Genomic DNA, 113,731 nt, shown 5'->3' with positions numbered 1-113,731 from the left:
AGGAGGCCGCGGTGCCTGTCACGTACACCGGGCCTCCTCGTCGACGTTCATACCCGCCGGGCGTCACGCGCCCGGTCCGGCGGCTCAGGCCTGGCCGACCTCGAACCGCACGAAGCGGGTCACCTCGATGCCGGCCTCGGCCAGCATCTGCTTCACGGTCTTCTTGTTGTCGGCGACCGACGACTGCTCGACCAGGACGTAGTCCTTGAAGAACGCGTTGACCCGGCCCTCGACGATCTTCGGCAGCGCCGCCTCGGGCTTGTTCTCCTCGCGGGCGGTCTGCTCGGCGATGCGCCGCTCGGACTCGACGACGTCGGCCGGCACCTCGTCGCGGGTCAGGTACTTCGGCCGCATCGCGGCGATCTGCATGGCGACCCCACGGGCGTCGGCGTCACCGGCCTCGTCGGTCTTGCCGGAGTACTCCACCAGCACACCGACGGCCGGGGGCAGGTCCTGGCTCTTGCGGTGCAGGTAGACGGCGGTGTTGCCGTCCAGCTTGGCGAAGCGGTTGAGCACCAGCTTCTCGCCGATCTTGGCGGACTGCTCCTGGATCAGGTCGGCGACCGGCTTGCCGTCGATCGAGCTGGCCAGCAGCTCCTCGGCGGTGCCGACGCCGCTGCGCTCGCCGTGCTCGACCAGCTGCTGGGCCAGCGCGATGAAGGCGTCGTTCTTGGCGACGAAGTCGGTCTCGCAGTTGAGCTCGAGCAGCGCCTTGCCGGAGTGGGCGACCAGGCCGTTCGCGGCGGTCCGGCCGGCGCGCTTGCCGACGTCCTTGGCGCCCTTGACGCGCAGGATCTCGATGGCCTTGTCGAAGTCGCCCTCGGCCTCGGTCAGCGCCTTCTTGGAGTCCATCATGCCGGCGCCGGTGAGGTCGCGGAGCTTCTTGACGTCCGCGGCGGTGAAGTTGGACATGACTCTCTCTTCGGTGTTGGAGACTGCGGTGGGTTGGTCTGAGGTGCCGGTTACCCGGATCAGGACCGGATGTGCCCGGCGTACCCGCCACGTCCCCACCGTCGGAGAAGAACCGGACGATGGGGACGCGACGGTTGCGGTCACTCCGCGGCGACAGCCGCCGGCTGCTCGGCCTTCGCCGGCTCAGCCTGCGCCGGCTCAGCCTGCGCCGGCTGCTCGTCGGCCTTCTTCGGCTCCTCGAGCAGCTCGCGCTCCCACTCGGCCAGCGGCTCGTCGGCGCCGACCTGGCCCGGCTCCGGCTTCTCGTCGGTGCCCCGACGACGGCCCGAACGAGCGATCAGACCGTCGGCGACGGCGGCGGCCACGACCCGGGTCAGCAGCTCGGCCGAGCGGATCGCGTCGTCGTTGCCCGGGATCGGGAAGTCGACCTCGTCCGGGTCGCAGTTGGTGTCCAGCACCGCGATCACCGGGATGCCCAGCTTGCGGGCCTCGTCGACGGCGATGTGCTCCTTCTTGGTGTCGACCACCCAGATCGCGGCCGGGAGCTTCTGCATGTCCCGCAGACCACCGAGGGTCTTGGTGAGCTTGGTCTTCTCGCGGAAGAGCTGCAGGGTCTCCTTCTTGGTGTAACCCGCGGCGGTGCCGGTCAGGTCACCCAGGGCCTCCAGCTCCTTCATCCGCTGAAGGCGCTTGTACACCGTCTGGAAGTTGGTCAGCATGCCACCGAGCCAGCGGTGGTTGACGTACGGCTGGCCGACCCGGGTCGCCTGCTCGGAGATGGCCTCCTGCGCCTGCTTCTTCGTGCCGACGAAGAGGATGCTGCCGCCCTCGGCCACCGTGTTGCGCACGAAGTCGTACGCCTTCTCGATGTAGTCGAGGGTCTGGCGCAGGTCGATGATGTAGATGCCGTTGCGCTCCGTCATGATGAAGCGCTTCATCTTCGGGTTCCAGCGCCGGGTCTGGTGCCCGAAGTGGACACCGCTCTCCAGCAGCTGACGCATGGTCACGACGGCCATGGGGGTACTCCTCAAGATCCCTGGTTGTCACGCCCGACCGGTGGCCGGGCGTCCTGGCGCCTGGTCGCCGGCCATGGTGGGCCCGACCAAGATCGGGACCAGGGAGGCCGTCGCCCCACGACGAACCGTGGAGAGGGCGCGCGAGGTCGACCGCACGAGGCGGTCGCCAGTCGCCCAGTGTACGCCCCTTCCCCGCCCGTCGACCCTCGGGTGCGAGGAAGGGGCCCGTTCGTGCCTGCCGCACGGCGAGGGGGCTCGCCGACCGTCGGATCGGGGGCTTTGGGTCAGCCGGCGGCGAGCGCGGCGGCGACGAAGAGGACCAGACCGACGGTCAGGTAGGCGGTCGGCGGGCGCAGCCAGCCCCGCGCCCCGTCGGCCATCGCCAGACCACCGGTGCGCAGCCCGTACAGGCCGGCGGCGAAGATCGGCAGCCCGGTGACCAGGAAGGTGCCCACGACGACGTGGGACGCCGGCACCGGGTCGGCGGTCAGGCCGTGCACCAGCACCCGCAGCGCCGGGAGTTCGAAGACCAGGACCAACAGCCCCAGGAGTACGGCGAGGGCCGGCCGCCGGGTCCGGTAGACGCCGTCGGAGGGGACGCCACCCGCCCGGTACGTCCCGTCCGGGCCAGGCATCGCGTCCGGGCGGGGCGCCACCGGGACCATCGGACCGGTCGGCATCTCCAGCGGATGGGCCGGCTCGGCGGGCCGGCTCGGCTCGACGATCGGGTAGCCGCCCAGCGGGGCCGGTCGGGTCGGCTCGGACCGGTCCGCGCCGCCGTCGGTGAGCGGGCCGGCGCCGGACGCGCCGAGCCGGTCGGGGCCGGCGAGCGGGCCCGCGCCGGTGGTGGAGAGGCGGTCGGCGGTGGACTCCCGGGCCGCCCGCCGGCCCGGGCGGCCGGTGGGCAGCTCGCCGGAGACATCCGGATCATCGGATTCGGCGCGACGCGAGCGGGCCGGCTCATCGGGCTCGGCGCGACGCGAGCGGGCCGGGCGGTATCCGTCGGGGTCGGCCGGAGAGCCGCTCAACGGGTCCCCCGCCCCGAAGCGTCCCGAATCGCCGTACCGGCCGCCGCCTCCGGTGGAGTCGCCGTAGCGGCCCTCCTCGGCGACGCGTTGGTCCGGAATCCGGAACTCGTCGTCGCCGAAGCGGGAGTCGGCCGCGCCCCGCCACTCCGGTTCGTCATACCCGCGCTCCCGTCCGGCGGGGTACCAGCGCGACTCCTGATCATCGGGATAGCTCCGTCGTGCGTCCACGCCGGCACCGTATGCGACCCGCCCCGGCCGGCGCCATTCGCGCCGGTCGGTGACCGGGCCATAGCACAGGACCGGGATGATCGTCCGGTCGTCCACCACAGGCCGCGCCGTCATCCACAGCCGGGACGTCGGGGACGACACGGCCGGCCGGTGACCGCCCACCCTGACCGGCATGACGAAGCGGAACCAGGCCGTCGGCGCGTACGGCGAGCGGTGCGCCGTACGGCACCTGATCGGAGCCGGGCTGCGCCCGGTGGCCCGCAACTGGCGCTGCCGGGACGGCGAGATCGACATCATCGCCTGGACGCCCCGGTGCTCGCCTTCTGCGAGGTGAAGACCCGACGCACCGAGGGCTACGGCAGCCCCGCCGAGGCGGTCGTCCCGGCCAAGGCCCGCCGGCTGCGCGGCCTGGCCGCCCGCTGGCTCGCCGAGACGCGGCACCACCGCCGACGAGGTGCGCTTCGACGTCCTGTCGGTCCGGCTGCCCACCGCCGGCCCGGCCCGGGTCGAGCACCTCAAGGGGGCGTTCTGATGACCGGCCGGACCGCGACCCGGGAGGCGGCCCGGTGAGCTACGCCAAGGTGCTCTGCGTCGGGCTGGTCGGGGTCACCGGCCACCTCGTCGAGGTCGAGGCCGACCTCGCGTCGGGGCTGCCTGCGGTGGTCATCTCCGGGCTGCCCGCGTGCTGCACGAGGCGCGGGACCGGGTCCGGGCCGCCATCGTCAACTCGGGCCAGCACTGGCCCAACCGTCGGATCACCCTCAACCTGCTGCCGGCAACGATGCCCAAGTACGGCTCAGCCTTCGCCTGGCGAACGTCAAGATGTGCCATGCTCAGCGTCATGACGCGAGCCGCCATCTACGTTCGGATCAGCCGTGACCGCGAGGGAGGTGGCCTCGGCGTGGCCCGGCAGGAGCAGGACTGCCGCGAGCTGGCCGGCCGGCACGGGCTGACCGTAGCGCAGGTCTACAGCGACAACGATCTATCGGCGTACAGCGGCAAGCCGCGTCCGGCCTATCGTCGGATGCTCGATGACATCGCGGCGGCCCGGGTCGACGCCGTGCTGGCATGGCACACCGACCGGTTGCACCGCTCCCCCACAGAGCTGGAGGAGTACATCTCAGCCTGTGAGCCGCGCAGGGTGCCGACGTTCACCGTCAAGGCTGGCCCGCTGGATCTGAGCACGCCGAGCGGTCGCATGGTCGCGCGCCAGCTCGGCGTGGTCGCCCGATACGAGGTGGAGCACCAGGTCGAGCGCCAGCAGCGCGCCAAGCTGCAAGCTGCGGCGGACGGCCGATGGGCGGGCGGCCGGCGGCCGTACGGGTATGAGCCGGATGGCGTGACCCTACGGCCGGATGAGGCCGGAGCGGTCGCCAAGGCCACCGACGCGATCCTGTCCGGCGCCAGCCTGCGCGGTCACGCCGCCGAGATGAACGCGTGCGGGCTGCTCACCTCAACCGGGCGCCCGTGGACACCGAACGAGCTGCGGAAGGTGCTGCTGCGCGCCCGCAACGCCGGCCTTCGGGAGCACCGCGGCGAGGTGGTCGGTCCGGCCGCGTGGCCGCCGCTCGTCGACGAGGACCGGTGGCGGGCACTGGTGTCCGCGCTGACCCACTCGAGCCGCCGCACGCAGTGGTCCTCGGCCCGCCGGTGGCTGCTCTCAGGCCTGGCCCTATGCGGGGTGTGCGGTTCACCGGTGCGCGCCACGCTGGTTGCCACCAAAAGCCGGAGCGTCGCGAGTTACACCTGCAAGGTGGGCAAATGCGTCAGCCGCAACGCGGCCGAGTTGGACGCCTACGTCGGCGCGGTGGTCGTCGAGCGGTTGTCACGGCCTGACGTGGTCGACCTACTCTCCGCGTCAGGCCGCCCGGACTCCGGCGCGCTCCATCTCGACGCCTCCGCGCTGCGGGAGCGCCTCGATGGCCTCGCGGCGGCGTACGCTGATGGCGCGATCGACGTCCGACAGTTGCGCGAGGGTTCCGAGCGGCTGCGCGCCCGGCTCGCCGAGGTAGAGGACCAGCTGGCCATCGCCGGCCACGGTGACGCGCTGGCCGGGCTGGCCGGGCTGATCGGCGCCGCCGACGCCGGTGCGGCGTGGGACGGACTGGACCTACACCGCCGGCGGGCGGTCGTCGACACGTTGATGACGGTCAGGATCCACCGCACGAAGAAGGGCCGCCCCCTGGGCTGGACGCCGGGCAGCTCCTACTTCGACCCTTCGACGGTCAAGATCGCCTGGAGGAGCTGACCTATTCCGCGCGCCCCTTTCGCGCCAGCGGAAGGTGACGCTTTGCCGCGCCTCGCGGATCCAGCGGTGGGCAGTACCGACCGGCACGCCAGCCTCCTCCGCCAGAACGACCGCCTGCCGGGGGTGGTTACGACGGCGTCGCTGTAGGCCTCAACGACCCGGTGCGGAAGCAGTGCACGTGCCCGCAGACCCGCTGCAGGCCGCTGGTCATCGACGCGCGATGGGCGGTCAGGCCGGCACCCTGGATGGCCGACACGGCCTCGATGCCGTGCTCGGCGCAGGTGTGACGGCGGCGTCGAGCGAGCCGCGCAGCGTGTCGTTGGCGGCGCTGTACACCTCCAGCCGAACGGCCGCAGGGCGGTCACAGTTGTGCAGGGTGACCGGTACGGTGCTCACTGGGCGCCTCCGCGAGGCGATCAAGGGGCCCGAAGCACAGGAGCGTGAACTCCTACCGGTGAAGAACGCCGCCGAGGCGCGGTCATCCCGGGCGTCCGTCCGCGGCCACGGTCGCCGGGACGACTGCGGCCGTCCCGGCCAGCGGTCACGGTCACCCGGCCGACGGCGGCGCCCCTTGCGCCGGCCCTGGGCGCCGGACCGACGGCGGCGTCCAGGTCAGCACAGTGGTCAGTCCCCCTCGAAGCGGATCTCCAGATCACGTTCGCGCGCGCAGCGCTGGACGAGCCGCACCACCCGCTGCACCTGCGTCACCTCGGTGGGCGTCCGGGCGATCTCGGCCAGGCAGTCGAGCTCGGCCAGCAGCCGCGGGGCCTGCTCCGGGCCGACCAGCAGTTCGCCGAGCGGGTCCACCCGGTCCAGCGTGGGGGTACGCCCGCCGCCCCGGACCCGCGCGAGCAGGTCGAGCAGCACGTCGTCGGGGTCGGGCACCAGCTGGGCGGCCACGACCGACGGCCGGCCACGACCTGGTCCGCCGCGCACCTGTCGGTAGAGGACCACATCCACCCCCACGGTCGGCCCCCTCCTCCCGTCGGCGCGCCGGAGCACCGGCGACGGCACACCCCGTCCCGTGTCCATTTTCACCGCTCGCGCGCTCGTTGACCAGCATGGACGGCGCGTCGAACTGTCCCGTTGGTCAGCGGCCGCGGACGAGTCGCCCCGGCAGCGCCGCCGCGCCCACCGGGCGGCGCGCGCCGGCCCGTGCACGACGCGGCCACCGACCGGCGAGCCGGCTGCGGTGAGCCCCCCGTTCGCGGCGTGTCGCGGTATCCCGCCCCCAAGACACCGCGACACGCCGCGAATCGGGCTGGAGCGGCACGCCGCTGGAACCCTCACCCGGCGGCACGCGCCTACGCTGAGGGGATGCCGGTCGAAGGTCAGCGGGTACGGGGGTCGCGGTGACGGCGGCGCGCCACTCCACCCGGGTGTCCCACGAGGCGCTGCCGCCCGCCATGCGGGAGGCGGTGGACGACTTCGCCGACCACCTGGCGCGGGTCCGCAACCGCTCCGCCCACACCGTGCGGGCCTACGTGGCGGACCTCGTCTCGCTCCTCGACCACGCCGTCCGGATGGGCTGCGCCGAACCGGCCGCGCTGGACCTGGCGGTGCTGCGCAGCTGGCTGGCGAAGCAGCGGACGCTCGGCGCGGCCCGTACGTCGCTGGCGCGTCGGGCCGCGTCGGCGCGGACGTTCAGCGCCTGGGCGCACCGGGCCGGGCTGCTGCCGGTCGACGTCGCGGCGGCGCTCTCCAGCCCCCGGGCGCACCGGGAGCTGCCCACCGTGCTCCGCGCCGACCAGGCCGCCGCGCTGGTCGAAGCCCCCGTTCGGGCGGCGACGACGATCGGCGCACCGCACCGGACCGACGCACCGCCGGCCCCGGGCACCGTCCGCGAGAGCACCGCCGCAGCACCGCCCGCCCCGGGTGGGCCCACCGCCGCAGCACCGCCGGCCCCGGGCACCGTGGGCGGGAGCACCGCCGACCCGCCGGCCGCAGCCGACCGCGGGGCGGCGATCGCCGGTCCGGGCGGCGAACCGCCGTTCACCGAGGGCATCCCGAGCGTCGTGTCCGACCGAGGCGCGGGCGATGATCCGGTGCGGCTCCGCGACCGGGTGCTGCTCGAACTGCTCTACGGCACCGGGGTGCGGGTCAGCGAGGCGTGTGGCCTGGACGTCGCCGACGTCGACCACGGGCGCCGGGTGGTCCGGGTCCTCGGCAAGGGGGGCCGGGATCGCTCGGTGCCGTACGGGGTGCCGGCGCAGCGAGCCATCGACGACTGGTTGCGGTCGGGCCGCCCGGCGCTGGCCGCCCCCGGCTCCGGGGACGCCCTACTGCTCGGGGCCCGGGGCGGGCGGCTCAACCCGACCACCGCCCGCCGGATCGTCGCCGGGTACGCCGAGTCCCTCGGTCTGCCCCGGGTCAGCCCGCACGGGCTGCGCCACTCGGCGGCCACCCACCTGCTGGAGGGCGGGGCGGACCTGCGCGCCGTGCAGGAGCTGCTGGGTCACTCGTCGCTGGGCAGCACCCAGATCTACACGCACGTCTCCGTCGAGCGCCTGCGGGCCGCGTACCGACAGGCCCATCCGCGCGCCTGACCGACCGACCGCGCAGGTGCGTGAACCGGCAGCCGATGATCCATCAGCGGATACGATCACCGGGTGACCGTCGCCCGGCCGCCCGAGCCGATTCCCGGGGCCCGACTGCTCTTCTCGCTGGACCCGTCGGTCAGCCATCTCAACCACGGCTCGTTCGGCGCGGTGCCGATCGGCGTGCAGCGGGCCCAGCAGCGGTTGCGCGACGAGATGGAGGCCAACCCGCTGCGCTTCTTCACCCAGGGGCTGGCCGACCGGATCACCCACACGCGGCGGCACCTGGCCACGTTCCTCGGCGCCGACCCGGACGGCACCGCCCTGGTCGGCAACGCCACCACCGGGGTGGCGGTGGTCCTCCAGTCGCTCGGCCTGCGCCCCGGCGACGAGGTGCTCAGCACCGACCACGGGTACGGCGCGGTGGGCTTCGGCATCGCGCGGGAGTGCCGCCGCACCGGCGCGGTCTCCCGCACCCTGCGGGTGCCGCTGGACGCCACCGACGAGGAGGTCGTCGAGATCGTCCGTACCGGCCTGCGCCCGGGCCGGACCCGGCTGCTCGTCGTGGACCAGCTCACCTCGGCCACCGCCCGGCTCTTCCCGGTGGCGGCGATCGTCGGGCTGGCCCACGAGCGGGGCGTGCCGGTGCTGGTGGACGCCGCGCACGTACCCGGCATGCTGCCGGTCGAGGTGGGCGCCATCGGCGCGGACTTCTGGGTGGGCAACCTGCACAAGTGGGGGTACGCGCCGCGCGGCACCGCCGTGCTGGTGGTGGCCCCGCCGTGGCGGGACCGGATCGAACCGCTGGTGGTCTCGTGGGAGCAGGAGGCCGGTTTCCCGGGCAACGTCGAGTGGCAGGCCACCCTCGACTACACGGGCTGGCTGAGCGCCCCCCTCGGGCTGTACACGCTGCGCAGCCTGGGCGCCGACCGGGTGCGGGCGCACAACGCGGCGCTGGCCGCGTACGGGCAGCGGGTGGTGGGGGACGCGCTCGGGGTGGCGCCGGCCGACCTGCCGCACCCGGGCGGACCGACGGTCGCCATGCGGATCGTCCCGCTGCCACCGGGCGTCGCCACCACCCTGGACGCCGCCCGGGCGCTGCGGACCCGGATCGCCGAGCGGCTCGCCGCCGAGGTGGCCGTGATGAGCTGGGACGGGCGCGGCTGGCTGCGGCTCTGCGGCCAGGTCTACAACACCCCCGACGAGTACGAACGGCTGGCGGTGCGGCTGCCGACGCTGCTCGCCCAGCGCTGACCCGGACGGCCTCCCGCGCCGCCCGCACCGGCAGGCGACCGACCCGGCGGAACGACCGGGGCCCAGGCCGGGAGGCGGGTCCTCCACCGGCAGGAGCCGGACCGGCCCGGCTCCGAGCAGCGCCAGCGGGTCGAGGTAGTCGACGCCCTGCCGCAGCCCCCAGTGCAGGCAGGCCGACGCGGCACAGCCGGGATGGCCGGCCAGCAGGTCGCCGAGCGGGGTGCCCGCGACGACCGGGTCGCCGGCGCGTACCCCGGGTCGGACCGGCTCGTAGGTGGTCCGCAGGCCCGCGGCGTGCCCGACGGTGACCACCGGGCGGCCGGCGACCAGGCCCGCGAAGAGCACCGACCCGGGTCCGGCCGCGCGGACGGTGGCCCCCGCCGTCGCGGCCAGGTCGACCCCCCGGTGGCCGGGCAGCCAGGGGTGCGGCGGCGGGTCGAAGCCGCGCACCGGGCGGGGTGTGCCGTCGAGCGGCCAGCGGAACCTCGGCACCGGCCCGGGCGCTGCGCCGACGCCGACCGCCGTCGCCGGTGGCGTGGCGGCGACGGCCGGTTCGGCAGCGTTTCCGAGGGCGACCGCCACCGCCGGGGCCAGGACGAGGGCGACGGCGCACCCGGCCGTCACCTGTCGCGATGCTGTGCGCATGCCCGGAGCGTGCCGGGGCCGGTGCCCCTGGACCAGCGCCGCGCTCTCCGCTGTGGACAGCGGGGGCGCCTGTGGAAAACGCCCGCCATCGGAGGCGATCTGCTAAGCGTCACTGTCTAGGCTGTCACCACGGCGGTCCGGCAGGTCGGTGCCGGCCCCGTCGACCACCGCGACGAGGCGGGGACCGGGAGGCGTCATGACCAGCGTGGACGAGGTGAGCCGGCCGTCGCGGGTCGCCGGGCCGGACGAGGCGATCAGTGCCGAGGAGCTCCAACTGGCCGCCCGCAACCACGGCATTCCGCTGGAAGCGCTGCGCTACGACGTCACCCCGGCCGGCCTGCACTACCTGCTCATCCACTACGACATCCCGGACACCGACCCGGCCACCCACACGCTGACCGTCGACGGGGCGGTCCGGGTGCCGATGGTCCTCGGGCTGGACGATCTGCGCACGCGTCCCCGGGTGACCCGGCGGGTGACGCTGGAGTGCGCCGGCAACGGCCGGGCGCTGCTACGCCCCCGCCCGGTCAGCCAGCCCTGGCTGGTGGAGGCGGTGGGCAACGCCGAGTGGACCGGCACGCCATTGGCGCCCCTGCTGCGGGAGGCGGGTATCTCCCCGGGCGCGCTGGACGTGGTCTTCACCGGCGCCGACCACGGCGTCGAGCGCGGCGTCGAGCAGGACTACCAGCGGGCCCTGCCGGTCGCCGACGCGCTCCGCGAGGAGGTGCTGCTGGCGTACGAGATGAACGGCGCTCCCCTGCTGCCGCAGCACGGCGCGCCGCTGCGGCTGATCGTCCCGGGCTGGTACGGCATGGCCCACGTCAAGTGGCTGCGGAGCATCACGGTGCTCACCGAGGCGTTCGACGGGTACCAGAACGCGGTGGCCTACCGGCTGAAGCGGGACGCCGACGACCCCGGCGTGCCGGTGACCCGGATCGAGCCGCGCGCCCTGGTCCGCCCGCCCGGGTTCCCGGACTTCATGACGCGGACCCGGGTGCTGCGGCCCGGAGCGTGCACGGTGGACGGTCGGGCCTGGTCCGGGCACGCCCCGGTGACCTCGGTGGAGGTGACCACCGACGGTGGGGCCAGCTGGGCGCCGGCCACTCTGGACCGCGCGGACGGCGGGGACTGGTCCTGGCGGCGCTGGCGGTACGAGTGGACGGCGGAGCCGGGGTGGTACGTGCTGGGGGCCCGGGCCACCGACGCGTCGGGGCGTACCCAGCCGGTGGAGCAGCCGTGGAACCGGGGCGGCTTCGCCAACAACCTGGTCCAGCGGGTCGAGGTCGTGGTGCTCGCGGAGTGAACCTCCGGGCGCGGTCGAGGGCCCACCGGCGGGTGGGGGCGCCGCCGGGACGGGAAGGGTGGTCGGTCAGCCGCCGAAGCCGGAGTCGGCGGGCAGCGAGATGTCCGGCTTCTCCAACTCCTCGACGTTGACGTCCTTGAACGTCATCACCCGGACGTTCTTGACGAACCGGGCAGGACGGTACATGTCCCACACCCAGGCGTCGTGCATCTCGACCTCGAAGTAGACCTCGCCGTCGGAGTTGCGCACGTGCAGGTCGACCTGGTTGGCCAGGTAGAAGCGGCGTTCCGTCTCCACCACGTAGGAGAACTGGCGGACAATGTCGCGGTACTCCCGGTAGAGCTGCAGCTCCATCTCGGTCTCGTACTTCTCGAGATCTTCCGCGCTCATCGCACTCCGCCTTCCATGACCACATCTTCCCCCACTGGCGCCGGAGGTCGAGGCTGCTCGCCCAACGCCACGCCGACGGTACCCCCTGACGCGCCCGAGCGCTCCATCGGCTTCCAGGCGGGCCCGCCGACCGGTCGCCGGGACCGGGGCGGGGTGCCCTCCCGGCCCGAGACGGCCGCCACGTTCACGTACGAGAAGCGGTGTTCCAGGCACGGTCCCCGCTCGCGCAGCGCCTCGGTGTGCTCCGGGGTGATGTACCCCTTGTGCTCGGCGAAGCCGTAGCCCGGATACCGGCCGTCCAGCTCCACCATGAGCCGGTCCCGGGTGACCTTGGCCAGCACGCTCGCCGCGGCGACGCAGGCGGCGACCCGGTCGCCCTTCCACACCGCCAGCCCCGGCACGTCCAGGCCGTCCACGCCGAAGCCGTCGGTCAGCACGTACTCCGGCCGGGTGGTGAGCGACGCCAGCGCCCGGCGCATCGCGGCCAGGTTGCACACGTGCAGCCCCCGGGCGTCGACCTCCTCGGCCGGGATGACCACCACCGCGTACGCCAGCGCCCGGTCGACCACCTCGGCGTACACCCGTTCCCGGCTGGCGGCGGTGAGCAGCTTGGAGTCGGCCAGCCCGTCGATCTCGCCCCGCCGCCCCTCGGGCAGCACGGCGGCGGCGGCGACCAGCGGCCCTGCGCAGGCGCCCCGACCGGCCTCGTCGGCCCCGGCGACGTGCCGGAAGCCCCGCCGTTGCAGGGCCCGTTCCAGCGCGTACAGCCCACCGTCGCGGCGCACCACCGTGCGCGGGGGCGTCAGCACGACGCCTGCCCGGCGGTGGCGTCGGCGAGGGCCCGGGTCAGCACCGCGGGCAGCTCCGCCGGGTAGTACCGGTCGCCGCTGGCCGCCAACTCCTCCGGCGACCACCAGCGGTGACCGGAGACGCTGGCCCGTTCGAGGTCGGTGAAGCCGGCGGTGTCCACCTCCCAGGCGGGCACCCGCACCAGGAAGAACTGCTGTTCCTGCCGGTACCCCACGCCGTCGAAGGTGAACTCGATCGTCTCGGACCAGACCGGTTCGCCGAGCGCGGCCGGGTCGAGCCGGAGCCCGGTCTCCTCGGCCAGTTCACGGGCGGCGCCCTGGGCCGGGGTCTCCCCCGGGTCGAGGCCGCCACCCGGGGTGAGCCAGTACCGGTGGTCGGGGCGGGCCGGGTCGGTGCCGTCGAAGAGCAGCACCCGGCCGGCCGCGTCGACGAGCAGCACGCGGGCCGCACGGCGAGGGGTGTAGACGGTCACCGCCCCAGCCTGCCAGACGGGGGCGACGAACGACCACGCCCGGGCCGCCCTCGTACGTCACGGGTTGGGGATGTCGTCGAACTGCTCCGGGACGCTGAGCCAGGTGGCCCGGTCGACCGGCCAGAAGACGGTGAAGGCCCGCCCCACCACCTGGTCCTCGGGGATGGTGGCGTTGTCGATGTCGCGGCCGGACTGCTGCCAGTGCTCCAGCGAGTCGCCGGAGGCGGAGCGGTGGTCACCCATCACCCAGAGGCGTCCGGGCGGCACGGTGATGTCGAACTCCTGGTCGGCCGGCTTGTCCCGCTGGCCGTCCGCGGAGAAGAGGTACGGCTCGTCGAGCGGCTTGCCGTTGATCACCAGCCGGTCCGCGTCGCAGCAGACCACGTGGTCGCCGCCGACACCGATCACCCGCTTGATGAAGTCCTCGCCGTCCGGGTTGCCGCTCCACTCGGTCGGCGCCTTGAACACCACCACCTCGCCGCGGTGCGGCGAGCGGAAGTCGTACACCAGCTTGTTGACCAGCACCCGATCGTCGATCATGAGGGTGTTCTCCATCGACGGGGACGGGATGAAGAAGGTCTGCAGCACGAAGGCGCGAACCAGCACCGCCACCAGGATCGCCACGCCGAGGAGGATCGGCAGTTCCTTCCAGAAGGAGCTGCGCGGCTTGTCGGTCTGCTCGTCAATCACGGGAGGAGCCTACGTTGCCGGGCCCGGACCGACCGTCCGGAACGCGCGACAACGGTGATCAGCGTCGTGACCGGCAGGACGAGGGCGACACCGCCCACCGGGGCGGGCGCGGGCGGGGCTGACGGGGTGGCGGAGGCCACGGCGGGACGGGAGAGCTGGGCGAAGGTCTCCGGGACCGACAGCGGGGCCCACCGCGAGGAGGGCCACACCACCATGAAGGCCCGCCCGACCACGTTGTCGATCGGCACCGGGCCCTGGCAGCGGGCGTCCTGCGAGACCAGCCGGTGGTCGCCCATCACGAAGATCTGGCCGGACGGCACGACCACCTCCTCGAAGCGCCGGGACCGGCACTCCTTCGGGTTCGGTGGCACCTCCAGCGGCGAGTCGCGGACCACGTACGGCTCGTCCAGGGGGATGCCGTTGACCAGGACGCGCCCCTGGTCGTCGCAGCACCTGACCCGGTCACCGGGGACCCCGATCACCCGCTTGATGAAGTCCTTCTCGCCGGGCCGGCTGACCCCGACCAGGTCTCCCAGGGTCCGGCTCGTCCGGCCGACGATGCCGGCCGGCGGCGCCGGGCTCTCCTGGGCGACCCACCGGTCGGTGCCCCGGAAGACCACCACCTCACCGCGCACCGGGTCCCGCACGTCGTAGACGACCTTGTTGACCAGCACCCGGTCGCCGATGAGGAGGGTGTCCTCCATCGAGCCGGAGGGGATGAAGAAGGCCTGGAGCAGGAAGGTGCGGATCAGCACCGCGAGACAGAAGGCGACGACGAGGAGCAGCGGCAGCTCCTGCCAGAGGGGCATCTGCCGACGGCCACGCCGGACCCGACGACGCCACGGATCGACTGTGCCGTCCTCGTCAAGCACCTGCACCACGCCACTCCCCGGTCCGCAGAAACGACACTACCGCCCGGGAGCCTCGTCGAGGCTCCACGGGCGGTAGTGGACATTCGCATCGCCGTCGACTGCCGTCGCGGCGTCGCTGCCCTGCTGCGCCCGTAACGACCAGGGTAATGCGATCCGGTCGATACGACATCCGCGCAGCTCAGGCGGCGTGGCGAGCGGGAAGTCAGCTGGGCTGCTTCTCCCGCTTCTCCTTGATCTTGGCCTTCTTGCCGCGCAGCTCACGCAGGTAGTAGAGCTTGGCGCGACGCACGTCACCGCGGGTCACGACCTCGATGCGGTCGATGCCCGGGCCGTTGAGCGGGTAGGTCCGCTCGACGCCGACACCGAAGCTGACCTTGCGGACCGAGAAGGTCTCGCGCAGACCGTCACCCTGGCGGCGGATGACGACGCCCTGGAAGATCTGGACACGGGACCGGTTGCCCTCGACGACCCGCGCGTGCACCTTGACGGTGTCACCGGCACGGAAGTCGGGAAGGTCGGTCCGCTTCGACTGGGCGTCAAGGGCGTCCAGGATGTTCATCGCTGCGTCCTCGTGAGGCTCACGGCGCACCGTCAATCGGTGCGCGGATGGGTGATTCTGATCCCCGGATGGTGGTCGGCGGGCCGACCCCCGGTCGGGGATCCTCGCAGCCACCCGCGGGCGCGGGCGGATGCGGCAACCCCTCTACTTTGCCACATCCCCCGGCGGCAGCTGAAATCCGGCCCGGCCCAACGCGGCGACGTCCCGTTTGTCCAGGCTCTCCGGGGGCAGCGCGGCGATCATGTCCGGCCGGCGGCCGGCGGTGCGGGCCAGCGCCTCGTCCCGGCGCCACCGCGCGATCCGGCCGTGGTCACCGGAGCGGAGCACCTCCGGCACCTCGTGCCCGCGCCAGTTCGCCGGCTTGGTGTACATCGGGGCCTCCAGCAGGCCGTGCGCGTGCGACTCCTCGTCCAGCGAGCCGGCGTTGCCGAGCACCCCGGGCAGCAGCCGGGTGACCGCCTCCAGGATCACCAGCACCGCGACCTCGCCGCCGAAGAGCACGTAGTCACCGAGGGAGACCTCGGTGACCCGCATCCGGGTCGCGGCGTGGTCCAGCACCCGCTGGTCGATGCCCTCGTAGCGGCCGCAGGCGAAGAGCAGGTGCGACTCCGCGGCCAACTCGTACGCCATCGCCTGGGTGAAGGGGACGCCGGCCGGCGAGGGGACCAGCAGCCGGGGCAGGGTGTGGCCGTCCGGGCTCAACTCGTCGGGGGCGAGGGCGTCGAGCGCCTCGCCCCACGGCTCCGGCCGCATCACCATGCCGGGTCCGCCGCCGTAGGGCGTGTCGTCGACCGTGCGGTGCACGTCGTGGGTCCAGCTCCGCAGATCGTGTACGGCCAGCCGGATCGTCCCGTTCTCCCGGGCCCGACCGATCAGCGACAGGTCGAGCGGGACGAAGTACTCGGGGAAGATCGACACGATGTCGACGCGCATGAGGGGGTCGCTCCGGGTCAGAGGTCGAGCAGACCGGCCGGTGGGTCGACCACGACGCGACCGCCGGCGAGGTCCACCTCGGGAACGATCGCCTTGACGAAGGGGATCAGCGCAGTACGCCCCTCGGGGCGGCGCAGCACCAGCAGGTCCGACGAGGGCGCGTGGTCGATCCGGGCCACCTCGCCCAGCCGCTCGCCGGAGGGGGTGACCACGGCCAGCCCGACCAGCTGGTGGTCGTGGAACTCCTCCGGGTCCTCCGGCGGTGCCACGTCGGCGCTGTCCACCGTGAGCAGGGTGCCGCGCAGCGCCTCGGCGACGTCCCGCTCCAGGATGCCCTCGAAGGCCACCAGCATCCGCCCCTGGTGCCAGCGGGCGGACTCGATCACCAGTTCCTCGGGGACGCGGAAGGGCACGCCCGGACCGGCGGCCGGGTTGGCGGGGGGCGTCGCCCCCGGCTCGGTCCCTAGGACCGTGCCGGGGGCGAACCGCGCCTCGGGCTCGTCGGTCCGCACCTCCACGGTGACCTCACCGCGGATCCCGTGCGGTTTGCCGATCCTGCCGACGATGAGCAGCATCAGTACGAGTCGACGATGTCGACGCGTACGCCGCGTCCACCGATGGAGCCGATCACCTGGCGCAGCGCCTTGGCGGTCCGGCCGGACCGCCCGATCACCGTGCCGAGGTCCTCGGGGTGCACGCGGACCTCGAGCCGCTTGCCCCGACGGGAATCGACCATCCGGACCCGGACGTCGTCCGGGTGGTCGACGATGCCCTTGACCAGGTGCTCCAGCGCGGGACGCAGTGGCATGTCAGGCCTGCTCACCGGCGTCGGCAGCAGCGGCCGGGGCCTCGGCCGGAGCCTCGGTCTTCGGCGCCTCGGTCTCGGCCTTGGCGGCCTTCTTGGCCGGCTTGGCCGGGGTCTCCGGGGCCAGGCCGGCGGCGGCCTTCGCCTCGGCCTCGTACGCCGCCTTGCGGTCGGCCCGCTCGGGGGCGACCTTCAGCGGCGGCGGGGCCGGCAGGCCCTTGTACTTCTGCCAGTCGCCGGTCAGCTCCAGCAGACGCTGCACCGCCTCGCTCGGCTGCGCGCCGACGGAGAGCCAGTACTGGACCCGCTCCGACTTGACCTCGATCACCGAAGGGTCCTCCTTCGGCTGGTACACGCCCACGAACTCGATCGCGCGACCGTCACGCTTGGTGCGCGAGTCGGCGACGACGATGCGGTACTGCGGGTTGCGGATCTTGCCCATCCGCAGGAGCCGGATCTTTACGGCCACAGTTGTTTCGCTCCTGTTGCGATCTCACCGGCCCGGTACGGGCGGTGCACGGGTGAGCGCCGACCGGCACAGTGGGGTTGTGCCGGAGACTGCTCGGTGGACTGGCGACGTGCCCGGGTTAGAGGGCGCCGGACACACGCCGGATACCAGCCAACCATTCTGCCAGATGGCCCACCGATCTCTCACACCGGACGGTCACGCCGCCCCGCGCGGCGTCCCCACGTGACGGACGTCACTCGCTTCTCCGGTCGACGGGGAGGCGGCCGGGTGCGGGCTCAGCGGACCGGCGGACGGTCCCAGCCGGCGGGGAGGCCGTCCGGGACCTGCCAGTCCGGCGGCGGGGCGAAGTCGCACCAGGTGCCGTCGAACGGGAACTTCCCCGCCTCGGCCAGGCCGATCACCCGCTCCCCCTCGGCGCGTACCGCCGCGGCGTCGGTCACCCAGTAGTCGTCGGGGAAGGCCAGCCGCTCGGCGAACTCCTCCTCGTCCTTCCACTGCCAGCTCAGGTCCGGGTGGACGACCACGTCGAGGTCCTGGTCCACCACGTCCACCCCGGCCACCGGGCCGTCGTCCCACCGGACGCCCGGCTCCTCCAGGTTGACGTACCAGTTCACGAAGCGACCCTCCGCGTCGCGGAACCACCAGACCGAGTGGGCCGCGCCGGTGGGCAGGAACTTCAGCAGCGGCGGACCGTTCCACCGGCCCCGGGCCAGCCGGTACGACGAGGTGATCCACTCGGCGAACGGCATCGCCCGCATGCCCAACCCGGCCTCGGTGACCTCGTGCGCCACCGGCGAGTCCCGGGCGATCCAGATCAGCAGCCCACGCTCGTCGTCGCTGACCACCCGACCCGGGCGGACCCAGCCGATCCGGCCGTGCCGCACGTTCCGGTGCATGATCAACCGACCCGGTTCGAAGCGCACCTCACCACCCCCGCCTGTCAACGGGCCCTCCCCCACCGGAGGTGGCAGGAAGGGCCCTTCCCCGCGTCAGTAGGCGCGGGCGAGGATGGCGACCAGGTCGGGCTCGTCCTCGGAGTCCGGCACGGAGCCGTCGGCGCGGAGCAGGCAGCGCACGGTGACGCCCTGGCCGTTCGCCTCCGCCTCGCCCTGGACGCCGACCGCCGACCACGGCACCCGGGCCCAGCCGGTCGCCGCCGCCTCGATCGCCTCGGCCAGGGTCGACACCTCGACCGTGCGGGACTGCCGGTGCGCCAGGGCCTGGTCGTGCAGGGCCTGCTGGTCGGTCTCCAGCGCGGCCAGCACCGCGCCGACCACGTCCGCCACCGGGGTGGGGGACTTCGAGCCGTCCGTCCGCCGGACCACCACCGCGTTGCCGGCGGCCAGGTCGCGCGGGCCGACCTCGACGCGTACCGGATAGCCGCGCAGCTCGGCGTCGACGGCCCGGCGGCCGAACGCGGTGTCGGTCCGGTCGTCGAGCGCGACCCGGACACCGGCGTCGCGCAGGCCGTCGCGGAGCTTGGCCGCCGCCTCGCCGACGCCCTCGCCGTCCTTGACGATCATCACGTACGCCTGGACCGGCGCCACCCGCGGCGGCACCCGCAGCCCGTTGTCGTCGCCGTGGGCCATGATCAGGCCGCCGAGCATCCGGGTCGAGGTGCCCCAGGAGGTCGTCCAGGCGTGCTCCCGCCCGCCCTCGGCGGAGGAGTAGCTGATGTCGAACGCCTTGGCGAAGTTCTGCCCCAGCTCGTGGCTGGTGCCCAGCTGGAGCGCCTTGCCGTCGCCCATCATGCCTTCGCAGGTGTAGGTGGCGGTCGCGCCGGCGAAGCGCTCCCGGGCGGTCTTCAGACCGACCACCACCGGGATGCCGAGCACGTTGACCATCAAGTCCTCGTACGCCTCGTGCAGGATCCGCCGGGCGTAGGCCCGCGCGTCCTCGCGGGTGGCGTGCGCGGTGTGCCCCTCCTGCCAGAGGAACTCGCTGGTCCGCAGGAAGATCCGCGGGCGCAGCTCCCAGCGGACCACGTTGGCCCACTGGTTGAGCAGCAGCGGCAGGTCCCGGTACGAGTCGATCCACTTGGCCATGAACTCGCCGATCACCGTCTCGCTGGTGGGACGCACCACCACCGGCTCGGCGAGCTGCTTGCCACCACCGTGCGTGACGACGGCGAGCTCCGGCGAGAAGCCTTCGACGTGCTCGGCCTCGCGCTTGAGGTAGCTCTCCGGGATGAAGAGCGGGAAGTACGCGTTCTCCGCCCCGGCCGCCTTGATCCGGGCGTCCATCTCGGCCTGCATCCGCTCCCAGATGGCGTAGCCGGCCGGTCGGATGACCATGGTGCCGCGGACCGGGCCGTTGTCGGCCAGCTTCGCCTTGGCGATCAGGTCCTGGTACCAGCGGGGGAAGTCCTCCGCACGGGGAGTGAGCACGCGTGCCATGACCGCACATCCTATGCGCCGCCGGTGGGGACAGCGCGATCGGGCGCGGCATTCCGAGCATCCGCCGTCATGGCGACCCTCGATCCGGGTACGGAGGGACCCGCCGCCGGAGCACAACCGGCGCCCGGCTGGTGGCAGGGCGGTGGTGCCACCGACCTAGACTTCGACCACCATGGTTGAGCACAGGGACAGCAGTCCGGTGCGGGACGGCATCGTCGACGCCGCCCGAGCGCTGACCGTCGCACGCGGCTGGGACGGCGTACGGATGGGCGCGGTGGCCACCGCCGCCGGGGTGAGCCGGCAGACCGTCTACAACGAGTTCGGCAGCAAGGCCGGGCTGGCCGAGGCCCTCGCCCGCCGCGAGGTGGACCGGTTCGTCGGCGACGTACGCGCGGCGCTGGGCGAGCACGGCGCCGACGTCCGCGCCGGGGCGTACGCGGCCATCCGGCACACCCTCACCGCGGCGGCGGACAACCCGCTGATCAAGGCGATCCTGACCAGCGCCCGGGGCGGCTCGGACGAGCTGCTGCCGTACCTGACCACCCGCGCCGACCTGGTCCTGACCGAGGCCTCCGGCGCGCTGCTGGAATGGGCCGACGGCATCCTTCCCGGCACCGACCCGGTCGCCCTGGCGTTCGCGGCGGACTCCATAGTCCGCCTGGTGGTGAGCCACATCGTGCTCCCCCAGGCCCCGGTCGACCAGACCGCCCGCGCCCTCGCGGACCTGGCCCTGCACCTCTTCCTCCAGGCCACCACCCCGGCCCGCTGACCACGCCTCACACGCCCCACGCCGCACGCCGCACGCCGCACGCCAAGATCGTGCTACTTCCTGGATGTAGTGGCATCCAGACGCGACGCAGGCCACTACATCCAGGATCGAGCGCGATCTTGCGGCCGCAGGGCACCCCGGGCCGCGAGGCACGTCGGGCCGCGAGGCACGTCGGGCCGCGCGGGGCGGGGTCAGCGGAGCACGCGGCCGCGCAGGACGATGCGGGAGGGGGTGCGGACCACGCGCAGGTCGGCGCGGGGGTCCTCCGGGTACACGGTGAGGTCGGCGAGACCGCCCTCGACCAGGCCGGGGAAGCCGAGCCAGTCCCGGGCGCCCCAGGAGGCGGCGGCGAGGACGTCCACCGCCGACATGCCGGCCTGCTCGTGCAGCAGCAGCATCTCCTCGGCGGCCAGCCCGTGGTCGATGCCGCCCCCGGCGTCGGTGCCGACGTAGATCGGCACCCCCGCCTCGTACGCCGCCCGGACCACCTCGGGGAAGCGGTCGCGGAGGGCGAGCATGTGGTCGGCGTAGCCGGGGAACTTCGCCCGCGCCTGCTCGGCGATCCCACCGAACGTCCGGATGTTGATCATCGTGGGGACCAGCGCGGTCCCCTGCCGGGCCATCAGGTCGACCAGGTCGAGGCTGAGGCCGGTGCCGTGCTCCACCGAGTCCACCCCGGCCCGCACCATGATCTCCACGGCGGACTCGCTGAAGGTGTGCACCGCGGCGCGTACCCCGGCGGCGTGCGCGGCGGCCACGGCCGCCGTCATGGTGTCGGCGTCCCAGGCCGGCGCGAGGTCGCCCACGCCGCGGTCGATCCAGTCCCCGACCAGCTTGACCCAGCCGTTGCCGGCCGCCGCCTGCTCGGCCACGGTGGCGGCGACCTCCGCCGGCCCGACCTCGACGCCGATGTCGCGCAGGTAGCGCTTCGGCGGGGCGACGTGCCGCCCGGCGCGGGCGAGCCGGGGCAGGTCCGGCTCGTCGTCCAGCTCGGGATAGGGGTACGGGGAGCCGGCGTCGCGGATGGCGAGGACCCCGGCGTCCCGGTCGGTCCGGGCCAGCTCGCGGGCCTGGTCCAGGGAGGTGATCGGGGCGCCGCCCCGGGCGATGCCGATGTGGCAGTGCGCGTCGGTCAGGCCGGGCAGGACGAACCCGCCGTCGACGACGGTCTCGGCGCCGGGCACCGGGTCGAAGGTGACCCGGTCGCCGACCAGCCACAGGTCCCGGACCTCGTCGTCGGGCAGGAGCACACCGCGCACATGCAGAGCCATGTGCACAGTCCTACCGGATCATTCCTCCCGCCGCGCGGGAGGGCCGGACGCTCACCGTTTGCGGCATGTCGGGGCATCCACCAGCGGGGACACCGCGACTGGCCGCAAACGGCGTGGCTGAGGGGCGGTCAGCGGGGCCGCTGGTCGCCCTTGCCCAGCTTGTTGAAGTCGATCTTCGGGAGCTTGAAGCCCGGCGGCAGACCCTGGCCGCCGGCCAGGTCGCCCGGGTCCATGCCTGGCGGGAGCTGCGGCATGCCGCCGGGGAAGCCGCCCGGCATCCCGGCGCCCGCCCCGGTACGCGGCCGGCCGCCGCCCTTGGTGCCCTTGCGCTTGTTCTTCGGCGACTTGGTGGCCTTGCGCCGCCCGGCACCGGGCAGGCCCATCATGCCGCCCATCTGCTTCATCATCTTCTGCGCGTCGGTGAAGCGGTTGAGCAGCTGGTTGACGTCCATCACGGTGACCCCGGAGCCGTTGGCGATCCGGGCCCGGCGGGAGCCGTTGATGATCTTCGGGTTGGTGCGCTCGGCCGGGGTCATCGACCGGATGATCGCGGTGACCCGGTCGAAGTGCTTGTCGTCCAGCTCGGCGAGCTGGTCCTTCATCTGCCCCATGCCCGGCATCATGGCCAGCACGTTGGCGATCGGGCCCATCCGCCGGACCGCGATGAGCTGGTCGAGGAAGTCCTCCAGGGTGAACTGCTCGCCGCCCATCAGCTTGGCGGTCATCTTCTCCTTCTGATCGGAGTCGAAGGCCGCCTCGGCCTGCTCGATCAGAGTGAGGACGTCGCCCATGCCGAGGATCCGGCTGGCCATCCGGTCGGGGTGGAAGACGTCGAAGTCCTCCAGCTTCTCGCCGGTGGAGGCGAAGAGGATCGGCTGGCCGGTGACCTCCCGGACCGACAGCGCGGCGCCACCGCGGGCGTCGCCGTCGAGCTTGGAGAGGACCACACCGGTGATGCCGACGCCGTCGCGGAACGCCTCCGCGGTGCGGACCGCGTCCTGGCCGACCATCGCGTCGATGACGAAGATGACCTCGTCCGGGTCGACCGCGTCGCGGATGTCGGCGGCCTGCTGCATCATCTCGGCGTCGATGCCCAGCCGGCCGGCGGTGTCGACGATGACGATGTCCCGGGCGGCGCGCCGGGCGTGCTCGATGGAGTCGCGCGCGACCTGCACCGGGTCGCCCGTGCCGTTGCCGGGCTCCGGGGCGTACACCTCGACGCCGGCGCGGCCACCGAGCACCTGGAGCTGCCCGACGGCGTTGGGGCGCTGGAGGTCGGCGGCGACCAGCAGCGGCTGGTGGCCCTGGGCCTTGAGCCAGCGGGCCAGCTTGCCGGCGAGGGTGGTCTTACCGGAACCCTGGAGGCCGGCCAGCATGATCACGGTCGGCGCCTGCTTGGCGAACTGGAGCCGCCGCCCCTCGCCGCCGAGCACGTTGACCAGCTCGTCGTTGACGATCTTGATGATCTGCTGGGCCGGGTTGAGCGCCTCGGAGACCTCCGCGCCGCGGGCCCGCTCCTTGAGGTTGGCGATGAAGCCCTTGACCACGGGCAGCGCGACGTCCGCCTCCAGCAACGCCATGCGGATCTCGCGCGCGGTGGCGTCGATGTCGGCGTCGGTGAGCCGCCCCTTGCCGCGGAGCTTGGTGAAGATCCCGGACAGGCGGTCACTCAAGGTGTCAAACACACGAACATCCCGTTTGTCAGTGTTCCGGCGGGCACAGGCGGCCGGGCGAACAGATCCGACCACCGCTAGGGTAGCCCGCCGTCCGTACCCCCGCTCCGAGCCGGCCCGGGCCCGACGCCGCCGTCGAGCCGCCCGTCCCGCTCAGGACCGCCGGCCGCCCGGGATCTCCGCCCGCAGCAGCGTCACGGGCCCCACCACCGGACGTCCGAAGAGGGCCACCCGGACCGGCCACCGCCGCCGGGCAGTCACGAGACCAGCCCCGACTGGTAGGCGAAGACCACCAGCTGGGCCCGGTCCCGCGCGCCCAGCTTGACCATGGAGCGGCTCACGTGGGTACGCGCGGTGGCCGGGCTGACCACCAGCCGGTCGGCGATCTCGGCGTTGCTCAGCCCCTCCCCGACCAGCGCCACCACCTCCCGCTCCCGGTCGGTGAGCGCGCCGAGACGGGGGTGGGGTCGAGGCACCCGGGCCGGCCGGGTGGCGAACTCCCGGACCACGCGCCGAGTCACCGACGGCGACAGCAGCGCCTCCCCCTCGGCGACCAGCCGGATCGCCCGCAGCAGCTCGGCCGGCCGGGTGTCCTTGGTAAGGAAGCCGCTGGCGCCGTACCGGAGTGCGTCGAAGACGTACTCGTCCAGTTCGAAGGTGGTCAGCACGACCACCCGGGTGCCGGCCAGGTCCGGGTCGGCGACGATCCGGCGGGTCGCCTCGATGCCGTCGACGCCGGGCATCCGGACGTCCATCAGCACCACGTCGGGGCGTTCCCGCCGGGTCAGCGCGACCGCGTCGAGCCCGTCGGCGGCCTCCCCCACCACGGCCAGGTCGTCCTCGCTCTCGACGAGGGCGCGCAGCCCGATCCGGACCAGGGCCTGGTCGTCGGCGAGCACCACGGTGATCACTGAGCCTCCTCCACGGGCAGGGTCGCCGCCACCCGGAACCCGCCGCCGGGTCCGGGGCCGGCGCTGAACGTGCCGCCCAACGCGGTCACCCGTTCCCGCATGCCGGCCAGGCCGAGACCGCCTCCCGGGCCGCTCACGGCCCCCCGGCCGGTGTCGGTCACCTCCACCTCCACGCCGGTCGGCGCGTGGTGCAGCCGGACCGCGGCGGTGGCCGGTCCGGCGTGCCGCAGCACGTTGGTCAACGACTCCTGCACCACCCGGTACGCGGCCAGGTCGACGGCGACCGGCAGGACCCGGGGCTCCCCGGTGACCTCCACGGTGACGGGCACCCCCGCGCCGGCCAGTCGGTCGCGCAGCTGGGGCAGCTGGGCCAGCCCCGGCGTCGGCGCCCGCTCGTCGACCGCCTCGTCCCGCCGGACCACGGTGAGCGTCACCCGCAGCTCGTCCAGCGCCTCCTTGCTGGTGCGGCTGATGGCGGTCAGCGCCGCCTCGGCCTGCTCGGGCTTCCTCGCCAGCAGGTGCAGGGCGACCTCCGCCTGCAGGTGGATCGCGGCGAGGCCGTGCCCGACCACGTCGTGCACCTCCCGGGCCACCCGCAGCCGCTCGGCGTCGGCCAGCCGGCGGGCCTCGTCGACCCGGCCGCGGGCCGCGGCCTCCCGGGCGAGCCGGACCGTGGTGCCGACCGCGAACGGGACCACCACCCAGGCGGCGGCCGGCATGGCGCCGAGCACCCCGGGCGGGCGTACCCCGACCAGCACGTGCACCAGCAGCGCGGCGAGGGCCACCCCGCCGGCCACCACCGCGCTCCGCAGCGGCAGGTACGCGGCGACCGTGTAGACCGCCACGAAGAGCGACAGCAGGATCGGCCCGTACGGGTACCCGAGCACCAGATACGCCGTGCTGGCCGCGGTGGTCACGGCGAGGGTCGCCAGCGGCCAGCGCCGGCGCACCGCCAGCGCCAGCGCGGCCACCACCACCAACGGGTACGTCGCCGCCCCGGTGCCGACCCCCTGCTCGGCGCCGGCCGCTCCGGTGCCGACCAGTCCGATGCCGAGCAGCACCAGGGCGACCACGGCGTCCAGGAGCCCGTCGCCCCACCCGGTACCGCGGTTCCGGTCCACCCGTCCCCTCCCCGCCCGCCTAGTCGATGTCCCGGCGCTGCAGCAGCAGCCCGCCCAGGGCCGCGAAGGCGACCAGGTAGGCCGCGACGACGAGGGCCGCCTGCCCGCCGCCGACGACCGTCGCGACACCGGGGGTGTCCCCGGCCGCGCCGAGCGCCGCAGCCAGCGAACCCGCGTTCGGGCCGGGCAGGCCCTTCTGCATCTGCGCCACCCAGTCCAGCAGGGGCGCGGCGATCGCGGCGAGCAGGTTCTGCACCGCGAGCAGCCACACCAGGCCCAGCCCGACGGGCAGGGCGACCGCGCGCAGCGCGACGGCGAGCACGGCACCGAGCATCGCCCACATCGTCGCGATCAGCCACCCCGCGCCGATCCCGGTGAGCAGGTCCCCCGCGCCGGGCCAGGACGCCGGCTGCGACTCGGCGACGGCGATCAGCGCGGCTGCCACCGCGCCGACGGCGAAGACGGAGAGCACCACGACCAACGCGGCGGCGGCCAGGGCGAGCAGCTTGCCGGCGTACACCTCCTGCCGGGAGGGGCCCTGGGACAGGACGGTCTTCCAGGTGCCCCAGCCGTACTCGCCGCCGACGGTGAGCACGCCGAGGATCAGCATGATCGCGCCGAGGAAGACCGGCAGACCGCCGAGCGAGTTCCCGACCAGGTGGTCCGGGAGCAGCATCGGCAGGGTCCGGTCGGTGTTCGGACCGGCGGTCCCGCCGGCGATGCTCGCGTACGGGAAGACGTAGGTGAAGATCAGAGAGAGCACCAGCGTGATGGCCAGCAGCAGCCAGGACGCCGGCCTTCGGACGAGTTTGGCCAGTTCGGCCCGGAAGCTACGCGACATCGGCCGTTCCCTTCTCGATGAGGTCGAAGAACACCTGCTCCAGGTCCCGCTCGCGGGGTCGCAGCTCGCGGACCGCCACGCCGGCGCCGACCAGCTCCGCGTTGAGCCAGGCGGCCCGCTCCGGCTCCACGGTCAGCTCCAGCCCGCCGTCGACCACCCGTACCCGCTCCGCCCCGACCAGCTCCCCGGCCCGGGCGGCGGCCGTGTCGAGCGGCTCGGCGAGCACCCGCAGGCCGGTGGCCCCGCGCAGCTCGGCGACGCTCCCCTCGGCGATCAGCCGCCCCCGGGAGATCACTCCGACCCGGTCGCAGACCTGCTCGACCTCGCCGAGCAGGTGGCTTGAGACCAGGACGGTGCAGCCGCCGGCGCCGAGCCGACGGAGCAGCGTGCGCATGTCCGCCATGCCGGCCGGGTCGAGGCCGTTGGTCGGCTCGTCCAGGATCAGCAGGCGGGGGTCCTTGAGCAGGGCGGCGGCCACGCCGAGGCGCTGCTTCATGCCCAACGAGTAGCCGGCGTACCGGTCGCCGGCCCGGTCGGTCAGATCGACCAGGTCCAGCACCAGGGCCACCCGCTCCGGACCGACGCCGGCGTAGCGGGCCAGCACCCGCAGGTTGTCCCGGCCGGAGAGGTAGGGGTAGAAGGCCGGTCCCTCGATCAGCGCGCCGACCCCGCCGAGCCCTCCGGCGGCGGGTGGCCGGCCGAGCAGCCGTACCGTGCCGGCGGTGGGGCGGACCAGCCCCAGGAGCATGCGCAGGGTGGTGGTCTTGCCGGCGCCGTTCGGGCCGAGGAAGCCGTACACCTCGCCGGCCCGGACGGCCAGGTCGAGGTCCCGCACGGCGGTCAGCCCGCCGTACCGTTTGGTGAGCCCTTGGGTCTGCACTGGCAGGTTCATGCCCTGAGCGTGCCGCCCGCCGGCCCGCTGCGCGTCGCCCCGCAGGCGACCCTTCCCCTACGTCGCCGGACGTAGGCCGGGTGCCCGGAAGGGGCCCCTACACGGCGGCGAGGACGGCCGCTTCCAGGCGGGTCCGTTCGGCGTCGCCGGGCCAGCCGCCGACGAGGTAGAAGGCGTCCACCACGTCGGCGCCGAGGGTGGAGATCCGGGCCGCCCGGACCTGCGCGCCGGCCTCGTCGAGGGCGCAGGTGACCCGGTACAGCAGCCCGGCCGCGTCGGCGGCGCGCAGCTCCAGCAGCACCGCGTCGGTGGCCGCCTCACGGTGCCACACCACCCTCGGGGCGGCGCCCTCCCCGCGCGCGGCGAGGGCCCGGCCGCGCAGCCGCTGGGTCACCGAGACGTCGCCGTTGACGGCGCGGCGCAGGTCGGCGCCGAGCGCGATCGGGTCGGGCGCGAGCCCGTAGCGCGGCTGCACCCGACACTGGACCAGGGCCCGGCCGTCGACCGTAGCGGCATCCGCGGAGAGCACCTCCAGCCGGTGCAGGGCCAGACACCCGGCGACCGTCGCGAGCAGGCCACGCCGGTCCGCCGCGGCCACCGACACCCGGTCCCCGGTCAGGTGTACGACCGGCAGCGGCCCCGCCACCAGCGCCGGGTCCGGGGCGGGGGGCGCGGGCAGGGCCCCGGTGTCCAGCGCGGTACGCACCCGGGCGACCAGTTCGGCGACGAGCCGCCCCTTCCAGTCCGACCAGGCGGCCGGCCCGGTCGCCGCCGCGTCGGCCCGGACCAGGGCGTGCAGCAGGTCCAGGGTGGCGGTGTCGCCGACCCGCTCGGCCACGCCGGCGATGGTCACCGGGTCGGCGAGGTCGCGGCGGGTGGCCACGTCGGGCAGGAGCAGGTGCAGCCGCACCAGCGTGCCGATCAGCGCCGCCTCGGGGGCGGGCAGGCCGATCCGGGTGGCCATCGCCTCGGCCAGCGGCGCGCCGACGGTGCTGTGGTCCGCGGAGGTGCCGGCGGGCTCGTGCCGGCCGGCCCGCCCGGCGGCACCTCCGCCGGGCAGCCCCTTGCCGATGTCGTGCAGGAACGCGCCGAGCAGCAGCAGGTCGGGGCGGTCCACGTCGCGGGTGTGCCGGCTCGCCTCGTACGCGGTCTGCACCAGGTGCCGGTCGAGGGTGAACCGGTGCACCGGGTTGTGCTGGGGCAGGCTGCGCAGCCGGGTCCACTCGGGCAGCCAGCCGTCGATCAGCCCGTACCGGTCGCAGGTCTCCCACGCGGGCACCAGGCCGGGACCGGCGCCGAGGAGGGTGACCAGCGCGGCGCGGGCGGCCGGCGGCCAGGGCGCGGGCAGCGGCGGGCAGTAGGCGGCGAGCCACTCGCAGGTGGCCCGGGCGATCGGCAGCCGGGTGGTGGCCGCCGCGGCGGCCACCCGCAGCGACAGGCTCGGGTCGGGGCGGGCGCCGATGGCGGTGCGGGCGAGCACCAGCTCACCGTCGTGCTCGACGACGTCCCGGGCGACCGGGCGGCGCTGCGGGCGGCCGTCGGCGCCCCGGCGGCGGCCGGAGCGCAGCCGGTCGGCGGCGCGCCAGGCGTCGTCGAGGGCGTGGCTGACCGTGCGGGCGTCACCGGCGACCCGGCGCAGCAGCGCGTCGCCGTCGCCGTGGTCGACGTGCAGCGCGTCGGCGTCGCCGTCGTCGCCGGCCGGCGGTCGCGGCGTGCGGTCGGGCTCCCCCGGTTGCCGCAGGCCGAGCAGCGCGGCCACCCCGGCGCGTTCCTGGGCGACCAGCCGGTCGACCCGGCGGCCGACCTGCCGGTGCAGCGCGTCGCGGGTGTCGAGCAGGCGCCGGTGGGCGGCGCGGACGGCGGGTCGCAGCGCGTCGGTGACGCCGGCGGTGGCGATGGCCCGCAGGATGCCCACGTCGCGCAGCCCGCCGGCGGCCTCCTTGAGGTCGCCCTCGAGCAGGAAGGCCAGCTCGCCGTGGGTGCGCCAGCGGGCGCCGGTGATCTCCCGCAGGGCGGGCAGCTGGCGGACGGCGGTACGCCGCCAGTGGTCGGTGGCGGTCCGGGTGAGGGTGTCGGCGAGCGCCCGGTCACCGGCGAGGAAGCGGGCGTCGAGCAGGGCGAGGGCGACCTTGACGTCGTCCTGGGCCACCGAGAGCGCCTCGGCGAGGGTGCGGACGGAGTGGTCCAGTCGCAGCCCGGCGTCCCAGATCGGGTACCACAGCGACGCCGCCAGCTCGTCGATGCCGGGCACGCCGGCGTGCAGCAGCACCAGGTCGAGGTCGCCGTACGGGGCGCACTGCCGCCGCCCCAGCCCGCCGACCGCCACCAGGGCGACCCCCGGCCGCTCGGGCACCAGCCGGGCCAGCCATCGGTCGAACGCGGCGGCCCGCGCCTCCCGCGCCGCCTCCCCCACGCCCCCGGGAACGCCGACGACCCCGTTGACCAAGAGGTTCGCGTCGTCGTCACCGGTGTTCCCTGACGCGTTCTTCTTGATCAACGAGGTCATCGGGGTGGCCTCCCTACAGGGCGTCGAGGCCGCGTTCGCCGGTGCGGACCCGGACGACCTCCTCGACGCCGGTCACCCACACCTTGCCGTCGCCGATCTTCCCGGTCCGGGCCGCCGCCACGATCGCGTCCACGATCTTGTCGACGTCCATCTCGTCGGTGAGCACCTCCACCCGGATCTTGGGCAGGAACTCGACCGTGTACTCGGCACCCCGGTAGACCTCGGTGTGCCCCTTCTGCCGCCCGTACCCCTGGACCTCGCTGACGGTCAGGCCGGCCACGCCGAGGGCGTGCAGGGCCTCCTTCACCGCGTCCAGCTGGTACGGCTTGATGACCGCGGTCACCAGCTTCATGTCCAACCCCTCCATCCCAGGAACGTTAACCGGCGACCTTCTCGTCCACCGGCGCGGTGGCCGGCGCGGCCGCGTCGTCCGGGGCCGGCTTCCCGGCGCCCGGGGCCAGCCCGGCCATCGCGAACGCCCCGCTGCCGGCGCTGCCGGTGGTCGGCGACAGGTCGTACGCGCTCTCCGCGTGCTCGGCCACGTCGATGCCGGCGACCTCGTCGTCGGCGTCGGAGCGCAGGCCGATCAGCGCCTTGACGGCCAGCGCGATCACCAGGGCCACCCCGAAGGAGTAGACCGAGACGATGCCGCTGGCCAGCGCCTGCCGGCCGAGCTGGGTGAACCCGCCGCCGTAGAACAGGCCCTCGCTGCCGCCCAGCCCCTCGATCGCCGAGTTGACCTGAAGGGTGGCGAAGAAGCCGATGGCGAGCGAGCCGATCCAGCCGGCGACGAAGTGCACGCCGACCACGTCGAGCGAGTCGTCGAAGCCGAGCTTGTACTTGAGGCCGACCGCCACCGCGCAGACCGCGCCGGCGACCAGGCCGAGCAGCACCGCCGGCAGCGGGGCGATGAAGCCGCAGGCCGGGGTGATGGCGACCAGACCGGCGACCGCGCCGGAGGAGGCGCCGACCAGGGTCGGCCTCCCGCTGCGCAGCCACTCCACGATGATCCAGCCGACCAGGCCGGCGGCGGTGGCGACCTGGGTGTTGACGAAGGCGACCGCGGTGGTGCCGTCCACGGTCAGTTCCGAGCCGGCGTTGAAGCCGAACCAGCCGAACCAGAGCAGACCGGCGCCGAGCGCGACCAGCGGCACGTTGTGCGGCTTGAAGCTCTCCCGCGGCCAGCCGAGCCGCTTGCCGAGGACCAGCACCAGGGCGAGCGCGGCGGCGCCGGCGTTGATGTGGACCGCGGTGCCACCGGCGAAGTCCAGCGCCTTGATCTTGGCGCCGATGAAGCCGCCGCCCCAGACCCAGTGCGCGACCGGGACGTAGACCAGGGTGAACCAGGCGAAGGCGAAGAGCAGCCAGCCGGAGAACTTCAAGCGGTCGGATACCGCGCCGCTGATCAGGGCGACCGTGATGATGGCGAACATCATCTGGAAGGCCATGAAGACGTAGGTCGGGATGCCCGTCCCCGCGCCGAGGAAGAGCCACTCCTCGCCGATGAAGTCGGTCTCGGTGCCGAGGTACTGGGTGAAGCTGCCGATCACGTTGTTGACGCCCGCGTCGTCGTTGGTGCCGAACGCGAGGGTGAAGCCGTAGATGACCCAGAGAACGGAGATGAGCCCGATCGCGGAGAAGCTCATCATCATCATGTTGAGTACGCCCTTGGACCGGTTCAGCCCGCCGTAGAACAGGGCCAGACCCGGCGTCATGAGCAGCACGAGCGCAGACGACAGGAGCAACCAGGCGGTGTTGCCGGTGTTGATCTCCACGCTGCCTCCTCTCGGTGTGGAAGTCCTCCCATCCGACTGGTACCTGGCAGCATCGCCCGTCAGCCGGTTGGCGGGAACTCTCGCCTCCGGCTGTTTCCTTCACCGACACCCCTCGATTTCCGGCGCGTGACGGGTTGTTTCCGGCGTGTGAAGAACCACGATCATGGTCGCCAGCCCCTACCGGAGTGGCGCCACCCGGCGCGGGTCGGCCGGCCTACTGCAGGGCGCGCTCCAGCGCGTGCCGCTCGTAGTCCAGCAGCCGCAGGTCGCGCATCGGCCGGCGCAGGTGCCCCTTGTGCACGATCCGGACGAACGCCGGCTCCCCGGCCGCCGCCATCCGGCGGATGCCCTCCACGTGGTCCACGATCCGCTTGCGGATGGTGCGGATCAGCCGGTGCCGGTCCCGGGGGATCAGCCCGTACGCGTCGGCGAAGAGCCGCAGCCGGCGCGGCCGGTCGGGACGCTTCCAGCCCAGCGTGATCGAGTCCCGGTCGGAGAAGATCGGCACCCACGTCCACGCCGCGTACGCCACGTCGTAGATCCGCGCGCCGGGCGAGGCGAGGTCGAAGTCGATCAGCCCGAGGGTGCCGTCCGGCCGCCAGATCACGTTGTGCGGAGCGGCGTCGTGGTGACAGATCACCTCGGTGTCCGGGGGCGGCGGGCCGAACGAGCGCCAGACCGCCCCGGGCGGCGGGGCGAAGCCGTACTGGGCGTCGTGGAACATCCGGAGCATGGTCGCCACCGTCACCAGCGCCTCGTCGGTGACCCAGTGCGGGGCCAGCGGGTACTCCCCGCACTCCCCCTCCAGGTACGACAGGACCTCGCGGTTGCGCTCGTCCATGCCGAGGGCGCGGGGCGCGCCGGAGAAGCCGACGTACTCCAGGTGGCGCAGCAGCGCGTGCACCGACGGTGTCCACGGCCCGGCGTTGCGCCGGACCGTGTCGCCCACCCGGACGACGGTGCTGACGTTCCCGCCGTGCAGCGGGATCTCCTGCGAAGTCACGTACGGTCTCCCGAGGCCCGGTGCCGCGCGGCGGGGGTCCCGCCAACCGGCGTAGGCGCGATCGTCGTTCGTCACCGCGAGGTTACGCGTCCCGGGCGAGCGGCTCGGTGCCGAGCAGCGCGTCGACGAACTGCACGGGGTCGAACGGGGCCAGGTCGTCCGCGCCCTCGCCGAGGCCGACCAGCTTGACCGGGATGCCGAGCTTGCGTTGCACGGCGATCACGATGCCGCCCTTGGCGGTGCCGTCGAGCTTGGAGAGCACCACCCCGGTCACGTTGACCACCTCCGTGAAGACCCGGGCCTGCTCCAGGCCGTTCTGGCCGGTGGTGGCGTCGAGGACCAGCAGGGTCTCGTCGATCGGGCCGTGCTTCTCCACCACCCGCTTGACCTTGCCCAGCTCGTCCATCAGGCCGATCTTGTTCTGCAGCCGGCCGGCGGTGTCGATCAGCACGGTGTCGGTGCCGGCCTCGATGCCCCGGCGGACCGCGTCGAAGGCGACGCTGGCCGGGTCGGCGCCCTCCGCGCCGCGGATGGTCTCCGCACCGACGCGGCCGCCCCAGGTCTGCAACTGGTCGGCGGCGGCGGCGCGGAAGGTGTCCGCCGCGCCCAGGGTGACGCTGTGGCCGTCCGCGATCAGCACCCGGGCGATCTTGCCGCAGCTGGTGGTCTTGCCGGCGCCGTTCACCCCGACCACCAGCAGCACCGCCGGCTTGCCGTCCTTGGGGGTGGTGCGCAGGGACCGGTCCAGGCTCGGGTCGAGGGCGTTGACCAGCTCGGCGGCGAGCAGGGCGCGCAGCTCGGTGGCGGAGCGGGTGCCGAGCACCCGGCTCCGCTCGCGCAGCCGGTCGACGATCTCGCGGGTGGCCTCGATGCCGATGTCGGCGGTGATCAGGGCGTCCTCGATCTCCTCCCAGGTGTCCTCGTCGAGGTGGTCGCGGCTGAGCAGGCCGAGCAGGCTCTTGCCGAAGACGTTCTGGGAACGGGACAGCCGGGAGCGCAGCCGCACCAGGCGGCCGGCGGTCGGCTCCGGCACCTCCAGCGGGGGCGCCACGACCGGCGGCTCGATCAGGATGCCGGTGGAGAGTTCGGACTCCGGCGCCTCCACCGGTGGACCGGCCAGATCCTCCTCGGCCCGGGTGTCGACCTCGGTCTCCGGCAGCGGCGGCTCGGGGCGCCGGCGCAGCCGGGGCACCACCAGGCTGAGGCCGCCGAGGATCAGCAGTCCGAGCAGGGCGAGCGCGACGAGGAGGTATTCCGTCATGCCGAAATCCTGTCAGATGGCGGCGGCCACGTCCCACTCACCGCCTCCGGAGGCGGACGAGCTGCGGGTACGCTCGCCGCAGCCAGGGGTGGCGGGCCCGCCGACCGGGTAGAAATGGTGAAACGTTCTCTGCTCGGAGGTGCCACCATGCCCGACTCCCGCCTGCTCATCGGCCCGTTGCTACGACGGGTCGTCGGCACGCGGGCGACCGTCTGGGTGGAGACCAGCGGGCCCGCGGTGGTCCGGGTCCGCACCGCCGACGGCGCCTGGGGGCAGGCGCCGACCTTTTCCGCGTACGACCACCACTACGCCCTGGTGGTGGTGGAGGGGCTCACCCCGGACAGCGCCACCAGCTACGAGGTGCTGATCGACGACGAGGTCGCCTGGCCGGTGGCGAAGAGCGGTTTCCCGCCCAGCGTGATCCGGACCCGGGCCGCCGACGACCGGGACCAGCCGGTGAAGCTGATCTTCGGTTCGTGCCGGGAGACCACCCAGCACGCCACCACGCGCCGGCTGCCCCCGGACGCGCTCGACGCGTACGCCCGGCGGCTGATGGCCGAACCGGAGCCGGGCGCCCTGCCCGACCTGCTGGTGCTCCTCGGCGACCAGGTCTACGCCGACGTGACCTCGCCCACGGTGCGGCGGCTGCTCAAGCGGCGCCGGCGGCGGCCGAAGGACGCCCCGACCGACCAGGTGGTGAGCTTCGACGAGTACACGAAGCTCTATCTGGAGTCGTGGCGCGACCCGGAGATCCGCTGGCTGCTCTCCACCGTGCCGAGCGTGATGATCTTCGACGACCACGAGGTGATCGACGACTGGAACACCTCGGCGTCCTGGCGGGCGGAGCTGCGCCAGCAGCCCTGGTGGGCCGAGCGGATCCGCAGCGGCCTCGCCTCCTACTGGGTCTACCAGCACCTGGGCAACCTCTCCCCGGACGAGATCGCCGACGACCCGCTCTACGCCAAGGTGGTCGCCGCCGAGGATGCCACCTCGGTGCTGCGCGAGTTCGGCGAACGGGTCGACCGCGAGGCCGACGAGGCGCACGACACCGAGCGCTGGCGGGCCGTGCAGTACCAGTGGAGCTACTCACTGGACCTGGGCCGGACCCGCCTGGTCATGCTCGACAACCGGTGCAGCCGGGTGCTGGAGCCGGGCAACCGGGCGATGCTGCCGCCCGGCGAGTGGTCCTGGTTCCTGGACCGCGCGCACGGCGTCTACGACCACCTGGTGGTCGGCACCTCGCTGCCCTGGCTGCTGCCACCGGCCATCCACCACGTGGAGGCGTGGAACGAACGCCTCGCCGACTCCCGCCGCCGCTGGCCCAGCCGGCTCTCCGAGCAGATCCGCCGGGCCTGGGACCTGGAGCACTGGGCCGCGTTCCGCCGCTCCTTCGACGCCCTCGGCGCACTCTTCGCCCGGATCGGCAGCGGCACGCCGGGAGAGACCGGCGACCGGGTCGGGGCCGGTCCGGCGTACGCGCCGCCGGCCTCGATCAGCGTGCTCTCCGGCGACGTGCACCATTCCTACGTCGCCCGGGTCCGGTTCGACGACCCGTCGGTGCGCACCCCGGTGCACCAGCTGACCTGCTCGCCGATCCACAACCAGGTGCCGGCGGCGATGCGCCCGCTGATGAAGCTGGGCTGGCTTCCGGGGCCGGCCGCGGCGGCCCGGGCGCTGGCCCGCTCCGCCGGGGTGCGTCGGCCGAGCGTGCGGTGGAAGAAGCTGGCCGGGCCGTACTTCGGCAACGCGGTGGCCACCCTGGAACACTCCGGCCGGGGGGCCGAGGTGCTGATCGAGGGCACCACCAGCGACGGCCACCTGCGCCAGGTGGCCCGCCAGCGACTGGCCGCCGGGGACTGAGGTCACGGCCCGTACGCTCTGTGCCGTGGAGGACCACCTGCCCGAGAGCCTGCACGCGGTCGAGCACGAACTGACCGCGCTGCTGCGCCGGGGGCGGGGCCTGTCCTGGGAGATCGCCCGGGAGGTGCATCCCCACCTGGAGCCCGACGCGTACGGGCTGCTGCTGTGGCTGCGCCGGTCCGGCTCGATCCGGCTGACCGACCTGGCCGCCCGCCTCGGCGTCGGCAAGGGCACGCTCAGCCGGCAGATCCACGGGTTGGAGCTGCTCGGCCTGGTCCACCGCGACCCGGACCCGACCGACCGGCGGGCCTCCCAGCTCAGCCTCACCGAGGAGGGGACCCGCCGCTTCGACGCGGCCCGGGCCGCCCGGCTGGGGCAGATCCGCCGGACGTTGGAGAGCTGGCCGAGGCGGGACGTGGCGGAGTTCGCCCGGCTGCTGCACCGGTTCAACGACAGCTTCTGACCGGGTCGGGCCGGGAACGGCGCGCGCCCGCTGATAACCGTTCGCGGCTGTCGCACCCGAGGGCCAGGATGTCCCGATGACCTGGAGAGCACCGGAGATCACCCGGACCACCGAACCGTACGTCGGCGACGAGCGCACCATGCTCGAGGGCTGGCTCGACTACCACCGGCAGACCCTGCTGCTCAAGTGCGCCGGGCTGACCGCCGAGCAGCTGAAGACCCCGAGCGTGGAGCCGTCCGGGCTGACCCTGCTCGGCCTGGTCCGGCACCTGGCGGACGTGGAGCGCTGGTGGTTCCGCATCCGGGCCGCCGGCCAGGACATCCCCGGCCTCTACGACGGCGAGGAGGACCCGGACGCCGACCTCAACGCGCTCGCCGACGCCGACCCGGAGGCCACCTTCGCCACCTTCGCCGCCGAGGTCGCCGCCGCCCGCGAGGCCGCCGCCGGCCTGTCGCTGGACGACACGTTCCGCCGGCCCCGCTGCGACGGCAGCGCCGACGAGATGAACGTCCGCTGGGTCTACGTCCACATGATCGAGGAGTACGCCCGGCACAACGGCCACGCCGACCTGATCCGTGAACGCATCGACGGCGTCACCGGGGAGTGACCTGCCCGCCGGGCGCCCGTCACCGCGCGCGCCCGGCCCGCAGCAGGTGCTCGCCGAGCGGGGTCAGCGTGTGCCGTACCGCCGAGCCCACCCGGTCCGTGCTGATCAGCCCGGCGGAGCGCAGCGTCGTGGTGTGCTGGCTGGCCGAGGCGACCGAGATGCCGACGGTCCGGGCGAGCTGCGAGGTGCTGGGGCCGTCGGCGACCGCGCCCAGCACCGCCGCCCGGGTCCGCCCGAGCAGGTCGGCGAGGGGTTTCCCGCTGGTCAGCTCGCGCCGGGTGGGCCGGATGGGATAGGCCAGCACGAGCGGGCCCGCCGGGTCGTCCAGGACGCACGGGCGCGGCACCAGGTAGGACGGGACCAGGGTGACCCCCCGGCCGGCGGGCGTCAGGTCGATCCGGTGGGCGAAGCCGCACTCGTACGACAACTGGTAGCCCTCTCCCGACGACGTCCAGGACAGGTAGGGGCTGAGGTCGCGCAGCACCCGGTCGATGCCAACGTCCACCATGGTGTGTCCCCGCACGGCGCGGTCGGCGTGCACCGCCGCCGTGATCGTCGCCCAGTACGGCGCCACCGCGACCTCGTGGAACGCCACCATCGCCGCCCGGAGCCGGTGCCGGGCGGCCGGTTCCCCGACGGCCAGGGCGCCGACCCGGGGCGGCAGGTCACCGGCCTCGATCCGGGGGCGCAGCTCCGCCGCCAGGGCCTCCGCCGGGGTGGCGGCCACCTCGTCGAGGGCCGCGGTCAGGTCGGTGCCGAGGCGGGGCGGCGTGAGGAAGTCCGGGAACCATCCGGGCAGGCGGCACAGGTCCAGGTAGGGGCGCATCCGCGGGCGGAGCGCGGCCCGGGTACGGGCCTGCCAGGCGGTGAGGTGCTCCGGGACGGTGGCCTCGACGAGTCGCTGGCCGGCGGCGCCCAGCTCCAGCAGCACCGACGGCGCGGACCGCAGGACGGTGCGGCTGAGGTCCGTCGCGTTGAGGTGCAGGGTCGTCACGCCGGGAACGCTAGTCACCTTTCGGGCACAGGTGAAAGGGGGTGGAGGTCGGCCGTCGCCGCCCGCACCCTCACCGCATGAGAAAGCTTCTCGCCGCGGCCACCGCGGGTCTGACCGTCCTGACCGTCGCCGCACCGCAGCCCGCCGCCGCCCGTGGGCGACCCGACACGTACGTCGTCTCCCACGACCCGGGGGTGCTGCCCGAGGGGATCGCGGTGGCCCCGGACGGCACCATGTACGTCACCAGCGTCGCCACCGGCGCGGTCTACCGGGGTCACGTCCGGCAGCGGACGCTGCGCCCGTTCCTGCCCGGTGGCGCCGACGGTCGCCGCAGCGCCGCCGGGGTGCACCTGGACCGGCGGGGCCGGCTCTTCGTCGCCGGCTGGGACACCGGCACGCTCTTCGTCCACGCCCCCGACGGCACCCTGCTGGCCCGCCGGACGGCGCCGGGCGCGGCCCTCAACGACCTGGTGGTCACCGCGGACGCCGTCCACGTGACGGACTCGGCCACCGGCACGATCTGGCGGGCCGGCCTGCACGGCGAGGAGGTCGGCGAGCTCGTCCCCTGGCTCACGCCGGCCGGGTTCCCCGCCGCCCCGGGCTTCCTGAACGGCATCGTCGCCACCGCCGACGGCCGGATCGCCCTCGTCGCGGACCAGGGCACCGGCGTGCCGGGCACCGAGCGCCTCTGGCGGGTCGACCTGCGCACCGGCACGGTCGGCGAGGTCGCGGTCGCCGGTGGGCAGCTGGGCGCCGACGGGCTGCTGCTGACCGGCGACCGGCTGCACGGCGTGGTCAACTTCCCCGACGGCCACGGCGGCTGGAGCTTCGCGGTGAACCTGGCGATCCTCGACGCCGACCGTCGCACCGCCCGGGTCGTCCGGCAGTCCCGACCGGCCGGCCTGGCGCAGTCGCCGACCACGATCGCCCGGGACGGTGGCCGGCTGCTCTGGGTCAACAGCCAGCTCAACGCCCCCGCCCCGCGGCCACCCTTCACCGTCACCGAGGTACCCGGGCTGCGGTGACCGGCCGTTCGGCCCGGCCCGGGCTGCGGCACGCCGGGCCCAGGCCCCGGCGTGCCGCAGCCGGGACGGGACGGTCAGGCGGCCAGCGCGGCGCGCAGGTAGCGCAGGTCGGCGGGGCTGGACCAGCGGTGCGCCGAGAGGCCGGCGGCGCGGGCGCCGCGGACCGCCCAGTCCTCGTCGTCGACGAAGAGCACCCGCGACGGCGGGGTCTCCAACGCCTCGCAGGCCGCCTGGAAGTACTCCTTGGCGGGCTTGTGCACCCCGATGACCGAGGAGTTGACCACCACGTCCAGCTCGCCGACCAGACCGAGCGCGGCCAGGTCGGAGTCGAGCAGATCGGTGGCGTTGGTGCCCAGTCCGACCCGGATGCCGGCGGCGCGCACGTCGCGCACGAAGGCCAGCACGTCCGGGTCGACCTCGCCCCGGTACCGCTGCCACTGCTCGACGGCGGCCCGGGCCCGCTCGGGGCTGCCGACGGACTCGGTGAGCGCGTCCGCGACGCTGGTCACCCATTCGGCGTGCCGGACCTGCCCGGTGAGCACCGGCTGGAGCCGGCTCCACTGCATGGCGATCTCGCCGAGCACCCCCTCGGAGAGCCCGTACTCCCGCTCGACGCCGGCGGCCACCGCCGGGTCCCAGCGGCGCAGTACGCCGTCGAAGTCCAGCAGGAGCGCTGTCGCGCGTTCCCGACCCACTACGTGTTCTCCTCGCCGCGGCGCTGCCGCTCGTCGTCGTCGGCCCGGTTGAGCCGTTGGCTGATCACCTGGGTGACCCCGCCGCGCATGGTCACGCCGTAGAGCGCGTCGGCGATCTCCATCGTCCGCTTCTGGTGGGTGATGACGATCAGCTGACTCTTCTCCCGCAACTGTGCCAGCAGCGTGATCAGTCTGCCGAGGTTCACGTCGTCGAGAGCCGCCTCCACCTCGTCCATGATGTAGAACGGGCTGGGCCGGGCGCGGAAGATCGCCACCAGCATCGCCACCGCGGTGAGCGACCGCTCCCCACCGGAGAGCAGGGAGAGTCGTTTGATCTTCTTGCCGGGTGGCCGGGCCTCCACCTCGACGCCGGTGGTGAGCAGGTCCTCCGGGTCGGTGAGGATCAGCCGTCCCTCGCCGCCGGGGAAGAGCACGGTGAAGACCTGCTCGAACTCGCGGGCGGTGTCGGCGAAGGCGCTGGCGAAGACCTCCAGGATCCGCTCGTCGACGTCCTTGACCACGGTGAGCAGGTCCCGCCGGGTGGCCTTGAGGTCCTCCAGCTGCTCGGAGAGGAACTTGAACCGCTCCTCCAGCGCGGCGAACTCCTCCAGCGCCAGCGGGTTGACCTTGCCGAGCAGGGCCAGCTCCCGCTCCGCCTTGGCAGCCCGCTTCTCCTGCACCGGCCGCTCGTAGCGGACCGGCTCGGGCACCGGCAGGCCGTCCCGCTCGGCCGCCGCCACGTCCACCTGGGTGGGCGGGACGAGCTGGGTCGGGCCGTACTCGGCGACCAGGGTCTCCACGTCCAGGCCGAAGTCCTCGGCCGCCTTCGCCTCCAGCTGCTCGATGCGCAGCCGCTGCTCGGCGCGGGCCACCTCGTCCCGGTGCACCTGGCCGGTCAGCCGCTCCAGCTCCGCGCCGAGCCGCCGGGCCGCGCCGCGTACCTCCTGGAGCTCGGCCTCGCGGGCGGCGCGTTCGCGCGCCACGGCGTCGCGGTGCTCCTCGGCCGCGGCGATGGAGGTGGTGAGCCGGGTGAGCGCCTCCCGGGCGCCGCCGACCACGGCCCGGGCGATCGCCGCGCCGCGGGTCCGCGCCGCGCGTCGGGCGGCCGCCCGCTCGCGCGCCGCGCGCTCGGCGGTGGCCTGCCGCGCCAGCGAGTCGGCCCGGCCGGCGATCGAGGAGACCCGTTCCTCGGCGGTACGCACCGCGAGCCGGACCTCCATCTCGTTCTGCCGGGCCCGGGGGACCATCGCGGCGAGCTGGTCCCGCTCCTCGGTGGAGGGTTCCGCGTCGATCGGGGTCGCCTCGGCCAGGCGTAGCCGTTCCTCCAGCTCGGCCAGGGCGAGCAGGTCGCGGTCCCGGGCCGCCTCGGCGCGGGAGCGGGACTCGCCGAGCCGGTCGGTCTCCGCCTTCGCGGACCGGGCGGCGGCGCCGAGTTCGGCGAGCCGACGGGCGGCGGCGTTGCGGTGGCTCTCCGCCTCCCGCTTGGCGGCGGCGGCGTGCTGCACCGCCTCCTTGGCGGCGGCCACCTCGGCGCGCGCGTCGACCAGCTGTTCGCGCAGCTCGGCGCTGGTCCGCTCGGCGGTGAGCCGGTTGGCGCGGGCCTCCTCGACGGCGGCCTGCACCTCGATGTAGCTGGGCGCCTTGGCCGAGCCGCCGGCCGCCGCGTACGCCCCGACCACGTCGCCGTCTCCGGTGACGGCCCGCAGCTCCGGGTTGCCGGCGACCAGCTCGGCGGCGGCGGTCAGGTCGTCGACGAGCACCACGTCGCGCAGCGCCCGGTGCACCGCCGGCCGGATCTCGGCCGAGCACTCCACCAGGTCGGGCGCCCAGCGGGCCCGGTCGGGCAGCTTGGGGCGCAGCGCGTCGGCGGAGCCGTCCATGCCGGGGCCGGCGGGGCTGCCGACCAGCAGCCCGGCCCGGCCGGCGTCGGAGATCTTCAGCAGTCGCATCGCCTCGACAGCCTCGTCCACGCCGCTGACCGCGACGGCGTCGGCGAGCCCGCCGAGCGCGGCGGCGAGGGCCGCCTCGTGGCCGGGGGCGACGGTGAGCAGGCCGGCCAGGCTGCCGAGCAGTCCGGGGACCTCACCGGCCCGGGCGAGCAGCGCGCCGGCGCCGTCCTTGCGCCGCAGCCCGAGGGCGAGCGCCTCCTCGCGGGCCTTCCAGGTGGCGGCGTCCTTCTCGGCGGCCCGCTCGGCGTCGGCGAGGGACCGGACGGCGGCCTGGGCCTTCTCCTGGACGGCGACCGCCTCGGCGTGCCGCTCGTCGAGGTCGGCGTTGTCCCGGTCGGCCTCGGTGGACTGCTCGGCGACCGCGTCGAGGTCGGCCTGCGCCCTGTCGGCGCGGGCCATCGCGTCGGCGTGCGCGGCGGCGAGCCGGTCGATCTCCTCACCGGCGCTGGTGGTGCGGGCGCGGGCCGAGTTGACCTGGCCGGTGAGCCGGGCCAGCCCCTCGCGCCGGTCGGCGATGGCCTTGGCGGCGGCGACCAGCTCCCGTTCCGCGGCGGCGAGCTGTCGCTCCAGCTCCTGGCGCTGTTCGACCGCCTCGGCGAGCCGGATCTGGTCGTCGGTGAGCGCCGCGCGCAGCTCCTCCTCCTGCTCGCGCACCCGCTGCGACTCGGCCTCCAGCTGGTCGGGGTCCCGGCCGGGGCGCTCGTCGTCGGAGACGGCGCTGAGGTGGCGCAGCCGTTCCCGGGCGAGCTGCTCGACGGAGCGGAACCGTTCCTGGAGGGCGGAGAGCTTGTACCAGGTGTCCTGGGCGGCGGCGAGCAGCGGCGCGTCCTCCGCGAGGGCGGCCTCCAGCTCGCCGAGGCGGCCCTGCACCTCGGCGTGCTCCGCCTCGACCTGCTCCCGCCGCTCGCGCAGCGCGGTCTCGTCGGCGATCTCCCGGTCCAGCGTGGCACGCAGGGTGGCCAGGTCGTCGGCGAGCAGCCGCAGCCGGGCGTCGCGCAGGTTGGCCTGGATGGCGGCGGCCCGCCGGGCCACCTCGGCCTGCCGGCCCAGCGGCTTGAGCTGGCGGCGCAGCTCCGCGGTGAGGTCGGTGAGCCGGTTGAGGTTGGTCTGCATGGCGTCGAGCTTCCGCAGCGCCTTCTCCTTGCGCTTGCGGTGCTTGAGGACGCCGGCCGCCTCCTCGATGAACGCCCGCCGGTCCTCCGGCTTGGCGTGCAGCATCCCGTCGAGCCGGCCCTGGCCGACGATGATGTGCATCTCCCGGCCGATGCCGGAGTCGGAGAGCAGCTCCTGGATGTCGAGCAGGCGGCAGGAGTCGCCGTTGATCTCGTACTCGCTCTCGCCGGAGCGGAACATCCGGCGGGTGATGGAGACCTCGGTGTACTCGATCGGCAGCGCGCCGTCGGTGTTGTCGATGGTGAGGGTGACCTCGGCCCGGCCGAGCGGCGCCCGCCCGGCGGTGCCGGCGAAGATCACGTCCTCCATCTTGCCGCCGCGCAGCGCCTTGGCGCCCTGCTCGCCGAGCACCCAGGCGATGGCGTCGACGACGTTGGACTTGCCGGAGCCGTTCGGGCCGACCACGCAGGTGATCCCGGGCTCCAGCTTGAGCGTCGTCGCGGAGGCGAAGGACTTGAACCCCTTCACCGTCAGGCTCTTGAGATGCACCTTCTCGATCCTCGTCCGGTGGCCGCCGAACCGGCGCGGGCTGCGCGGCCCCTGGTGAACCCGCAGACTAACCGGTCAGCGCCGGTCGGCCGGCACGCGACCCGCCCCGGGCGGCGGTGACGGGCGGCCGTTCGGGGGCGGCGCGGACGCCACCACTTACGACAAGATCGCGGAATTGCGTGTCGATAAACGGGGGGAGACAGAGCTGCGCGCCGGCACATATGTGTCGGCGCGCGTTCTTTCTGTGGTGCGATTCAGTTTTGGAACCGACTGGAGAACTGGAGATCAGGTGAGCGCCGGCTCAGCCAGCCGGAGGAGGTCGTCAGCCTCCGCTGCGGCGGCGGCGAGCCGATCATTTTCGGCGCGCAGCCGCGTGATCTCGAACTCCAGTGCCTGGACCCTGGAACGTAGACGGGTGACCTCGTCGAGCAGACGCCGGTCGGGCGCTGCACCTACGTGGCCGTAGAGGGCTTTCGCCATGCTGACTCCTTGATATGCGCTGCCGGAAAGGCCGGCCAACGCGCGCCCATTCGTGTTCGCGGCTGTCATCCCAGCGATATGCGGGCATGACCGGGCGCGACTGGCGACACCTACATATTGAGCCGATACCCCCTCCTTCGTCAAGTTCTCGCAGGCCGTAGATCATCTCCACGTCTACCCTGTCCACTTGCCGGGGGGCCACAAGGCTCGGACACGCTCTGTCCGGACTCCTTAACTGTACGCCCAGTAATGTGGGTACGGTCACGTCGTGAGTCGAGTTCGCCTTAACTCTTCCTTAGCCACGTTGCCGCAGCTCACGGCCCGCCCGTAGCGTCACCGCCGGCCCGCAACCGACCCTTGGAGGCAGAGGCGTGTACGGCTGGAACGACCCGATCGACCCGGAGGGCACCCCCCGGCGACCGCAGCAACCGAGCGATGAGCCGCCGGCCTGGCTGAACGACCGCACCGAACCGCGGTCGGCGTACCTCTTCGGCGACGAACCGGGGCAACCGGGTGACCGGACCGCCGCCCCGGACCACCGGTACGCCCCGGCCACCGACGACCGGTGGGCCGACACCCCCACCAGCGGGTTCGCCGCCGTCAGTCGGCCGTACGCCGAGCCGGACCGCACCGCGCCCGTCCCGCCCGTCGACCTCACCGCGCCCCGGGCCGCCGTTGCCGGCCCGGCTACCGACGAGGCGCAGGGCCGGCACCGGCAGCGCCGCCGCTTCCCGCGCTCCCTGGTCATCGGCGGCGCCGCCGCCGCGGCCACCCTGGTGGTCAGCCTCGGCGTGGGCGCCCTGGTGCTGCCGGGCGGCAACGACGAGCGGACCGAGCCGGCCTCGTTCGACGACACCGTGGCCGCCGCCCCGGTGGTCCCGGCGACCACGGCGGCCCCGGGCGAGGCGTCGGCCGCCCCCACCGCCTCCCCGTCCGCGTCGCCGACCACCGCGAAGCCGAGCCCGTCGCCGAGCCGGACGGTCAGGCCCACCCCCGCGCCGAAGCGGACCACGGCCGCCTCCCGGCAGCGCGCCGACCGGACCCCCACCGGCGCCGGCACGACCAGCGCCCCCAGCGGCGGCACGCAGGTCGGCAGCCAGGCCAAGGAGGTCGTCCGGCTGGTCAACGCCGAGCGGGCCAAGGCCGGCTGCGGCGCGGTCACCATCGACGACAAGCTGATGACCGCCGCCCAGCGGCACAGCCAGGACCAGGCCGACCACAAGGACATGTCGCACGACGGCAGCGACGGCAGCGACGCCGCCGAGCGGCTGGACCGCGTCGGCTACAGCTGGCGCACCTACGGCGAGAACGTCGCCTGGAACCAGCAGACGCCCGCCGAGGTGATGGACGCCTGGATGACCAGCGCCGGCCACCGCGAGAACATCCTCAACTGCGCCTTCACGGAGATCGGCGTCGGCATCGCGAGCAGCAACGGGCCGTACTGGACCCAGGTCTTCGCCGCCCCCCGCTGAGGCGGACGCCCGCCCCCCGTCGCGACGTGACCACGTCGCCGGCGGGGGGCGCTCGTTTGACCGGGTGAGGCGTGCGGCGACGAAGGCGCCGCCGGGACCCGGGAGCTGCCGATGCGGATCCGGCTGCCAGCGTGCGCGCGGCGCGTGGGGCCGCGGCGAGCCCGCCGCGCCGAGACCCGGCCGCCGCGTCGCCGCAGGGCCCGTCGGGTCCTGCCGGCCGCCGTCGCGCTCACCCTGCTCACCCCGATGTACGCCTGCCGCCCCGGCCCGCTGACCCCACCGGGCGCGCCGACCCCCTGGCCGACGGCGTACGCGCACCGGTGGCAGTGGCAGTGGCAGCTCGACGGCCCGCTCGACGTCACGGTCGACGCCGACGTCTTCCTGCTCGACCCGGTCCGGGTCACCGCCGCCGACACCACCGCGCTGCGGAGGCGGGACCGCCGCCTGATCTGCCACGTGCCCGTCGGGTCGTACGCCGGCACCGACCCGGACGCCAGCCGCTTCCCGGCGGCGCTGCGCGGCGCCCCGACCGGCCAACCGCAGCGCCGCTGGCTCGACATCCGCCGGTGGGACGTCCTGGAACCGGTGCTGGCCGACCGGTTCCGGCTCTGCCGCGGCAAGGGATTCGGGTCGGTGGCCCTGGTCGACGCCGACGGGTACGCCCACCGCACCGGCTTCCCGCTCGGCTTCGACGACCAGCTGCTGTTCAACCGGCGGCTGGCCACCCTGGCCCGCTCCCTGGACCTCTCCCCCGGGCTGGTGAACGACGTGGGACAGGTCGCCGCGCTGGCCCCCGACTTCGACTTCGCGGTCAACGAGGAGTGCGTCCGGCTGCGCCAGTGCGCCAAGCTGCTGCCCTTCGCCGACGCGCGGAAGCCGGTGTTCCACGTCGAGTACGCCGGCACCCCGGAGCAGTTCTGCGTGACCACCCTCGGGTACGGCTTCTCGTCGATCCGCAAGACCCGCGAGCGGGACTCCTGGCGCGAACCCTGCCGGCTGCCCTGACCCCGGGCGACCCGGCCGGGACCGGCCTGCCGGGGCCCGGACCGCGTCGCGGTCCGGGCCCCGACGGTACGGGTCGCTCAGCGGACGCCGACCAGCTCCGGCGCCGGGGCCGGCGGGTCGGCCGGCGGGGCGTCGGCCCGGGCCCGCAGGAAACGCGGGGCCCACCAGTTGGCGTCGCCGAGCAGGGTCATCAGCGACGGCAGCACCACCGCGCGGATGATCGTGGCATCCAGCAGGATCGCCGCGGCCAGGCCGACGCCGAGCTGCTTCATGTCGATCGTGCTGAGCGAGGCGAAGATCGCGAAGACCCCGACCATGACCACCGCGGCGCTGGTCACCACCCCCGCCGACGAGGTGATCCCGTAGGCCACCGCGTCCCGGTTCGACATGCCGCTGCGGATGCCCTCACGGATCCGGCTGACCACGAAGACGTGGTAGTCCATGGAGAGCCCGAAGAGCACCACGAAGAGGAAGAGCGGCAGCCAGGAGACGATCGCCCCCATCGAGGTGAAGCCGAGCAGCCCTTCGGCCCACTCGCCCTGGAAGACCAGGACCAGCAGCCCGTACGCGGCGCCGGCGGAGAGCAGGTTGAGCAGGATCGAGGTGACCGCGACCACCACCGACCGGAACGTCCAGGTCATCACCAGGAAGGTCAGCGCCAGCACGAAGGCCATCACGATCGGCAGCTTCTCCCGCACGTGCTGCGCGTAGTCCTCGCTGGCGGCGACCCCGCCGCCGACGGCGTACTCGACCCCGGGGATGCCGCGCAGCGCGGCCGGGAGCAGGTCGCCGCGGAGTTCGTCCAGGGAACGCACCGCCTCGTCGTCCCGGCTGGCGTACGGGGTGGCGACCTCCAGCACCGACACCCGGCGGTCGGCCGACACCTCGATCTTCGGCCCGTCCCCCTCAACCGGGGCGAAGAGCGGGTCGGCGCCGGCCCGGCCGGCCAGGTCGGTCAGCGCGGCCCGTACCCGGTCGGCCTGCTCGGCCGGCGCCCGGACGGCCACCGTGTGGCTCGTGCCGGTGCTCGGGAAGGCGGCGGTGAGGCGGTCGTACGCCTGCATCGCCGGGGTGCTCCGGGGCAGGTCCTCCATGCCGGGGAACTTCAGCTTCATGCCGAGCGCCGGGGCGGCCAGGGCGAGCAGCAGACCCACCGAGACGACCAGGGTGGCCACCGGCGCCTTCAGGGCCGGGCGGAGCACCGCCGGCCAGAACCTCGGCGGCACCGGCTGACCGTGCCGGTCGGTACGCGCCGCGGTGAGTCGCCAGAGCAGCGGCACCCGGGGCCGGTCCACCCAGCGGCCGAGCTTGGCCAGCAGCGCCGGCAGCACGGTCAGCGAACCGGCCACCGCGACCGCGACCACGAGGATCGAACCGACGGCGAGGGAGGAGAAGACCGCGTCGTTGGCGAGCAGCAGCCCGGCCATCGAGATGATCACGGCGAAGCCGGAGACGACCACGGCGTGCCCGGAGGTCTCCGCGGCGATCTCGACCGCGTCCAGCCCGGACCGCCCCTTGGCCCGCTCCTCCCGCTCGCGACGGACGTAGAAGAGCGAGTAGTCGACCCCCACCGCCATGCCGATCAGCAGGATCACGCTGGACGTGGTGTCGGTGGCCGGCACCAGGTGCGAGGCGAGGGTGGAGAGCCCCATCGCGGCGGCGACCGAGGAGAGCGCCAGCAGCACCGGCACCCCGGCGGCGATCAGCGCGCCGAACGCGATGATCAGGATGGCCAGGGTCACCGGCAGGCTGAGCAGCTCGGCCCGCTTGAAGTCCTTGCCGAGGGTGTCGTCCAGCGCCTTGTTGATGGACGGCCCACCGACCTGCTCGACCCGCAGCCCCGGGTGGGCCTGCTGCACCTGGGCGGTGGCGTCGCGCAGCGGCTGGACCCGCTCGGAGGCGTTCTGCGGGTCGCCGGACATGGTGATCGGCAGCAGCAGCGCGCCGCCGTCGCGGGACGGCACCGGCGCCCCCACCGACGCCACCCCGGTGACCTGCCGCAGCCTCTCGGCCGCGTCGGTCGCCGCGGCCTGCGCGGCGGTCCGGTCCAGCAGCACTCCGGAGCGGGGCGTGATCAGGACGTTCTCCACCGCCGGGTCGTCGAAGTCCCCCGCCGTGACGATGACGTCCGCCCGACCCGACTCGCCGATCGCCATGTCGGCGTCGGTGGCCTCCTTCAGGCCGGCGGCGTTGCCCCCGACGAAGCAGACCGCCACGAACACCACCCAGAGCGCGATCGCGCGCCACGGGTGCTCGGCGCTCCACCGCGCCACCCGCACCGTCACCGGTCTCCTGCCCATCTGCTGACCCCCTCCGCACGTCCGCGCTCTGCCGACCCTGCTGACGCTAGGGAAAGGGGCGTTCGGGGACATCGGGGAACGGCCCGGGCTCGTCCCGGACGTGGCCGGGGCGGCCCGATCGGACGGGACCGGGTGGGTCAACCGGGCAGAGGCGGTGAAACCGGGTGGGAAGCCGGAGCGCGCCCGGCGTGGCACACCGGCGCAACCCCGAGCCGACTCGGGGTCACCCCTTCAGGGCTCCCCGGGGGCGCGGCTGACAACGCGGGCAACTGTACGACGACCGGTTCATGAACGCCTCCCGGCGGATCGGCGCGCCGCACCGCCGGCACGGCTCGCCCTCCCGGCCGTACGCGTTCAGCGACCGGTCGAAGTAACCGCTCTCGCCGTTGACGTTCACGTACAGCTCGTCGAAGCTGGTGCCGCCCTGCTTGATCGCCTCGCCGAGCACGTCCCGGACGTGGCCGAGCAGCCGGTCCGCGGCCGGGCCGGTCAGCGCGTCGGTCGGGCGGGCGCCGTGCAGCTTCGCCCGCCACAGCGCCTCGTCGGCGTAGATGTTGCCCACGCCGGAGATCAGGGTCTGGTCCAGCAGCGCCCGCTTCACCTCGGTACGCCGCCGGCGCAGCGCCGCCACGAAGTCCGCGTCGGAGAACTCCGGGTCCATCGGGTCCCGGGCGATGTGCGCGATCTCGCCGGGCAGCTCCGCGCCGCCCTCGCTGACCGAGAGCCCGCCGAAGGTGCGCTGGTCGACGAAGCGCAGCTGCGGACCGTCGTCGGCGAACCGGAACCGGACCCGCAGGTGCAGCTCGTCGGCCGCCTCGGCCGGCTGCATCAGCAGCTGGCCGCTCATCCCCAGGTGGCCGACGAGCGCGTCGCCGCTGTCCAGCGGCAGCCAGAGGTACTTGCCCCGGCGTCGCACGTCGGTCACCGCCCGGTCGGCCAGCACCGCGGCGAAGTGTTCCGGGCCGGGCAGGTGGCGGCGCACCGCCCGCGGGTGGCGGACCTCCACCGCGGCGATCCGCCGGCCGGTGACCCACTGGGCGAGGCCCTGCCGGACGGTCTCGACCTCGGGCAGCTCAGGCACGACCCAGGCCCACCTCGGCCGGGTCGCCCGCCGACTCGGCGACGGCCGCCTCGGCCCGTTCCCGCTCGGCCTGCGCGGTCAGCTCCCGCCAGGCCGCCTCGGCCGCGCGCTGCTCGGCCTCCTTCTTGCTGCGCCCCTCGGCGCCGCCGTACCGGTTGCCGGCCACCACCACCCAGGCGGTGAAGGTCTTCAGGTGGTCGGGCCCGGCGCCCTCGATGCGGTACTCCGGGACGCCCAGCCCGAGCGCGGCGGTGAGCTCCTGGAGGCTGGTCTTCCAGTCCAGCGCGGCGCCCCGGCCGGCCGACTCCGCCATCAGCGGGTCGAAGAGCCGGTGGATGACCTCGCCGGCGGTGTCCAGCCCGTACTGGAGGTAGATCGCGCCGAGCAGCGCCTCCAGGGTGTCGGCGAGGATGCTCGCCTTGTCCCGGCCGCCGGTGCTCTCCTCGCCCTTGCCGAGCAGCAGGTACACGCCGAGCCCTTCCGGCCCCAGCCCCCGGGCCACGTCCGCCAGGGCCCGCATGTTGACCACGCTGGCCCGCAACTTGGCCAGCTGCCCCTCGGGCAGGTCCGGGTGGTTGCGGAAGAGCGCGGTGGTGATGACCACGCCGAGCACCGAGTCGCCGAGGAACTCCAGCCGCTCGTTGGTGGGCAGCCCGCCGTTCTCGTACGCGTAGGAGCGGTGGGTGAGGGCCCGCTCCAGCAGCTCGGGGTCGAGCGTCACGCCGAACGCCGCTTCCAGGTGACCGACGGGAGCACGCCGCCGCTTGTCGTTGGTCATGCGCTTACCTCGGTGTCGTTGCTGTCGATGTGCGAGAGGTTCTCGGGAGCGCCGGCGACCAGCGCCCGGACCCGGTCGGTGGCGCCGCGCCGCCACAGGTGGGCGGCGAGGGCGATCCCGGAGGCGACGTCGTCGGCCGCCGCGGCGCCGTGGCAGACCACCACCGTGCCGGCCACCCCGAGCAGGGCCGCCGCGCGGGGGGCCCCACCCTGCGCGGGCGGGCCGCCGGCCATCGCGTACGCGCCCTCGATCGCCTTGAGCAGCACGTTACCGGTGAACCCGTCGGTGACCACCACATCGGCGCGCGCGCCGAGGCAGACGTCGTACCCCTCGACCAGGCCGACGTAGCTGCCGTCGCAGGGCAGCGGCACGGCGGCGAGCAGGGGGTCGGCGGTGCGCCGGGAGCGGTCGCCCTTGCCGGCCTCCGTGCCCACCGAGAGCAGGCCGACCCGGGGGGCGGCGACGGCGTGCGCCACCGCGGCGTACGCGGCGCCGAGCACCGCGTGCCGGACGAGGGTGACCGGGCGGGGTTCCAGCGAGCCGCCGACGTCGAGCAGGACGACGGGACCGGCGACGGCGGGGATGGTCGCCACCAGCGCGGGCCGGCGGACGTCCTCCCAACGGCCGAAGCCGAGCGCGGCGGCGGAGACGGTGGCGCCGGTGGAACCGGCGGAGACGAGGGCGTCGGCGGCGCCGTCGCGGACGGCGACGACGGCCGCGCGGACCGTGGTGTCGGCCCGGGGGGTGTGGTCGGTGGCGCCGGCCGCGGACCGCACCGGCCGGACGGTCACCCGGGCGCGCTGCGCCGGGGTGAGGGCGTCGGTCACCTCGGCCGCGACCTCGGTCGGGCCGACGAGCAGCAGGTGCAGGCAGGGGTCGGCACGCACCGCCCGCAGAGCGCCGTCAACCACGACGGCGGGAGCATCGTCCCCGCCGAGGAGGTCAACGGCGATCCGCGCGGTGCCCGGCTCCATCGGATCGCCGGCCGGAACGGGCCGGCCGGCGTCGGAGGGAGCCGGGGCACCGGGCGATCGCCAGGGTGCGCGCGCCGCCCGACCCGGGGTCGGGGGCGTCACTCGGCGTCCAGGTCAGACCTCGAGAACCTGGCGGCCGTTGTACGTGCCGCAGACGGAGCACGCGGCATGCGGCAGCTTGGGCGACTTGCACTGCGGGCAGGCCACGGTCGCGACCACAGCCGCCTTCCAGTTCGCCCGGCGGGACCGGGTGTTGCTGCGCGACATCTTGCGCTTCGGGACGGCCACGGTTCCTACTCCTCTGTACGGTTCAGTTGCGACAGGCCCGCCCAACGCGGGTCGATCTGCTGGTGGCTGTGATCGGCCGGCAGATCGTCCCAGTGCACCCCACACTCGGGGCACAACCCTGGGCAGTCCTCCCGGCAGAGCGGGTTGGTCGGCAGCGTCAACACCACCGCGTCCCGCAGCGCCGGCTCAAGGTCGATCAGATCGCCCTGCATCCGGCCCACCTCGTCCTCTTCGGTCGTCTCGTCCGTGGCGCTGTTCTCGTACGCGTACAGCTCCTGGACGTTCACGACCACCGAGTCGTTGATCTGGCGCAGGCACCGACCACACTCGCCCCGGACGGGACCGCTGATGGTCCCGGAGACGAGCACGCCCTCGGACACCGACTCCAACCTCAGGTCGAGGTCGAGGTCCGCGCCCTCCGGCACGCCGATCAACTCCACGCCGAGGTCCGCCGGTGCCGGGGCGATCCGCTTGACCGTACGCAACGCGCCAGGCCGGCGCGGCAGGTCTCTCGTGTCGAGGACCAGCGGCGACCTGGGGTCGAGTGTCGATGGCGAGTGCTTGGGCATAGTCAGACTCCGGCCGGTGAGAGGCCGACAAAAAAGGTTACCTGGGCGACCACCGGAACGTCGAACCGGGGGCGACGCCCACCCCGCCTGTCGGCTGGTGAGGTGCCGTTCAGAAGGGTAGCGGGCGTTCCGCCTCGTCCCCACCGAAGGTGCCGATCTCCCGCAACGCGTGCATCTTGTCCCGGCCGCGCTCTATCGACGCCAGTGCCCGGGTCAGGAACTGCTCGAAGTTCGCCAGCGCGGTGTCGACGTAGTCGTCCACCTCGTCCCGCAGGCGCTGCGCCTCGGCGCGCGCCTCGGCGATGATCCGGGCGCCCTCGTGCTCGGCGGAGACCGTGATCTCGTTCACCGAGACCAGGCGGGCGTGTTCCGCCTCACCCTCGCTGATGATCCGGTCGGCCTCCCGCTTGCCTGCCTCCATGATCTTGTCGCGCTCCTCCAGGAGCGCGGCGGCCCGGCGCAGGTCGGCGGGGAGGTCGGCGCGCAGTTCGTCCAGAGCCGCGATCATCTCGCCCCGGTCGACCATGCAGTTGTTCCGGGACATCGGGACGGAGCGGGCCTGCTCCACCATGGCGATCAGTTCGTCGATGCGATCGAGCGGGTCCACCGGTACCTCACTCCTGTCGTTCTTCGGCCGACCTACATGATGCGGGCTACGGCCGGATTCGGCGCCCCACCCATCATGTCGCGCCCGAGCGAGTGGTTCCCCCACCGCCCGGCCCGGCGCGTCGCGCCGACCCGCTCAGGGAGTGGGCGGGGTGGGGCCCAGCCGGGCCTGGAGGGCCGCGCGGACCCGGTCGGGGACGTGTGAGGAGATGTCCCCGCCCCACTTGGCGACGTCCTTGACCAGGCTGGAGGAGAGGAACGAGTAGAGCGGGTTGGTCGGCATGAAGAGCGTCTCGACCCCGGCGAGGCCGATGTTCATCTGCGCCATCTGCAACTCGTAGTCGAAGTCGCTGACCGCCCGCAGCCCCTTGATCAGCACGCTGGCCTCCTGCGCCCGGCAGAAGTCGACCAGCAGGCCACGGAACGACTCGACCCGGACGTTGTCGTACGAGGCGGTCACCTCGCGGAGCATGTCGATCCGCTCCTCGACGGTGAATAGGCCTTTCTTCGACTGGTTCACCAGCACGCCGACGATCACCTCGTCGAAGAGCCGGCTGGCCCGTCCGATGATGTCGAGGTGTCCGTTGGTGACCGGGTCGAACGAACCGGGGCACACCGCACGTCTCATGATCGGCGACCGTACCAAAGGGTGGTCTCGCCGTAACGGCGACTGCGCTCAGCAGTGATGCCCTGCACCCAGTCGACCGGCCCGGTCCGACTGGACCGCTCCACGACCACCAGGGCGTCGGGGGCCAGCCACTCGCGCTCGACCAGCGCGGTGAGCATCGCCTCGATCTCCGCGTCCGGCAGGGCGTACGGGGGGTCGGCGAAGACCACGTCGTACGGCTCGCCACCCGGACCGGCGGCCAACACGCCGGCCACCTTGCCGGTGACCAGCCGGGCGACCGGCGCGGCCCGCAGCGCGGCGACGTTCTCCCGGATCACCCGCGCCGCGCGCGGGTCGGATTCGACCAGCAGCACGTGCGCGGCGCCCCGGGAGAGCGCCTCCAGACCGACCGCGCCCGAGCCGGCGTACAGGTCGGCGAAACGGGCCCCGGCGAGGTCCACCTCGGCTTGGACGGCGCTGAACAGCGCCTCGCGGACCCGGTCGGAGGTGGGTCGGGTGCCGGCGCCGGGCGGGGCGGCTATCCGCCGCCCGCCGAGTGTGCCGGCCACGATCCGGGTCACCGTCTCCCCCTGCTCATGGGGATGACGCTACGCGACGGGCGGGGCGGGCCGAGTCACCCGGGCACGACCCGGTCGAGTGGTCGGGTGATCACGAGCCGTACATCAAGGATCTCAGATGCATAACATCATTGTCTGTCGTACGTGGACGCTGGGCCGGGCGGGGCGATCCCACTAGGGTCTGCCGCGTGCCGGCGAGTCTCCGCCGGCCGCGGCGTCGGGAGGGCACCGGCGCGGACCGCACCGCTCAAGGGCCGCGTCCTGGCACCGCCGCCCCACGCCGCACCCCCCTGCATCTTCACCCCGGGAGTACGCGTGATCCGTCCCCCGCTGTCGCCACGGCGACCGCTCGCCGTGGCCGCCGCCACGCTGGCCGGCCTCGCCACGGCCCTCGCCTTCACGGCACCGGCGAGCGCCACCAACACGTCGCCGTCGCCGTCGCCGTCGGCCTCGCCGACGACGACCACCTCGCCGACCGGCACCCCCACGGCGCCCACGCCGAACTGCGTCAAGGCCGACGACGCGAAGTACACGCACACGTTCGACGGGCCCGCCGGCACCGCCTCGATCACCCTGACCAACGGTCCGCTCTGCGCCGGCGAGGAGCAGGAGCTGGCCCTGGTGTCGTACGTGACGCCGTCGGCCACGTTCGCCGTGCCGCAGTACGTGCTCGACAAGTCGGTGAAGAAGTTCACCGGCGTGGCCGGGGGCGAGCTGGGCGTGGCGACCCTGGACTTCAAGGTCGAGGTGCCCGACTGCTACACCCAGGTCGACTTCGTCTTCGGCAGCAAGGTGATCGACCCGCTGACCGACGACAGCGACCGCTACGGCGACCGCAAGGTGGGCAGCTCGAACGGGATCGGCGCCCGCTCCACCGGCCCGCGTGCCTGGTACAACGGCGGCTCGGGCACCTGCTCGGCGGCGCCCGAGGTGATCGCCGAGTCGGACTGCGCCGGCAACGTCGAGCTGACCCTGGTCAACCGCAAGGGCAACGCCTCGGCGACCTTCGCCATCACCGGCAGCGGCGGCTTCACCGAGTCCGTCTCCGTCCCGATGCGCAAGATCGAGACCCGCAAGCTCACCCCGGGCCAGGCGCAGGAGCTCAAGGTCACCACCGCCGGTATGGCGGACTTCACCGGCGGCTGGGAGAAGCCCGAGGACTGCCAGCAGCCCGAGGCTGGCGCTCCCGAGGCCAGCTACGAGTCGACGTGTGACGCGATGACCTTCCGGGTCAACAACCCGGAGGACGGGGTCACCTTGAACGCCACCTTCACCCCCAGCAAGGGCGAGAAGAAGACCCTGACCGTCGAGCCGGGCCGCAACGGCACGGTCAGCTTCCCCGCCAGCAAGGGCCTCACCGTCACCGTCACCGGCGACCTGGACTCCGGCGGCCCGCTCGCCTGGGAGCAGCCGAAGGACTGCGAGACCGGCGGTACCGGCGGCGGTGAGCAGGACGGCGGCCTGCCGGTGACCGGCGCCGCGGCCGGCGGCATCGCCGCGGGCGCGCTCGCCCTGTTGGCGGCCGGCGCGGTGCTCTTCGTCATCGCACGTCGTCGGCGGGTCCGCTTCACCGCCTGACCCAGCACCATCCGAGGGCGCGTCGACCTACCGGTCGGCGCGCCCTCGCCGTTCCACCCCGCCCCCGCCCTTTAGCCCCGCCGGCCCCTGCTCCGCCCTTCCGCTCCCCTTCCCTTCCGCCGCCGGTCCGCCCTCCGCCGGTCGGTCGCCCCCGGTCCGCCCCCGCTGCCGGTCAGTCGCCTTCGGTCCGTCGCCGTCGGCCCGCCCACGCCGCCGGTCCGTCGCCATCGGTCCGCCCACGCCGCCGGTCGGTCGCCGCCGATCAGTCGGACCCGGCTTCGCCGCCGTCCGCCCCGCCGGTCCGTCAGGGCGTTCCCTCCTGCTTCCGCCCTCGCACTTCGCCCCGCCCTACCGTCTCCGCCGGTCCGCCTCCGGGCGGCGAAGACTTGTTCGGCTGCCTTTAGAGCTGATGACGCAGATGACTCACCGCCGAGGCTCGGACCGTCACTGCCATCGCTACCGCCTCGGTGCCACGGTTTCTGAGTCGTTTACGTCATCAGCTCTAAAGGCCGTGCCACAGGTGACCGGGCAGACGCGGGCGACAGCCAGCCGCCGCAGATCGGCGACCGGCCGCAACAGCCGGCCACCCACAGATCGGCATTTCGGCCGCAGAGACGGACACGCACCAAGGGCGTCCGCGAAGGCGTGCCCGGCTCTCACCAGAGCGGGCACACGACGGGCAGAGACACGACGGGTAGGCACCCGACAGGCACGTGGGGGGCAGGCACGGCAGCAAGCCAAGTGGGATACGACGACGGCGAGCCAGGGGCCGGGGCGGGGACTCAGCCCTTTTCGAGGTACTCCGCCCGCTCCTCGTCGACCAGCGCGGCGACCGAGGCGGCCAGGGCCGGATGCCGGGCCAGCTCCGGGTCCTCCTCGACCAGGGTTACCGCCTCGGCCCGGGCGTCCCGGATCAGGTCGGTGTCGCGCAGCAGGGAGAGCAGGCGCAGGTGCGAACGGCGGCCCGACTGGGTCGCGCCCAGCACGTCGCCCTCGCGGCGCTGCTCCAGATCCAGCTCGGCCAGCTTGAAGCCGTCGGTGGTGGAGGCCACCGCGTCCAGCCGCTCCCGGGCCGACGACCCCTCGGCCGCCTCGGTGACCAGCAGGCAGAGCCCGGCGGCCGAGCCCCGGCCGACCCGGCCGCGAAGCTGGTGCAGCTGGGAGACGCCGAACCGGTCGGCGTCCAGCACGATCATCACGGTGGCGTTGGGCACGTTGACGCCCACCTCCACCACGGTGGTGGCGACCAGCACGTCCAGCTTGCCATCGGCGAAGGAGCGCATCACGGCGTCCTTCTCGTCGGCGGGCAGCTTGCCGTGCAGGACGCCGATCCGCAGCCCGTGCAGCGGTCCCTCGGCCAGCAGCGGCGCCACCTCGGTCACGGCCAGCGGGGGCCGCCGTCCGTTGTCGTCCTCCGGCGGCGGCTCCTCCTCACTCTGCGGCCCCTCCCCGATCCGTGGGCAGACCACGTACGCCTGGTGGCCGGCGGCGACCTCCTCGCGCAGCCGGCGCCAGGCCCGGTCCAGGAAGGCCGGCTTCTCCGCGGCGGGCACCACGTGCGAGGCGATCGGCGAGCGGCCCTGCGGCAGCTGGGACAGGGTGGAGGTCTCCAGGTCGCCGTAGACGGTCATGGCCACCGTGCGCGGGATCGGGGTCGCGGTCATCACCAGCACGTGCGGCGGCTGGTCGGCCTTGGACCGCAGCGCGTCCCGCTGCTCCACGCCGAACCGGTGCTGCTCGTCGACCACCACCAGCCCCAGGTCGGCGAAGTCGACCCCCTCGTAGAGCAGGGCGTGGGTGCCGAGCACGATGCCGGCCCGCCCCTCGGCGACCTCCGCCAGGGCCCGCCGCCGGGCGGCCGCGCCGAGCGAGCCGGTGACCAGCTCCACCCGGGTGGCGCCGTCGGCGGCGCCCAGCTCACCGGCCTGGGCCAGCGGGCCGAGCAGGTCGAGCATGCCCCGGTGGTGCTGCGCGGCGAGCACCTCCGTCGGGGCGAGCAGGGCCGCCTGGCCCCCGGCGTCGACCACCTGGAGCATCGCCCGCAACGCGACGACGGTCTTGCCGGAGCCGACCTCGCCCTGGAGCAGCCGGTGCATCGGGTGCGGGGTGGCCAGGTCGGCGGCGATCTCGGCGCCGACGTCGTGCTGACCGGGCGTCAGTTCGTACGGCAGTCGGGCGTCGAACGCGTCGAGCAGGCCACCGGCGCGGGGCGGTCGGGCCTTCGCCGGCCAGGACGCGGCCCGCGCCTTGCGCTGCACCAGGGTGAGCTGCACGGCGAACGCCTCGTCCCACTTGAGGCGGCGGCGCGCCCGGTACAGCTCCTCCTTGCTGGACGGGCGGTGGATCTCCCGCAGCGCGGTGCCGATGCCGACCAGGTTGCGGCTGGCCCGCACGGTAGCCGGCAGGGGGTCCTCGGGCGGGGTGAAGGTGTCCAGCACCACCCGGACGCAGCGGGCGATCACCCAGGTCGGTACGGCCGCGGCGGCCGGGTAGACCGGGATCAGCGCACCGGCGAACTCCTCGATCTCCTCGTTCGCCGCCGCCTCCGCGTCGCCACCCTCGCCGAGCAGGACGTACTCCGGGCCGTTGAGCTGGCGCTTGCCCCGGAACTCGGTGACCTTTCCGGCGAAGAGCCCCCAGCGGCCGGGGCGCAGCTCCCGCTCCCGCCACGCCTGGTTGCCGAAGAAGGTCAGGGTCAACACCCCGCCGGAGCCGTCGCCGACGGTCACCTCCAGCAGGTTGCCCCGGCGCTGGCGCATCGGCCGCACCGCGGTGCGCTGCACCTGGGCCAGCACGGTGACCTGCTCGCCGACGTCGAGCGAGCGGATGTCGGTGTGCTCGCCGCGCTCGTCGTACCGGCGGGGGAAGTGGTAGACCAGGTCACCGGCGGTGTGCAGGTCGAGGTGGCTGGCCAGGGCCTTCGCCGTCTTCTCCCCGACCAGCTTCTTCAGCGGCGTGTCCACCGTCGACGGCTCGGACGTCATTCGACCCCCACCAGGAGCGGATAGTGCGGCTGCCCGCCCTCGTACGCGTGCACCTCGACGAACGGCCAGCGCCGGCCGACGTGCGCCCGGACCGCCTCGGCCAGGCCGTCCGGGGCGTCCACGCCGGTGAGCAGGGTGACCAGCTCGCCGCCGCCGCCCAGCATCCGGTCGACCACCGCGGCGCAGGTGTCGACCAGGTCGGCGCCGATCAGGTGGACCTCCCCCTCGACCAGCGCCAGCACGTCCCCCGGCCGGCACGGGCCGGCGACGGTCAGCGCCTCCCGGCTGGCGTGGCAGACCTCGGCGTACCGGCAGGCGCCGGCCGCCTCGGCCATCGCGATGACGTCGTCCTCGAAGCGCCGCTTCGGGTCGCGGACGGCGAGGGCGGCCAGCGCCTGCACGGGCGAGCGGGTCGGCACCACGCTCACCTTGATGCCCAGCCCGTGCGCCTCCCGGGCGGCGGCGCTCGCCACCGCCTGGGTGTTCGGGTCGTTGGGAAGCACCACCACCCGGGCGGCGGCGGTGGCCCGGATGGCGTCCAGCAGCTCGCCGGTGGAGGGGTTGCCGGGCACCACGGTGGCGCCCTCGCCGGTGAAGAGCTCCGCGATGCCCGCGCCGGCCGCGACCACCACGGCCGCACGGCCGTCCGCCGCCGGGCCGGGCCGTGGGGCCGGCGCGGTCTGGTCGGCGAAGCGGGTCACCGAGATCCGGTACGGCCGGCCGGCGACGACTCCCGCCTCGACCGCCGCGCCGACGTCGTTGACGTGCACGTGCACGTTCCAGGTGGTGGACGCGGCGGGCGAGGCGCCGTCGCCGACCACCACCAGGGAGTCGCCCAGCGTCGCCAGTTCGGCGCGCAGCCGGGCCACCGCCTCGTGCCCGGCGTCGAGCAGGAACTGCACCTCGTAGGCGTACTCCTCGGAGCCGGACTCCCGGACGGTGGTGAGCGGCGGGCGGACCGTGCGGGTCACCGGCGCCGAGCGGGGTGGGCTCTCCCCCGTGATCACCTCGACCAGCGCGTCGAGGAGCAGGCAGAGCCCTCGGCCCCCGGCGTCGACCACCCCGGCGCGGGCCAGCTCGGGCAGCTGCTCCGGGGTGCGGGCCAGGGCCCGCCCCGCCTCCCCGGCCGCGGCCCGGGCCACCGTGCGCAGGTCGTCGCTCCCGGCCTGCTCGGCCGCCGCGGCGGCGGCGGCCACCACGCTGAGCACGGTGCCCTCGACCGGGTGGGCGACCGCGGCGTACGCGGCGGTGGTGGCGTGGCGCAGCGCACCGGCCAGCTGCCGGCCGTCCACCGCCGGCGCGTCGGCGAGCGCGTCGGCCAGGCCGCGCAGGATCTGCGACAGGATCACCCCGGAGTTGCCCCGGGCGCCGAGCAGCGCGCCCCGGGCCATCAGGCGCAGCGCGCGCCCGTGCGGGGTGTGCCCGTCCTCGGGGAGGGTCTCCAGGTCCATCGCCAGGGCCTGCTGGGCCGAGGTGAGGGTGAGCACCATGTTGGTGCCGGTGTCCCCGTCGGGCACGGGGTAGACGTTGAGGTCGTCGATCTCGCGCTGGTGACGCCGCAGCGCGGTGAGCCCACTCGCGCACCAGCGGCGCACCGCGGCGGCGTCGAGGGTGTCCAACACGGCCAGAAGCCTACTGGCGCGCACCGACACCCGCCGGGGTCGGCCGGCCCACCCCGGCGTGTCCACCGCGCCGCGGGTCAGGGCGGCCGGCGGGTGGACGGGCCCCGATCACGCCGGCTCCCGGGGCGGGCACTAGCCTCATGGCGTCCCTTCGTCGGGTGTCCTCGCGGGGCGGGCGGGCCGGCCGTCGTGGCAGGTGACCGCCCTCACGTCCCCACCGGCCCATCGGACCGGTTGGGCGGGGGTAGGAGTCATCGGGTAAGCTGGCTAGGTTGCCCGTGCAGCACCTGCCGGCGACCTCATGAACGTTTCAATCCCAGGAGTATCCCGTGGCTAGCGTCTGCGACGTCTGTGGCAAGGGGCCGGGCTTCGGCCACAACGTGTCCCACTCGCACCGGCGGACCAACCGCCGCTGGAACCCGAACATCCAGTCGGTGCGTACCCCGGCCGGTGGCGGTAACACCAAGAAGCTGCAGGTCTGCACCTCGTGCATCAAGGCCGGCAAGGTCACCCGCGCCTGACGCGGTAGCGCCTCCGGCTCGAACATTCGCCAGCACCGGCGGACCGTCACGGTCCGCCGGTGTTGTGGTGTCCGGGGTCCCGTCGAGCCGCTTGTCCGAGTTCGGTCAGGCGCGACGACGCCTCGCCGCGCCCGGCCGGTGCTACAGGGGACGGCCGAAGGAGAGGCAGCCCGGCGCGTCGGCGTAGAAGCCGAAGTTGGGGATCCGCTCGTACCCGGCGGCGGTGTACATGGCGATCGCCTCGGGCTGCTTGTCACCGCACTCCAGGATGATCCGCTTGCGGCCGTGGTACCGGGCCGACTCCTCGACCGCGGCCAGCACCGCGCGGGCCACCCCGCGGCCCCGGGCGGCCGGGACGGTGTACATCCGCTTCAGCTCGGCGGTGTCGTCGCCGTGGCTGCGCCAGCCGCCGCAGCCGACGGGCTCGCCGTCGAGGTGGGCGACGAGGAAGACGCCGTGCGGCGGGGTGAACTCGGCCGCGTCCACCGGCGTCTCGTCGCCGCTGCCGCCGTAGCGCTGACCCAGGTCGGCCAGGGCCGCCCGGATCAGCGACTGCGCCACCGGCGAGTCGAAGGGCAGCGGCCGGATCTCGATCTCACTCACCGGTAAAGGTTACGACGGCTGGCGGCCCTTACCGGAAGTGGTCCCAACCGGCCGGACCGGCGTGGGCGGCGCCGTCGACGGTGACGCCGGCGCCCTCCGCCACCCGGCCGATCGGGCGCCACTCCGCCGGCAGGGCCACCGACCGGGGGAAGGTCGCGACCAGCGCGTGGTCGTCGCCCCCGCCGAGGATCCAGGTGTACGGGTCGACGCCGAGCGCCTGCGCGGCGTCGCGCATCTGCCGGGGCACCTCGAAGGCGTCCCGGTGCACGTCGATGCCGACCCCGCTGGCCTTCGCCACGTGCCCCAGGTCGGCCAGGAGGCCGTCCGACACGTCGATCATGGCGGTGGCGCCCAGCCGGGCGGCGTGCGGCCCGGCCGGGTACGGCACCTCCGGCCGCCGGTACGCCTCGACCAGCAGTCGGGGGGTGCGGAAGCCGCGGGAGAGCACGGTCAGCCCGGCGGCCGCCCAGCCGGCCCGCCCGGCCAGGGCGACGACGTCGCCGGGGCGCGCGCCGGAGCGGAGCACCGGCGGCCGGCCGCCGAGGTCCCCGAGGGCGGTCACCGCGATGGTCAGGGTGGGGCTGGCGGACATGTCGCCGCCGACCACGCTCGCCCCGACCCGGGCCGCCTCCGCAGCCAGCCCGTCGGCCAGCCCCTCGGCCCAACTGGTCTCCAGCTCGGCCGGCATGCAGAGGGCGACCAGCAGCGCGGTCGGGGTGGCTCCCATCGCGGCGATGTCGGCCAGGTTCGCCGCCGCCGCCCGGTGCCCGACGTCCGTCGCGCTCGACCAGTCCCGCCGGAAGTGCCGCCCCTCGACCAGCACGTCGGTGGAGGCGACCACCCGCCGGTCCGGCGCGGCCACCACCGCCGCGTCGTCGCCGGGGCCGAGCAGACACGTCGATCCGTACGTCAATCGGGCGGTGATCCGGTCGATCAGGCCGAACTCGCCGACACCCGCGACACTCATGGCATCCTCTCGCCGCGCTCGCTCACTGCTGTCCCTCGACCACCGATAGGGATCACGCCTGCTCCGTAAGGTAGTTTCACCCTTCGGGCCGCCCCGCGGCGGCGACGGACGGAGGTCGAGTCGTGGTACAGGCGTACATCCTCATCCAGACCGAGGTCGGCCGGGCGCGTGACGTGGCCGGTCTCATCGCGGACCTGGCCGGTGTGGTCCGGGTCGACGCCGTCACCGGGCCGTACGACGTGGTGGTCCTCACCGAGGCGAACACCGTCGACGAGCTCGGCAAGCTCATCGTCAGCAAGGTGCAGATGGTGCCCGGCATCACCCGCACCCTCACGTGTTCGGTGGTGCGACTGTAAGTGGACCAGATCACTTCCTCCCCGACCGCCGGCTCCCGCTCCGGGAGCGGCACGCCGTCGACCGACGACCGGCCCGGCGCCGGCTGGGACCGGTCGACCCGGCGGGCCGCCCTGATCGCCTCCCTGGTCGCGGTGCCGGTCACCGTCGCGGTGGCCGGGTTCACCTTCGCGAAGCTGGCCCCCGAGCAGCCGGCCGCCGCGCCGGGCCCGGCCGTGACCTCCGCCTCGGCGCAGTCCACCGCCCCGGTCGAGATGGCCGCCCCGGCGCTGGCCGAGCGCCCCGGCGTGGTCTGCCGGGCGCTGATGTCGCAACTGCCGCAGACCGTCGGCGACCTGGCCCAGCGGCCGGTCACCGCGGGCGCCGAGCAGAACGCCGCGTACGGCGATCCGGCGCTGACCGTGGCCTGCGGCGCCGCCGCGCCGGCGATCGGGCTGACCGACGACGTCTGGGTGGTCAACAAGGTCTGCTGGCACGCGAAGGAGGAGACCGGGGCGACCGTGCTCACCGCGGTGGACCGGGAGGTCCCGGTCACCGTCCGGGTGCCCCGCTCCTACGGTCCGGCGTTGCAGCGGGTGTCGCCGATCTCCGACACGATCGTCGCCTCGGTCCCGTCGGGCGGCACTCCGCCCACCGGCTGCCGCCGCTGACCGCTGCCGCCCCGCGCCGCGGACGCCGGCGGTCGTCCCGCTCAGCGGTCGCGGTGCAGGGCGGTCCGGATGAGGCGGTTGACCAGCTTGGGGTATTCCAGGCCGGAGGCGGCCCACATCCGGGGGAACATCGACGTCGGGGTGAACCCGGGCATGGTGTTGATCTCGTTGAGATAGACGTCCAGCTCGGGGGTGACGAAGAAGTCGACCCGGGCCAGCCCGGAGCAGTCCAGCGCGGTGAAGGCGCGGGTGGCGTACTCCTGCACCTGGCGGGTCACCCGGTCCGGCAGGCCGGCCGGGATGTCGTACTCGCAGGCGTCGTCGATGTACTTCGCCTCGAAGTCGTACCAGTCGTGGCCGGAGACGACCCGGACCTCGGCCAGCACGGACGCCTCCGGGGCGCCGCCGGCCTCACCCTCCAGCACCCCGCACTCGATCTCGCGGCCGACGACCGCGGCCTCGATCAGCACCTTGGTGTCGATCTCGCGGGCGGTGGCGACGGCGGCGTCGAGCTGCGCCCAGTCGTCGACCTTGGTGATGCCGAAGGACGAGCCGGCGCGCGACGGCTTGACGAAGACCGGCAGGCCGAGCCGCTCCTTGTCCTCCTCGCGCAGCGTCATGCCGTTGCGCAGCACCACGTACGGGCCGACCGGGATGCCCTCGGCGACGCAGAGCTTCTTGGTGAACTCCTTGTCCATCGCCGCGGCGGAGGCGAAGACGTTCGCGCCGACGTAGGGGATGTCGGCCATCTCCAGCATGCCCTGGATGGTGCCGTCCTCGCCGTACGCGCCGTGCAGCACCGGGAACACCACGTCGACGTCGGCCAGCGCCCGGGGCCCGTCGGTCGGGTCGAGCACCATCAGGCCACCGGCGGTCGGGTCGGCGCGCAGCACCACCTCGGCGCCGGAGCCGGCGGTGATCTCGGGCAGCTTGCGCGCCTGGATCGACAGCTGGCCCGGGTCGCCGTTGGTCAACACCCACTGGCCCTGCCGGGTGATGCCGACGGGCACCACCTCGAACTCGTCGGGGTCGAGCGCGCCGAGCACGCTGCCGGCGCTGACGCAGGAGATGCCGTGCTCGGGGCTGCGTCCGCCGAAGACGATGGCCACGCGGGTCTTGCCTGGGGTGGTCACTGGGGTCACCTCTCGGTACGCGACTGCGGAGCCGCCGGCGGCTCACCCGGTTGACCTTACTGTGGGTGGCGGCGGACCGATGGCCATACCCGGGAGGACGCGTGTGTCCCTCGCAAACGGTCGAACGTACCGATACGGTGCGTGACTAACGGTCGGTGCCGTGCCGGCGGCCGACCGCGATCACCTTCACCCGCTGCCGGCCGGCGCGGACCATGCCCAGGGCCATGAAGGCGCCGGCGATCCGGTCCGCGGCCTCGCGGCTGTTCGCCCCGACGACCTGCCGGCGGCGCTCCGGGCGGTTCCGCTCGTCGCGGGCCTCCCCCTCGACATGACGGACGTCGGTGAGCACGACGAGGAACCTGGTCATCACGACCCATCCCGGCATCCGGACACCCACATCAGCCCCTCATCACCGCGCGGCGGCGGGCCCGTGGCGATCGGGTACGGGGGAGTAACCCCGATCGCCACGTGCCCCATCCCCTCCGGTCACTCACCCTCGCCGTCGCCACGACAACCGCGGGTGAGGACGCCGTCACAGATTGACAGGTGGACACGCGTGAATGCAACTCTCATCGACGTTCTCTCATGCACACATTCCCAAGGACATATGTCACCATCGACGCATGGCTCCGAAGACCGCCCGGGCCCGCAGGCTGGGCATCGCGCTGCGTACCCACCGCGAGGCCGCCGGCCTCACCCTCGAGGCCGCCGCCGACGAGATCAACAGCACCCGCAGCACCCTGTCCCGCTACGAGAACGCGCAGACCCTGGTCAGTCCTGCCACCGTCCGCGCGCTGCTGAGCCTCTACGGCGTCGGGTCCGACGACATCGCGGCGGCGGTGCAGCTGGCCAAGGACACCCGCAAGCCGGGCTGGTGGGTGCCGTACTCGCACCTGCTGGACAAGCGCACCATCGACTTCATCGCCCTGGAGGCGGAGGCCACCGGCATCGCCAACTTCGAGCCCTCGGTGGTGCCCGGCCTGTTGCAGACCGCCGACTACATCCGCGGCGTGATGCGCGGCGGCCCGCACACCCTCGGCGACGACCAGGTGGAGCAACGGGTCAAGCTCCGGCTGGACCGGCAGCAACGGCTCACCGCCACCGACCCGCCCATCTTCGACGCGATCATCGACGAGGGCGCGCTGCTGCGCCCGGTCGGCGACCGGACGGCGATGGCCGGCCAGCTACGCCACCTGCTGAAGATGGCCGAGCTGCCGAACGTCACCGTCCAGGTGATCCCGCTGGCCGCCGGCTACCACCGCGGCACCCGCGGCTCGCTGCACATCCTGGAGTTCGCCGACCCGGAGGATCCGATCATCGCCTCGGTGGAGACCGTCGCCGGGCAGATGGTCCTCGACCGCCCCGGCGACCTGCGTACCTGCACCAAGATCATGGAACACCTGCGGACCGTCGCGCTCAGCCCCGCCGACAGCCGCGACCAGCTCCTCGAACTGCAGAAGGGACGGTAGGAACCGATGACACCGACGATCACCGCGGCGCTGGCGACGGCCAGGTGGCGCAAGAGCACATACAGCGGCGACCAGGGCGCCTGCGTGGAGCTGGCGACCGTGCCGGACCTGGTGGCGGTCCGCGACTCCAAGGACCCGGCCGGCCCGGTGCTGCTCTTCCCCCCGACCGCCTGGGCCGCCTTCACCACCGCCCCGCCCCGCCCCTGACCGCTTTCCCACCCGCGCCGCCCGAGGGCGGTCGCGGGTGGGGTCAGGCAGCCAGGGTGGGTCGGGGGGCCGGGGCCGCGCGGAGGCTCTCCAGGGCGGCGATGGCCACGCCACGCGCGCCGGCCATGTCCCGGTCCGGCACCAGGGCGAAGGTCGCCACCGCGGCCTGCTCGGCGCGGAGCACGGTGTGCTCCCGCACGACGGCGAGGAACCACTCCCGGAACTCCGGCGCCGCCTCCACCACGCCACCCCCGACGAAGTACGCGTGCGGGTCGGTGAAGTTGGCCGCGATGGTGAACAGCCGGCCCAGCGCCGCCGCCTGCTGGGCGAAGACCTCACGGGCCAGCTCGTCACCCCGCTCGGCGTACCCCCGCAGCAGCTTGGCGGCCCGGTCGACCGGCTCGGCGGCGAGCGGGTGGCCGGGGTGGCGGGTCAGCCAGTACGGCAGCAGGCTGCGCCGGATCCCGGTCAGCGAGGCGACGCTCTCGGCGTCCCCGACGAAGCCACAGGCGCAGGTCGGCTCCGGCTGGCCGGGGGCGAGCAGGTTGGTCAGCGGGATGTGCACGTGCCCGAACTCGCCGGCCATCCCGGCCGCGCCGGTGACCACCCGGCCGTTCTCCACCACGCCACCACCGAGCCCGGTACCGACGATGGCCGACACCGAGGACCGGGTCATCGCGTCCGCCCCGAAGTGGACGTGGTGGGCGTAGAGCGCGGCCGCGTTGCCGTCGTTGTGGTAGACCACCGGCAGGCCGAGCCGCCGCTCCAGCGCGCCGCGCACGTCGTAGCCGTGCCAGGCCGGCTGGGCGAAGTTGGTCGACCCCCGGGACGAGATGACCCCGGTGGCGCTGGCCGGGCCGGGCGTGTCCAGCCCGACCGCCCGCACCAGCTCCCGCGGTACGCCGGTGTGCGCCAGCACGCCGTCCAGCGCGCGGGCCAGCGCCTCGATCGCCGCCTCCGGACCGGCCTGGACCTCGCTGGGGATCTCCAGCAGCCCGTCGACCAGGAACCGGCCGTCCAGGGTGAGCACGGTGGCGTTGTCGCTCGTGCCACCGTTGTCCAGGCCGACCACCACCGGCACGTCCAAGCCGCCCACCGCCTCCCGATGCCAACCTGATGGCGAAGCTAGTTCCCCTTTCCCGCCCCCGCCATGCCGCGAACGGCCAGCCCGCCCGGACGATCCGCCGAGCCCGCCCGCTCGGCCCCGCCCGGCGGACCGGCCCGCTCAGCCCGGCCGGCGGGCGGTGACCGCGGTGGCGTCCCACTCCGGCGCGCGCAGCACCCTCGGCGCCAGACCCAGCGCCCGCATGGACGCGCAGAGCGCCTCCGCCTGCCGGTCGCTCGTCTCGACCACCAGGTGACCGCCGGGGGCCAGCCAGTCCACCGCGCCGGCGGCCACCCGGCGCAGCACGGCCAGCCCGTCGGCGCCGCCGTCCAGCGCCACCGGCGCCTCGTGCAGCCGCGCCTCCGGCGGCAGCAGCGCCACCGCCGCCGTCGGGACGTAAGGGGCGTTGGCCACCACCAGGTCCAGCCGTCCCCGCCGGTCGCGGGGCAGCGGTTCGTACAGGTCGCCCAGCAGGACCGCGACGTCGCGGCCGGCGAGGTTGCGCCGGGCGCAGGCCACCGCGGCCGGGTCCACGTCAACGGCGGCGAGCCAGCGCGGGGCCAGCCGCTCGGCGAGCGCCACGGCGATGGCACCGGAGCCGCAGCAGAGGTCGACCACCGCCGGCGCCGGTCCGGCGACCGCCGCCGCGGCCTCCACCAGCAGGGCGGTACGACCCCGTGGCACGAAGACGCCGGCGTCGACGGCGACCCGCAGGCCGCAGAACTCGGCCCAGCCGAGCAGGTACTCCAGTGGCTGGCCGGCGACCCGGCGGTCGGCCAGCGCGGTCAGCGCCTCGGGCGAGTCGGCGGCGGCGATCAGCAGCTCCGCCTCATCCTCGGCGAAGACGCAGCCGGCGGCGCGCAGCCGCCCGACGAGGGCGGGACGGTCGGGGTGGAACGAGGTCGGTGTCATGGGATGCCTCTCGGGAACGCTCATCGGCGCTCCCGCCGTCGCCTACTCCGGCGACGGGGACCCGGCGGGGAGCGCCGGTCCGGTCGTCTGGCGGATCGGACTCACCTCCCCCGGTCGGGCCTGCTGCGGGCCGGCCTCACGATAACGGACGGGTCGGCCCGGCGGCGTCCAGCGCGGCCGCGATGTCGGCGACCAGGTCGGCGGTGTCCTCGGCCCCGCAGGAGAGCCGGACGAACCCCGGCGCGGTGTCGTCGCCCCACTGGGCCCGCCGGTCGGCGGTGGTGTGCAGCCCGCCGAACGAGGTCGCGGCGGCCACCAGCCGGGCGGCCTCGACGAACCGGGCGACCCGGTCGGCGTCGCCGAGGTCGAAGGAGAGCACCCCGGGCATCCGGCGCATCTGCGCCGACGCCACCGGGTACGCCGGATCCTCCGGCCGCCCCGGCCAGCGCAGCCCGCGCACGTCGGCACGGCCGGCGAGCAGCTCGACGACGGCCGCCGCGTTCGCGGTCTGCCGGGCCAGCCGCAGGTCCAGGGTGGCCAGTGAACGGTGCGCCAGCCACGCGTCGAACGCGCCGGGCACCGCGCCGGTGGCGGTACGCCAGCTCGTCACCGTCTCCAGCAGCTCCGCCGAGCGGGACGCCAGGTAGCCGAGCAGCAGGTCCGAGTGCCCGGTGAGCGCCTTGGTGCCGGAGGCGACGACCAGGTCCGCGCCGAGGTCCAGCGGGCGCTGCCCGAGCGGGGTGGCGGTGGTGTTGTCGACGGCCACCAGCGCGCCGGCGGCGTGGGCCCGCTCGGCGAGCGCGGCGACGTCGGCCACGTCCAGCCCCGGGTTGGCCGGGGTCTCCAGCAGCAGCAGCCGCACGCCCTCGAAGGACGGGTACGGCCCGGCCGTCGGCACGAACCCGACCCGCACCCCGATCCCCTCCAGGGTGGCGGTGGCGAAGGCGCGCACCGGGAAGTATCCGTCGGCGGGGAGCAGCACGGTGTCCCCGGGCCGCAGCACGGCCAGCAGCAGCCCGGTGATGGCGGCCTGCCCGCTGGCGAAGACCCGGCAGTCGCCCCCCTCCAGCTCACCGATGGCCGCCTCGAGCAGCCGGCGGGTGGGGTTGTCCGGCCGACCGTAGCCGTTGGCCGAGGCGGCCGGGCCCTGCCACGGGTCGAGGTGGTACGGCGCGGCGAAGACCGGTCCGGGCAGGAACGGGTCGCCCGGGGCCGGCTCGGGCAGCCCGGCCCGGACGCACCGGGTGCCGTCGTGGAAGTCGGTCACCGGGGCCTCATTCGTACGACTCGGGCTTGGCGGTCCGGCTCATCAGGGTGTCCACGGCCAGCCGGGGGTCCATGCCCTCGTGGCAGATCCGCTCGATCTGCTCGGTGATCGGCATCTCCACCCCGTGCGCCCGGGCCAGGTCCCGGATCGCCAGGCAGCTCTTGACCCCCTCGGCGGTCTGCCGGGTCGCCGCCTGCGCCTGCTCCAGCGTCTCCCCCCGGCCCAGGTGCTCGCCGAAGGTGCGGTTGCGGGCCAGCGGCGACGAGCAGGAGGCGACCAGGTCGCCCATGCCGGCGAGCCCGGCGAAGGTGATCGGGTCGGCGCCGAGCGCCACGCCCAGCCGGGCGGTCTCGGCGAGCCCGCGGGTCATCAGCATCGCCCGGGTGTTGTCGCCGAAGCCCATCGCGGTGGCGATGCCGTACGCCAGGGCGATGACGTTCTTGACCGCCCCGCCCAGCTCGCAGCCGGTCACGTCGTCGTTGGTGTAGGGCCGGAAGTACGGCGTCCGGATCGACGCCTGCACCAGCGCGGCACGCCGGGGGTCGGTGCCGGCCACCACGGTCGCGGCGGGCTGCTCGGCGGCGATCTCCGGGGCGAGGTTGGGGCCGGATACCACCACCACCCGGTCCGGGCTGACCCGGGCGGTCTCCACGATCACCTCGCTCATCCGCTTGGTGGTGCCGAGCTCGATGCCCTTCATCAGGGAGACCAGGGTGGAGTCCGGGGCGAGGTGGCCGGCCCACTCGGCGAGGTTGCCGCGCAGCGTCTGCGAGGGCACCGAGAGCACCACCAGCTCGGCGCCGGCGATCGCCTTGGCGGCGTCGCCGGTCGCGGTGACCCGCTCGGGCAGCCGCAGCTCCGGCAGGTAGTCCGGGTTGCGGCGGCGGGTCCGGATCGCCTCGGCCACCGACTCCCGCCGGGCCCACATCGTCACGTCCCGCCCGGCGTCGGCGAGGATCTTGGCGAAGGCGGTCCCCCAGGAACCGGCCCCCAGCACCGCCACGTGGCCACTCATGCCGTCGCCTCCCTGCCGTCGGCGCCGCCGCGCGGCACCACCGCTCCACCCCTGGCGGTCCGCCCGCTCGGGTCGCTCATTCGGTCACCTCGGAAGTACGCGGACGGGCGGGACGTTGCCACAGCGGCGGCGGGGTGCCGCCGCGGATGCCGGCGAGCAGGTCGCGCAGGCTCAGCATGATCTCGTCGGTCATCTCTTCCAGGACCGCCCGGCTCGGCGTGGCGCCCGCCCACCGGCTCAGGTCGATCGGCGGGCCGGCGACCACGGTCACCGGGGTGCGGGGCCGCAGGCCGAACCGGGTCGTCCGGGGGTCGAACAGCTTCTCCGGGCCCCACATCACCAGCGGGATCACCGGGGCGCCGGTGGCCAGCGCGAGGCGGGCGGCGCCCGTCTTGCCCTTCATCGGCCACAGCTCGGGCTCCCGGGTGGTGGTGCCCTCCGGGTAGATCACCACGGCACCGCCGGCGCTCAGCGCGGCGACCAGCTTGTCCAGCGACTTGACCGCGTCGGCGGTGCCGCGCTCGACCGGGATCTGCTTGCAGCGGTGCAGGATCCAGCCGATCACCGGCACCCGGAAGACGCTGGCCTTGCCGAGGAACTGCGGCCAGCGCCCGGCGTCGTGGATGAAGTGCGCCGAGACCAGCGGGTCGGCGTGCGAGATGTGGTTGGGCACGATGATGATCCCGCCGTCGCCGCGCAGGTGCTCCGCGCCCCGCCAGGTGCGCCGGGTCCAGGCCAGCATCACGGGCTTGACCAGCACCACGGCGAAACGTTGCCAGAAACCCAGCTTGCGCCGTGTCACCCTGCCTCCTCGTCACCCCGACCCCGCGCGTCGCACCCGCCCGGTGCGGCCCGCCGCGGAAATCATGCCTGCTCGCCCCGGGTACGGCCAGTGCGGGTACCTCCGTCGACGCTGGCAGGATTGTCGCGTGGGCCAGCCGAGGTGGACCGTGGTGGTACCGGTGAAGCGCCTCGGCGCGGCGAAGAGCCGGCTGCGGGGCGCGCTGCCGGCCGTACCCCATGAGGAGCTGGCGCTGGCGCTGGCGGCCGACACGGTCCGCGCGGCGCGGGCCTGCCCCGCGGTGGCCGAGGTCCTGGTGGTGACCGACGACGACCGGGCGGCGGCGCTGCTGGCCGCGGCCGGGGCGCGGGTGGTGCCGGACGCACCCGACGCGGGGTTGAACGCCGCCCTGCGGCACGGCGCGGCGGCGGCCGCCGCCGACGCCTGGGTGGCCGCCCTCACCGCGGACCTGCCGGCGCTGCGCCCGGCCGAACTGGCGGCCGCGCTGACGGCGGCCGCCACACCCCCGGCGGTACGCCGGTTCGTGGCCGACGCCCCGGGCACCGGCACGGTGCTGCTCACCGCGCCGCCCGGGGTGGCCCTGGCGCCCCGGTTCGGGGTCGACTCGGCGCGGGCGCACGCGGCGAGCGGCGCGCTGCCGCTGACCGGCCCGTGGCCCTCGCTGCGCCGGGACGTGGACACCGCCGCGGACCTCGCGGCGGCGCGGCGGCTCGGGCTGGGGCCGGGCACCGCCGCGCTCACCACGGCGTGCCCCTGACGCCGGCGGTGTACGGTGCTGGGCATGCAGGGCACGGTGGCCACCTTCGACGCGCAGACCCGCACCGGGGTGCTGCTCCTGGACGACGGCACCGAACTGGCCTTCCCGGCCCGCGCCTTCGACGCCTCCGGGTTACGCCTGCTCCGCCTCGGGCAGCGGCTGCGGGTGGAGACCGACCCGGACGGCACGGTGGTCCGGGTGACATTGCCGACCATGGCCTGACCGACCCGGGCCGAGTTCATTTTGCGTTAACCGGGATCGGGTGATTATGAGCGGGTGAGCACCCCTCGCGAGCACCCCGCCAGTCAGCCCCACGCCGCCGATCCCACCGGCCCCCGCACCGGCGCCCGCCGCCGGGGCGGGTCCCGCACCCCGCGCGCCCCCGAGGACGTCGTCACCACCGGAGACGTTTCCGACGCGGCCGCCGCCTCGGCCGGGCTGGAGGAGGTGCTGGACTCCGGCGGGCCGCCTCCGCCGCCGCCGTCCGGGCCGGACGACGAGCCGCCGGCCGCCGCGCCGCTGCCGGAGGACCGCTTCCTCAACCGGGAGCTCTCCTGGCTCGACTTCAACGCCCGGGTGCTGGCCCTGGCCGAGGACCCCCGCACCCCGCTGCTGGAACGGGCCAAGTTCCTGGCCATCTTCGCCAGCAACCTGGACGAGTTCTACATGGTGCGGGTGGCCGGCCTGAAGCGCCGCCGCTCCGCCGGCCTGCCGGTGCGCGGCGGGGACCGACTGCCGCTGCGCACCCAGCTGGAGCTGATCACCGAACGCAGCGCCGACCTGGTCGCCCGGCACGCCGCCTGCTTCGTCGACGACGTGCTGCCGAAGCTCGCCGCGGAGGACGTGCGCATCCTGCGCTGGGCGGAGCTGGACGACCCCGAACGGGAACGGCTGCGGACCTGGTTCCGGGAGCACATCTTCCCGGTGCTCACCCCGCTCGCCGTCGACCCGGCGCACCCCTTCCCGTACATCTCCGGCCGGTCACTCAACCTGGCGGTCGCGGTCCGCGACCCCGACGGCGGATCGGAGCTCTTCGCCCGGGTCAAGGTGCCCAACAACGTGCCCCGGTTCGTCCGGGTCGCCAAGGACCGGCCCGGGGTGCGGATGCTGCCGGTCGAGGAGCTCATCTCGGTGCACCTGGGACAGCTCTTCTCCGGCATGCAGGTGGTCGAGTGCCACCTGTTCCGGGTCACCCGCAACGCCGATCTGGAGGTCGACGAGGACCGGGACGAGGACCTGCTCCAGGCCCTGGAACGGGAGCTGGCCCGGCGTCGCTTCGGGCCACCGGTCCGCCTGGAGGTCGCCGCCTCCATCTCCGACCACATGCTGGAGCTGCTCGTCCGGGAGCTGGACATGGACGGGCACGACGTGCTCCGGGTGCCCGGCCTGCTCGACCTCTCGGCGCTGTGGCAGCTGTACGGCGAGGCCGACCGCCCGGACCTGAAGGACCCGCCGTTCGTGCCGGCCACCCACCCCCGGCTCGCCGAGGGCGAGGTGCCGCGCAGCGTCTTCGCCACCCTGCGGGACGGGGACGTGCTGGTGCACCACCCGTACCACTCGTTCGCCACCAGCGTGCAGCGCTTCATCGAGCAGGCCGCCGCCGACCCGGACGTGCTCGCCATCAAGCAGACCCTCTACCGCACCAGCGGGGACTCCCCGATCGTCGACGCCCTGGTCGACGCGGCCGCCGCCGGCAAGCAGGTGGTGGTGCTAGTGGAGTTGAAGGCCCGGTTCGACGAGGTGGCCAACATCGGGTGGGCGCGCACCCTGGAGCGCGCCGGCTGCCACGTCGTCTACGGCCTGGTGGGCCTGAAGACCCACTGCAAGACCGCGCTGGTGGTACGCCAGGAGGGCAACCAGATCCGCCGCTACTGCCACATCGGCACCGGCAACTACCACCCGAAGACGGCGCGGCTCTACGAGGACTTCGGGATGCTCACCGCCGACCCGGAGATCGGCGCCGACCTGACCGACCTGTTCAACGTGCTCACCGGCTACAGCCGGCAGACCGCGTACCGGCGGCTGCTGGTGGCGCCGCAGGGCATCCGCAGCGGCCTGATCGAGCGGATCGAACGGGAGATCGCCCACGTCCGCCTCGGCATGCCGGGGCTGGTGCAGTTCAAGGTGAACGCGCTGGTCGACGAGGAGATCACCGACGCGCTCTACCGGGCGTCCCGGGCCGGCGTCCACGTGGACCTGCTGATCCGCGGCATGTGCACGCTGCGGCCCGGGGTGCCCGGGCTGTCGGAGAACATCCGGGTCCGCTCGATCCTCGGCCGGTTCCTCGAACACTCCCGGATCTTCCGGTTCGGCAACGACGGCGACGCCGAGTTCTGGATGGGCTCGGCCGACCTGATGCACCGCAACCTGGACCGCCGGGTGGAGGCGCTGGTGCAGGTGAGCGACCCGGTCGCGCGGGCCGAACTGGACCACGTGCTGACCGCCGCGTTCAGCTCCGAGGTGGACGGATTCGAGCTGGCCTCCGACGGCACCTGGACGCGGCGCACCGGCGCACCGGAGGAGCCGCTGGTCGACCTTCAGGAGCTGCTGCTGCGCCGGGTGGGCGGGACCCCCGGCTGACCGGGCCGGACCGCGTGGGCGGCGGCGCTGCGCTCCCCTGCCGGGGCTGAGCGGCCCGTACGACGGGACGCCCGGACGTAGGGTGACGAGATGGTGGAGGAGGAACCGGTCGGCATCCGGGCGGCCGGCGGGGTGGCCTGGCGGCCGGGCGCCGACGGCCGCATCGAGGTCTGCCTGGTGCACCGCCCTCGCTACGGCGACTGGTCGCTGCCCAAGGGCAAGCTGGAGCGCGGCGAGCACCCGCTGCTCGCCGCGGTCCGCGAGGTGGCCGAGGAGACCGACGTGCGGGCCGTTCCGCAGGTCCGGCTGACCACCGTGCGGTACCGCAGCGAGGGCCGGCCGAAGACCGTCGACTACTGGTCGATGCGGGCGGTCGGCGAGGGCGGCTTCCAGCCCGACACGGAGGTCGACGACGTGCGCTGGCTCGCCACCGACGAGGCGGTCCGGCTGGTCAGCTACCCGCACGACGCCGAGGTGCTGGGCGCGTTCGCCGCGCTGCCGCCGGTGACCACGACGCTCGCCCTGGTCCGGCACGCGCAGGCCGGCAAGCGCGCCACCTGGTCCGGGCCGGACGACGGCCGCCCGTTGGACGCCACCGGCCGGGCCCAGGCCGAGGCGCTCGCCCCGCTGGTGGCGCTGATCCGCCCGACCCGCCTGCTGTCGGCCTCGGCGCGCCGGTGCGTACAGACCCTCGACCCGGCGGCCGCGCTGCTGGACCTGCCGATCGAGGTGGCCGGCGAGCTGAACGAGCCACGCCCCGGTCAGCAGCCCGACGAGTGCGCGCTGGCCGCCGCCGCCCGCCTCGCCGGGCTGGCCGCCGCCGGCGACCGGGCGGGGGTGTGCAGCCAGGGCAAGGTGATTCCGGGAGCGATGGAGCGGTTGACCGGCCGGGCCTACGACTGGACCACCCCGAAGGGCGGTGGCTGGCTGCTCGCCTTCGGCGCCGACCGGCTGGTCGGCGCCGACCGCCTCTGAGCCGGCACCCGGCAGGACGACCGAACCACCGGCCGCTGCCGGCCCCATCCCAGCGCGGACGGGACAGACCGCGTCAGGCGGGCGGGAGGGTCAGGGTCACCCGCACCGGCAGGTGGTCGCTGGCGGTGCCGGGCGGGGCGACCGCGTCGGCGGCGCCGACACCCGGCGAGACGAAGACGTGGTCGATCTGCTCGCGCGGGTCGTCGGCGGGGCTGGTCGGCAGGGGCCGGGCCGCGGCCAGCGCGTCGGTCAGGCCGGCCCCGGTGAACTCGGCGAAGGCCGGCGCGCCCGGCTCGGTGTTCAGGTCACCGGCGACGACCAGCGGCCGCCCGGCCGCGTACCCGAGGGCGAAGTCGGCCACCGCGCGGGCCTGGACCACCGGTTCGCGGCCCGGCGGCGGTTGCAGGTGGGTGGCCACCACCGCCAGCCCCGGCTCGCCGGCGCCGAAGTCGACGGTGACGCCGAGCGCCTGCGCCCCGGTGGGCGCCCCCACCGCCGGCAGCGCCCGGGTGCGGACCGACCGCAGTGGCCAGCGGCTCAGCACCGCGTCGCCCCAGAGCGGGTCGGCCGCCGGCGCGAAGACGTACCACCGGTCCAGCCGCTCGGCGAGCAGGTCCAGGCTGTCGTGACCGCCGTTGAGCAGCCAACCCCGGTCCACCTCGCTGAGCAGGACGACATCGGCGTCCCGGACGGCCCGCGCGAGGCGGTCCGGGTCGAACCGCCCGTCCAGGCCGAAGCCCATCCGGATGTTGTACGCCGCCACCCGGATCCGCTCGGGCGCCCCGGCCCGGTTCTCCGCGACCAGCGTCTCGTCGCCGACGAGGGCGGCGAGCAGGACCAGCACGGCGGCGGAGCCGGCGATCCGCAGCCGGGGCGGCGCCGACGAGGGCGGGGTAGGCGCGGTGGGGGTCGGGGTGCGGCCGGCGGTGAACGCGGCCACGCCGACCAGCGCGGCCACCACCACCGGCACCCAGGCGTTCGGATGGCCCAGGTCGTAGGCCGCGTAGTACACGGTCGTCGAAACGGCGAAGGCGAGCATTCCCGCGACGGCCGCGAGGGCCCGCCGGCCGGCGACCGCACGCTCGCCCGGCCCGCCGCGCCGGCCCGGCACGTCGAGGTGGGGGGCGGTGGCGACCCGCGCGTCGACGGTGTCACCTGCGCCCGCCGCACCCCGCTCGACCGTCAGGACCCGTTCGTCCGCCCTGACCCGGTCGTCGGCCCTCATCAGGTTGTCGGCCGGGGCCCGGTCGTCCGCCGCGGCGAACAGCGCCAGGCAGCCGCCGAGGCCGGCGGCGGCGAGCAGGACGGCCGGCAGCAGCAGGCCGCCACCGCCCACGGCGAAGAGCGCGGTTCCGGCCAGCAGGAGCGCCGGGCCGAGCCACCGGGTGGTGCGGGCCGGCGGGGCCAGCGCGGCGAAGAGGAAGCCGCCGACCGCCACCGCGAACGGCGCCAGGCCGAGCAGCGGCCCGGGCGTGGTGGCCACCAGCCCGTCGCCGCGGGAAGGCCAGCGCAGCCACCCGAACTGGTACGACGTCGCGGTCCGGGCGACCGCCGGGGAGAGCGCCACCAGGCCGGCGAGGAGCAGCGTCGGGCCGGCCAGCAGCCAGCTGCGGACGCCCCCGGCACCGGCGGGCGGCGCCGGGCGGGCCTGCCCGGCCAGGAAGAGCGCGGCGACCACGACCGCGACCAGCCAGGCGTCCGCGCCCCCGGCCCACCCCGACCGGTACGTGTCCAGCATGGTGTGCAGGACCGCGCCGGCGCCGAGACCGACGGCCAGCCCCGGCACCGGGCGGTCCGTCACGGCCGCGGTGGCGGCGAGCCACACCAGGCCGGCGAGCAGCCCGCCTGTGGCGAGCCAGAGCTGGAGCGGGCCACCGGGCTGACCGGTGAGGGCGACCCGGACGGCGGCCAGCGCCAGCGCCGCGACGACGCTCACCGGGCGGGCTCCGACGCGACGGATCAGCGCCGGCGCCGCGAGGGCGAGCACGAACCAACCGAGCGCGAACGCCCCCAGCAGTTCGGCCGGGGTGGACGCGGCCTGCCCGAAGATGGTGATGACCGCCGGCAGGAAGACCCGCAGCACGTCGACCAGGAGGACGACGCCCAGGGCGAGCGTGGCGGTGGTGAGGTGGCGGTGACGCACGAGCCCTCTTTCGCCGACCGGTGGGGGTCGGCCGATTCTGCGTGCGGCCGGCGTGCCGGGTCAACAGGTGTGCGCGGGCCGGGCCCGGGCCCGCCGGGTACGCCGAAGGGCGCCCACCCTCGGTGGACGCCCTTCACGTGCGGTTTCAGCGCTTGGCAGCGGCCTTCTTCGCCGGGGACTTCTTCGCCGGCGCCTTCTTGGCGGCCGCGCTCTTGCTGGCCGTGGCGGTGGTCTTCTTCGCCGCGGTGGCCTTCGTCGCCGCCGTGGTCTTCTTCGCCGGGGCGGCCTTCGTCGCCGCCGTGGTCTTCTTCGCCGGGGCGGCCTTCTTGGTGGTCGCCTTGGCCGTGGTGGTCTTGGCGGCCTTCGCCGGGGCGGCCTTCTTGGTCTCCTTGGCGGTGGTCTTGGCGGCCTTCGCCGGAGCGGTCTTCTTGGCCGGGGCCGCCTTGGCGCCCGTGGCCTTCGCGCCGGCGGTCTTGGTGGCCGCGGCCGCGGTCTTCTTGGCCGGCGCGGCGGCCTTCGGCACCTTGCCGCTGGCCACCATCTCCTTGAACCCGGCGCCCGGGCGGAAGGTCGGCACGGAGGTCTTCTTGACCTTCACCGCCTCACCGGTGCGCGGGTTGCGCGCTGTTCGGGCGGCCCGGACACGCTTCTCGAACGATCCGAATCCGGTGATCGCCACCTTGTCGCCCTTGGTGACCGCCGCCTGGACCTCGGCGATGACCGCGTCGAGCGCTGCCGTCGCCGTCTTCCGGTCTCCCAGGCGATCGGCGAGCGCCTCGATGAGCTCGGCCTTGTTCACGACTTCCTCCCGATTGTGCAACTGACTCGACGCGAGCCATTCTGCGCGCACGGTATGCCCTGTGCTGCCTGGACACAAACATTCGATGGAAAAAAGCCCTTGTGTCGTAACGGATTCGCCCCCACCGGGTGGACCGGTGGGGGCGAATACGGATGAGCGATCGGGCGTACGGCTATGCGACGGCGGGCGTGAACGACGGCCGGCCGGCCTCGTAGGCGCTGATCTCGGCCTCGTGCCGCAAAGTCAGTCCAATGTCATCCAAGCCCTCCATCAGCCGCCAGCGGCTGTGGTCGTCGAGCGGGAACGACCAGGTGGCCTCCCCGACCCGGACCTCGCGGGTGGCCAGGTCGACGGTGACCGGGGTGGTCGGATCGGACTCGATCCGATCCCAGATCTCCTCGACGGCTTTCAATTCCAGCTCGACCGGAAGGAGGCCTTCCTTGAGGGCGTTGCCGCGGAAGATGTCACCGAATCGAGGAGAGATCACCGCGCGGAAACCCCAGTCGCGCAGCGCCCAGACGGCATGCTCCCGGGAGGACCCGGTACCGAACTCGGGACCGGCCACGAGAATCGACGCCCCGGAATGAACGGGATCGTTGAGCACGAATCCCGGATCCTCCCGCCACGCGCTGAAGAGCCCGTCGGCGAAACCGGTCCGGGTCACCCGCTTGAGGTACACGGCGGGAATGATCTGATCGGTGTCCACGTTGGAGCGCCGCAGTGGCACGGCGGTGCCGGTGTGGGTGGTGAACTTGTCCATCGTGCGGCTGCCCTTCTACAGGTCGGCGGGGGCGGCCAGCCGGCCGACCACGGCGGTGGCGGCGGCGACCGGCGGGGACACCAGATGGGTGCGCCCTCCCCGGCCCTGACGGCCCTCGAAGTTGCGGTTGGAGGTCGAGGCCGAGCGTTGGCCCGGCTTGAGGGTGTCGGGGTTCATGCCCAGGCACATCGAGCAGCCGGCGAAACGCCACTCGGCGCCGGCGTCGGCGAAGACCTTGTCCAGCCCCTCGGCCTCGGCGGCCTCGCGGACGGCGGCCGAGCCGGGCACCACCAGCATCCGTACCCCGGCGGCGACCTGCTGGCCGCGCAGCACCTCGGCGGCGGCCCGGAGGTCCTCCAGCCGGCCGTTGGTGCAGGAGCCGACGAAGACCACGTCGACCGCGAGGTCCCGCAGCGGCGTGCCGGGGCGCAGGTCCATGTACTCCAGGGCGCGGCGGGCGGCGGCCCGCTCGGACTCGGTGACGAACTCCTCCGGGTCCGGCACCGCCGCGTCCAGCGGCGCTCCCTGGCCGGGGTTGGTGCCCCAGGTGACGAAGGGCGTGACCCTGCCGGCGTCCAGGGTCACCTCGGCGTCGAAGGTCGCGCCCTCGTCGGTGGGCAGGGTCCGCCAGTGGGCCACCGCCGCGTCCCACTCGGCGCCCCGGGGCGCGTGCGGCCGCCCCTTGAGGTACGCGAAGGTGGTCTCGTCCGGCGCGATCAGGCCGGCCTTGGCGCCCCACTCGATGGACATGTTGGCGACGGTCATCCGCCCCTCCATGGAGAGCGCGCGGATCGCCTCGCCCCGGTACTCCACGATGTGGCCGCGACCGCCTCCGGTGCCCACCTGGGTGATCAGCGCGAGGACGAGGTCCTTGGCGGTGACGCCGGGGGCGAGCCGGCCGGTGACGTTCACCGCCATGGTCTTCGGGCGGGCCTGCGGCAGCGTCTGGGTGGCCAGCACGTGCTCGACCTCACTGGTGCCGATGCCGAAGGCGAGCGCACCGAAGGCACCGTGGGTGGCGGTGTGCGAGTCGCCACAGACGATCGTCATGCCGGGCTGGGTGAGGCCGAGTTGCGGGCCGATGACGTGCACGATGCCCTGGTTCTCGTCGCCGAGCGGGTGCAGCCGCACGCCGAATTCGGCGCAGTTGCGGCGCAGCGTCTCGATCTGCGTGCGCGAGGTCGGGTCGGCGATGGTCAGCAGGTCGCCGCGGCGGGACCGGAACGCCGGGTCGTCGTACCCGGTCGGGGTGTTGTGGTCCTCGGTCGCGAGCGTGAGGTCGGGACGGCGGACCCGGCGGCCGGCCAGGCGCAGCCCGTCGAAGGCCTGCGGGCTGGTCACCTCGTGCAGCAGGTGCAGGTCGATATAGAGCAGATCAGGCTCACCCGTGGCGGCGCGTACGACGTGCGCGTCCCAGACCTTCTCGGCCAGGGTCCTCGGCTCAGGAGTGACTCCCACCATCTGGACATCCTAAATTCTGGGAGGTATGTTTCGGCTTGTGGGACACAGTATGAGCGGTGTCGGCGTCCTCGACAAGGCGGTGGTCATTCTGGCCGCCTGTGTCGACGGCGCCAGCCTGGCCGAACTCGTTGAACGCACCAAGCTGCCCCGGGCCACCGCGCACCGGCTGGCACAGGCCCTGGAGATCCACCGGATGCTGGTCCGGGACACCCAGGGGCGCTGGCGTCCCGGGCCCCGGCTCGGCGAGCTGGCCAACGCCGCACCGGACGTGCTGCTGACCGCCGCCGAGCCGCTGCTGGCCGCGCTACGGGACGCCACCGGCGAAAGCACCCAGCTCTATCTGCGCAGAGCGGACGAACGGGTCTGCGTGGCCGCCGCCGAGCGGGCCAGCGGGCTGCGCGACACGGTGCCGGTCGGCTCGGTGCTGCCGATGACCGCGGGTTCCGCGGCGCAGATCCTGCTGGCCTGGGAGCCCCCGGAGGCGGTCATGCCGCTGCTGCCCCGGTCCAAGTTCACCGGCCGCACCCTGGCCGAGGTACGCCGCCGCGGCTGGGCGCAGAGCGTCGCCGAGCGGGAGGCCGGTGTGGCGAGCGTCTCCGCCCCGATCCGGGACCGCACCGGCCGCGTGATCGCCGCGATCAGCATCTCCGGCCCCATCGAGCGGCTGGGCCGCCGCCCCGGCGAACGGCACGCCATGGCCGTGGTGCGCGCCGGCCAACGCCTCTCCGGGCTCTGATACCTGCCCCTCCCCCGACCCCGACCCCGACCTCTGCCCCTCCCCCGACCCCTGCCCCCGCCTTCCCCGACCCCTGGACCGGCCTCGCCGCACCCGGCCTGGCCCTGCCCCGCCCCCGCCCAACCCGGCACTGACCCGCCTGGGCTGGGAGAGTTGACCAAGAGGTTTGCGCCACGTCACGCCTCCGGCGTGACGCTGACCTCTTGGATCACCGAGGCGGACGGCTGGGGCGGCGACCTCTACCGATCTCGGCGGCCGGTCGGAGCAGGGGTCGCCCGCTTTAGAGCTGATGTCGTGAACGAATCACGGGTGGGACGGGCCGTCGCCGGCCCCGACCCCAACCCCGACCCCAACCCCGGCCCCGGCCCCGGCCCCGGCCCCGACTGATGATTCGTTTACGACATCAGCTCTAAAGCGTCGCGACACCCCTGCGGCTCCCGCTCGCCGGGCCGACTCCACGGAACCAGTCGCTCCCCGGCCCCGCCGCCTCCGCGACCACGCACCGGACGGACCGGCACTTGCTGAGCCGGGATCTTCGGCATCGACCGGGCTCGCCGGCCGCCGCATCCCGCGCCGGGCGCAGCGGTGCTCGCCGCACCGACACTGTGGGGAGCGGCGGGAAAGCGGCGGGGCCGACGGTCGCTTAGCGGGGGGGCACAGCCAGGTTCAGCAGGGCACAGCCGGGTTCAGCGGGGGCACAGCCGGGTTCAGCGGGGGCACAGCCGGGCGAGTCCGCGCCGAGAAGGCGAACGGCCCGCCTCACTGAGGTGAGACGGGCCGTTCGGCGATGTAGCCCCGACCGGATTCGAACCGGCGCTACCGCCTTGAGAGGGCGGCGTCCTGGGCCGCTAGACGACGGGGCCAGGCACTTTCCTGCTTCACCACCCTGGCCGGGCGGCGCGGTTGTAGTCTAGCGACACCGCTCGCCGCCGCGACGACGGGGGCCGGGTCTCCCGCGCGGGTGCGCCCCACCCGCGACGACCGGCCCTGGCAGCGCCCGCGCCGCACCCGAGGTCCCCGCGCCGGGCGACGCGAGGGGGTGGAGACACGAAGAAGCCCGCCCCACCGAGGTGGGACGGGCTGTCCACGTGTAGCCCCGACCGGATTCGAACCGGCGCTACCGCCTTGAGAGGGCGGCGTCCTGGGCCGCTAGACGACGGGGCCAGAACTTCACCTGCTCTCCCACCCTCGCGGGTGGGAGAGCTGCACTCTACCAGAGATCATCTTCCGCTCCCCGAAGGGAGCGGAGCGGAACTCCGCCAGAATCCAGCGTCCGGGATTCTCGCGAATCCGCGGTTGCGCTGGGGTACCAGGACTCGAACCTAGACTAACTGAACCAGAATCAGTCGGGCTGCCAATTACCCCATACCCCATCGGCCCCTTGCGGTGCCGGGAATGAACTTTACCCTCCCCGCACCGAGAGGCCAAATCCAACCCCCTGAAACGCCTGTGAGCTGCGGAAACAGGGCGTCGGACGCGTCAGGCGACCGGGACCACCGGGTTGGTGAGTTCGCCGATCCCCTCGATCCGCACGGTGACCGTATCCCCGTCGGTGAGCGGGCTAACCCCCGCCGGCGTGCCGGTCAGCACCACGTCCCCGGGCAGCAGCGTCATCACGTGCGAGATGTACGACACCAGACCCGGCACGTCGAAGACCATGTCCTTCGTCCGGCCCAGCTGGCGCACCTCCATCTGCTCCGGGTCACGCCCCACCTCGCACCGGATCTCCAGGTCGGAGACGTCCAGCCCGGTGGTGATCCACGGCCCGATCGGGCAGAAGGAGTCGAAGCCCTTGGCCCGGGCCCACTGCCCGTCCGAGCGCTGGAGATCGCGCGCGGTGACGTCGTTGGCGCAGGTGTAGCCGAAGATGGCCTTCTCCGCGGCGGCCCGGTCGGCCCGGCGGGCGCCCGTCACGCCGATCACCACGGCCAACTCCGCCTCGTGCTCGACCTGCTTCGAGAAGATCGGCAGCCGGATCGCGTCGCGCGGCCCGATCACCGAGGTGGAGGGCTTGAGGAAGAGCAGCGGCTCCTTCGGGACCTCGCTGCCGTGCTCGGCGGCGTGGTCGGCGTAGTTGCGGCCGACACAGACCACCTTGCTGGGCAGGATCGGCGAGAGCAGCCGGACGTCGGAGAGCGCCCAGCGGGCGCCGGAGAACTGGAGCTGACCGAACGGGTGGCCCTCGATCTCGGCGATGGTCAGGCTCTGCGGCCCGGCCCCCGACTCGCCCTCGACGACCCCGAACGACATTCCCTTGGCATGAGCAAAACGAGCGATACGCACCCGGCCAATCTAGCTCCCCGATGCGGCGGTCGCGGCCGCCGACGCCGGGACCGGGCCGGCGTCGGCGCAGCGTACGCCGGTCGCGGCCGGTCGGTGCGGGATTCGGCACTTCGTACCCGCCCGGAGGGTCCGGGCCCATACCGTCGGCTCCGGAGGTTCGTTCGTATGCCTGCATCGAGACGACACCACAGAGCCCTCGCCGTGTTCGTGCACGGACTGGGCATCCTCGCCGCCGTGCCGGCACTGCCCACGGCGACACCCGCGACGAAGGTCGAGGCGGCAATGGTCGCCCCGGCCAGCCCGACGCCCGCGGCGGCCGAGGCCGCGCGCAAGCCGGAGGCGGGGCAGCGGGCGCCGGCCCCACCGGGAGCACCCGGGGTGGCCGCGACCGGAGGGGTCATCCCGGTCACACCGGCCGCGCCGGCACCCGGGATGACCACCACCGCCAGGCCGGGAGTGCCGCGACCGGCGCCGCCGGTGACCGTCGCGGTCGCACCCGCCGGCACGCCGGCGCCGGGCTACCGGATCCGGGTACGCAACGACACCAGCACGCCGCTCGTCACGACCGTGCGGCAGGAGCTGCCCGTCGGCTCGTCGGCGACCGCCGTCAGCGCCGGCGGACGGGCCACCCGCCCCCTCGGGCGCAACGGCGCCGGCGAGGTGACCTGGCGGCTCACCCTGCCCGCCCGCAGCACCACCACCCTCGACACCGCGCTCACCGCCACCGGGCCGGGCCGGTCGGTGACGGCCCCGGCCTGCGCCTACTCCAGCGACGGCGAGCGGCCGTACGACTGCGGCACCGCCACCTGGCAGGCCGCCGTGCCGTCGCCGGCGACGCAGGTCACCGCGGCGCAGCCCTGGCGCCGGCCACCGGTCCTGGGCGGGGCACTGGCCGTGCTGCTGGCGCTCACCGCCGCCGGCGTGTGGTGGTGGCAGCGGGCCCGACGCCGGCGGACCGGGTTCGAGCCGACCGGCGCGGCGCCGGCGGCAGCGGGCCATCCGCCGTACGGCGGTGGACCGGACGCCCCGGCGGGCGGCACCGTGTACCCGCGGCCGGCCGCGCCGGGGCCCGCTGGGCGCCGCCGCACCCCGCCGGCCTGGCTGATGGTCGGGGTGGCCGTGGCGGTGCTGGCCGGGGTGGTCCTGGCGGCGGTCTGGACGGGCAGCCAGCGGGTCGCCGCGATCGACACCGCCAAGCAGCCGACCAGCGGCGCGTGGAAGGGCCGCAGCGCCACCGGCGCGCTCGGGGTGCCGCTGCGCGAGCAGGCGTTCGAGTTCACCGTCTACCGGATGAGCTGCGAGCCCGGCGTGGCGGCGAACCGGCGGTGCCAGGCGACGGTCGGGGTGCGCAACGTCACCCCGGAGCAGCAGACCTGGCACGGTCAGCTCCAGCGGGCCTACCTGCCGGGCGGCAACTGGGTGAGCACCGACGAGGACGCCACCCGGCTGGCGAACCTGGGGCGGGACGTCTTCGCCCATCCGGTGTCGGCGGGCAGCCGGGTGGTGCTGCCGCTGGTCTTCACCCTGCGCGGCGCCCAGCAGCCGAAGCAGCTCGAACTGCGCAGCGGGGTCTTCTCCGCCGGGGTGCGGGTGGACGTGCCCTGACCGGGCCCGGGGCGGCGGTCGTACCCTTGGGGCCGTGACCGCCGCCCTCGCTCCCGCCGTCCTCGACGCGGCCGACTGGCAGGCCCGGCGACGCGCCCACGAGGAGCGGGTGGACGCCTGGCTGGCGCCGCACCTGGCCCGCCGCCGCACGGGCGGGCGGCACCCGGTGGAGGACTTCCTCTTCACCTACTACTCGCACCGGCCGGCCCAGCTGCGCCGCTGGCACCCCGGCGCGGGGGTGGTGCTGCGCGACGCCGACCCCGCCGAGTTCGGCCGGGACTACCGTGCCGACCCCGCCGGGGTCACCCTCGACACCGACCGGGTACGCGACCGGCGGGTCGACTCGATCGAATGGATCCGGGGGCTGCTCGCCGCGACCGCCGGCCGGCCCGCCCACGTCGGCTGCTTCGGCATGCACGAGTGGGCGATGGTCTACCGGCAGACCCAGGACGAGGTCCGGCACAACGCCTGGCCGCTGCGGCTGAGCCCGGAGCGGACCGCCGCCGTGGTGGAGGAGCGGGGCGTGCGGTGCAGCCACTTCGACGCGTACCGGTTCTTCACCGCGCCGGCCCGGCCGCTGAACCTGCTCACCCCGACCCGGGAGAGCCAGCACGCGCTGGAGCAGCCGGGCTGCCTGCACGCCAACATGGACCTCTACAAGTGGGCGTACAAGCTCTCCCCGCTGGTGGCGAGCGAACTGGTGGCGGAGTGCTTCGCGCTGGCCCGGGAGATCCGCACGCTGGACATGCGGGCCTCCCCGTACGACCTGTCCGCGCTGGGCTACCCGCCGGTGCGGGTCGAGACGGTCGAGGGCCGGCACGAGTACGTGCAGGCGCAGCGGTCGTTCGCGGAGCGTGCCGCGCTGCTGCGTTCGCGTCTGATCGCGGAGTGCGAACGGCTCCTCGCCGCCTGACCGGCCCCGGTCGGGCTCACCGCGCCGGGTGACCCCCATGGGTTGCCCACTCCGGGGCGAGGATGGACATCACCGTGGCGTCCACCCAGCTGTCGCCGTCGCGCAGCACCTGCCGCAGCACGCCCTCGGCGACGAAGCCGACCTTCTCGTACGCCCGGCGGGCGCGCGGGTTGAAGGCGAACACCTCCAGCGAGATGCGGTGCAGGCCGAGCCGTTCGAAGCCGTGGCCGACGATGAGGCGTACCGCCTCGGTGCCGAGGCCACGGTCCTGGCCGGCGGCCACCAGCAGGGTGCGGAAGTTGCAGTTGGCGTGGTGGGCGTCCCAGTCGTTCAGCACCACCTCGCCGACGCAGGAGCCGGTGGCGTTCTCCACCACGGCCAGGTCGAGCCGGTCGGTCTGCGCGTTGCGGCTGCCGTACCAGGAGCGCAGCCGCTCCTCGCCGATCTCGTCGGGCGGGCTACCGGTCAGCCGGGCCAGCTCCGGGTCGGCCAGCGCCGACCGGAAGGTCGCGATGTCGTCGTCGACGAAGGGGCGCAGCGTCACCAGGTCGCCGACGAGGGTGGGCTTGGTGGCGAAGTCGGGGGTGGTCACCGGGCAATTGTCGGCGGCGCGTCCGCCGGCCTCGACCGCTTTACGCGGTGGCCCGCTGGTCGCGGCGGCGCAGGCGCTCCTCCAGCTCGGCCATGGTGTCGACGAACCAGAGCTGGTCGCCGCGGTCGGACTCGGTGACGAAGTCCCGCAGGGCGGTGCTGCGGGCGACGTGCGCGGAGATGTCACCGACCACGGCCAGCCGCAGCCGATAGTTGACGAACTTCTGCACCACCTCCCCGGCCACCCCGGTGCGCAGGGTGAAGAACTCGACGGCGAGCCGTCGGACCGGCAGCAGGACCAGGTCCGCGCCGTGGCCCAGCGCCGCGCCGATCACGTCCATCGCGTCGTCGCCGCCGCAGAGTCGCGGGCCGTCGGGGGCGCAGGCGAGCACGGCGCGGCCGTGCAGGGTGACCAGGGTGTCGGCGGACATGCTGGCAGCGTAGGCGGGCGGGTCGCGGCCGGGCAGCCGGTTTTCGGCGCTCAGTCCCCGTCGACCCGCCGGTCCCGCTTGCGCTGCGACTGGCGTTTCTTGTCGGCCAGCCGGCGTTCCTTGGCGCCTCGGGAGGGGCGGGTGGGTCGCCGGGGCGGGGGCGGCGGCGCGACGGCGGCGCGCAGCAGCTCGGCCAGCCGTTCCCGGGCCGCCTCCCGGTTGGCCAGTTGCGCCCGGTGCTCGCTGGCGGCGATCGTCAGCACCCCGTCGACCAGGCGGTTGGCCAGGCGTTCCAGCGCCCGGGCGCGCAGCGTCGGCGGCAGGCTCGGCGAGGCGGCCAGGTCGAAGCTCAGCTCGACCCGGGAGTCGGTGGTGTTGACGCCCTGCCCGCCCGGCCCGGAGGAGCGGGAGAACCGCTCCCGCAGTTCGGCGGCGGGTACGACCCACCGGTCGTTCACCCGCAGTCCGTCGTCCACGTCCCGAGGCTAGCGCCCCGGGGTGGTCGCCGTGGCGCTGGGCGAGGGGCTGGGTGCCGGCTCGGCCCGCTCGTGATCGGGACCGACGGCGGCGTACGCGACCGCGCCGACGAGCAGCAGCGCGATGACGCCGACCTTGGTGGTGACCGCCCGGATCAACAGCCAGGCGGTGCGCCGGGCGCCGGGCACCGCTTTCTTGGCCGCCTTGTAGTCCGTCCACCCGCGCCGGGCCCGGGCGTACTGGGCGCCGACCGCCCAACCGAGGAAGAGTCCCACCGCCAGCAGGACCGCCATGAGAGGAAGCTCCACCCACGCCAGTATCCATACCCAGCGTGATATTTCTATGGGCCGATGGTCCCGCGGCAGGAATCCGACAGTTTTCCCGTTACGACCGGCCGGTCCTGGCGCGTCCCGACTCAGCCGCCTTTGCCGATGATGGTGTCGGCGGTCTGCTGCACCTGGTCGATCGGGATGGCGAAGCCGATGCCGATCGAGCCGTTGCCGTCGATGGTGGCGATCGCGGTGTTCACCCCGACCACCTCACCCCGGGCGTTGACCAGCGGGCCGCCGGAGTTGCCGGGGTTGATGGAGGCGTCGGTCTGCACCGCGCTGCGCCGGTTGGTACCGAGGCGTACCTGCCGGTCCAGCGCGCTGACGATGCCGGCGGTCACCGTGCCGGTCAGGCCGAGCGGCGAGCCGACCGCCAGCACCGGCTCCCCCACCCGCGTGGTGCGCGGCTTGGCCAGCGGCAGCGGGGCCAGCCCGGCGGCGGCCGGCACCCGGAGCACCGCCAGGTCGCTGCCCGGTTCCCGGCCCACCACCTCGGCGGCGAACCGCCGGCCGTCCGGCATCTCCACCGTCACCGCGCCCCCGCCGCCCTTGGCCAGGATGTGGTCGTTGGTGATGATGTGCTGCTGGTTGTCGATGGCGAACCCGGATCCGGTGGCGGCGGACCCGGAGGCCCCGCCGGCCAGCACCGACACCACGCCCGGCACGGTCTTGCGGGCCGCCGTGACCAGCTCCGCCGGGACGGGGGCGGCCGAGGCCGCCGCGGGTCCGGGCGCGTCGTGGCCGGCCACCCAGCCGCCGGCCGCCGCGCCGGAGACCGTGGAGAGGGCCACCACCGCCGCCGCGGCGAGCAGCCGCCCACCCCGGCGCCGCCGGGACGGCTCCTGTCCCGATCCGGGTACGTCCCACCGGGGCCGCCCGTCCGGGCCCAGCTCCGGGGAGAGGAACCACGGGCCCCGCGGCTCGCCCAGTCCGGTCTGCACTGCCATACGTTCCGCTCCTCACTGGTCGGTCCGACGGGCTCAGGGCAGGCGGGAGAACCACCGCATCGACCCGGCCGCGGCGCCCATGGCGAACACCAGCCCGAGGCCGATGAACCGGGCGGAGATGTCCTGGCGCTCCTTGCGGTAGCCCACCGAGGAGCCGATGTCCTCGTAGACCTCGCGGAGCTGTTCGCTGGAGCCGGCCTCGTGGAATCCGCCCCCGGTCTCGTCGGCGACGGCCCTGAGGGTCTGCCCGTCCACCGGCACCTGGATCGGCCGGCCGCCCCGGTCGACGAACCCGTCGGGGGTGCCGAACGAGATGGTGTGCACCGGCACCTTCACCGCCACGGCCGCCGCCGCGGCCTCCATCGGGTCCGCGCCGGAGGTGTTCGCCCCGTCGGAGAGCAGGATGATCCGGGCCGGCGGTGGCTGCTGCGCCGCCTTGGCGTCCAGGCTCTTCACCGCGCCGAGCGACGCGCTGATCGCCTCGCCGATCGCGGTGCCCTGCACACCGGTGATCCCCTCGGCCAGCCGTCCGATGCCGTCGTCCAGCGCCCCCCGGTCGGTGCTCGGTGGCACCAGCACCGCCGCGCTGCCGGCGAACGCGACCAGCCCGACGTTGAACTCGTCGGGCAGCCCGTCGACGAACTGGCGGGCCGCCTCCTTCGCCGCCGCCAGCCGGTCCGGCTCCACGTCGGTGGCGAGCATCGAGGTGGAGACGTCCACGGCGACCATCACGGTGGCCCGTTCCCGGGGCACCCGCACCTCCGCGCTGGGCCGGGCGAAGCCCACCACCAGCAGCGCGAGCATGGCCAGGAAGAGGCCGGCGGGCACGTGCCGGCGCCAGGCGGGCCGGTTCGGCGCCACCCGGTCGAGCAGCCGCAGGTTGGTGAAGCGGACGGCGTACCGGCTGCGCCGGCGCTGCATCAGCAGGTAGCCGACGAGCAGGGCCAGCACCCCCAGCAGCAGCCAGAGTCGGACGGGCGACTGCCAGGTCACGAGCGACCTCCCCGGGTCGGTGCGGGTGCCGCGGCCAGCCGGCGCTGGGCCTGCACGTGCCGCACGATGTCGGCGGTCCAGTCCCGGTCGGTGCGCAGCGTCAGGTGGGTCGCGCCGGACCGGCGCAGCGCGCGGCGTACCTGCTCGCGCTGGGCGGCGGCGGCGCTGGCGTAGCGGCGGCGCAGGGCCGCGTCGCCGGTCCACACCTCCCGCCGCCGGCCGGTCTCCGGGTCGACCAGGGTGACCAGGCCGACATCCGGCAGTTCCAGCTCGCGGGGGTCGGTGACCTCGACCGCGAGCACCTGGTGCCGGGCGGCCAGCCGCCGCAGCGCCGGCTCCCAGGCGGCCGGGTCGTCGTGGTCGTCGGGCAGCCCGTCGAGGAAGTCGGAGACCACCACGACCAGCCCGCGCCGGTTCGCCACCCGTTGCAGCGCGGCGAGCCCCTCACCGAGGTGGGGCGGGTCCACCGGCGGGGCGGGTCCGTCGTGCCCGCCGACGCGGGGCGCGGTCAGCAGCGCGCGGAGCAGGCCGAGCAGGTGGGTACGGCCGCTGCGCGCCGGAAACCGGCGCAGCCCGGTCGAGGTGAGCAGTTGCGCGCCGAGCCGGTTGCCGGTGCCGGCGGTGAGAAAACCGATCGCGGCCACCGCGGCCACCGACAGCTCACGCTTGTCCAGCTCGGCGGTGCCGAACTCCATGCTGGGGCTGGCGTCGACCAGCAGCCAGGTGGAGAGCTCCCGGTCCGCCTCGACCTCCCGGATGTGCGGCACGGTGGTCCGCGCGGTCACCGCCCAGTCCATCCGGCGGACCTCGTCCTCGCCGGGGCGGTACTCGCGGCTGCCGGCGATCTCGGTGCCCGGTCCGGGCAGCAGGCCCCGGTGCTGGCCCTGGAGCAGCCCGTCGAGCCGCCGGGTGACGGTCAGCTCCAGTCGCCGCAGCCGCTGGTCGGGGGCGAGTTCGGCGAGGCCCGGGTGGGCGGGCGCCGGCACGGCGGCGCGCCTCACGCCGCCGCCAGGTCGGTCGCCTGTTCGGGCCGGCCGGTGGCCAGCACGGGAGGTGGCACCGCGTCGACCAGCCGGCGCACCACCGCCTCGGCGGCCACCCCGTCGGCGACCGCGTCGAAGGAGAGCACCAGCCGGTGGGCGAGGACGTCCACCGCCAGTTCCCGGACGTCCTCCGGCAGCACGTACTCCCGACCGCGCAGCAGCGCCTGGGCGCGGGCGGCGGCGACCAGGCCGAGGGTGGCCCGGGGGCTCGCCCCGTACGCCAGCAGCGGCGCGATCTCGGGCAGCCCGAACCGCCCCGGGTCGCGGGTGGCGAGGATGAGCCGGACGACGTACTCGGCGATCGCGTGGTGCACGAAGACCTGGGCGGCGCGCTGCTGGAGCGCGCGCAGCCGGGCCGGGTCGAGCACCTGGTGGGCGCGGGGCCGGTCGGTGCTCATCCGGTAGAGGATGGCCAGTTCGTCGGCGTCGCTCGGGTAGTCCACGACGACCTTCATCAGGAACCGGTCGCGTTGCGCCTCCGGCAGCTGGTAGACGCCCTCGGACTCGATCGGGTTCTGGGTGGCGAGCACCAGGAAGGGCTCCGGCACCGGCCAGCTCCGACCGCCGATGGAGACCTGACGCTCGGCCATCGCCTCCAGCAGCGCCGACTGGACCTTCGCCGGGGCCCGGTTGATCTCGTCGGCCAGCACCAGGTTGGCCATGATCGGCCCCAGCTCGATGTCGAAGTTCTCGCGGGACGCCCGGTAGATGCGGGTGCCGACGATGTCCGAGGGGACCAGGTCCGGGGTGAACTGGATCCGGGAGAACGTGCCGCCGACGACGGTGGCGAGGGTATGCGCGGCGAGCGTCTTCGCCACGCCCGGCACGCCCTCCAGCAGGCAGTGCCCGTCGGCGATCAACGCGGTGAGCAGGCGTTCGACGAGCCGATCCTGCCCGACGATCACGCGTCTGACCTCGAAGAGGGTCTGTTCCAGCTCGGCGCCGGGCGTGTCGGGCTCGGCCGAGGTGGGCAGGCTGGCCAGGGTGTCCGAGATGTCCGTCACGGTGCTTGCTTCCCGGCCTGCCGGGTGGGCAAACGTCGGAATTTCAGCCCTCGGGGGGCCGTTTCCCGCCCGGAGCGGGACGAGCCGCCCGAGCGGTCGGCAACCTCGTAGCCGGGGGTGGAGCGGGCGGGCGACACCGGACGGTGCCGGCCCCCTGGGGGCCGGCACCGTCGCGGTCAGCGGTCAGTTGGCGATGTGGATGTGGAACGGCCGGTCGGCGGGCGTGCCACCGGAGGTCCGGGTCTGGACGAACACCGCGTTCGGGGTCAGGTTGCGGGGCGCGACCGACACCTCGCCACCCGGCGGGACGTTGAACTGGTCGGTGGTGCCGATGGTCGCCACGTACGCCTTGCGGCGCACGTCGTAGTCGAGCAGCACCTGGTACTGCCCCGGGCCGTACTTGGTCGTCGAGACGACGTTCGGCGACCTGGACAGCAGGGTGCCGTTGCTGGCGACGACGGCCCAGGCCACCGTGCCGGCGGCCGGCGGGGCCAGCGTGATGTTCATGGCCGCCCTGGCCTGACGGGCCGCGGTCTCGGACACCGGCGGCTGGGTGCCGACGCCGGGCTGCCGGGCCCCGGGCTGGGCGACCTCGGCCGGAGCCTTGGTCGTCGGCTGGGCGGCGGCGATCCCACCGCCGGTGAGGGTGAGCGCCAGGACGCCGAGCGTCACCGCCGCCGCCTTACGCCTGAAGAATGTGGCCATGACAGGTCTCCCTTTTTTGACCGTGATGATACGGCCGACTCGCATTTCCACGAGCCGGGCGAAATCTGGGGATGAGCCGGATAGACGAAAGCAGAAAGCTTTCACCCGCACCTGAAATGCTGCTTCCTGCAACATTTCATACCCGCTCTGATCAGGTGTTACTACGCTCCGTTGCGGCGCCACAACCACGAGGAAGGTAGCACCGGGAAATGCTGAGCGTCAATAGCCGATCAATAGTTGCTGCGATTCACCACACACTATTTGAAATCGTGAGATGCGAGTGCTGCGTCATTCATGAAAAGCGTCCGCCCCACGACGGCGAAGACCGCCGCTACCCTGACGATCATGATCGGGACACCACCCGCGACGACGCCACGACGTCAGGCGACGACCCTGCTCTGCTGGCTCGCGGTCGCGCCGGCGGCCCTGTGGGCGGTCGCCCGCCTCGCCGGGCTGGAGCGCGGACCGCTGGTGCAGGCGATGGCCTTCACGCCGTACGTCGCGGGAGGGAGCCTGGCGCCCCTGGTGCTGGCGCTCGCCCTGCGGCGCCGGTGGCCGGCGGTGGCCGCGGCCGTGGTGGCGGTGACGCTGATCGGCACGGTCGCGCCCCGCGCGGTCGGGTCCGGGCAGCCGGACACCGCCGGGCCGGTGCTGCGGCTGCTCACCGCCAACCTGCTCAAGGGCGAGGCCGACAGCCGGACGCTGGTCGACCTGGTACGCCGGCACCGGGTGGACGTGCTCGCGGTGCAGGAGTTCACCCCGTGGTCCCGGACCGAGCTCGACCGGCTGGGACTGACCGCGCTCCTTCCCCACCGGACGCTCAACCCGGAGGTCGGCACCACCGGCTCCGGGATCTACGCCCGCTTCCCGCTCTCCGACGACGGCTTCCGGCGCAACCCCGGCTTCCAGTTCACCCAGGCGTACGCCACCCTGACGGCACCCGGCGCGCCCCCGCTGCGGGTCGAGTCGGCGCACCCGGCCGCGCCGTACGCCGTCGAGGTGGTCGACGACTGGTTCACGGATCTGCGGGCCCAGCCCCGGGCCACCCCCGACGGCCCACTGAGCGTGCTCGCCGGGGACTTCAACGCCACCCTCGATCACGCGCCGCTGCGCGCCCTGCTGGACAGCGGGTACGTGGACGCGGCCGACGCCGCCGGGGCGGGGCTGCACGGCACCTGGGGCCCGTACGACGGCGACCCGATCCCACCGGTCACCATCGACCACGTCCTGGTCGACCGCCGGATCGCCGTCCGCGCCGTGGCGGTGCACCCGGTGCCCGGCAGCGACCACCGGGCGGTCCTGGCCGAGCTGCGCCTGCCGGCGGCGGGTTGAGGCGGGACGGGGCGTCAGGCAGCGGCGCCCCCGGCCACGCGCGCGCGATCCAGGCCGTAGGTGAGCGCGTCGACCAGGGCGTGCCAGGACGCCTCGACGACGTTGGGGTGCACGCCGACGGTGGTCCAGTCGCGGCCGGTGCCGTCGGCGGTCTCCAGCAGCACCCGGGTGACCGCGCCGGTGCCGTGGCTGCCCTCCAGGATGCGCACCTTGTAGTCGGCCAGCTCGAAGTCGCGCAGCTCCGGATAGTGCCGGGACAGGCCGACCCGCAGCGCCTCGTCCAGGGCGTTGACCGGGCCGTTCCCCTCGGCGGTGGCGATCACCCGCTCGCCGCGGACCCGGATCTTCACGGTGGCCTCGGAGACCACCGCGCCGTCCTCCCGGTGCTCCACCAGCACCCGGTACGACTCCAGCGCGAACGGCCGGGGCGGCGCGGCGTCCGGCAGTTCGGAGCGGACCAGCAGCTCGAACGAGGCGTCGGCCGCCTCGAACGACCAGCCGCCCGCCTCCAGCTCCTTGACCCGGCTGGTCACCTTCGACAGCGCCTCCGGATGACCGGCCAGGTCCAGGCCCAGCTCGCGGCTCTTGAGCTCGACGCTGGCCCGGCCGGCCATCTCGGTGACGAGGATCCGCATGTCGTTGCCCACCACCGACGGATCGACGTGGTTGTAGAGCAACGGGTCGACCTTGATCGCGCTCGCGTGCAGCCCCGCCTTGTGGGCGAAGGCGGCGGCCCCGGCGTACGCCTGGTGGGTGTCGGGGGCGATGTTGGCGATCTCGGCGATGGCGTGCGAGACCCGCACCATCTGTTCCAGGCAGCCGTCCGGCAGGACGGGCAGCCCGAGCTTGAGCTGGAGGTTGGCGACGACGGCGAAGATGTCGGCGTTGCCGGGGCGCTCGCCGTACCCGTTGGCGGTGCCCTGGACGTGCCGGACCCCGGCCTCGACGGCGGCGATGGTGTTGGCCACCGCGCAGGCGGTGTCGTTCTGCGCGTGCATGCCGAACAGCTCCGGGGCGATGCCGGTGCGCGCGGTGAGGTCGGCGATCGCGGCGGTGACCATGGACGGCAGCATCCCGCCGTTGGTGTCGCAGAGCACGAACCGCTCGGCGCCGGCGGCGAGCGCGGTCTCCACCACCGCGGCGCCGTACGCCGGGTCGTGCCGGTAACCGTCGAAGAAGTGCTCGCCGTCGACGAAGACCCGGCGGCCCTCGGCGACCAGGTGGGCGACGGAGTCGCGGATCATCGCCAGGTTCTCCGGGCCGGTGGTGCGCAGCGCCCGCTCGACGTGCCGGATGTCCGCCTTGGCGACCAGGGCGACGGCCGGGGTCTCGGCGTCGAGCAGCCCCCGCACCTGCGGGTCGGCCCGCACGTCCAGCCCGGCCCGGCGGGTGGCGCCGAAGGCGACCAGCACCGCGTGCCGCAGGTCCAGCTCGGTCCGGGCCCGGCGGAAGAACTCGGTGTCCTTCGGCACCGCCCCGGGCCAGCCGCCCTCGATGAAGCCCACCCCGAACTCGTCGAGCAGTCGGGCCACCGCGAGCTTGTCGACCACCGAGTAGCTGAGCCCCTCGCGCTGGGCGCCGTCGCGCAGCGTGGTGTCGTAGACCTGGAACGTCATGGGAGTCCCTTCAACAAAGGTGGAGCGGCAACAAAAAGACCCCCCGCGGATGCGGGAGGTCTGCGCGCTCGGCGGAGGGGAGGCCGGCGCGCTAGTTGCCGATAATCAGGACGGTGCTGGTCACGATCGCCACTTTGCCACCTCGCCCCGGTTTTGGGAGGCAAAATCCACATGGCGGGATAGTGACGCACCGTGGCCATAGCTGACCGACCCTCGGATCCGGAGCGGCACCTGCCGCCGGTGATCGACTTCACAAGTCGCCCGGCCGCCACCTGGAGGAAACAGCGCTGCGGAAGTATCTGGAACCGATCCAGTTACCGGCCTGGCGTCGCCGCCAGGCCGCTGTCAAGGAGGACCCGTGCTCACTGTCGGTGACCGCTTCCCCGAGTACGAACTCACCGCCTGCGTGTCGCTCGAGGCCGACAAGGCGTTCGAGACGATCAACCACAAGTCCCACGAGGGCAAGTGGCGGGTGGTCTTCTTCTGGCCGAAGGACTTCACCTTCATCTGCCCGACGGAGATCGCGGAGTTCGGCCGGCTGAACGACGAGTTCGCGGACCGCGACGCCCAGGTGCTCGGCGTCTCGGTGGACAACGAGTTCGTCCACTACGCCTGGCGCAAGGACCACCCCGACCTGCGCGAGCTGCCCTTCCCGATGCTCAGCGACATCAAGCGCGAGCTGACCGCCGCCTGCGGCGTCCTCGGCTCCGACGGCGTCGCCCAGCGCGCCACCTTCATCGTCGACCCGGACAACGAGATCCAGTTCGCCATGGTGACCGCCGGCTCGGTCGGCCGGAACGTCTCGGAGGTGCTGCGGGTGCTCGACGCCCTGCAGACCGACGAGCTCTGCCCGTGCAACTGGAACAAGGGCGGCGAGACCCTGGACGCCAACGCGCTCCTCGCCGGCGCCGGGGTCTGACATGGGTCTGGACGCGGTCAAGGCGGCGCTGCCCGAGTACGCCAAGGACATCAAGCTCAACCTCGGCTCCACCGTCGCCACCTCGACGCTCAAGCCGGAGCAGGCCTGGGGCACCGCCCTGGCCTGCGCGGTCGCGGCCCGCAACCCGGTCGTGCTGCGGGAGATCGCCGCCGAGGCGGCCACGCACCTGACCCCGGAGGCGGTCGAGGCCGCCAAGGGCGCCGCCACCATCATGGCGATGAACAACGTCTACTACCGGGCCAAGCACCTCATCGGCGACGACCAGTACGCGTCGATGCCGGCCCGGCTGCGGATGCAGATCATCGCCAAGCCGGGTGTGGAGAAGGGCGACTTCGAGCTCTGGTGCCTCGCCGTCTCGGCGATCACCGGTTGCGGCGTCTGCCTGGAGTCGCACGAGAAGACGCTGCGCTCCTCCGGGTTCACCCGGGAGCAGGTGCACGAGGGGCTGCGCATCGCCGCCGTCGTACACGCCGCCGCGGTGGCGCTCGACGCGCAGGCCGCGCTGGCCTGACCCGGTCACCCCGATGGGCCGACACCGCGTGCCGCGGGTCGGCCCATCGTCGTTTCCGGTCACCGAGTGTGGAGGCTCGCCGGCCCGGGTACCTGCTTCTTCCGACACGGAGCACGTTCACTCCGATACGACCAACGCAGTCGAGGCAGGAGCAGTCATGGACAGGCTCGACCCGCGCAGCACGCAGGGGGCGACCGACCCGATGATCGATGACGGTCGGGGCGCCATCGCCGGGGGCGCACCCGGCGGGCCGTTCGACCCGTGGAGCTACCGCGACCACGCCGGGGTGGCCGACGTCGACCTGGTCGGCTACAACGTCGAGGCGACCGACGGCAGCATCGGCAAGATCGACAGCGCGAGCCACGAGGTCGACGGGAGCTACCTGGTCGTCGACACCGGCCCGTGGATCTTCGGCAAGAAGGTGATGCTGCCGGCCGGCACCGTCAACCAGGTGAACCACGACGAGCGCAAGGTCTACGTGGACCGCGACAAGGACCAGATCAAGGCCGCACCGGAGTACGACGAGAACAGCCACAGCGACCCGGCGTACCGGGACCGGCTGGGCGGCTACTACGACGAGAGCTACGGAAACATGCCCCCGGGCACCGCACGGTAGACGATCCGACCTGACGGCCGGTGGGGCGAGGCCCCGCCGGCCGTTACCGTGTCGACGTGGACGCCATCGAGGTCAATCGCAGAATCCCCTTCTCCGCGATGTTCAACTTCCGCGACGTCGGCGGCTACCCCGGCCACGACGGACGTACCGTGCGGTGGGGCCGGCTCTACCGCTCCGACTCACCGCACCGCCTCGACGGCGCCGACCTGGAGGCGTTCACCGCCCTCGGCATCCGTACCGTCATCGACCTGCGCCGGCCCTCGGAGGTCGAGCGGGACGGTCGGGTGCCCGAGCAGGACGGGCTGGCCTACCGCCACATCCACCCGGAGCACGTCGACTGGGGTGAGCGCCCCTACCGGCAGGGCGAGGACCTCCCGCGCTACCTCGCCGACCGGTACGCCGACCTCGCCGACACCGGCGCCGCGGGGCTGGCCGAGGCGGTCGGGCTGATCGCCGACGAGACGAACGCGCCCGTGCTGGTGCACTGCGTGGCGGGCAAGGACCGCACCGGCCTCGTCTGCGGCCTCACCCTGGCCGCGCTCGGGGTCTCCGACGCCGAGATCGCCGCCGACTACGCGCTGAGCACCGAGGCGGCCGCCCAGTTCCAGGCCTGGTTCGCCAGCACCGGCCAGCAGATGAGGGCGGGGCTGCCGCCGCTCACCACCCCGGCCACGGCGATGACGCTCTTCCTGACGGAGCTGCGGCAGCGGTACGGCACGGTGGCGGACTACCTGCGCCGGGCCGGCCTGACCGACGCCCAGCTCACCGCCCTCCGCGAGCACCTGCTGGAGTAGTCCGTCCCGCCTCGCCGGCCCGCGCCGGGCGACAGCACCTCGTGCGGAGGTCGGGAGGGATCACCGTGCGCCGGGACCGACGGCACCGTTTCGCACCGACACCGGACGGCACCACCTCACCCCGAGACCGGCCGCCACTCCTGAGCCCGGACGCGCCGCCTCGTCCCGAGGTCGACCGGCGCTCAGCGCGTCCCGAGGTCGGACGGGTCCTCAACGCGTCCCCAAGGTCCGACGGCTCCTCAACGCGTCCCCAAGGTCCGGCGAGCCCTCAGCGCCCGCCAGAGGTCGGAGGGGTCCTCAGCGTCCTTTAGAGCTGATGACGTCAACGACTCACCGCGAGCGGACCCACCGCCGGCCTGGTCGATCCGGGACGGCGCCCGTCAACCGACAGTGACCGCGGCGGCTCGATCGCAGTCCCGCGACGAGGTGATCGGACGTCAACCTGCTGATTCGTTTGCGTCATCAGCTCGAAAGGAGCCGCACCCAGGAAGTCCTCCCGACCGGAGCCGTGGTGACCGAGCCGGTGAACTGGGCGAGTCCCGCCGCCCGTCGGAGAGCGGCGAGGCCAGCAGCCCCCCTGGTCCGCGCCGAACTGCGCCCGGTCGTCCTGAAAGCGGCCGAACCGGGAGAGGGGCCGAGAGCAGGCGCCCGCAGAGGCGGGCCAGGAAAGGGCAGCCGGAACCCGGTCGGCGACCGCGCGGGCCGGAACCCGTCCCCGGCCGCGCAAGCCGCATCGGTGGCACTCTGCCCGGCGGCGAGGGCTGAATGACCGGCTGCGCGCCAACCCGGGCAGGGCGAGGCCGACAGACGGCGGCAGACGTCAGAGCACCCGTCGCACCCAGCCGTGCGAGTCCTCGGCCTCGCCGCGCTGGATCGCCACGAGCTGCTCGCGCAGCGTCATGGTGGAGCGGCCCGGCTCGCCGCCGCCGACGAGGAACTCGCCGTCGGGGAAGCGCACCCGGCCGATCGGGGTGATCACCGCGGCGGTGCCGCAGGCGAAGACCTCGCGCAGCCGCCCGCTGGCGGCGTCGGCCTGCCAGTCGGCGAAGCTGACCGGCCGCTCCTCGACCCGGTGCCCGCCGGCGGCGGCCAGGGTGAGGACCGCGTCCCGGGTGATGCCCGGCAGGATCGTGCCGGTCAGCGGCGGGGTGACCAGCGTGTTGTCGTCGTAGACGAAGAAGACGTTCATGCCGCCCAGCTCGTCGACGAACCGGCGCTCCACCGCGTCGAGGAAGACCACCTGGTCACAGCCGGCCTCGATCGCCTCGGCCTGGGCGGCCAGCGAGGCGGCGTAGTTGCCGCCGCACTTCGCCGCGCCGGTGCCGCCGGGCGCGGCCCGGGTGTAGTCCGGGGAGACCCAGACCGTCACCGGCTTGACCCCGCCGGCGAAGTACGCCCCGGCGGGCGAGGCGATGACGCAGTAGAGGTATTCGTTGGCCGGCCGCACACCGAGGAAGACCTCGCTGGCGAACATGAACGGCCGCAGGTAGAGGCTGGCGTCCGGGCCCTCCGGGATCCACTCCCGGTCGACCTCGACCAGCCGGCGCAGCGACTCGACGAACGTCTCCGCCGGCAGCTCCGGCATGGCCAGCCGCTGCGCGGAGGCGATGAACCGGGCCGCGTTGGCCTCGGGCCGGAACATGGTGACGGAGCCGTCCGCGGCCCGGTACGCCTTGAGCCCCTCGAAGATCTCCTGCGCGTAGTGCAGGACGGCGGCGGCCGGGTCCATCGGGATCGGCGCGCGGGCCTCGACGCGGGCGTCGTACCAGCCCTTGCCCTCGGCGTACCGGATGGTCACCATGTGATCGGTGAAGACCCGGCCGAAGCCCGGGTTGGCCAGCAGGGCGGCCCGGTCAGCGGCGGATACCGGCGCGGGATTCGGACGGATCTCGAAATCGAGCTTGTCACCACCGCTCATCGCGCTGACCTCCCTGCGGCTGGACGGCGTGCGGTGCCGCACACCGGATCTGGTGCCAGAAACTTACCCCGAACGGTCGTTCAGCGGATAGCTCCGCCCCACGGATCGAACGCACCCGATCGGGTGCGCGGGGCGGGCCGGCTGGACCCGGGTGGGGGCCGGGCGGCGTACCGCCCGGTCAGGCTACGGCGTTGCCGGCGAGCCGGTCGCCGACCTCCTCGGTGCGCAGCGGTACGCCCGGGGTCCGGCCGGCCAGCTCCGTGGCGACCGCGCCGGCCACCCGGGCGGCGGCGTCGGCGTGGCCGAGCTGGTCGAGCAGGAGCGCGGCGGAGAGCACCGCGGCGACCGGGTCGGCCAGGCCCTTGCCGGCGATGTCCGGCGCCGAGCCGTGCACCGGCTCGAACATCGACGGGTACGTCCCGTCGGGGTTGATGCTGCCGCTGGCGGCGAGCCCGATGCCGCCGGTGACCGCGGCGGCGATGTCGGTGAGGATGTCGCCGAAGAGGTTGTCGGTGACCACCACGTCGTACCGCTGAGGCTGGGTGACCAGGAACATCGCGGCAGCGTCGACGTGCTGGTACTCGGTGGTCACGTCGGGGTGTTCGGCGGCGACCGCCTCGAAGGCGCGGGACCAGAGCGACCCGGCGTGGGTCAGCACGTTGGTCTTGTGCACCAGGGTGACCTTGCGGCGCTCCCGGCGGGAGGCCCGGGCGAAGGCGTCCCGGATCACCCGCTCGACGCCGTGCCGGGTGTTCAGGCTCTCCTCGGTGGCGACCTCGGCCGGGGTGTCCCGGTGCAGCGTGCCGCCGGCGCCCGCGTAGAGCCCCTCGGTGCCCTCCCGGACCACCACCAGGTCCACCTCGCCCGGCTTGACGCTGGCCAGCGGGCCGGACACGCCCGGCCAGAGCCGGGAGGGACGCAGGTTGACGTACTGGTCGAAGGCGAAGCGGAGCTTCAGCAGCAGGCCGCGCTCCAGCACCCCCGGCGGCACGGTCGGGTCGCCGACCGCGCCGAGCAGGATGGCGTCGTGGCCGGCCAGCTCGGCCAGCACGGAGTCGGGCAGCACCTCGCCGGTGCGGTGGTACCGCGCGGCGCCCAGGTCGTACTCCGTGGCCTCGATCCCGGGGAGCACGGCGTCGAGGACCTTGCGGGCCTGCCCGACCACCTCGGGTCCGATCCCGTCCCCGGCCACCACCGCGATCCGTGCCACCTGGCGCTCCTCACCTCGTCGTATTCGTGCACCGTACGTCGCCGTCCCGCCCCCCGGTACGCATCTTCCAGGATGCGGGACAGACGAAGCCTCAGGAGTCTCCCAGGTGACATTCATGGTGCAGTCATCTCCGCTGCCTAGGGTCACAGACGAACGGGTCACGGGGGCCCGGGACGGATCCCGCCGCGGCGCCGCGGCACCGTCGGCGAAGGAGCAGTCGTGATGCGGATCGACCAGCGGCACGCAACGGTACGGACGGACGAACAGCCACGTACCCGGTGGGTGGGCCAGGCGGCGTTCACCCTCCGCCGACCCGACCTGCGGCTGGGCACGCGCAGCCACCGGGTCGACCGCTCCGGCGCCGCCACCGGCGACCGGATCGCCGTCCAGCACACCGTCCGGACCGGCACCGCCGAGTACTCGCTCCTGCTGAACGCCCCCGAGCACCTGGGCCGCCGCACCGTCGGCGACGCGCTGCGCGACGCCGTCGCCGAGCTGCGCGCGATCGACCTCACCTACGGGCCGACCCGCCCGGACAGCCTGGTCTCCCGGCTGCGGCGCGACGAGATCAGCCCCGAGTCGTACCCGCCGCTGGCCGACCTGGTGGACCGCTGCGCGGAGATGCGCGCCGCCACCGACGGCTGGTTCGACGCCTGGGCCGTCCCGGGCGGCTTCGATCCGGGCGGCCTGCTCAACGGCTGGGCGGTGGAGCGGGCCGCGGCCCGGCTGCGCGCCGCCGGCATCGTCGACTACGCGGTGCTCTCCGGCGCCGACCTGACCGTCCGCGGGCACGCCGCGCACGGCGGCCCCTGGCGGGTGGCCGTGCACCACCCGACCGACGGACGCCGGCCACCGCTGGTGCTGGAGATGACCGCCGGTGCGGTGGGCACCTCCGGGGTCAGCGGCCGGCGCGGCCACGTGGTCGACCCGCACACCGGCGAGCCGGCCGAGCAGTTGGTCGCCGCCACCGTCGTCGGGCCCGACCTCACGGTCGCCGACGCCTACGCCACCGCGCTGTACGCCGCCGGCCCGACCGGGCTGGCGTGGTTCCGCAACGACTCGGGATATCAGGCTCTCTTCGCCCACCGGCGCCGCTGAGGCGCCGGGCGGCGCGCCGGCCGAGGTGTGGAGGGGGTCCACACCGTGGCGCGGTCGGCGGGCCCCGCGATCGGCCCCCACGGTCTCGGCAACGACCGTGGGGGCCGGTCAGCGACGAGTGCGCGTGGCTCGCGCAATCGAGGGGTGCGGACCGGCCGGTCGGACGCCTGACCTCGTCACCCGAAGACGGGTCGGACGCCCCCGCCCAGCCGGCGACCGCACCGGTACGCTAGCGAATCGACGCAACTCGACGCAAGAGTCTCCACAGCGGACCGTCCCGGTCGGACCTGCGACATCCTCTCCCCGCCGCACGGCGGGTCAGTTGCGTCCGGGTGAAGTGTTGATGGCACGCTGTGCGCCGTGAGTTTCGATCTGAGCGTGTGGGCCCTGCCTGACGGGGCCACGCCCGAGGACGTCCGGGCGGCGGTGCGGCGGTGCCGCGAGGGACGCCACAGCGACCAGTACCCGGACCCCCGGGTGGTTCGCTTCTATCGGGCCATCACGGCCACCTATCCGGACCGGCCGCCCGTCCCGGGCACCCCGTGGGAGGTCGCGCCGCTGCACGCGGCCAGCGACCATGTGGAACTCAACCTGGTTCCGACCTGCGAGGACCAGGTTCTGCTCGACATCGAGCGGTTGGCCGGCGAGCACGGGCTGATGCTCTTCGACGCCCAGGACGGCTCGGTCTACCCGCCACCGTCGTACGTGGCTCCCTGACTCCCCGTACGACGAGGGGCCCGGCCGTGGCGGCCGAGCCCCCGATGGGTCGCGTGTGGACTACTCGTCGCGCAGGTCCGCGGCGCTGGCCGAGGTCGCGCCGATCGAGTCGGCCGCCGACGTGAGCAGGTCGGCGCCGAGCGCCTGGTCGACGGTGAGGGTCATCAGCGTCTCGCCGCCGGCCTCCCGGCGCGCCACCTGCATCGCCGCGATGTTGACGCCGGCCTCGCCGAGCAGCGTGCCGACGGTGCCGACCACACCCGGCCGGTCGGCGTAGCGCAGGAAGAGCAGGATGCCCTCCGCGCCGATCTCCACGTCGAAACCGTCCACCTCGGTCAGCTTGATGACGTCGCGGACGCCGGTGTGGGTGACCGTGCCGGAGACGCTGACCGTACGGCCGTCGGGCAGCGCGCCGCGGACGGTGACCAGGTTGGGGTGGTCGACCGTCTCGGCCTGGGTGTCGAGGGTGACCTCGACGCCCCGCTCGGCGGCCAGGTGCGGCGCGTTGACGTAGGTGACCTGCTCCTCCACCACGGAGCTGAAGAGCCCCTTGGTGGCGGCGAGCTTGAGCACCGAGACGTCGTTGCTGACGATCTCGCCGCGCACCTCGACGGTGACGCTGGCGGCCACCCCGCCGGCCACCGCGGTGAACGCCCGGCCGAGCTTCTCGGCCAGCGGCAGCAGCGGGCGGACGTCCTCGGCGACCACGCCGCCGGCCTGCACGTTCACCGCGTCCGGCACGAACTCGCCCTGCAACGCCAGCTTGACGCTCCTGGCCACGGCCAGGCCGGCCTTGTCCTGCGCCTCGTGGGTGGAGGCGCCCAGGTGCGGGGTGGCCACCACGTTGTCGAAGGCGAACAGCGGCGACGAGGTGCACGGCTCCTTGGCGTACACGTCGACGCCGGCGCCGGCGACCCGGCCCTCGGCGATCGCGTCGGCCAGGGCCTGCTCGTCGACCAGGCCACCCCGGGCGGCGTTGACGATCCGCACGCCGGGCTTGACGACGGCCAGCTCCTTCTCACCGATCAGGCCCACGGTCTCCGGGGTCTTCGGCAGGTGGATGGAGATGAAGTCGGCCTCCCGCAGCAGCTCCTCCAGGCCGACCAGGCGGACGCCGAGCTGGGCGGCGCGGGCCGGCTGGATGTAGGGGTCGTAGGCGATCAGCCGGGTGCCGAAGGCGGCGATGCGCTGGGCGAAGAGCACACCGATGCGGCCGAGGCCGACCACGCCGACGGTCTTGCCCTGCAACTCCACGCCGGTGTACTTGGACCGCTTCCACTCCCCCGCCTTCAGCGCCGCGCTGGCGCTGGCCGTGTTACGGGCGACGGCGAGCAGCAACGCGACGGCCTGCTCGGCGGCCGAGACGATGTTGGAGGTGGGCGCGTTGACCACCATCACGCCCCGCGCGGTGGCGGCCGGCACCTCGACGTTGTCCAGACCGACGCCGGCCCGGGCCACCACCTTGAGACGCGGCGCGGCGGCGATCGCCTCGGCGTCGATCTGGGTGGCGCTGCGCACGATCACCGCGTCGGCCTCGGAGAGGGCGGAGAGCAGGGCCGGGCGGTCGGTGCCGTCGACGTGGCGTACGTCGAAGTCGTGCGCGAGCACCTCGATGGCGGCGGGAGCGAGTTCTTCGGCGATCAGTACGACAGGATTCATCGGTCCTCGTAGACGTCGTATGCGGTCGGCCGGGGCGACGGGGCGCCGCGGTGCGCCCTGCGCTGATCCATGCCATGGCCGTCAGGTGCCGGCAACGCACCTACCAGGGATGGTAGGTGCCGCACCCACCGGCGTGTCCCGGACTGCGGGGTGAGCGCCCTCACACAGCGTCGTCGCACCCCGGTCATCCCTCGTTCATCCGGCGCCCCCGGTGGAACCGCTCCGCCACAACGGACGCAGCACCCCCAGTGGGAGGGAGTTCGCCCATGTCACCGGCCGTCCGCGTCGCACTGCTGCGCCCACTCGCCCGACGCGCCCCGCTCGGGTACGGCCCGAGGCCGGCCGAGGCGTTGATCACCCGGTCCCAACAGGTGAAAGTCTCCGGCCGGTCGGTCCCCGGCCGGACCGCGGCCGCCGACGAGGCGGTGGCGCTGCGCCGGGCGGCTGGAGCGGTCGGCGCCGGCCCGGAGTGATCCGTGCCGGTAGCGGACCGGGCACGCACGCGGCCCGCGACCCGACGCCGGGAAGAGCGTCGGGTCGCGGGCCGCGGCCTGGTGCGGAACGTCCGTCAGGCGGTCTCGGTGATCGGCCGGTCCACCCAGCTCATCATCGAGCGCAGCTTCTGGCCGGTCTCCTCGATCGGGTGCGCCGCGCCCTCGGCCCGCCACTTGGCGAAGTTGGGGCGGCCGGCCTCGTCCTCGGCGACCCACTCGCGGGCGAACTCACCGGACTGGATCTCACCGAGGATCTTGCGCATCTCCTCCTTGACCCGGGCGTCGACGACGCGCGGGCCGCGGGAGAGGTCGCCGTACTCGGCGGTGTCGGAGACGCTGTAGCGCATCCGGGCGATACCGCCCTCGTACATCAGGTCAACGATCAGCTTCAGCTCGTGAAGGCACTCGAAGTAGGCCACCTCGGGGGCGTAGCCGGCCTCGGTGAGCACCTCGAAGCCGGTCTGCACCAGCGCCGCCGCGCCACCGCAGAGCACCGCCTGCTCGCCGAAGAGGTCGGTCTCGGTCTCCTCGGTGAAGGTGGTCCGGATGGCGCCGGCCCGGGTGCCGCCGATGCCCTTGGCGTACGCCAGGGCGAGCTTGAAGGCGGTGCCGCTGGCGTCCTGCTCCACGGCGACCAGGCAGGGCACCCCCTTGCCGTCGACGTACTGCCGGCGGACCAGGTGACCGGGGCCCTTCGGGGCGACCATCGCCACGTCCACGTCGGCCGGCGGGGTGATCAGGCCGTACCGGATGTTGAAGCCGTGGCCGAAGAAGAGCGCCTTGCCGGGGGCCAGGTTGGGCGCGATCGCCTCGGTGTACAGGGCGCGCTGCGCGGTGTCCGGCGCCAGGATCATGATGACGTCGGCCTCGGCCGCCGCCTCGGCCGACGTGAGCACCCGCAGGCCCTGCTCCTCGGCCTTCGGCCGGCTCCGGGAGCCCGCCGGCAGGCCGATCACCACGTCGACGCCCGAGTCGCGCAGCGACAGCGCGTGGGCGTGGCCCTGGCTGCCGTACCCGATCACGGCGACCTTGCGGCCCTGGATCAGGCCCAGGTCGGCGTCGTCGTCGTAGTACACCTCAACGCTCATTGACTTCCCTTTCGTACGGCGGTCCGAGCGGCCCGTCGTGGACTTGTGTGGTGGTTCGGGCGGCGCGGAGCGCCGACGGGTCGGATCAGGCGGCGCGCAGCGCGGGGCCGGCGGTGATGGAGCGCGAGCCGCGCCCGATCGCCACCGTGCCGGACTGGACCATCTCCTTGATGCCGAAGGGCTCCAGGTCGCGCAGCAGCGCGTCGAGCTTGTCGGGGGTGCCGGTGGCCTCGATGGTGAGCGTGTCCGGGGCGACGTCGACCACCCGGGCGCGGAACAGGTTCACCGTCTCCAGCACCTGCGCGCGGGCGTTGCGGTCCGCGCGGACCTTGACCAGCAGCAGCTCCCGGGCGACGGAGACCTGCGGGTCCAGCTCCACGATCTTGAGTACGTTGACCAGCTTGTTGAGCTGCTTGGTGACCTGCTCCAGCGGGGACGACTCGGCGTTGACCACGATGGTGATCCGGGAGACGTCCGGGTTCTCGGTCTCGCCCACGGCGAGGCTGTCGATGTTGAAGCCGCGCCGGGAGAAGAGGCCGGAGACCCGGGCGAGGACGCCCGGCTTGTTCTCCACCAGGACGGACAGGGTGTGCAGGGTCATTAGATTTCGTCCTCGTCGAAGGCCGGGCGGACGCCACGGGCGAACATGATCTCGTCGTTGCTGGTGCCGGCGGCCACCATCGGCCAGACCATGGCGTCCTTGCCGACGGTGAAGTCGATGACGACCGGGGCGTCGGTGATCGCCATCGCCGCCTCGATCGTCTTGTCCACGTCCTCGGCGGTCTCGCAGCGCAGGCCGACGCAGCCGAGCGCCTCGGCCAGCTTCACGAAGTCCGGGATGCGGTGCTTGTGGGTGCCCAGCTCGGTGTTGGAGTAGCGCTCGCCGTAGAAGAGCGTCTGCCACTGCCGGACCATGCCGAGGTTGCCGTTGTTGATCACGGCGATCTTGACCGGGATGCCCTCCAGCGCGCAGGTCGCCAGCTCCTGGTTGGTCATCTGGAAGCAGCCGTCGCCGTCCACCGCCCAGACCACCGTCTCCGGCCTGCCGACCTTGGCGCCCATCGCCGCCGGAACGGCGTAGCCCATGGTGCCGAGGCCGCCGGAGTTCAGCCAGGTGCCCGGCTTCTCGTACGAGATGAACTGGCTGGCCCACATCTGGTGCTGCCCGACGCCGGCGACGTAGATCGCGTCCGGACCGGCGATCTCGCCCAGCCGCTTGATCACGTACTGCGGGGAGAGAGTGCCGTCGGACGGCTCCTCGTACCCCAGCGGGTAGCGCTCGCGCAGGTCGTCCAGCTGGGTCCACCAGTCGCCGAGGTCGGCCCGGCGGCCGGCGTTGCGCTCGGTGGTGACCGCGGCGATCAGCTCGTCGATGACGTGCTTGGCGTCGCCGACGATCGGCACGTCGGCGTGCCGGTTCTTGCCGATCTCGGCCGGGTCGATGTCGGCGTGCACCACGGTGGCGTCCGGCGCGAACGAGTCCAGCTTGCCGGTGACCCGGTCGTCGAAGCGCGCCCCGAGCGCCACGATCAGGTCGGACTTCTGCAGGCCGTAGACCGCGGCGACGGTGCCGTGCATGCCGGGCATGCCCAGGTGCTGGCGGTGCGAGTCGGGGAACGCCCCCAGCGCCATCAGCGTGGTGACCACCGGGATGCCGGTCAGCTCGGCCAGCTTGCGCAGCCCCTCGGTGGCGCCGGCCTTGAGCACGCCGCCGCCGACGTAGAGCACCGGGCGGCGGGCACCGGAGATCAGCCGGGCCGCCTCGCGGATCTGCTTGCCGTGCGGGTGCAGGGTCGGCCGGTAGCCGGGCAGGTCCAGGGCGGGCGGCCAGGCGAAGGTGGTCGGCGCCTGGAGGACGTCCTTGGGGATGTCGACCAGCACCGGCCCGGGTCGCCCGGTCGAGGCCAGGTGGAACGCCTCGGCGAGCACCTGCGGGATCTCCTCCGGGGTCTGCACCAGGAAGTTGTGCTTGGTGATCGGGAGGGTGATGCCCTGGATGTCCGCCTCCTGGAAGGCGTCCGTACCGATCGAGGGCCGCGCGACCTGGCCGGTGATCGCGACCATCGCCACCGAGTCCATGTACGCGTCGGCGATCGGGGTGACCAGGTTGGTCGCGCCCGGCCCGGAGGTGGCGATGCAGACGCCGACCCGGCCGGTGGCCTGCGCGTACCCGGTCGCGGCGTGCCCGGCCCCCTGCTCGTGACGGACCAGGATGTGCCGGACGCTGGAGTCGTAGAGCGGGTCGTAGGCGGGCAGGATCGCCCCGCCCGGGATGCCGAAGACGACCTCGACGCCGAGCGCCTCGAGGGAGCGCACCAGCGAACCGGCGCCGGAGACCTGCGCCGGCGCAACCGGCCGTACGGTCGCGGCGGCTCCGTCCGGGACGGCCCGGCCACCACCGGCCGGGGTGGCCGGGACGGCGCCGGAGCGCGGCGCGGGGGTGTGGTCGGCGTCGCTGGCCGGCTCGGCGGCCGTGCGCGCCCGCCGGGCGGAGTGGGCGAGGGTCTCTGGCGTGGGTCTCGTCATTGCGGTTCAGGCCTTCGGCTGGAGTGGGTGCGGCTTCGACACGTGTGACGCGGGCGGGTGCCCGCCCCGGTGGGGTCCGACGGCAATAAAAACGGCCCTCGTGCAGATGCACGGGGCCAGCGCACTCTCGGTGAAGGAGAGTGCGCTCAGGTAAGTACTCGCAGCGACCGGATCGACGACATGTGGACCAGCCTGACGCATCTCACGCGATGAGTCAACTGATCCCACATGTTGGTTCACGAACGGGGGACGTCGTCTCCCCGGGAGGGGCCGACGACCGGCCCGACCTGCGATGATCCCGTCCCACCGACGCGCGGCGCGGGCACCGCCGGCGCCGCCGCGGGCGGATAGGACCGCAGCCGCGGCAGGAGCGGCGACGGGGCGGGGCGCACCGGCGCGGCCGGCGGTGGCGGTGGCGGCGGCGCGGGCCGGGCACCCGGCGAGGTGGCGGCCTCCAGCATCGCCTCCAGGTGCTCCGCCGGCACTCCCCAGCCGAAGAGCGCGCCCTGGCCGAACCGGCAGCCGGCGGCGACCACCGCGGCCAGCTCGGTGGGCGAGGTCACCCCCTCGGCGATGACCTCCAGGCCGAGCTGGTGGCCCAGTCGCATGACGATGTCGACCATCGGCGCGAAGGCCGGCCCGTCCCGGTCCACCGGACGGACCGGCTCGTGCTCGGCGACCAGGCTGTGGTCGATCTTCAGGATGTCGATCGGCAGCCGGCGCAGCTGCCCGAGGGAGGAGTATCCGGCGCCGAAGTCGTCCAGCGCGATCCGCACCCCGGTGTGCCGCAGCGCGGTCAGCCGCCGGATCAGCTCGTCGAGGTCGGTGGCGACGGCGTGCTCGGTCACCTCCAGCACCAGCCGCTGCGGCGGCACGTGGTGGGCGCGCAACGCCTCGGCGACCTGCACGACGTACTCCGGGGCGTGCAGCTCGCGCGGGGAGACGTTGACCGACACCCAGACGTCGTGGCCGTCGGCCAGCCAGCGGGACAGCTGCCAGCAGGCCTGGTGCAGCACCCAGGCGCCCAGCTTGGCGATCATCCCGCACTCCTCGGCGAGCGGGATGAACTCGTCGGGGCGGACGTTGCCCAGCTCCGGGTGGTGCCAGCGCAGCAGCGCCTCCGCGCCGACCGGGCGGACCGAGGGCAGCGACGCGACCGGCTGGAACACCAGCCGCAGCTCGTTGCGCTCGATCGCCCCGCGCAGCTCGTGCTCCACCCGGGTCCGCCGCAGCAGCATCTGGTCGTGGGTGCCGTCGTAACGCTCGATCCGGTTCTTGCCGCGCTGCTTGGCGTAGCGCAGCGCCAGGTCGGCGTGGCGCAGCAGCGCCACCTGGTCGGGCTCGCCGCACTGGCCGGCCATCCCGATGCTGACGGAGAGGAAGACCGGCCCGTCCGGGTGCTCGTACGTCCGCCCGAGCACCCCGAGCAGCCGCTCGGCCACCGGGCCGGCGTCGTCCGGACGGCCCCGCATCAGCACGGCGAACTCGTCCCCGCCGAGCCGGGCGGCCAGGTCGCCGGGGCGCAGGTTGCCGCGCAGCCGCCGGCCGACCTCGACCAGCACCACGTCACCGACGTCGTGGCCGCGCATGTCGTTGACGTTCTTGAAGCCGTCCAGGTCGAGCCCGAGCAGCACGCAGCCGACGCCCTCGTCGGCGCAGCGCTGCATCTCCCGCAGCAGGCCGCGCCGGTTGGCCAGCCCGGTCAGCGAGTCGGTGTGCGCCAGCTCCCGGAAGTGCGCCTCCCGCTCGGCCAGCCGGCCGGCGTACCCGCGCATGTCGTTGAGGGTGAGGTACTGCCGGGCGACCAGGGCGAAGCCCTCGACGCTGCCGGCGACGATGCCCAGCGCGTCGAACGGGCCGCCCTCGGCCAGGTGGTACATCGCCGAGGCGGCCATCGCGAACATCGGGACGAAGGCGTACGCGCCGTCGCGGCGGATCAGGTCCACGTCGACCTGACCGGGCTGCTCCACCCGGTGCACCGCCAGCGCGACGGCCAGCAGCCCCAGGGCGAGCAGCGCGGCGCTGGCCAGAGCCATCGTGGGGCCACCCTGGCAGACGCCGCCGGTGACCCCGAGCCCGCCGACGGCGGTGGTGGTGACGCCGAGGCCGAGCAGCCCGAGCCGCCCCCGGGGTGGGTCGGCCCGCAGCAGCACGATCAGGGTGAGCCCGACGGTCAGCGCGGCGTTGACCGTGGCCAGCAGGATCGCCGGGCAGGCCACCGGGGTGACCGTGCCGAGCAGCCGGGTCGGGGCGGAGAAGAGCACCCAGCCGACGAACCAGAGGGCCGTCGCGATGATCAGCGCGTCGAGCAGCAGCCGCGCGGTCGCCGCCCGGGAGACCACCGCGCCGGGCAGGCGGAGCAGGCCGGCGGCGGCGGCCAGACCGCTCGCCGCCACCGCGATGGAGATCAGTACGGGCCAGCCGCTGAGTCGCGCCGGATGGGGCGGGTGGTCGGGGTCGCCGAGCACCACCCCCACCCCCACCAGCAGACCGACCAGGGCGAGCGCCGCAGCGGCGGCCAGCAGCGCATACGACTGGCGGTGCGGGCCGGTGCGCCGCCGGGCCGACCCGGCCAGCAGCACGGTGGCGGCCGCGGCCACCAGGCCGCTCAGCACCGCGACGGCGACCATGCCCGGAGGTGAACCCACGCCCTCCAGGGTGCCGGATGGCGGCCCCCCGCGGGGCACCGGGTGTGCATCTGTTGGGACACGGCGCGACCGGCGGGGGGCGTCGCGGTGGCGGTGTCAGACTGGTATCCATGCCTGAGCTGCGGTCGAGGACATCCACCCACGGTCGGACGATGGCCGGCGCCCGGGCCCTCTGGCGGGCCACCGGGATGACCGACGACGACTTCGGCAAGCCGATCGTCGCCATCGCCAACAGCTTCACCCAGTTCGTCCCGGGTCACGTGCATCTCAAGGACATGGGCGGTCTGGTCGCCGACGCGGTCGCCGAGGCCGGCGGGGTGGGACGCGAGTTCAACACCATCGCCGTCGACGACGGCATCGCCATGGGTCACGGCGGGATGCTCTACTCGCTGCCCAGCCGGGAGCTGATCGCCGACGCGGTGGAGTACATGGTCAACGCGCACTGCGCGGACGCCCTGGTCTGCATCTCGAACTGCGACAAGATCACCCCGGGGATGCTGCTGGCCGCGCTGCGGTTGAACATCCCGACCGTCTTCGTCTCGGGCGGGCCGATGGAGGCCGGCAAGACGGTGGCGATCGAGGGGATCGTGCACTCCAAGATCGACTTGATCGACGCGATGATCGCCTCGTCCAACGAGGCGGTCACCGACGAGCAGCTCGGCGAGATCGAACGCTCCGCCTGCCCCACCTGCGGCTCCTGCTCCGGCATGTTCACCGCCAACTCGATGAACTGCCTGACCGAGGCGATCGGCCTGGCCCTGCCCGGCAACGGGTCGACGCTGGCCACCCACGCCGCGCGCCGGTCGCTCTTCGTCGAGGCCGGCCGCACCGTCGTGGAGATCGCCAAGCGCTGGTACGACGGCGACGACGCCTCGGTGCTGCCCCGCGCGGTCGCCAGCCGCGCCGCCTTCGAGAACGCGGTCGCCCTGGACGTGGCGATGGGCGGGTCCACCAACACGATCCTGCACCTGCTCGCCGCCGCCCGGGAGGCGGAGCTGGACTTCTCGGTGGCCGACATCGACGCCATCTCCCGCCGGGTGCCCTGCCTGGCGAAGGTGGCGCCGAACTCGCCGCAGTACCACATGGAGGACGTGCACCGGGCCGGTGGAATCCCGGCCATCCTCGGCGAACTGGACCGCGCCGGCCTGCTCCACCGGGACGTGCACGCGGTGCACTCCCCCACGCTGACGCAGTGGCTGGCCGACTGGGACGTCCGGGGCGGCTCGCCGAAGCCGGAGGCGGTCGAGCTGTTCCACGCCGCGCCGGGCGGGGTGCGCACCACCGAGCCGTTCTCCACCACCAACCGCTGGTCGTCGCTGGACACCGACGCGGCCGGCGGCTGCGTCCGGGACCGGGAGCACGCGTACTCGGCCGACGGCGGGCTGGCCATCCTGCACGGCAACCTCGCCCCGGACGGTTGCGTGGTGAAGACCGCCGGGGTGCCCGAGGAGTGCCTGACCTTCCGCGGGCCGGCGAAGGTGTACGAGTCGCAGGACGACGCGGTGACGGCCATCCTGGCAAAGGAGGTCGTCGCCGGCGACGTGGTGGTGATCCGTTACGAGGGCCCGAAGGGCGGCCCCGGCATGCAGGAGATGCTCTACCCCACCTCCTTCCTCAAGGGCCGGGGGCTGGGCCGGGCCTGCGCGCTGCTGACCGACGGCCGGTTCTCCGGCGGCACCTCCGGGCTCTCCATCGGCCACGTCTCCCCCGAGGCGGCCTCCGGCGGGCTGATCGCGCTGGTCCGGGAGGGCGACGAGATCGTCATCGACATCCCGGGCCGGTCCATCGCCCTGAACGTGCCCGATGACGTGCTCCAGTCGCGGCGGGTCGCCGAGGAGAAGCGGGACAAGCCGTACACCCCGGCGGACCGGCAGCGGCCGGTGTCGGCGGCGCTGCGCGCGTACGCCTCCATGGCCACCTCGGCCAGCGACGGCGCGTACCGGCGGGTGCCGGAGTAGGCGGCGCGGCGCGGCCCGTGCAGTCGGCCACGACGGCGTCCAGGGTGGATGCCGGGTGAAGCGTGATACCTCAGAGGCATCTTGATGCCTCCGAGGTATCACGCTCGTCGGGGTTTTCGATCCCGCCACGACCACGGCGGGTAGCGGTCGGGTCAGGCAGCCGGCGGTGCGACCCCCGTCACCTCAGATGTCGTTGACGCAACGCAGCACCGGGCGGGTGGTGAGCGCCGCCGGGTCCAGCGGCGCGTCGGCACGCACGGTGAAGGTGACCGACTCCCCGGGCAGCAGGGTGACCAGCGCCT

At 74.0% G+C, this 113,731-nt stretch carries 107 protein-coding genes, 3 tRNA genes and 4 pseudogenes (1 of these 114 running past the window's edge); 36 read left to right on the top strand and 78 right to left on the bottom strand.

Features of this window, described 5'->3' with window-relative positions; genetic code table 11:
• Positions 1–84: 84 nt before the first annotated feature.
• The 3 genes from tsf to V6U79_RS02385 form a co-directional block, all read right to left on the bottom strand.
• Positions 85–912 carry a translation elongation factor Ts gene (gene tsf / locus V6U79_RS02395; RefSeq protein ID WP_334522957.1) on the bottom strand — a complete coding sequence of 276 codons (828 nt, stop codon included), beginning with the start codon at positions 910–912 and terminating at the stop codon, positions 85–87.
• 140 nt (positions 913–1,052) lie between these two features.
• A complete protein-coding gene (rpsB, locus tag V6U79_RS02390; RefSeq protein WP_334522954.1) occupies positions 1,053–1,928 on the bottom strand; it encodes a 30S ribosomal protein S2 in 876 nt (291 codons plus the stop codon).
• Positions 1,929–2,212: 284 nt separating this feature from the next.
• The gene (locus tag V6U79_RS02385; RefSeq protein ID WP_334613299.1) at positions 2,213–3,184 is read right to left on the bottom strand and encodes a hypothetical protein; all 972 of its coding nucleotides are present in this window, start codon (positions 3,182–3,184) and stop codon (positions 2,213–2,215) included.
• A 172-nt stretch (positions 3,185–3,356) separates the two neighbouring features.
• Between V6U79_RS02385 and V6U79_RS02380 the strand changes: the two are divergent.
• The 3 genes and pseudogenes from V6U79_RS02380 to V6U79_RS02370 all read left to right on the top strand — a co-directional run bounded on the left by V6U79_RS02380 (position 3,357) and on the right by V6U79_RS02370 (position 5,432).
• Positions 3,357–3,716, top strand: a pseudogene (locus V6U79_RS02380) (YraN family protein).
• 34 nt (positions 3,717–3,750) lie between these two features.
• Positions 3,751–3,989 (top strand): annotated as a pseudogene (locus tag V6U79_RS02375) (magnesium chelatase domain-containing protein); the annotation flags it as partial.
• The gene (locus V6U79_RS02370; protein ID WP_334613393.1) at positions 3,966–5,432 is read left to right on the top strand and encodes a recombinase family protein; all 1,467 of its coding nucleotides are present in this window, start codon (positions 3,966–3,968) and stop codon (positions 5,430–5,432) included. The pseudogene V6U79_RS02375 and the gene V6U79_RS02370, both read left to right, overlap by 24 nt.
• 624 nt (positions 5,433–6,056) lie before the next feature.
• Here V6U79_RS02370 and V6U79_RS02365 read toward each other — a convergent pair.
• A complete protein-coding gene (locus V6U79_RS02365) occupies positions 6,057–6,398 on the bottom strand; it encodes a hypothetical protein (RefSeq protein WP_334522948.1) in 342 nt (113 codons plus the stop codon).
• Between the two features lie 440 nt (positions 6,399–6,838).
• Between V6U79_RS02365 and V6U79_RS29735 the strand changes: the two are divergent.
• From V6U79_RS29735 to V6U79_RS02355, 3 genes and pseudogenes are all read left to right on the top strand, one after another.
• Positions 6,839–7,042, top strand: a pseudogene (locus tag V6U79_RS29735) (site-specific integrase); the annotation flags it as partial.
• 3 nt (positions 7,043–7,045) lie between these two features.
• Positions 7,046–7,978: a tyrosine-type recombinase/integrase gene (locus V6U79_RS02360; protein ID WP_442933739.1), complete on the top strand. Its 933-nt coding sequence runs from the start codon at positions 7,046–7,048 to the stop codon at positions 7,976–7,978.
• A 63-nt stretch (positions 7,979–8,041) separates the two neighbouring features.
• Positions 8,042–9,223: an aminotransferase class V-fold PLP-dependent enzyme gene (locus V6U79_RS02355; RefSeq protein ID WP_334522945.1), complete on the top strand. Its 1,182-nt coding sequence runs from the start codon at positions 8,042–8,044 to the stop codon at positions 9,221–9,223.
• A 72-nt stretch (positions 9,224–9,295) separates the two neighbouring features.
• On the opposite strand, the pseudogene V6U79_RS02350 reads toward V6U79_RS02355, so the two are convergent.
• Positions 9,296–9,868 (bottom strand): annotated as a pseudogene (locus V6U79_RS02350) (murein hydrolase activator EnvC family protein); the annotation flags it as partial.
• Between the two features lie 196 nt (positions 9,869–10,064).
• Between V6U79_RS02350 and V6U79_RS02345 the strand changes: the two are divergent.
• Positions 10,065–11,171: a sulfite oxidase gene (locus tag V6U79_RS02345; RefSeq protein ID WP_334613298.1), complete on the top strand. Its 1,107-nt coding sequence runs from the start codon at positions 10,065–10,067 to the stop codon at positions 11,169–11,171.
• A gap of 66 nt (positions 11,172–11,237) precedes the next feature.
• Here V6U79_RS02345 and V6U79_RS02340 read toward each other — a convergent pair whose 3' ends face one another.
• From V6U79_RS02340 to proS, 12 genes are all read right to left on the bottom strand, one after another.
• Positions 11,238–11,561 carry a DUF2469 domain-containing protein gene (locus tag V6U79_RS02340; RefSeq protein ID WP_007075222.1) on the bottom strand — a complete coding sequence of 108 codons (324 nt, stop codon included), beginning with the start codon at positions 11,559–11,561 and terminating at the stop codon, positions 11,238–11,240.
• Positions 11,558–12,370, bottom strand: coding sequence for a ribonuclease HII (locus V6U79_RS02335; RefSeq protein WP_334522939.1), 813 nt, complete (start codon positions 12,368–12,370; stop codon positions 11,558–11,560). The genes V6U79_RS02340 and V6U79_RS02335 overlap by 4 nt, the downstream gene beginning before the upstream one ends.
• Positions 12,364–12,843, bottom strand: coding sequence for an NUDIX hydrolase (locus V6U79_RS02330; protein WP_334613297.1), 480 nt, complete (start codon positions 12,841–12,843; stop codon positions 12,364–12,366). The genes V6U79_RS02335 and V6U79_RS02330 overlap by 7 nt, the downstream gene beginning before the upstream one ends.
• Positions 12,844–12,900: 57 nt before the next feature.
• Positions 12,901–13,533 (bottom strand): signal peptidase I, encoded by a 633-nt coding sequence (gene lepB / locus V6U79_RS02325; protein ID WP_334522933.1) that lies wholly within the window; start codon positions 13,531–13,533, stop codon positions 12,901–12,903.
• Entirely contained in the window at positions 13,530–14,414 is an 885-nt protein-coding gene (lepB, locus tag V6U79_RS02320) for a signal peptidase I (protein WP_334613295.1), read from the bottom strand. Before lepB (V6U79_RS02320) ends, lepB (V6U79_RS02325) begins: the two co-directional genes overlap by 4 nt.
• A gap of 193 nt (positions 14,415–14,607) precedes the next feature.
• Positions 14,608–14,964, bottom strand: a complete 357-nt coding sequence (gene rplS / locus V6U79_RS02315) for a 50S ribosomal protein L19 (protein WP_030335223.1) — start codon at positions 14,962–14,964, stop codon at positions 14,608–14,610.
• 144 nt (positions 14,965–15,108) lie between these two features.
• The gene (gene trmD / locus V6U79_RS02310) at positions 15,109–15,897 is read right to left on the bottom strand and encodes a tRNA (guanosine(37)-N1)-methyltransferase TrmD (RefSeq protein ID WP_334522928.1); all 789 of its coding nucleotides are present in this window, start codon (positions 15,895–15,897) and stop codon (positions 15,109–15,111) included.
• A 17-nt stretch (positions 15,898–15,914) separates the two neighbouring features.
• Positions 15,915–16,469, bottom strand: a complete 555-nt coding sequence (rimM, locus tag V6U79_RS02305; protein ID WP_334523023.1) for a ribosome maturation factor RimM — start codon at positions 16,467–16,469, stop codon at positions 15,915–15,917.
• 2 nt (positions 16,470–16,471) lie between these two features.
• Positions 16,472–16,732, bottom strand: a complete 261-nt coding sequence (locus V6U79_RS02300) for an RNA-binding protein (RefSeq protein WP_172862164.1) — start codon at positions 16,730–16,732, stop codon at positions 16,472–16,474.
• Positions 16,707–17,171 (bottom strand): 30S ribosomal protein S16, encoded by a 465-nt coding sequence (gene rpsP / locus V6U79_RS02295; RefSeq protein WP_334613294.1) that lies wholly within the window; start codon positions 17,169–17,171, stop codon positions 16,707–16,709. Before rpsP ends, V6U79_RS02300 begins: the two co-directional genes overlap by 26 nt.
• A 275-nt stretch (positions 17,172–17,446) precedes the next feature.
• Entirely contained in the window at positions 17,447–18,094 is a 648-nt protein-coding gene (locus V6U79_RS02290) for a ribonuclease FAU-1 family protein (protein ID WP_334522922.1), read from the bottom strand.
• A gap of 66 nt (positions 18,095–18,160) precedes the next feature.
• Positions 18,161–19,567 carry a proline--tRNA ligase gene (gene proS, locus V6U79_RS02285; protein ID WP_334613293.1) on the bottom strand — a complete coding sequence of 469 codons (1,407 nt, stop codon included), beginning with the start codon at positions 19,565–19,567 and terminating at the stop codon, positions 18,161–18,163.
• A 172-nt stretch (positions 19,568–19,739) separates the two neighbouring features.
• Between proS and V6U79_RS02280 the strand changes: the two genes are divergently transcribed.
• The gene (locus tag V6U79_RS02280) at positions 19,740–20,336 is read left to right on the top strand and encodes a TetR/AcrR family transcriptional regulator (RefSeq protein WP_334613292.1); all 597 of its coding nucleotides are present in this window, start codon (positions 19,740–19,742) and stop codon (positions 20,334–20,336) included.
• A 191-nt stretch (positions 20,337–20,527) separates the two neighbouring features.
• On the opposite strand, the gene V6U79_RS02275 is transcribed toward V6U79_RS02280, so the two are convergent.
• The 11 genes from V6U79_RS02275 to ftsY form a co-directional block, all read right to left on the bottom strand.
• Complete coding sequence (locus V6U79_RS02275) at positions 20,528–21,607, bottom strand: amidohydrolase family protein (RefSeq protein WP_334522913.1); 1,080 nt, start codon at positions 21,605–21,607, stop codon at positions 20,528–20,530.
• A 128-nt stretch (positions 21,608–21,735) separates the two neighbouring features.
• On the bottom strand, positions 21,736–23,292 hold the full coding sequence (ffh, locus tag V6U79_RS02270) for a signal recognition particle protein (RefSeq protein WP_334613290.1): 1,557 nt from the start codon (positions 23,290–23,292) through the stop codon (positions 21,736–21,738).
• Between the two features lie 245 nt (positions 23,293–23,537).
• Positions 23,538–24,191 carry a response regulator transcription factor gene (locus V6U79_RS02265; protein ID WP_334613288.1) on the bottom strand — a complete coding sequence of 218 codons (654 nt, stop codon included), beginning with the start codon at positions 24,189–24,191 and terminating at the stop codon, positions 23,538–23,540.
• Positions 24,188–25,312 carry a sensor histidine kinase gene (locus V6U79_RS02260; RefSeq protein WP_334613286.1) on the bottom strand — a complete coding sequence of 375 codons (1,125 nt, stop codon included), beginning with the start codon at positions 25,310–25,312 and terminating at the stop codon, positions 24,188–24,190. Before V6U79_RS02260 ends, V6U79_RS02265 begins: the two co-directional genes overlap by 4 nt.
• Positions 25,313–25,331: 19 nt before the next feature.
• Complete coding sequence (locus V6U79_RS02255; RefSeq protein ID WP_334613285.1) at positions 25,332–26,153, bottom strand: ABC transporter permease; 822 nt, start codon at positions 26,151–26,153, stop codon at positions 25,332–25,334.
• On the bottom strand, positions 26,143–27,045 hold the full coding sequence (locus V6U79_RS02250; RefSeq protein ID WP_334522899.1) for an ABC transporter ATP-binding protein: 903 nt from the start codon (positions 27,043–27,045) through the stop codon (positions 26,143–26,145). The genes V6U79_RS02255 and V6U79_RS02250 overlap by 11 nt, the downstream gene beginning before the upstream one ends.
• A 97-nt stretch (positions 27,046–27,142) precedes the next feature.
• Positions 27,143–29,551 (bottom strand): [protein-PII] uridylyltransferase, encoded by a 2,409-nt coding sequence (locus tag V6U79_RS02245; protein WP_334613284.1) that lies wholly within the window; start codon positions 29,549–29,551, stop codon positions 27,143–27,145.
• A gap of 13 nt (positions 29,552–29,564) precedes the next feature.
• Complete coding sequence (locus V6U79_RS02240; RefSeq protein ID WP_170285500.1) at positions 29,565–29,903, bottom strand: P-II family nitrogen regulator; 339 nt, start codon at positions 29,901–29,903, stop codon at positions 29,565–29,567.
• Between the two features lie 25 nt (positions 29,904–29,928).
• On the bottom strand, positions 29,929–31,326 hold the full coding sequence (locus V6U79_RS02235; protein WP_334522893.1) for an ammonium transporter: 1,398 nt from the start codon (positions 31,324–31,326) through the stop codon (positions 29,929–29,931).
• A 214-nt stretch (positions 31,327–31,540) separates the two neighbouring features.
• Entirely contained in the window at positions 31,541–32,404 is an 864-nt protein-coding gene (locus V6U79_RS02230) for an aminoglycoside phosphotransferase family protein (RefSeq protein WP_334522890.1), read from the bottom strand.
• Positions 32,405–32,411: 7 nt separating this feature from the next.
• Entirely contained in the window at positions 32,412–33,590 is a 1,179-nt protein-coding gene (ftsY, locus tag V6U79_RS02225) for a signal recognition particle-docking protein FtsY (protein WP_334613282.1), read from the bottom strand.
• Positions 33,591–33,737: 147 nt separating this feature from the next.
• Between ftsY and V6U79_RS02220 the strand changes: the two genes are divergently transcribed.
• From V6U79_RS02220 to V6U79_RS02210, 3 genes are all read left to right on the top strand, one after another.
• Positions 33,738–35,450 carry an alkaline phosphatase D family protein gene (locus tag V6U79_RS02220; protein ID WP_334613281.1) on the top strand — a complete coding sequence of 571 codons (1,713 nt, stop codon included), beginning with the start codon at positions 33,738–33,740 and terminating at the stop codon, positions 35,448–35,450.
• A 25-nt stretch (positions 35,451–35,475) separates the two neighbouring features.
• Complete coding sequence (locus tag V6U79_RS02215) at positions 35,476–35,913, top strand: MarR family winged helix-turn-helix transcriptional regulator (RefSeq protein WP_334522882.1); 438 nt, start codon at positions 35,476–35,478, stop codon at positions 35,911–35,913.
• A gap of 76 nt (positions 35,914–35,989) precedes the next feature.
• Positions 35,990–36,520 carry a DinB family protein gene (locus V6U79_RS02210; protein ID WP_334613278.1) on the top strand — a complete coding sequence of 177 codons (531 nt, stop codon included), beginning with the start codon at positions 35,990–35,992 and terminating at the stop codon, positions 36,518–36,520.
• A gap of 19 nt (positions 36,521–36,539) precedes the next feature.
• Here the strand turns inward: V6U79_RS02210 and V6U79_RS02205 are convergent, their stop codons facing one another.
• The gene (locus tag V6U79_RS02205) at positions 36,540–37,514 is read right to left on the bottom strand and encodes an ArsR/SmtB family transcription factor (protein WP_334613277.1); all 975 of its coding nucleotides are present in this window, start codon (positions 37,512–37,514) and stop codon (positions 36,540–36,542) included.
• A gap of 77 nt (positions 37,515–37,591) precedes the next feature.
• On the opposite strand from V6U79_RS02205, the gene V6U79_RS02200 reads away from it, so the two are divergent.
• Entirely contained in the window at positions 37,592–38,539 is a 948-nt protein-coding gene (locus tag V6U79_RS02200; RefSeq protein ID WP_334522873.1) for a superoxide dismutase, read from the top strand.
• A 74-nt stretch (positions 38,540–38,613) separates the two neighbouring features.
• Here V6U79_RS02200 and V6U79_RS02195 read toward each other — a convergent pair whose 3' ends face one another.
• The 3 genes from V6U79_RS02195 to V6U79_RS02185 all read right to left on the bottom strand — a co-directional run bounded on the left by V6U79_RS02195 (position 38,614) and on the right by V6U79_RS02185 (position 43,325).
• A complete protein-coding gene (locus tag V6U79_RS02195) occupies positions 38,614–39,234 on the bottom strand; it encodes an HAD family hydrolase (RefSeq protein ID WP_334613275.1) in 621 nt (206 codons plus the stop codon).
• The gene (smc, locus tag V6U79_RS02190) at positions 39,234–42,845 is read right to left on the bottom strand and encodes a chromosome segregation protein SMC (RefSeq protein WP_334613274.1); all 3,612 of its coding nucleotides are present in this window, start codon (positions 42,843–42,845) and stop codon (positions 39,234–39,236) included. Before smc ends, V6U79_RS02195 begins: the two co-directional genes overlap by 1 nt.
• 285 nt (positions 42,846–43,130) lie before the next feature.
• Positions 43,131–43,325, bottom strand: coding sequence for a hypothetical protein (locus V6U79_RS02185; RefSeq protein WP_036374707.1), 195 nt, complete (start codon positions 43,323–43,325; stop codon positions 43,131–43,133).
• A 371-nt stretch (positions 43,326–43,696) separates the two neighbouring features.
• Between V6U79_RS02185 and V6U79_RS02180 the strand changes: the two genes are divergently transcribed.
• Both V6U79_RS02180 and V6U79_RS02175 read left to right on the top strand, forming a co-directional pair.
• Positions 43,697–44,797, top strand: a complete 1,101-nt coding sequence (locus V6U79_RS02180) for a CAP domain-containing protein (RefSeq protein ID WP_334613273.1) — start codon at positions 43,697–43,699, stop codon at positions 44,795–44,797.
• 144 nt (positions 44,798–44,941) lie between these two features.
• Positions 44,942–45,802, top strand: a complete 861-nt coding sequence (locus V6U79_RS02175) for an endo alpha-1,4 polygalactosaminidase (RefSeq protein ID WP_334613272.1) — start codon at positions 44,942–44,944, stop codon at positions 45,800–45,802.
• Between the two features lie 77 nt (positions 45,803–45,879).
• Here the strand turns inward: V6U79_RS02175 and V6U79_RS02170 are convergent, their stop codons facing one another.
• From V6U79_RS02170 to rsmD, 9 genes are all read right to left on the bottom strand, one after another.
• On the bottom strand, positions 45,880–48,102 hold the full coding sequence (locus V6U79_RS02170) for an MMPL family transporter (RefSeq protein WP_334613269.1): 2,223 nt from the start codon (positions 48,100–48,102) through the stop codon (positions 45,880–45,882).
• A gap of 223 nt (positions 48,103–48,325) precedes the next feature.
• Positions 48,326–49,183 (bottom strand): bifunctional DNA-formamidopyrimidine glycosylase/DNA-(apurinic or apyrimidinic site) lyase, encoded by an 858-nt coding sequence (mutM, locus tag V6U79_RS02165; protein ID WP_334613267.1) that lies wholly within the window; start codon positions 49,181–49,183, stop codon positions 48,326–48,328.
• The gene (gene rnc / locus V6U79_RS02160; protein WP_334613265.1) at positions 49,176–49,961 is read right to left on the bottom strand and encodes a ribonuclease III; all 786 of its coding nucleotides are present in this window, start codon (positions 49,959–49,961) and stop codon (positions 49,176–49,178) included. Before rnc ends, mutM begins: the two co-directional genes overlap by 8 nt.
• A complete protein-coding gene (locus V6U79_RS02155) occupies positions 49,958–50,935 on the bottom strand; it encodes a phosphate acyltransferase PlsX (RefSeq protein WP_334533464.1) in 978 nt (325 codons plus the stop codon). Before V6U79_RS02155 ends, rnc begins: the two co-directional genes overlap by 4 nt.
• A 114-nt stretch (positions 50,936–51,049) precedes the next feature.
• Complete coding sequence (gene rpmF, locus V6U79_RS02150) at positions 51,050–51,223, bottom strand: 50S ribosomal protein L32 (protein WP_088646032.1); 174 nt, start codon at positions 51,221–51,223, stop codon at positions 51,050–51,052.
• 5 nt (positions 51,224–51,228) lie between these two features.
• On the bottom strand, positions 51,229–51,792 hold the full coding sequence (locus V6U79_RS02145) for a YceD family protein (RefSeq protein ID WP_334533458.1): 564 nt from the start codon (positions 51,790–51,792) through the stop codon (positions 51,229–51,231).
• A gap of 109 nt (positions 51,793–51,901) precedes the next feature.
• Positions 51,902–52,399 (bottom strand): SPFH domain-containing protein, encoded by a 498-nt coding sequence (locus V6U79_RS02140; protein ID WP_334533455.1) that lies wholly within the window; start codon positions 52,397–52,399, stop codon positions 51,902–51,904.
• Positions 52,400–52,534: 135 nt separating this feature from the next.
• Positions 52,535–53,026 carry a pantetheine-phosphate adenylyltransferase gene (coaD, locus tag V6U79_RS02135; RefSeq protein WP_334613264.1) on the bottom strand — a complete coding sequence of 164 codons (492 nt, stop codon included), beginning with the start codon at positions 53,024–53,026 and terminating at the stop codon, positions 52,535–52,537.
• The gene (rsmD, locus tag V6U79_RS02130) at positions 53,023–53,586 is read right to left on the bottom strand and encodes a 16S rRNA (guanine(966)-N(2))-methyltransferase RsmD (RefSeq protein WP_334533449.1); all 564 of its coding nucleotides are present in this window, start codon (positions 53,584–53,586) and stop codon (positions 53,023–53,025) included. Before rsmD ends, coaD begins: the two co-directional genes overlap by 4 nt.
• A gap of 312 nt (positions 53,587–53,898) precedes the next feature.
• Here rsmD and V6U79_RS02125 point away from each other — a divergent pair, with 312 nt between their 5' ends.
• Positions 53,899–55,161, top strand: a complete 1,263-nt coding sequence (locus V6U79_RS02125) for a cell wall anchor protein (RefSeq protein WP_334613263.1) — start codon at positions 53,899–53,901, stop codon at positions 55,159–55,161.
• Positions 55,162–55,943: 782 nt separating this feature from the next.
• Here the strand turns inward: V6U79_RS02125 and recG are convergent.
• Positions 55,944–58,145: an ATP-dependent DNA helicase RecG gene (gene recG, locus V6U79_RS02120; RefSeq protein ID WP_334533440.1), complete on the bottom strand. Its 2,202-nt coding sequence runs from the start codon at positions 58,143–58,145 to the stop codon at positions 55,944–55,946.
• Entirely contained in the window at positions 58,142–59,767 is a 1,626-nt protein-coding gene (locus V6U79_RS02115) for a DAK2 domain-containing protein (protein ID WP_334533437.1), read from the bottom strand. The genes recG and V6U79_RS02115 overlap by 4 nt, the downstream gene beginning before the upstream one ends.
• Before the next feature lie 329 nt (positions 59,768–60,096).
• Between V6U79_RS02115 and rpmB the strand changes: the two genes are divergently transcribed.
• Entirely contained in the window at positions 60,097–60,288 is a 192-nt protein-coding gene (rpmB, locus tag V6U79_RS02110) for a 50S ribosomal protein L28 (protein ID WP_007456456.1), read from the top strand.
• A 141-nt stretch (positions 60,289–60,429) separates the two neighbouring features.
• Here rpmB and V6U79_RS02105 read toward each other — a convergent pair whose 3' ends face one another.
• Together V6U79_RS02105 and V6U79_RS02100 are read right to left on the bottom strand one after the other, a co-directional pair.
• On the bottom strand, positions 60,430–60,891 hold the full coding sequence (locus tag V6U79_RS02105) for a GNAT family N-acetyltransferase (RefSeq protein ID WP_334533434.1): 462 nt from the start codon (positions 60,889–60,891) through the stop codon (positions 60,430–60,432).
• A 28-nt stretch (positions 60,892–60,919) separates the two neighbouring features.
• Positions 60,920–61,858 carry a thiamine-phosphate kinase gene (locus tag V6U79_RS02100; protein ID WP_334533431.1) on the bottom strand — a complete coding sequence of 313 codons (939 nt, stop codon included), beginning with the start codon at positions 61,856–61,858 and terminating at the stop codon, positions 60,920–60,922.
• A gap of 122 nt (positions 61,859–61,980) precedes the next feature.
• On the opposite strand from V6U79_RS02100, the gene V6U79_RS02095 reads away from it, so the two are divergent.
• Complete coding sequence (locus V6U79_RS02095; protein ID WP_013284547.1) at positions 61,981–62,214, top strand: Lrp/AsnC ligand binding domain-containing protein; 234 nt, start codon at positions 61,981–61,983, stop codon at positions 62,212–62,214.
• A complete protein-coding gene (locus tag V6U79_RS02090) occupies positions 62,215–62,862 on the top strand; it encodes a DUF3515 family protein (protein ID WP_334533428.1) in 648 nt (215 codons plus the stop codon).
• Positions 62,863–62,903: 41 nt separating this feature from the next.
• Here the strand turns inward: V6U79_RS02090 and V6U79_RS02085 are convergent, their stop codons facing one another.
• Both V6U79_RS02085 and V6U79_RS02080 read right to left on the bottom strand, forming a co-directional pair.
• Positions 62,904–63,995, bottom strand: a complete 1,092-nt coding sequence (locus V6U79_RS02085; RefSeq protein WP_334533425.1) for a D-alanine--D-alanine ligase family protein — start codon at positions 63,993–63,995, stop codon at positions 62,904–62,906.
• 145 nt (positions 63,996–64,140) lie between these two features.
• Positions 64,141–64,362 (bottom strand): hypothetical protein, encoded by a 222-nt coding sequence (locus V6U79_RS02080; RefSeq protein ID WP_334533423.1) that lies wholly within the window; start codon positions 64,360–64,362, stop codon positions 64,141–64,143.
• 256 nt (positions 64,363–64,618) lie between these two features.
• On the opposite strand from V6U79_RS02080, the gene V6U79_RS02075 reads away from it, so the two are divergent.
• Complete coding sequence (locus V6U79_RS02075; RefSeq protein ID WP_334533421.1) at positions 64,619–65,464, top strand: helix-turn-helix domain-containing protein; 846 nt, start codon at positions 64,619–64,621, stop codon at positions 65,462–65,464.
• A 6-nt stretch (positions 65,465–65,470) separates the two neighbouring features.
• Positions 65,471–65,671 carry a DUF397 domain-containing protein gene (locus V6U79_RS02070; protein WP_334533419.1) on the top strand — a complete coding sequence of 67 codons (201 nt, stop codon included), beginning with the start codon at positions 65,471–65,473 and terminating at the stop codon, positions 65,669–65,671.
• Between the two features lie 43 nt (positions 65,672–65,714).
• Here the strand turns inward: V6U79_RS02070 and V6U79_RS02065 are convergent, their stop codons facing one another.
• The 5 genes from V6U79_RS02065 to V6U79_RS02045 form a co-directional block, all read right to left on the bottom strand.
• Positions 65,715–66,767, bottom strand: a complete 1,053-nt coding sequence (locus tag V6U79_RS02065) for an ROK family protein (RefSeq protein WP_334533417.1) — start codon at positions 66,765–66,767, stop codon at positions 65,715–65,717.
• Between the two features lie 129 nt (positions 66,768–66,896).
• Positions 66,897–67,688 (bottom strand): putative protein N(5)-glutamine methyltransferase, encoded by a 792-nt coding sequence (locus V6U79_RS02060; protein WP_334533443.1) that lies wholly within the window; start codon positions 67,686–67,688, stop codon positions 66,897–66,899.
• Between the two features lie 136 nt (positions 67,689–67,824).
• Complete coding sequence (locus V6U79_RS02055; RefSeq protein ID WP_334533414.1) at positions 67,825–68,955, bottom strand: cystathionine gamma-lyase; 1,131 nt, start codon at positions 68,953–68,955, stop codon at positions 67,825–67,827.
• A gap of 7 nt (positions 68,956–68,962) precedes the next feature.
• Positions 68,963–69,970: an NAD(P)H-dependent glycerol-3-phosphate dehydrogenase gene (locus V6U79_RS02050; protein ID WP_334533412.1), complete on the bottom strand. Its 1,008-nt coding sequence runs from the start codon at positions 69,968–69,970 to the stop codon at positions 68,963–68,965.
• Positions 69,971–70,046: 76 nt separating this feature from the next.
• Complete coding sequence (locus tag V6U79_RS02045) at positions 70,047–70,772, bottom strand: lysophospholipid acyltransferase family protein (RefSeq protein WP_334613262.1); 726 nt, start codon at positions 70,770–70,772, stop codon at positions 70,047–70,049.
• A 127-nt stretch (positions 70,773–70,899) separates the two neighbouring features.
• Here V6U79_RS02045 and cofC point away from each other — a divergent pair, with 127 nt between their 5' ends.
• From cofC to V6U79_RS02025, 4 genes are all read left to right on the top strand, one after another.
• A complete protein-coding gene (gene cofC / locus V6U79_RS02040; protein WP_334613261.1) occupies positions 70,900–71,529 on the top strand; it encodes a 2-phospho-L-lactate guanylyltransferase in 630 nt (209 codons plus the stop codon).
• Between the two features lie 24 nt (positions 71,530–71,553).
• The gene (locus V6U79_RS02035; RefSeq protein ID WP_334534480.1) at positions 71,554–71,751 is read left to right on the top strand and encodes a cold-shock protein; all 198 of its coding nucleotides are present in this window, start codon (positions 71,554–71,556) and stop codon (positions 71,749–71,751) included.
• A 54-nt stretch (positions 71,752–71,805) separates the two neighbouring features.
• Positions 71,806–74,109, top strand: a complete 2,304-nt coding sequence (locus tag V6U79_RS02030) for an RNA degradosome polyphosphate kinase (RefSeq protein ID WP_334613260.1) — start codon at positions 71,806–71,808, stop codon at positions 74,107–74,109.
• A 90-nt stretch (positions 74,110–74,199) separates the two neighbouring features.
• On the top strand, positions 74,200–75,084 hold the full coding sequence (locus V6U79_RS02025; RefSeq protein WP_334613259.1) for an NUDIX hydrolase: 885 nt from the start codon (positions 74,200–74,202) through the stop codon (positions 75,082–75,084).
• 73 nt (positions 75,085–75,157) lie between these two features.
• Here the strand turns inward: V6U79_RS02025 and V6U79_RS02020 are convergent, their stop codons facing one another.
• The 4 genes from V6U79_RS02020 to leuC all read right to left on the bottom strand — a co-directional run bounded on the left by V6U79_RS02020 (position 75,158) and on the right by leuC (position 80,247).
• A complete protein-coding gene (locus tag V6U79_RS02020) occupies positions 75,158–77,227 on the bottom strand; it encodes an endonuclease/exonuclease/phosphatase family protein (protein WP_334613258.1) in 2,070 nt (689 codons plus the stop codon).
• A 145-nt stretch (positions 77,228–77,372) separates the two neighbouring features.
• On the bottom strand, positions 77,373–78,026 hold the full coding sequence (locus V6U79_RS02015) for an HU family DNA-binding protein (protein WP_334613257.1): 654 nt from the start codon (positions 78,024–78,026) through the stop codon (positions 77,373–77,375).
• A 172-nt stretch (positions 78,027–78,198) separates the two neighbouring features.
• Entirely contained in the window at positions 78,199–78,786 is a 588-nt protein-coding gene (leuD, locus tag V6U79_RS02010) for a 3-isopropylmalate dehydratase small subunit (RefSeq protein ID WP_334534466.1), read from the bottom strand.
• Between the two features lie 15 nt (positions 78,787–78,801).
• Entirely contained in the window at positions 78,802–80,247 is a 1,446-nt protein-coding gene (gene leuC / locus V6U79_RS02005) for a 3-isopropylmalate dehydratase large subunit (protein ID WP_334613256.1), read from the bottom strand.
• Between the two features lie 49 nt (positions 80,248–80,296).
• On the opposite strand from leuC, the gene V6U79_RS02000 reads away from it, so the two are divergent.
• Positions 80,297–80,983 carry an IclR family transcriptional regulator gene (locus tag V6U79_RS02000; protein WP_334534460.1) on the top strand — a complete coding sequence of 229 codons (687 nt, stop codon included), beginning with the start codon at positions 80,297–80,299 and terminating at the stop codon, positions 80,981–80,983.
• 790 nt (positions 80,984–81,773) lie between these two features.
• On the opposite strand, the gene V6U79_RS01995 is transcribed toward V6U79_RS02000, so the two are convergent.
• The 4 genes from V6U79_RS01995 to V6U79_RS01980 form a co-directional block, all read right to left on the bottom strand.
• A tRNA-Glu gene (locus V6U79_RS01995) sits at positions 81,774–81,846 on the bottom strand.
• Positions 81,847–82,074: 228 nt separating this feature from the next.
• Positions 82,075–82,147 (bottom strand) — tRNA-Glu (locus V6U79_RS01990).
• Between the two features lie 137 nt (positions 82,148–82,284).
• A tRNA-Gln gene (locus V6U79_RS01985) sits at positions 82,285–82,356 on the bottom strand.
• Positions 82,357–82,462: 106 nt separating this feature from the next.
• Positions 82,463–83,266, bottom strand: coding sequence for a fumarylacetoacetate hydrolase family protein (locus tag V6U79_RS01980; RefSeq protein WP_334534542.1), 804 nt, complete (start codon positions 83,264–83,266; stop codon positions 82,463–82,465).
• Positions 83,267–83,431: 165 nt separating this feature from the next.
• Between V6U79_RS01980 and V6U79_RS01975 the strand changes: the two genes are divergently transcribed.
• Both V6U79_RS01975 and V6U79_RS01970 read left to right on the top strand, forming a co-directional pair.
• Positions 83,432–84,871, top strand: a complete 1,440-nt coding sequence (locus V6U79_RS01975) for a hypothetical protein (RefSeq protein ID WP_334613255.1) — start codon at positions 83,432–83,434, stop codon at positions 84,869–84,871.
• Between the two features lie 34 nt (positions 84,872–84,905).
• A complete protein-coding gene (locus tag V6U79_RS01970; RefSeq protein ID WP_334518947.1) occupies positions 84,906–85,784 on the top strand; it encodes a 3-methyladenine DNA glycosylase in 879 nt (292 codons plus the stop codon).
• Between the two features lie 16 nt (positions 85,785–85,800).
• Here V6U79_RS01970 and V6U79_RS01965 read toward each other — a convergent pair whose 3' ends face one another.
• The 9 genes from V6U79_RS01965 to V6U79_RS01925 form a co-directional block, all read right to left on the bottom strand.
• On the bottom strand, positions 85,801–86,376 hold the full coding sequence (locus tag V6U79_RS01965; RefSeq protein ID WP_334518949.1) for a GNAT family N-acetyltransferase: 576 nt from the start codon (positions 86,374–86,376) through the stop codon (positions 85,801–85,803).
• 40 nt (positions 86,377–86,416) lie between these two features.
• Positions 86,417–86,806: a DUF4180 domain-containing protein gene (locus V6U79_RS01960; protein WP_334518951.1), complete on the bottom strand. Its 390-nt coding sequence runs from the start codon at positions 86,804–86,806 to the stop codon at positions 86,417–86,419.
• Positions 86,807–86,856: 50 nt separating this feature from the next.
• Positions 86,857–87,282, bottom strand: coding sequence for an alternative ribosome rescue aminoacyl-tRNA hydrolase ArfB (arfB, locus tag V6U79_RS01955; RefSeq protein ID WP_334518953.1), 426 nt, complete (start codon positions 87,280–87,282; stop codon positions 86,857–86,859).
• Between the two features lie 9 nt (positions 87,283–87,291).
• On the bottom strand, positions 87,292–87,591 hold the full coding sequence (locus V6U79_RS01950; RefSeq protein WP_334518955.1) for a hypothetical protein: 300 nt from the start codon (positions 87,589–87,591) through the stop codon (positions 87,292–87,294).
• 107 nt (positions 87,592–87,698) lie between these two features.
• A complete protein-coding gene (locus V6U79_RS01945; RefSeq protein WP_334518957.1) occupies positions 87,699–88,559 on the bottom strand; it encodes a S1C family serine protease in 861 nt (286 codons plus the stop codon).
• Positions 88,560–88,592: 33 nt separating this feature from the next.
• A complete protein-coding gene (locus tag V6U79_RS01940; protein ID WP_334518959.1) occupies positions 88,593–89,552 on the bottom strand; it encodes a VWA domain-containing protein in 960 nt (319 codons plus the stop codon).
• Positions 89,549–90,553: a DUF58 domain-containing protein gene (locus tag V6U79_RS01935; RefSeq protein WP_334613253.1), complete on the bottom strand. Its 1,005-nt coding sequence runs from the start codon at positions 90,551–90,553 to the stop codon at positions 89,549–89,551. The genes V6U79_RS01940 and V6U79_RS01935 overlap by 4 nt, the downstream gene beginning before the upstream one ends.
• Positions 90,550–91,599 carry an AAA family ATPase gene (locus tag V6U79_RS01930; RefSeq protein ID WP_334518964.1) on the bottom strand — a complete coding sequence of 350 codons (1,050 nt, stop codon included), beginning with the start codon at positions 91,597–91,599 and terminating at the stop codon, positions 90,550–90,552. The genes V6U79_RS01935 and V6U79_RS01930 overlap by 4 nt, the downstream gene beginning before the upstream one ends.
• A 183-nt stretch (positions 91,600–91,782) precedes the next feature.
• Positions 91,783–92,304, bottom strand: coding sequence for a hypothetical protein (locus tag V6U79_RS01925; protein ID WP_334518966.1), 522 nt, complete (start codon positions 92,302–92,304; stop codon positions 91,783–91,785).
• 348 nt (positions 92,305–92,652) lie between these two features.
• Here V6U79_RS01925 and V6U79_RS01920 point away from each other — a divergent pair, with 348 nt between their 5' ends.
• Positions 92,653–93,636, top strand: coding sequence for an endonuclease/exonuclease/phosphatase family protein (locus V6U79_RS01920; protein ID WP_442933738.1), 984 nt, complete (start codon positions 92,653–92,655; stop codon positions 93,634–93,636).
• A 14-nt stretch (positions 93,637–93,650) separates the two neighbouring features.
• On the opposite strand, the gene cimA is transcribed toward V6U79_RS01920, so the two are convergent.
• Positions 93,651–95,252: a citramalate synthase gene (gene cimA / locus V6U79_RS01915; protein ID WP_334613251.1), complete on the bottom strand. Its 1,602-nt coding sequence runs from the start codon at positions 95,250–95,252 to the stop codon at positions 93,651–93,653.
• 358 nt (positions 95,253–95,610) lie between these two features.
• Between cimA and V6U79_RS01910 the strand changes: the two genes are divergently transcribed.
• The 4 genes from V6U79_RS01910 to V6U79_RS01895 all read left to right on the top strand — a co-directional run bounded on the left by V6U79_RS01910 (position 95,611) and on the right by V6U79_RS01895 (position 98,113).
• Positions 95,611–96,171, top strand: a complete 561-nt coding sequence (locus V6U79_RS01910) for a peroxiredoxin (RefSeq protein ID WP_334613250.1) — start codon at positions 95,611–95,613, stop codon at positions 96,169–96,171.
• Between the two features lies 1 nt (position 96,172).
• A complete protein-coding gene (gene ahpD, locus V6U79_RS01905; RefSeq protein WP_334613249.1) occupies positions 96,173–96,703 on the top strand; it encodes an alkylhydroperoxidase, AhpD family in 531 nt (176 codons plus the stop codon).
• 157 nt (positions 96,704–96,860) lie between these two features.
• Complete coding sequence (locus V6U79_RS01900; RefSeq protein ID WP_334518979.1) at positions 96,861–97,319, top strand: PRC-barrel domain-containing protein; 459 nt, start codon at positions 96,861–96,863, stop codon at positions 97,317–97,319.
• A 20-nt stretch (positions 97,320–97,339) separates the two neighbouring features.
• The gene (locus tag V6U79_RS01895) at positions 97,340–98,113 is read left to right on the top strand and encodes a tyrosine-protein phosphatase (RefSeq protein WP_442933734.1); all 774 of its coding nucleotides are present in this window, start codon (positions 97,340–97,342) and stop codon (positions 98,111–98,113) included.
• Between the two features lie 820 nt (positions 98,114–98,933).
• Here the strand turns inward: V6U79_RS01895 and V6U79_RS01890 are convergent.
• Positions 98,934–100,031: a branched-chain amino acid aminotransferase gene (locus V6U79_RS01890; RefSeq protein WP_334613247.1), complete on the bottom strand. Its 1,098-nt coding sequence runs from the start codon at positions 100,029–100,031 to the stop codon at positions 98,934–98,936.
• A 178-nt stretch (positions 100,032–100,209) separates the two neighbouring features.
• Positions 100,210–101,241: a 3-isopropylmalate dehydrogenase gene (locus V6U79_RS01885; RefSeq protein ID WP_334518986.1), complete on the bottom strand. Its 1,032-nt coding sequence runs from the start codon at positions 101,239–101,241 to the stop codon at positions 100,210–100,212.
• A gap of 222 nt (positions 101,242–101,463) precedes the next feature.
• On the opposite strand from V6U79_RS01885, the gene V6U79_RS01880 reads away from it, so the two are divergent.
• Together V6U79_RS01880 and V6U79_RS01875 are read left to right on the top strand one after the other, a co-directional pair.
• Positions 101,464–102,339: an FAD:protein FMN transferase gene (locus V6U79_RS01880; RefSeq protein ID WP_334613391.1), complete on the top strand. Its 876-nt coding sequence runs from the start codon at positions 101,464–101,466 to the stop codon at positions 102,337–102,339.
• 360 nt (positions 102,340–102,699) lie between these two features.
• Positions 102,700–103,056: a hypothetical protein gene (locus V6U79_RS01875; protein ID WP_334518988.1), complete on the top strand. Its 357-nt coding sequence runs from the start codon at positions 102,700–102,702 to the stop codon at positions 103,054–103,056.
• A gap of 60 nt (positions 103,057–103,116) precedes the next feature.
• Here V6U79_RS01875 and serA read toward each other — a convergent pair whose 3' ends face one another.
• On the bottom strand, positions 103,117–104,715 hold the full coding sequence (gene serA, locus V6U79_RS01870; protein ID WP_334613246.1) for a phosphoglycerate dehydrogenase: 1,599 nt from the start codon (positions 104,713–104,715) through the stop codon (positions 103,117–103,119).
• 266 nt (positions 104,716–104,981) lie between these two features.
• Here serA and V6U79_RS01865 point away from each other — a divergent pair, with 266 nt between their 5' ends.
• Entirely contained in the window at positions 104,982–105,188 is a 207-nt protein-coding gene (locus V6U79_RS01865) for a hypothetical protein (RefSeq protein WP_334613245.1), read from the top strand.
• 95 nt (positions 105,189–105,283) lie between these two features.
• Here the strand turns inward: V6U79_RS01865 and ilvC are convergent, their stop codons facing one another.
• The 4 genes from ilvC to V6U79_RS01845 form a co-directional block, all read right to left on the bottom strand.
• Positions 105,284–106,297: a ketol-acid reductoisomerase gene (gene ilvC / locus V6U79_RS01860; RefSeq protein ID WP_334613243.1), complete on the bottom strand. Its 1,014-nt coding sequence runs from the start codon at positions 106,295–106,297 to the stop codon at positions 105,284–105,286.
• An 85-nt stretch (positions 106,298–106,382) separates the two neighbouring features.
• Positions 106,383–106,898, bottom strand: coding sequence for an acetolactate synthase small subunit (gene ilvN, locus V6U79_RS01855; RefSeq protein ID WP_088963577.1), 516 nt, complete (start codon positions 106,896–106,898; stop codon positions 106,383–106,385).
• Positions 106,898–108,823 carry an acetolactate synthase large subunit gene (locus V6U79_RS01850; RefSeq protein WP_334613242.1) on the bottom strand — a complete coding sequence of 642 codons (1,926 nt, stop codon included), beginning with the start codon at positions 108,821–108,823 and terminating at the stop codon, positions 106,898–106,900. The genes ilvN and V6U79_RS01850 overlap by 1 nt, the downstream gene beginning before the upstream one ends.
• Before the next feature lie 236 nt (positions 108,824–109,059).
• The gene (locus V6U79_RS01845; RefSeq protein ID WP_334613241.1) at positions 109,060–111,471 is read right to left on the bottom strand and encodes a putative bifunctional diguanylate cyclase/phosphodiesterase; all 2,412 of its coding nucleotides are present in this window, start codon (positions 111,469–111,471) and stop codon (positions 109,060–109,062) included.
• Between the two features lie 110 nt (positions 111,472–111,581).
• On the opposite strand from V6U79_RS01845, the gene ilvD reads away from it, so the two are divergent.
• Positions 111,582–113,429 (top strand): dihydroxy-acid dehydratase, encoded by a 1,848-nt coding sequence (ilvD, locus tag V6U79_RS01840; RefSeq protein ID WP_334613240.1) that lies wholly within the window; start codon positions 111,582–111,584, stop codon positions 113,427–113,429.
• A gap of 183 nt (positions 113,430–113,612) precedes the next feature.
• Here the strand turns inward: ilvD and V6U79_RS01835 are convergent, their stop codons facing one another.
• Positions 113,613–113,731: the end of a glycoside hydrolase family 2 protein gene (locus V6U79_RS01835; RefSeq protein ID WP_442933733.1), read on the bottom strand. The gene runs 2,323 nt beyond the window's last position; 119 of the gene's 2,442 nt are visible here — the last part of the coding sequence; its start codon lies off the right edge, out of view; its stop codon occupies positions 113,613–113,615.

Source organism: Micromonospora psammae (genome assembly GCF_036902725.1).
Taxonomy (GTDB): Bacteria; Actinomycetota; Actinomycetes; order Mycobacteriales; family Micromonosporaceae; genus Micromonospora.
Note: the sequence above shows the minus strand (reverse complement) of the source record. Positions and strands in the feature narration are given on the sequence as shown.

Excerpts from the sequence above, each read along its gene's own strand:
- V6U79_RS02025 (WP_334613259.1), top strand. The coding sequence starts at position 74,200 with ATGGTGGAGGAGGAACCGGTCGGCATCCGGGCGGCCGGCGGGGTGGCC.
- ilvD (WP_334613240.1), top strand. The coding sequence starts at position 111,582 with ATGCCTGAGCTGCGGTCGAGGACATCCACCCACGGTCGGACGATGGCC.
- trmD (WP_334522928.1), bottom strand. The coding sequence starts at position 15,897 with ATGCGCGTCGACATCGTGTCGATCTTCCCCGAGTACTTCGTCCCGCTC.
- V6U79_RS02345 (WP_334613298.1), top strand. The coding sequence starts at position 10,065 with ATGACCAGCGTGGACGAGGTGAGCCGGCCGTCGCGGGTCGCCGGGCCG.
- rplS (WP_030335223.1), bottom strand. The coding sequence starts at position 14,964 with ATGAACATCCTGGACGCCCTTGACGCCCAGTCGAAGCGGACCGACCTT.
- serA (WP_334613246.1), bottom strand. The coding sequence starts at position 104,715 with ATGAATCCTGTCGTACTGATCGCCGAAGAACTCGCTCCCGCCGCCATC.
- V6U79_RS02155 (WP_334533464.1), bottom strand. The coding sequence starts at position 50,935 with ATGGAGCCGGGCACCGCGCGGATCGCCGTTGACCTCCTCGGCGGGGAC.
- V6U79_RS02035 (WP_334534480.1), top strand. The coding sequence starts at position 71,554 with ATGCAGGGCACGGTGGCCACCTTCGACGCGCAGACCCGCACCGGGGTG.
- V6U79_RS01900 (WP_334518979.1), top strand. The coding sequence starts at position 96,861 with ATGGACAGGCTCGACCCGCGCAGCACGCAGGGGGCGACCGACCCGATG.
- rpsB (WP_334522954.1), bottom strand. The coding sequence starts at position 1,928 with ATGGCCGTCGTGACCATGCGTCAGCTGCTGGAGAGCGGTGTCCACTTC.
- V6U79_RS01865 (WP_334613245.1), top strand. The coding sequence starts at position 104,982 with ATGTCACCGGCCGTCCGCGTCGCACTGCTGCGCCCACTCGCCCGACGC.
- recG (WP_334533440.1), bottom strand. The coding sequence starts at position 58,145 with ATGACGTCCGAGCCGTCGACGGTGGACACGCCGCTGAAGAAGCTGGTC.
- ilvN (WP_088963577.1), bottom strand. The coding sequence starts at position 106,898 with ATGACCCTGCACACCCTGTCCGTCCTGGTGGAGAACAAGCCGGGCGTC.
- V6U79_RS01945 (WP_334518957.1), bottom strand. The coding sequence starts at position 88,559 with ATGGCAGTGCAGACCGGACTGGGCGAGCCGCGGGGCCCGTGGTTCCTC.
- V6U79_RS02370 (WP_334613393.1), top strand. The coding sequence starts at position 3,966 with ATGCCCAAGTACGGCTCAGCCTTCGCCTGGCGAACGTCAAGATGTGCC.
- V6U79_RS02080 (WP_334533423.1), bottom strand. The coding sequence starts at position 64,362 with ATGACCAGGTTCCTCGTCGTGCTCACCGACGTCCGTCATGTCGAGGGG.
- V6U79_RS02050 (WP_334533412.1), bottom strand. The coding sequence starts at position 69,970 with ATGAGTGGCCACGTGGCGGTGCTGGGGGCCGGTTCCTGGGGGACCGCC.
- ilvC (WP_334613243.1), bottom strand. The coding sequence starts at position 106,297 with ATGAGCGTTGAGGTGTACTACGACGACGACGCCGACCTGGGCCTGATC.
- V6U79_RS02170 (WP_334613269.1), bottom strand. The coding sequence starts at position 48,102 with ATGGGCAGGAGACCGGTGACGGTGCGGGTGGCGCGGTGGAGCGCCGAG.
- V6U79_RS02250 (WP_334522899.1), bottom strand. The coding sequence starts at position 27,045 with ATGAACCTGCCAGTGCAGACCCAAGGGCTCACCAAACGGTACGGCGGG.
- coaD (WP_334613264.1), bottom strand. The coding sequence starts at position 53,026 with ATGAGACGTGCGGTGTGCCCCGGTTCGTTCGACCCGGTCACCAACGGA.
- leuC (WP_334613256.1), bottom strand. The coding sequence starts at position 80,247 with ATGGTGGGAGTCACTCCTGAGCCGAGGACCCTGGCCGAGAAGGTCTGG.
- V6U79_RS02200 (WP_334522873.1), top strand. The coding sequence starts at position 37,592 with ATGAGAAAGCTTCTCGCCGCGGCCACCGCGGGTCTGACCGTCCTGACC.
- V6U79_RS02220 (WP_334613281.1), top strand. The coding sequence starts at position 33,738 with ATGCCCGACTCCCGCCTGCTCATCGGCCCGTTGCTACGACGGGTCGTC.
- V6U79_RS02340 (WP_007075222.1), bottom strand. The coding sequence starts at position 11,561 with ATGAGCGCGGAAGATCTCGAGAAGTACGAGACCGAGATGGAGCTGCAG.
- V6U79_RS02255 (WP_334613285.1), bottom strand. The coding sequence starts at position 26,153 with ATGTCGCGTAGCTTCCGGGCCGAACTGGCCAAACTCGTCCGAAGGCCG.
- V6U79_RS02100 (WP_334533431.1), bottom strand. The coding sequence starts at position 61,858 with ATGAGTGTCGCGGGTGTCGGCGAGTTCGGCCTGATCGACCGGATCACC.
- V6U79_RS02145 (WP_334533458.1), bottom strand. The coding sequence starts at position 51,792 with ATGCCCAAGCACTCGCCATCGACACTCGACCCCAGGTCGCCGCTGGTC.
- V6U79_RS01960 (WP_334518951.1), bottom strand. The coding sequence starts at position 86,806 with ATGTCCGCCGACACCCTGGTCACCCTGCACGGCCGCGCCGTGCTCGCC.
- rnc (WP_334613265.1), bottom strand. The coding sequence starts at position 49,961 with ATGACCAACGACAAGCGGCGGCGTGCTCCCGTCGGTCACCTGGAAGCG.
- V6U79_RS01890 (WP_334613247.1), bottom strand. The coding sequence starts at position 100,031 with ATGAGCGGTGGTGACAAGCTCGATTTCGAGATCCGTCCGAATCCCGCG.
- tsf (WP_334522957.1), bottom strand. The coding sequence starts at position 912 with ATGTCCAACTTCACCGCCGCGGACGTCAAGAAGCTCCGCGACCTCACC.
- V6U79_RS02060 (WP_334533443.1), bottom strand. The coding sequence starts at position 67,688 with ATGACACCGACCTCGTTCCACCCCGACCGTCCCGCCCTCGTCGGGCGG.
- V6U79_RS02075 (WP_334533421.1), top strand. The coding sequence starts at position 64,619 with ATGGCTCCGAAGACCGCCCGGGCCCGCAGGCTGGGCATCGCGCTGCGT.
- V6U79_RS02210 (WP_334613278.1), top strand. The coding sequence starts at position 35,990 with ATGACCTGGAGAGCACCGGAGATCACCCGGACCACCGAACCGTACGTC.
- V6U79_RS02280 (WP_334613292.1), top strand. The coding sequence starts at position 19,740 with ATGGTTGAGCACAGGGACAGCAGTCCGGTGCGGGACGGCATCGTCGAC.
- V6U79_RS02240 (WP_170285500.1), bottom strand. The coding sequence starts at position 29,903 with ATGAAGCTGGTGACCGCGGTCATCAAGCCGTACCAGCTGGACGCGGTG.
- V6U79_RS02070 (WP_334533419.1), top strand. The coding sequence starts at position 65,471 with ATGACACCGACGATCACCGCGGCGCTGGCGACGGCCAGGTGGCGCAAG.
- cimA (WP_334613251.1), bottom strand. The coding sequence starts at position 95,252 with ATGACGTTCCAGGTCTACGACACCACGCTGCGCGACGGCGCCCAGCGC.
- V6U79_RS01880 (WP_334613391.1), top strand. The coding sequence starts at position 101,464 with ATGCGGATCGACCAGCGGCACGCAACGGTACGGACGGACGAACAGCCA.
- V6U79_RS02000 (WP_334534460.1), top strand. The coding sequence starts at position 80,297 with ATGAGCGGTGTCGGCGTCCTCGACAAGGCGGTGGTCATTCTGGCCGCC.
- proS (WP_334613293.1), bottom strand. The coding sequence starts at position 19,567 with ATGGCACGCGTGCTCACTCCCCGTGCGGAGGACTTCCCCCGCTGGTAC.
- V6U79_RS01975 (WP_334613255.1), top strand. The coding sequence starts at position 83,432 with ATGCCTGCATCGAGACGACACCACAGAGCCCTCGCCGTGTTCGTGCAC.
- ftsY (WP_334613282.1), bottom strand. The coding sequence starts at position 33,590 with ATGACGGAATACCTCCTCGTCGCGCTCGCCCTGCTCGGACTGCTGATC.
- V6U79_RS01925 (WP_334518966.1), bottom strand. The coding sequence starts at position 92,304 with ATGGCCACATTCTTCAGGCGTAAGGCGGCGGCGGTGACGCTCGGCGTC.
- ahpD (WP_334613249.1), top strand. The coding sequence starts at position 96,173 with ATGGGTCTGGACGCGGTCAAGGCGGCGCTGCCCGAGTACGCCAAGGAC.
- V6U79_RS02245 (WP_334613284.1), bottom strand. The coding sequence starts at position 29,551 with ATGACCTCGTTGATCAAGAAGAACGCGTCAGGGAACACCGGTGACGAC.
- V6U79_RS02275 (WP_334522913.1), bottom strand. The coding sequence starts at position 21,607 with ATGGCTCTGCATGTGCGCGGTGTGCTCCTGCCCGACGACGAGGTCCGG.
- V6U79_RS02185 (WP_036374707.1), bottom strand. The coding sequence starts at position 43,325 with ATGGCGAAAGCCCTCTACGGCCACGTAGGTGCAGCGCCCGACCGGCGT.
- V6U79_RS01850 (WP_334613242.1), bottom strand. The coding sequence starts at position 108,823 with ATGACGAGACCCACGCCAGAGACCCTCGCCCACTCCGCCCGGCGGGCG.
- leuD (WP_334534466.1), bottom strand. The coding sequence starts at position 78,786 with ATGGACAAGTTCACCACCCACACCGGCACCGCCGTGCCACTGCGGCGC.